Raw genomic sequence first — 115,343 nt, 5'->3', positions numbered from 1 at the left:
TTCGCCACCTGCAAAACCTTCTGCTTGAATGTAAGAAATTTCTTTAAGCTTCAATGCGCCCTCTAAACTAACATTATAGTCAATTGTACGACCAATAAAGAATGCGTTTCTTGTTGTTTCTAAGAAATCTGTAGCAATTTGTTTCATTACATCTGCATCATCCACAATTGTTTCAATAGCAGTAGTCACTTTTGCAAGTTCACGTAATAACTCAACGTCCGCTTCTTTACCATGTTCTTTCGCTACAATTTGTGACAAAATTGAAAGCACTGCAATTTGTGCTGTATATGCTTTTGTAGATGCAACCGCTATTTCAGGACCTGCATGTAATAATAAAGTATGATCCGCTTCGCGTGATAGTGTAGAACCAGGCACGTTCGTAATTGTTAATGACTTATGCCCTAGTTTTTTAGTTTCTACTAATACAGCGCGACTATCCGCTGTTTCACCCGATTGTGAAATATAAATAAATAATGGTTTTTCTGAAAGCAATGGCATATTATATACAAATTCTGAAGCAACATGCACTTCTGTAGGAACGCCTGCCCATTTTTCCAAATATTCTTTACCAACTAACCCTGCATGATAACTTGTACCTGCTGCAATAATATAAATTCTGTCAGCATCTGCTACATCTTTTATAATATCCGCATCCATTTTTAAATTGCCATCAGCATCTTGATATTCTTGAATAATACGACGCATTACTGCAGGTTGTTCATGAATTTCTTTCAACATGTAATGATCATAAACACCTTTTTCAGCATCAGCAGCATCAATTTGAGCAGTATAAGCTTCTCTATCTTGTACTTTACCTTCTTGGTCTTTAATAATTACTTCGTCACGTTTAACAATGACAATTTCATGATCATGAATTTCTTTGTATTGGTTTGTAACTTGTAACATTGCAAGTGCATCTGAAGCGATAACATTAAAATCATCACCTACACCAATCAATAACGGTGATTTGTTTTTTGCAACATACATAGTGTCACGATCATGACTATCAATAAGGCCTAATGCGTAAGAACCTTCTAATAACGATACCACTTTTGTAAATGCTGCTTCTGTAGAAAGTCCAGTATTTGAAAAATATTCAACTAATTGAACAATAACTTCTGTATCCGTTTCAGATAGAAATTTTACATCTGATAAATATTCATTTTTTAACTCTTCATAATTTTCGATTACACCATTATGAACTAAAGTAAAACGTTCAGTTGCGGATTGATGTGGATGTGAATTTTCATAGTTTGGTACACCATGTGTTGCCCAACGCGTGTGACCTATACCTACGTTGCCATCTACATCTTTACTATCTGCAACTTTTCTTAGCTCTGCAATACGTCCTTTTGATTTAAATACATTTGTACCATCATCGTTAACTACAGCAACACCAGCAGAATCGTATCCTCTATATTCTAATTTTTCTAATCCTTTTAATAATAATTCTTTGGCATTATCATGCCCGATATATCCAACTATTCCACACATATACATACTCCTCCAATTTAATGGTGAAGGGTATCGAACGTTCGGCGTACAGGAACCTGTTCAATATATGAGGCCAATTTAAATAAATTTCTTAACATTCATTTTATCGTAAGAAATTTTAAAAAAAGGCACAGAAATCCCATTCACCTTTAATCTTAATTTTTATTTAATTTGGCTATCTTATTAACTTTGTGCACCAGGTTGCCCTAATGTTTTCCTTAATAAGTTTACGAATGAGCCACATCCGGGATAGCATCCGCCGATGGTTCGATAACTATCCTCCTCGTCTACAAGCTTCGATTTCATATCTATTAAGATTTCTGTTTTAAATCTTAAATGCTAAATATTTAACCTTTTCACTTGCACAGGCGCTTTTATTGATATATTTATGTCAACCTGTCCTCCTTTCCTTCAATACCACTAATTGTACAATGCTTCTGCAACCAAATGCAAATTTTTTATTAACTTCATCCTTAAAATAATTGTGAAATTGTTTTATTATTTAAAATTCAAAACTTTCCATATATTAATAGTCATAAACTTGTCAAAAACTCTGTGACAAATTTGGGATTACTATTTGTTGTTAATTTATGTAAACACACCTACAATAATAGTTAAATACAGAGAAAAAGAGGTGCAAATTATGTCACAAACAGATGCTCAAGATAATAAAGGGATTGGTCGTAAAGTTCAAGCTTTTGGTTCGTTTTTAAGTAGCATGATTATGCCTAACATTGGTGCATTCATTGCTTGGGGCTTTATCGCGGCAATATTTATAGACGGCGGTTGGTGGCCAAATAAAGATTTAGGTGAATTGGCTGGACCAATGATTACTTATTTAATACCATTATTGATTGCTTATAGTGGTGGTCGTTTAATTCATGAGATGCGTGGCGGTATTATTGCGGCTGTAGCAACAATGGGTGTGATTGTAGCATTACCAGAAACACCAATGTTACTAGGCGCAATGATTATGGGACCACTTGTTGGTTGGTTGATGAAAAAAACTGATGAATTCATTCAACCAAGAACCCCACAAGGTTTCGAAATGTTATTCAATAATTTTTCAGCTGGTATTTTAGGTTTTATAATGACAATCATAGGTTTTAAAATATTAGCACCAATTATGGAATTTATCATGCATATTTTGTCCGTTGCTGTTGAAGCATTGGTACATGCGCATTTACTTCCATTGGTAAGTATTATTGTTGAACCTGCTAAAATCGTATTTTTAAACAATGCTATTAACCACGGTGTATTTACACCACTGGGTGCTGATCAAGCTGCATCTGCGGGACAATCTATTTTATACACAATTGAATCAAATCCTGGTCCAGGTTTAGGTGTATTAGTTGCTTATATGATTTTTGGTAAAGGCACAGCTAAAGCTACTTCATATGGTGCTGGAATTATCCACTTCTTAGGTGGTATACATGAAATTTACTTCCCTTATGTATTAATGAGACCGTTATTGTTCGTCGCAGTAATACTAGGTGGTATGACTGGTGTTGCAACTTATTCATTATTAGACTTTGGATTCAAGAGTCCAGCTTCACCTGGTTCATTTATCGTTTATATGTTAAACGCACCTAAAGGTGAATTCTTACACATGATTATAGGCGTATTATTAGCAGCAATCGTATCATTTATTGTTTCATCAATTATTTTAAAATTCACAAAAGAAACAGAAGAAGATTTAGAAGCTGCAACAGAGAAAATGGAAGCATCAAAAGGTAAAAAATCAAGTGTATCTTCTAAGTTAACAGGGAATAGTGATGATAATACTTCGGCAACTGCGACTGATGAAACTGACAAAAATAGTGATAGTCAAACAGAAGATGATTTACTAGATAACTATGATACTGAGAATGTAGACGCACATGACTACAGTAAAGTAAATCACGTTATCTTCGCTTGTGATGCAGGCATGGGATCAAGTGCTATGGGTGCAAGTATGTTGCGTAACAAATTCAAAAAAGCTAGCATACAAGACGTTGAAGTAACAAATACAGCGATTAATCAATTACCTAGCGATGCGCAACTTGTCATTACTCAGAAAAAATTAACAGACAGAGCAATCAAACAAGTTCCAAATGCAATTCATATTTCAGTAGAGAATTTCTTAAATTCTCCTAGATATGATGAGTTACTAGAAAACCTTAAAAAAGAAGAAAACTAATCACTCACTAAAAAGATATAAATTGGAGGGTATGGCTATGTTTTTGAGTACGCGTGAAAAAGAAATTATCGAAATGTTAATTAAGTATCACGGTCAATATGTCACTATTTACGACATTGCTCAACATTTAGCTGTATCCTCCCGTACTATTCATAGAGAATTGAAGTCTATTGAACCCTTTTTAGCAAGTTTTAACATTGACTTAGAACGCGTTACGAAAAAGGGATTACAGTTATCTGGTAATTCATCTGCGGTACATTCATTAAAAAATGAATTAATTCAACAAGTTACGATTGATTTGTCTCAAGAGGAACAAAAAGTAATTATTTTATATGCACTTATCCAAGCTAAAGAACCAATCAAACAGTACAGTTTAGCACATGAAATTGGTGTTTCTACGCAAACACTAGCTAAATTACTAGATGAATTAGATGATGAACTAGACCAGTATCAATTAACACTTCAAAAAAAACGTGGTGAAGGTATTCACCTTTATGGTGCTGAATCAAAAAAAAGAGAATTATTAAGCCAATTAATGGTAAATAATTTAAACAGTACAAGTGTTTACTCTGTAATAGAAAATCACTTTGTGTATCAATCTATTAATCAATCTCAGTTACCAATGGTTGATTTAGATAAAATTTTCCAAGTTGAGAGAATTCTTATGGATCATTTGGGGCAACTGCCCTATTCTCTTACAGAATCAAGCTATCTAACCTTAACAGTACACATTGTACTCAGCATTGATCGAATGCTTAAAGAAGAATATGTAGCTTTAAATGACGATATTTTTAACAGTGTCAAAGATACCTTTGAACACCAAGTAGCTTCAGCTTTAGCCTTACATTTAGAGCACATCTATGGTGTTCAATTCAACCAAGCGGAAGTTACTTTCATCACGATTCATTTACGCGGAGCCAAACGCAAAGAAACTACTGAAGTATTTAAAAATAATAAAGATGATCAACGCATCGAAAATCTTATTCATTTGGTTTCAGAATTTTCTCAGCAAACATTTAAAGACTGGAGAACACTCAGTGAGGGGTTAAAGTTGCATATTATACCAGCAATCAATCGATTAAATGCTAATATAGAAACTTATAATCCTTTAACTGAAATGATTAAACATAAATATCCACGGCTATTTGAAAGTGTGCATCAGGGGTTAATAAAAACGTGGCCAAATTTTAAATTTCCAGAAAGTGAAATTGCATTTATTGTATTACATTTCGGCGGTGCAATTCAAAAACAAGCGACACCATTTTATAATGTACTTGTCATTTGTAGTAGTGGCATAGGAACAAGTCGTTTACTCGCTACTCGACTACAACAAACATTTAGTGAAATTCAACAAACAACACAAGCGTCTGTGGGTGATCTTAATTCCATTGATATTCAACAATATGATGCAATTATTTCAACAGTCAATTTAGATATCAGCTTACCCTACCTCACAGTTAATCCATTGTTACCAGATGCAGATATCAATCATGTAGCTGCTTTTCTAAACATGCAACAAGACAAATCACAAACACAAATATTTGATGACGCTAATACAACGTTTGCAAATCCTGAATATCAATTAGAATATATTCGTAAAGGGCTAGAAGTCATTGATTCAATTTATATTGATTATACACATACTCAAGATTGGATTATGTATTTAACTGGACAATTATTTAAACATCATATTATTGAAGATAAACAGTCATTCGCTGAACTTATTAAGCAACGCATGGATGAACAAGGCTTTGTTTTAGATCCTTACCCTATTGCTATGCCACACTTAAAAAGTGATTTAATTAAAAAGCCATTTATCCTAGTCACTATTTTAGAAAAACCACTTATGCTTAATAGTAATCAAAATGACAAAGTTTCTATAACATATTTATTAAATATGTTCATACCTCCGGATGATATCATGGCACAACTTATTAGTGAATTATCTGGAAAAATTGGTGAGCACCTCGATAATCTCGATCAATTTATGCAACAACCAGAACAATTATCAGGTTTACTAAAACAAAGTTATCTGAAAGCATTACAAAATCAATTAAACATGGAGTGAATAATATGAGCGAATTATTTAGCAATGACAATATTTTTATTAATCAAACTGTGAAAGATCAAAACGAAGCAATTGAAAAAGCAGGACAAGCACTTGTATCCAGTGGTGCAGTTACAGCAGACTATATTCAAGCTATGAAAGATCGTGAGCAAGTTGTAACAACATTTATGGGCAATGGATTAGCTATTCCTCACGGTACAGATGAAGCCAAAACAAGTGTTTTAAAATCAGGCTTAACGTTAATTCAAATTCCTGAAGGTGTCGATTGGGATGGTGAAGAAGTTAAAGTTGTTGTTGGTATCGCAGGTAAAGATGGTGAGCATCTAGATTTATTATCAAAAATTGCCATCACATTTAGTGAAGAAGAAAATGTTGAACGCATTATCAATGCTTCATCAGCTGAAGAAATTAAGCAAGTATTCGAGGAGGCTGACGCATAATGAAAGCATTACATTTTGGTGCAGGTAACATTGGTCGTGGTTTTATTGGTTATATTTTAGCTGATAATGATATTAAGGTTACATTTGCAGATGTCAATGCTGAAATTATTGATGCGTTAGATTCTAAACAAGAATATGACGTCATATTAGCAGACGAGGCAAACACAACAACTCGTGTACACAATGTAGACGCAATCAATTCAGGGCAACCTTCTGCTAAATTAAAAGAAGCCGTATTAGAAGCAGATTTAATTACTACTGCAGTCGGTGTCAATATTTTACCGATTATTGCTAAAACGTTTGCACCTTATTTAAAAGAAAAAGAAACACCAGTAAATATTGTTGCTTGTGAAAATGCCATTATGGCCACAAATACATTAAAAGAGGCAATTCTAGATATCACTGGTCCATTAGATGAACATATTCATTTTGTTAACTCGGCAGTTGATAGAATTGTTCCTCTGCAAACAAACGAAAATATTCTAGATGTCATCGTGGAACCTTTCTATGAATGGGTTGTAGAAAAAGATGCATGGTATGGTCCAGAATTAAACCATATTAAATACGTATCAAATTTGACACCATATATTGAAAGAAAATTATTGACGGTAAACACTGGCCATGCATACTTAGCCTATGCTGGTAGATATAATAATCAACCGACGATTTTAGATGCAATTAATGATAAAATGATCAAACATGATCTGGAAGAAGTCTTGAAAGAAACAAGCCAGTACATTACCAACCAATTTGATTTTTCAACAACTGAGCAAGCACAATATGTTGATAAAATTATTGAACGCTTTAAAAACCCTCATCTTTCAGATGAAGTAACTCGTGTAGGTCGAGGTACAATCCGTAAAATCGGACCGCAAGACAGAATTATTAAACCATTAAATTATCTTTATCAAAATAATTTGAAACATCATGCGTTAATTAAGGCAGCTGCATTACTGTTAAAATATGATGACACGAATGATCAAGAAACAGTAGAAAAAAATAATTATATTAGTGAATATGGTGTTGAAACATTCTTAAAAGCATACGCTAAAATTGATGATCAATTAGCATCTGAAATTAGCAAAGAATACAACGTCTTATAGCATTAAATTATTAAAAAATAATATATTTACTTACAGTATTGAACAACATAAAATTCTAAATCAAAAACTAATCAGTTTAAATACGAATTGGCTACAGAAAGTAAACAACCCCTGCACAAATTAATGTGTAGGGCTTGTCTATTTTTATTTATATAGTTATTTTTTGATAGCTGTTTCGAGTATTTTCTTAAATATTTGTTCAAATAAATCTGTATCTGTATCATGAAAACGACGTGTATAATTTTTACTAAAATAACTGGATTTATAGAATATCTACCATTTATTTTCGAGACAATATTTGTCTTTGACCTGTTCATATACAAAATTTAAATCTAATATCGTATCAACTTTACGTAATAAATGATTATCAATTAATTTATTCAACATAATAAACACCATCATTATTTAATTTCTATATATTATAATATTGGCAATGATTTAGGCCAACTTCTGCGGGAAGTACTAGCCGAAGACTACAGGCTAAATCATTGCCGCGGAAAGCGTGCACAAAAAAACTGCCAACAAAGTTGGAGGCTTTGTCGACATTCTTAAACTAATCCGTTTAAATACGGATTAACCTTTTTTATAGTTAATCTTTTATAGTTTGGATAATGCTTGTCAGATGTATATTATGATTGTAACTCAATCTTGTAGTTTTTTTATATAATATTCTACTAAGCATACGACACCTTTATTTAGGTGACTTTAAAATATAATTTTAGGAACTACCCTATGTATTTGATATATTACTAAAAAAACTGTCAATACATGTACTAACGATACTATTAGTATTGTATTGACAGTTTATAATAAATAAAGAGCTTATTCATTTAGACCCATTTTGTCTTTAACTACATCAGCAATTGTTTGAGCATATCGTTGCGCTGCTTCATCAGTTGCTGCTTCAACCATAACTCTTACTAAAGGTTCTGTTCCTGAAGGTCTAACTAAAATACGTCCTTCTCCGTTCATTTCAACTTCAACTCTAGTCATGACTTCTTGAACATCTACATTTTCTTCCACGCGATATTTATCAGTCACACGTACATTGACTAAAGATTGAGGATATTTTTTCATTTGTTTTGCAAGTTGACTCAAGCTTTTACCAGTCATTTTAATAATACTAGCTAAATGCACGCCTGTTAATAAACCATCACCAGTAGTGTTATAATCCATTAACACGATATGACCAGATTGTTCTCCACCTAAGTTATAATTACCTCTACGCATTTCTTCAACTACGTAACGATCTCCAACTTTTGTTTTATTAGATTGGATGCCTTCATCTTCTAAAGCTTTGTAAAACCCTAGATTACTCATGACTGTTGAGACTATCATATTATTATTTAATTCTTGATTCTTGCTCATTGCTTGACCAATGATGAACATAATTTGATCTCCGTCTACGATGTCCCCATTTTCATCAACGGCAATTAATCTATCGCCGTCACCGTCAAAAGCTAAACCAAAGTCACATTCTTCTTCAACTACTTTCTCAGATAGCGTTTCTGGGTGTGTTGATCCTACATTATCATTAATATTATAACCATTAGGATTACAGCCAACTGTAACCGTATCGGCCTCTAAATCTCCAAATAAAAATGGTGCTAGTGATGAAGTAGATCCATGAGCGCCATCTAAAGCGATTATCATGCCATCTAAGTTAACATCAATCGTAGATTTTAAATAACTTAAGTACTTCTGCGCACCTTCAAAATAATCAGAATAATGCACAATGTCGTCCCCTACTGGACGTGGCAATTCTGGGGTTTCTTGATCTAATAATTGTTCAATTTCTCTTTCTTGATCATCAGAAAGTTTGAAACCATCAGAGCCGAAAAATTTAATACCATTATCTGGAACAGGATTGTGAGACGCAGAAATCATAACACCTAATTCAGCTTCCATCTCTTTAGTTAAATACGCTACGCCAGGTGTTGATATAACACCTAAACGCATCACTTCTGCACCAATTGAAATCAATCCAGCAATTAATGCAGATTCAAGCATTTCACCAGAAACACGAGTATCTCTACCAACGAGTACTTTAGGATGCTTTTCACCTTCATTATGGGCTAACACATAACCCCCAAAGCGTCCTAATTTAAACGCAAGTTCTGGCGTTAGTTCTTTATTTGCAACGCCCCTTACGCCGTCTGTACCAAAATATTTTGCCATGATTTATATCTCCTTTATAAAAAAATCTATTTAATATTAATTTTTGCTGTTGTTTCTTTTGGATTAATTTTTGAAACGCCATCTGGTAATTTAAATTCTACATTTTTTTCAGTTGATTCTGTAACACCATCTAAATCGATTTCTGCAGTAATTTCGTCAATATCTTGAATGTCGTTTCTATTACCGAAAATTTCCACTTCTTTTTCATCTAATTTTATATCATCTATTTCTTTACCTTTAGGTAAAGCACCTATTGCTTTTGTTTTAACTTTTATTTTCTTACTATAATCTTCTACTTTTACACTCAAATTAACTTCATTCGGTTCAATTAATACTTTAACTTTATTGAGGTTTCTGTCAAAAGCAGTGATTCGTGCAATATCCGTAGTATCTTTGCTGATTTTATCTTTATCCTTAAATGTAGCTTTTAAATATGCAATTTTATTAATTTGTTTGCTACCACCAGTCACTTTAACTGTTTCAGGTGATACACTTTGATCGCTTACTTTATAATTAGCATTTAAATCGTTATCACTCACATCAGGTTCTACTTTAAGTTTTTTAGTCACTTTTTCTTCAAGATTAACTGTTGTTTCTTTTGGCTTAACTGTATAATCAATGTTTTTATTTAAACCATTGACTTTGAATTGTGTGGTATGCTTTCCAGCTTTTTCACCACTCAAATCAAGAACTGCCTTAATATTTTCACCGTTTTCAGCTTTTAATACTTGAGATTGTGGGCCAGATATTTCAATATCTACCTTACTCGGCACATCGCTAGCATATAACGATTTACTATCATAATTAACTTGTACTGGTACATCTTGAAGTGTTTCCGTAGATTTTTGTCCTAATTGGTCAGCATTGAAGATGTTACCAAACATGTTATTGACAGATAAGAAAAATACTAATGCTAAAACTAATGCTATTAATCTTAAGCCCCATTTACTTTCTAACATATTAATTCACACCTTTCTCTTGAAAGTGTGTGCCAAACCAATGTTCAGCCAATAATTCTTCAAATGCTTCATTTGATATATCTTTTCTTAATTTTCCATCAAACGTGACTGAAATAGATCCAGTTTCTTCAGATACTACCACTGTAAATGCATCTGAAACTTCTGAAATACCTACAGCTGCTCTATGTCTTGTTCCTAAACTTTTAGCTATTTTAGCACTGTCTGATAGTGGCAAATAGCTAGCAGCACTTGCAATTTTGTTCGCTTGAATAATCATAGCACCATCATGTAAAGGTGTATTAGGTATAAACACATTAGTCAATAATTCTTGAGAAATTTCAGAATTCATTGCTATACCTGTTTCAATATAATCTTGTAATCCTGTTTCTTTTTCAAATACGATTAATGCGCCAATACGACGTTTAGCCATATACTGTACTGCTTTAGAAACAGATGAAATGAGTTTGTCTTCATCACTATTCAAACTTGTGGAATAGCGTTTAAACAAACTTCCTCTACCCAGCTGTTCTAAAGCACGTCTAATCTCCGGTTGAAATATAACAATTAAAGCTAAAACACCCCATTGTATTACTAAATCAAACAAACGAGATGTCGCTGTTAAATTTAACATTTTACTCACTTGTTGGCCGATTACAATTACTACAATACCTTTCAGTAATTGAATCGCTTTTGTACCTTTAAATACTGTAATGAGAAGATAAAGTACATACCATACAATGAGCAAATCGAGTACACTTGCAATTATTTTGACTGTACTCCAATCATCAAAAAAGTTGGATAAATCCATAACATCTCCTCCGGTTATCTGTTCCCATGTTATATATTATACCAATCATAACACTAACTGTCATATTAAGTATTAAATTTTTATCATAAAATTAAAAGGAATATAAAAAGGAATAATATGGAAATAATGCCATATTATTCCTTTTATTTGTTTTTATAATAATGTTTCACCAAAGAAACTACCTACTAATGAAACTGCCTGTTCTGCTGTGTGATTATTCATATCTATCAATGGATTGACTTCTACTAAATCCATTGAAGTGATTAAATTTGACTTATGTAATAATTCAAGTGCAAAATGACTTTCTCTATATGTTAAGCCTCCCAGTACTCGTGTACCAGTTCCTGGTGTTTCAGCTGGATCTAAAGCATCTACATCTAATGATAAATGAATGCCATCTGTTTTAGATTTCAAATAATCTAAAGTTTCTTCCATCACTTGTTTAATACCTAGTTTATCAATATCTGCCATTGTATATGTTTTAACATTATTTTCTTTAATGTATTGACGTTCTCCTTTATCTAAATCTCTCATGCCTATAAGCACGATGTTTTCTGGTTTAACTTTAGGTGCGAAATTTGAGATATTCACTAAACGTGAATCACCATCTCCGGCTAATACCCGCAGTGGCATCCCATGAATATTACCTGAAGGTGACTCCTCAGGTATATTTAAATCACCGTGAGCATCATACCAAATGATACCTAAATTCTCATAGTGTTTACTGATACCCGAAATAGAGCCTATTGCAATAGAATGGTCTCCACCTAAAACAAGTGGAAAATTCCCATCGTCAACACTTTGAGATACTGTTTCGCTAAGTTGATTAGATACTTCTACTATTTCATCTAAATTACGTAATCCTTTTTGAACTGAGTTAAACTTCTCTAAACGCATTGCAGGAACATTAATGTTACCTGAATCTTTAACATCAATTCCAATATTTTGTATTCGTTCTACAATACCTGCGTATCGAATTGCATCTGGACCAAAATCTACCCCTAATTTTTTTTGGCCATAAGTCGAAGGTACACCAATAATCTCTACTAATTTATCCATTAAAAAACCCCTTTGTTTGCGTTTGATATTAGGATAATCTAAAGTGATGTGACTTTCAAGTTAATACAAACGACCTCAGTTATAAGACTTTAAACAAATTACATAAAGAAACAAAAAAGCGATTTTTAATTCAAAATAACTAAATATAGCAATGTATTTTTATAGTTTTAAACAAAAAAATGTATATACTAGATATCAAAAAAATTTTCATTTATAAAAATAACAAAAAAGCATTCCCAAAGGAATGCTTAAAAAGTGAGCCATAGAGGATTCGAACCTCTGACCCTCTGATTAAAAGTCAGATGCTCTACCAACTGAGCTAATGGCTCTAATGGCTGGGCTAGCTGGATTCGAACCAGCGCGTGACGGAGTCAAAGTCCGTTGCCTTACCGCTTGGCTATAGCCCATTAATGGTGGAGGGGGGCAGATTCGAACTGCCGAACCCGAAGGAGCGGATTTACAGTCCGCCGCGTTTAGCCACTTCGCTACCCCTCCGCATTATTAAATTAGCAATGGTGGAGGATGACGGGTTCGAACCGCCGACCCCCTGCTTGTAAGGCAGATGCTCTCCCAGCTGAGCTAATCCTCCAATATGTATAAAAATGACCCCGACGGGACTCGAACCCGTGTTACCGCCGTGAAAGGGCGGTGTCTTAACCGCTTGACCACGGGGCCATATGGCTCCACAGGTAGGACTCGAACCTACGACCGATCGGTTAACAGCCGATAGCTCTACCACTGAGCTACTGTGGAATAATGAAATATTGCCTGGCAACGTCCTACTCTTGCGGAACGTAAGTCCGACTACCATCGGCGCTAAGGAGCTTAACTTCTGTGTTCGGCATGGGAACAGGTGTGACCTCCTTGCTATAGTCACCAGACAATATCATGTATAACTATTATACATTCAAAACTAGATAGTAAGTAAAATTTAGTTCAACCAACAAAACTTTTAAATTTGATTAAGTCTTCGATCGATTAGTATTCGTCAGCTCCACATATCGCTATGCTTCCACCTCGAACCTATTAACCTCATCATCTTTGAGGGATCTTATAACCGAAGTTGGGAAATCTCATCTTGAGGGGGGCTTCATGCTTAGATGCTTTCAGCACTTATCCCGTCCATACATAGCTACCCAGCGATGCCGTTGGCACGACAACTGGTACACCAGAGGTATGTCCATCCCGGTCCTCTCGTACTAAGGACAGCTCCTCTCAAATTTCCTACGCCCACGACGGATAGGGACCGAACTGTCTCACGACGTTCTGAACCCAGCTCGCGTACCGCTTTAATGGGCGAACAGCCCAACCCTTGGGACCGACTACAGCCCCAGGATGCGATGAGCCGACATCGAGGTGCCAAACCTCCCCGTCGATGTGAACTCTTGGGGGAGATAAGCCTGTTATCCCCGGGGTAGCTTTTATCCGTTGAGCGATGGCCCTTCCATGCGGAACCACCGGATCACTAAGTCCGTCTTTCGACCCTGCTCGACTTGTAAGTCTCGCAGTCAAGCTTCCTTGTGCCTTTACACTCTATGAATGATTTCCAACCATTCTGAGGAAACCTTTGAGCGCCTCCGTTACTCTTTAGGAGGCGACCGCCCCAGTCAAACTGTCCATCTGACACTGTCTCCCACCATGATTAATGGTGCGGGTTAGAAATCCAATACAGCGAGGGTAGTATCCCACCAACGCCTCCACGTAAGCTAGCGCTCACGTATCTAAGGCTCCTACCTATCCTGTACAAGCTGTACCGAATTTCAATATCAGACTACAGTAAAGCTCCACGGGGTCTTTCCGTCCTGTCGCGGGTAACCTGCATCTTCACAGGTACTATGATTTCACCGAGTCTCTCGTTGAGACAGTGCCCAAATCGTTACGCCTTTCGTGCGGGTCGGAACTTACCCGACAAGGAATTTCGCTACCTTAGGACCGTTATAGTTACGGCCGCCGTTTACTGGGGCTTCGATTCGTAGCTTCGCAGAAGCTAACCACTCCTCTTAACCTTCCAGCACCGGGCAGGCGTCAGCCCCTATACATCACCTTACGGTTTAGCAGAGACCTGTGTTTTTGATAAACAGTCGCTTGGGCCTATTCACTGCGGCTCTCCTGGGCGTGAACCCTAAAGAGCACCCCTTCTCCCGAAGTTACGGGGTCATTTTGCCGAGTTCCTTAACGAGAGTTCGCTCGCTCACCTTAGAATTCTCATCTTGACTACCTGTGTCGGTTTGCGGTACGGGCACCATAAATCTAGCTAGAGGCTTTTCTCGGCAGTGTGAAATCAACGACTCGAGGAAACAATTTCCTCTCCCCATCACAGCTTGACCTTAAGAGTGCCGGATTTGCCTAACACTCAGTCTTACTGCTTGGACGTACAATCCAATCGTACGCTTCGCCTATCCTACTGCGTCCCCCCATCGCTTAAAACGATACATGGTGGTACAGGAATATCAACCTGTTATCCATCGCCTACGCCTATCGGCCTCAGCTTAGGACCCGACTAACCCAGAGCGGACGAGCCTTCCTCTGGAAACCTTAGTCAATCGGTGGACGGGATTCTCACCCGTCTTTCGCTACTCACACCGGCATTCTCACTTCTAAGCGCTCCACATGTCCTTACGATCATGCTTCAACGCCCTTAGAACGCTCTCCTACCATTGTCCTACGGACAATCCACAGCTTCGGTAATATGTTTAGCCCCGGTACATTTTCGGCGCAGTGTCACTCGACTAGTGAGCTATTACGCACTCTTTAAATGATGGCTGCTTCTAAGCCAACATACTAGTTGTCTGGGCAACGCCACATCCTTTTCCACTTAACATATATTTTGGGACCTTAGCTGGTGGTCTGGGCTGTTTCCCTTTCGAACACGGACCTTATCACCCGCGTTCTGACTCCCAAGTTAAATTGATTGGCATTCGGAGTTTGTCTGAATTCGGTAACCCGAGAAGGGCCCCTCGTCCAAACAGTGCTCTACCTCCAATAATCATCACTTGAGGCTAGCCCTAAAGCTATTTCGGAGAGAACCAGCTATCTCCAGGTTCGATTGGAATTTCTCCGCTACCCTCAACTCATCCGCTCACTTTTCAACGTAAGTCGGTTCGGTCCTCCATTCAGTGTTACCTGAACTTCAACCTGGTCAAGGGTAGATCACCTGGTTTCGGGTCTACGACCAAATACTCAACGCCCTATTCAGACTCGCTTTCGCTACGGCTCCACATTCACTGCTTAACCTTGCATCAAATCGTAACTCGCCGGTTCATTCTACAAAAGGCACGCCATCACCCATTAACGGGCTCTGACTACTTGTAAGCACACGGTTTCAAGTTCTCTTTCACTCCCCTTCCGGGGTACTTTTCACCTTTCCCTCACGGTACTGGTTCACTATCGGTCACTAGAGAGTATTTAGCCTTGGGAGATGGTCCTCCCGGATTCCGACGGAATTTCTCGTGTTCCGTCGTACTCAGGATCCACTCAAGAGAGAACAGATTTTCGACTACAGGATTATTACCTTCTTTGATGCATCTTTCCAGATGCTTCGTCTAATCTATTCCTTTGTAACTCCGTATAGAGTGTCCTACAACCCCAACAAGCAAGCTCGTTGGTTTGGGCTATTCCCGTTTCGCTCGCCGCTACTCAGGGAATCGATTTTTCTTTCTCTTCCTGCGGGTACTAAGATGTTTCAGTTCTCCGCGTCTACCTTCGATACGCTATGTATTTACGTATCGATAATACGACATAACTCGTATTGGGTTTCCCCATTCGGAAATCTTTGGATCACAGCTTACTTACAGCTCCCCAAAGCATATCGTCGTTAGTAACGTCCTTCATCGGCTTCTAGTGCCAAGGCATCCACCGTGCGCCCTTAATAACTTAATCTATTTGCTTTCAACTCGACAACCGTCGGTTGAAAACCCAAAATGTTATTAATCTGTGAGTGTTCTTTCGAACACTAGCGATTATTTCTTTTTGAATTCAAGCTTATTTAAAACTCTTATTCACTCGGTTTTGCTTGGTAAAATCATAAATTTTACTTACTTATCTAGTTTTCAATGTACAAATCATTAAAGAATACTCGAATGAGCATTCAAAACTGAATACAATATGTCAATGTTATTCCTTTTCATCTTCTAAAGAAGATGTTCCGAATATATCCTTAGAAAGGAGGTGATCCAGCCGCACCTTCCGATACGGCTACCTTGTTACGACTTCACCCCAATCATTTGTCCCACCTTCGACGGCTAGCTCCATAAATGGTTACTCCACCGGCTTCGGGTGTTACAAACTCTCGTGGTGTGACGGGCGGTGTGTACAAGACCCGGGAACGTATTCACCGTAGCATGCTGATCTACGATTACTAGCGATTCCAGCTTCATGTAGTCGAGTTGCAGACTACAATCCGAACTGAGAACAACTTTATGGGATTTGCATGACCTCGCGGTTTAGCTGCCCTTTGTATTGTCCATTGTAGCACGTGTGTAGCCCAAATCATAAGGGGCATGATGATTTGACGTCATCCCCACCTTCCTCCGGTTTGTCACCGGCAGTCAACTTAGAGTGCCCAACTAAATGCTGGCAACTAAGTTTAAGGGTTGCGCTCGTTGCGGGACTTAACCCAACATCTCACGACACGAGCTGACGACAACCATGCACCACCTGTCACTTTGTCCCCCGAAGGGGAAGGCTCTATCTCTAGAGTTGTCAAAGGATGTCAAGATTTGGTAAGGTTCTTCGCGTTGCTTCGAATTAAACCACATGCTCCACCGCTTGTGCGGGTCCCCGTCAATTCCTTTGAGTTTCAACCTTGCGGTCGTACTCCCCAGGCGGAGTGCTTAATGCGTTAGCTGCAGCACTAAGGGGCGGAAACCCCCTAACACTTAGCACTCATCGTTTACGGCGTGGACTACCAGGGTATCTAATCCTGTTTGATCCCCACGCTTTCGCACATCAGCGTCAGTTACAGACCAGAAAGTCGCCTTCGCCACTGGTGTTCCTCCATATCTCTGCGCATTTCACCGCTACACATGGAATTCCACTTTCCTCTTCTGCACTCAAGTTTCCCAGTTTCCAATGACCCTCCACGGTTGAGCCGTGGGCTTTCACATCAGACTTAAGAAACCGCCTACGCGCGCTTTACGCCCAATAATTCCGGATAACGCTTGCCACCTACGTATTACCGCGGCTGCTGGCACGTAGTTAGCCGTGGCTTTCTGATTAGGTACCGTCAAGACGTGCATAGTTACTTACACATTTGTTCTTCCCTAATAACAGAGTTTTACGATCCGAAGACCTTCATCACTCACGCGGCGTTGCTCCGTCAGGCTTTCGCCCATTGCGGAAGATTCCCTACTGCTGCCTCCCGTAGGAGTCTGGACCGTGTCTCAGTTCCAGTGTGGCCGATCACCCTCTCAGGTCGGCTACGTATCGTTGCCTTGGTAAGCCGTTACCTTACCAACTAGCTAATACGGCGCGGGTCCATCTATAAGTGATAGCAAAACCATCTTTCACTTTAGAACCATGCGGTTCTAAATGTTATCCGGCATTAGCCCCGGTTTCCCGGAGTTATTCCAGTCTTATAGGTAGGTTACCCACGTGTTACTCACCCGTCCGCCGCTAACGTCAAAGGAGCAAGCTCCTTATCTGTTCGCTCGACTTGCATGTATTAGGCACGCCGCCAGCGTTCATCCTGAGCCAGGATCAAACTCTCCATAAAAATATGATGTTTGATTAGCTCATAAAATACTAATTTGTGTTATCAATAACACGTTGTTTTGATTCAACATTTAATGTTGAAATCGGAATTAACGTTGACATATTGCAATTCAGTTTTCAATGTTCATTTTAATAAATAATTGCTTTTCCACTGTATCATCTTTGTTTACACTTTGTCAACAAAGATTTCATTTGTTTAACAATCATTTAACATTACTTTAACAATATTAAATTATTAATATCTTTTTTTCAAGTATATTTTTTACACTTTTTAAAATTTATTTAAAATAATGTTTTGCCGTTTTGACGACTTTTATATATTATCAACTTCATAATAAAAAGTCAATACTTTATATATATTTTTGCAACAAACTTTTCAAGCTACTTAATCGTACTTTTATTGGTCACAAGAAATCATTCTAACAGCAATTCAAAAAATTGCAAGAGAAAAACTGAGCAGAATTAAAAATTTCTACCCAGTTTCTATAAACAATCTATTTTTTTGTTTTGTCGATAATTTGTTTTGCCATTGATTGATATATTTTACCTAGTCGATCATCCGCTTGATAAATAGAAGGTGCGAAATCTTGTGGATTCCATGATGGCTGTTCTAATGGCAATTGACCTAAAAGTTCTGTTTGTAACTCATCAGCTAACTTTTCACCGCCACCTTTACCAAACACGTATTCTTTATTGCCAGTTTCTTTACTTTCAAAGTATGACATGTTTTCTATGACACCTAAAATAGAATGTTCTGTATGTTTAGCCATAGCACCTGCTCTTGCTGCAACAAAAGCTGCAGTCGGATGAGGTGTAGAAACAATAATTTCTTTACTAGATGGTAACATTGTATGTACATCTAAAGCGACGTCACCTGTACCTGGAGGTAAATCTAAAAGAAGATAATCTAAATCTCCCCAACGTACCTCAACAAAAAAGTTGGTTAACATTTTACCTAACATAGGTCCTCTCCATATAACTGGTGCATTTTCTTCTACAAAAAATGCCATCGAAATGACTTTAACTCCGTGTCTTTCAACCGGTATAATCTCTTTGCCATCCACTTCTGGCTTTTTGTCTATCCCCATCATATCTGGAACACTGAAACCATATATATCAGCATCGACAAGTCCAACTTTCTTACCTTCTCTTGCCAATGAAACGGCTAAGTTTACAGCTACCGTGGATTTACCGACGCCCCCTTTACCAGATGCGATTGCTATAAATTCAACAGGATTGTCCTTTGATAGTAAACCTTCTATTGTTTGTGGTTGGTCATCACTGTTACCTCTATACTGTTCAAGAACATCAGACGGTAATTCCTCAAATCTTATTCCAACAGTATTCGCGCCATTTTCTTTAAGCACTTCCACAATAGCCATTTGTAAATCTAACTGCGGCTGTCCTCCTAATTGAGCCATAGCCACTTTAACACTTACATGTTCTATCTCATCTTTTGTTGTTACCTCTACGATTCCATCAGTTTCCTTTAAAGGAACATTAATAATTGGATCCTTAAGTTCTCCAACAAGTTCTTTAACTTGCTCTATCGTTAACACAAAGCGTCCCCCTCTATTTTATAAATATATCCATTAATATTCTAACAAACATAACTTAATTTTGCTTTAAGTAGTTTACACTTAGTATAAATATAATCTTGGTAATACAAAAGCAGTTAGCTCAACGGTCACTTAACCACCTCTTAGCACTTATATCATCAACTATTTATTCTGATTAAGATTTTTGCTATCAGGATAAAAGACTTCTTTACATATAAATAGAATACCCATAATTACAACAATCACCCAAAAATCAATATCTATATATGCATAATGAATGTGAACAATAAAATAAAATAATAACGTTGTAACAACAAATGTTATTAAATGATATGTTATTCCTTGAAAATAGGGATTATCTGGTAATTTTTTTCTGAAATAATCCATTAAGTTTTCAATAATAAATAACGTAAAATAACCTAATACGATATAACTACCGTAATAAAATAAGTTATCATAAAAACTTTTATTATAACCAAAGTATGCTAGATGAAAAAATATAAGGATACGGCTTAATCCATATAAGCCAAATCCTAAGAATGCTAAAAATATAGCGCCAGAAATGATAAATACCGAAAGCACAATAAGCGTCGTAAATAAATACTTTATATATTTCATTGCTTACTGTCCTCCCCTTCACCTAATTTATTTTCTGCCTATTTCACATTAATCCATAAATAAAAACTGTTTCTTATTTTACCATTATAACAACATAGACCCAAATACAAATAAGCAAGTATTAAAATTCACTAAACTTCAATACTTGCTTAATAATTAAAATACATATAACTTTTGTTTTCATTCTAAGAATTGAATTTGCAATCATCTTGTCTATACAGTGTATTCCAAAGTACAAACAGTACGATTAAGATGATAAAACTAAGTAAAATCACATTGTGTATTGGTAAATGAATAAATGCGATTGTTAAACCATAAACCGTTCCCATAATTGTAGAGCCGATAGAATTACCTAAACTTTTTGTTAATGTATATAATGACATCATGCGCTTCATATTCTGTGGAGAGGTTTCTTCTTGAGTTATAACACTATCTTTCGTATAAACTGTTCCAAAACTAATACCAGCCAGCAATAAACTAAACGCTATAAATATTGGTGTTTTTGTACCTGCAAATATAAAAATGCCACATATTGTTAATAATGTAAAAGCAAATATATACAAGCCTTTTCTGGACATTTTTGCTTCTAACCTATTTAAGTTGAAATTTAGCACTAACCAAGCAAAGGAAATTGGAAAAATAACAAATCCACTCTGTAATGGTGATAGTCCGAGTTCTTCTTGAAGATATATCGGCATATATAAATTATATCCCATCAATATCATTGCATATAAAAAATCTGTGATGAAAACAAGTATAATTGTTTTGTTAAATTCTTTAACGGGGAAAAAGGGAGTCGCTACACCCTTTTCATTTTTAATTAAAATCATACCCATAGCAATCGCTACAATAAACGAAATACAATTTAAATACAAATGACTGTTATTCATTACCGTAAACATTAAAAAGAAAACAAACAGATAAAATAACATAAGCCCTTTAATATCTAATTTATGTGAAGTTGTTGTTTGTTCATGTTCAAAATGAAATGTAAATACCACCAACAACATCGCAATGATAGCAATAGGTATATTGACAAAGAATAACCAATGCCATGTAGCAAATTCTAAAATCCCACCGCCTAGGACTGGACCTATGATACTTGATATACCCCACACACTACCCACAATCCCCATGATTTTATATCTTAATGGAATCGCAAAAGCAAGCTTTGGAACTATTTGACTCAAAGCCATCATTATTCCTGCACCTAATCCTTGAATAAAGCGCGAGATAATTAATATACCAAATGTATTACTTATACCTGAAAAAAAACTTCCAATCGTAAAAAAGACTAATCCTAACAGTGTTATGTATATGGTTTTAGTTCTGTCCAACAACTCACCTACAATTGGATTTGCAATCACAATTGCTATAAAATAAACTGAAAATATGAGTGATATTGAACCAGTCACATTTAAATCTTCTTTTATAGTAGGCAATGCTAATGAAACGATTGATGTTTCAATTGCAGACATAAACATAATTAATATTAATGCAACAACAACACCAAATGTTTTTATATTCATAATTAATCTCCTAACGCGATACTTTCATTATCAATCATTACTAAATCACTATTTGTGCCTAAATTCAATAGGTTTGCTGTAAATTACTTCTTTTGTCCTATAAAAAAAGGATTAAAAAGAAAGCGAGAATTATAATCAAATGAACTTTTTTGATTTACTTCTCGCTCCCTTATTTGAGTGTATTTTTTTCCTATTAGTTTTGTAAAATAATCACGCTTTACATATAAACGGTCCATCTTTTCAATGATTACATAAAATATAAAATAGCTATAAAGTGAAATACAGAAGCTATTAGAATAAATAAATGCCAAATCATATGGAAATAAGGTCGATCTTTTTGCGCATAAAACCAAGCGCCTATTGTATATGCTATGCCACCCAATAGTATAAATAACATAAACTTCAAACTAGTATCGAAAATAATTGTGGGTAAAAATATTACGCCAATCCATCCCATCACTAAGTACATCGTTAAGCTAAGCTTATGATTGACATGTTTAGCTAATGATTTATAGAGTATGCCCCAAAGTGTTATACCCCATAAAACAATCATTGCTGTCCATCCTATCCAACCACCTACTAGCACTAGACACACTGGTGTATAAGTTCCAGCAATGGCAATGTAAATCATACTATGATCAATGATTCTAAGTATAAATTTATGTGAAGAGTAATTAGGCATTGTATGGTAGACCGTTGAAGATAGAAACATTAAAAAAATACTTATTACATAGATAGAAACACTAAAAGAGCCTAAAACACCATGTACAAAATAACTTTGTAATGCCGCATACGGTAATGCGCATAAAGTAACAAAGGCAGCAACGCCATGTGACACTGCATTACCAATTTCTTCTCCGAAAGTTAATGGTATGATATTTTTAAATGATTTAGTGATTTTATTATTTTTAATTTCTAATGGTTTAGTCATTAGTGTAATCACCTTTTCTTAGATCCTATTTAAACGTTTTAAATCAGCTGTAGCAGTTTCCACACTATCCTTGCCCTCTTTATTTTTTAATGGTGAAAACTCTTCATCCCTCGGTACTTGTAATGTTATAAAACTGTCCGCATATTGGAAGATATCAAAATAAAATAATTCAAATTTTAAAGCAGGATTTTCAATAACGCCAAAGTCATCATCCAATTGTTTAAGCTGTTTTACTGCCAAATGATATGGCAAATGATTATCTACAGCTGTGTTAATAAATTGTAATTTAAACATATGTATACCAATGTTTGCATTATTTAATTGATTCGCGGTTTCTGCTTCTAATTCTGAGTATTCAAGCACCGTATCTTTATCCTCATTTGTAACTAATCTTCCGACGCTTTCTCCTTGCTTGGGTTGAATCGATTTCGTTGTAATATCCATACTATTTTGGAAAGTATAACCTGCAAAAAATAAGTCTAAGACTTTTACCAAAACATTATCAATGTTATTTAAAAAGATATATTCAACACCATTTTCTGTCATATTTTCAAGATATCCTGCTTTTTTGAGTGATTTAAATACGCCACCATTACCGTTAGGAGTTTCTAAAATAGAACTATCAACATCTAAAATGAGTTTGCCTTCTTCAGATAATGCGACGATATTATCTTGAATAAAGAAGTGTACATGATCTTTGTCATATCCAAAATAATTTTTTTCTTCAAAAAACAACTGGGTTTGACTATCATTTATTTTACTCGTCATAATGTACCAATCTACATAAACACCCGTTTTTTCTTTCAATTCTAATAATTGACGTGCTTGTAGTTCAAATAAGCTCACACCTTCAATCTCAAATGCACCCTTAGGCCCTTTATATCCTAAACGTGTGCCTTGCCCACCTGCCATTAAAACTACTGCAAATCTACCTTTTTTAATTGCTTCTATGCCAACATCTTCAAATTGTTTAATTTCTTCATCTGAAAATTTTTCTTTTATATCGTATTTCACTTCATTTACTGAAGATATATCATCTATCATTTGTTTATTTAAATATAAATCACGATATAAGTCTTGAATGTAAGCTAAATCTAATTTATCTACTTGACCAGCTAATTGTTCTTTTTCATTATTACTCATTAATTTTTCAAATTCTATTAGATGTTCTTGGTTATACTTTGCTAACTCTTTCTTATCTAACATGTTCTCTCTCCTTTATATTCAAAATAGATAAAAATAATATCTTATATCTAATAGGAATATATAATTTCACTATATGCACTTTATATTATTACAATTATAATCACAACCATAATCACTAAAAACTTAAAAAGAGATTATTAAAAAATGATTTGAATAATACGTAAAGCGCACCTATTGAAAGCGCGCCTGCTAACGATAAGTCTACTAAGCCACCCGTTTTAAAAACTAAGGGGAATTTAATCGTTAACGGTATTGGATATAATAATTTTACACCCCTAGGTGTTAACATATCTAGTATAACATGTGAAAGCAAACCAAGGATAATTGAAACTAAATAATACTCTGGTGTTTGAATAAAATATAAAAGGATGCTAATTATAGAAAGGAATAACAATGAGTGTGTAAATGTCCTATGACCAAACAATATACGAACTAAAAAACTCAATACTTTGAAACGCCTTCCAACCTTGCTTTGCGTATGACAAATATCAGATAATAAGCTTGATATAACTGCAAGCGTCATAATTGTAATCGATGTAAATAAATCTGTTTGGTAATATTCTATCGTTAATGCGCCCACTAATAAACCGCATGATGTGTGAGTTTTACCCGTCATGTTCATTGCCCCTTTTCTCGGCTAAATTTTACCATAAAATCATAGATAATGCGAACATACTTTCGCGAAATAAAATAGTATGACATAATGATTAAAAGTATCACACAATCACTTGAAAACGATTACTTTTTATTGTATGCTATAGCTATAAATAATTTAAAGGATGTGTTCGCGATATGGCAATGACAGTAAAAAAAGATAACAATGAAATAAGAATTCAATGGAGAGTCGCTGATATTAAGATTCCAACAAGTGAAATTAAAAATGTTTCACAAGATCAAAATATCCATGCAGTTCCAAAATTAGATAGAGAAAAAGTTTCACGTATTGGTTCTACATTTGGAAAAACAAATCGTGTTATCATTGATACTGATAATCATGAATACATTATTTACACGCAAAATGATCAAAAAGTTTATAATGAAATTACAAAATAATAATCACTAAAAGTTTAATTTAATGAACCTATTTGATTATAAAAAGAAGTGAAATTCTGATAAATAGAATTTCACTTCTTTTTAGTTATGCAGAGAAAGTAATTATTGAACAATGGCTTTCAATAATGTAAAGGTCCAGTTAAATGCTATACTAAAACTATCAATTAGAAAGCAGGTGAATAACATGTATGTTGTTACTAATAGAATAGATGTTAAGAAAGGGTTTGCTGAAAAATTAGCACCAAAATTTACACAAGGTGGGAAAATTCAAGATTTAGATGGCTTTCATCATATTGAAGTGTGGTTAATAGATGACGAAGCAGATTATGATCAAATGTATGTTAATACTTGGTGGGAAAATGAGGCATCTTTTAATGGTTGGCTAAAAAGCGATGCTTTTAAAGAAGCGCATAGTCAAAACAATACTTCCCAACAAAATGAACCATCTCCTATTTTAGGAAATAAAATTGTCAAAGCTACTGTTTTAACAGAACTTCACTAATCTAATTAAAAAACACACATTTACAAATATAAGAAATGACTTAAGGCAGGTTACTTAAAAATTTCAAATATGAGTTCATGTGTGTTTTATTCTATTTAATTAAAATAAAGATGTGCCATTAAAGCAATAATTGGCAACGCGATGATAGTTCTAATTAAGAAAATAACAAATAATTTAAAAATACTAACCGGTATTTTAGATCCTAAAATGACACCACCCACTTCAGATAAATAAATCAACTGCGTAATACTCAAAGCACCAATGACAAACAATGTTATGTCATTGCCCACGCCTTCAATTAAAATCGAAGGCAAAAACATGTCAGCAAATCCTATTAAAACTGTTTCTGAAGCCTGTGTAGCTTCTGGAATTTGCAATAAATCTAAATAAGGTACAAAAGGTTTACCAATAATTGCAAATATTGGAGTATAAGTCGCAATGACTGTAGCTAAAGTTCCAACACTCATTACAACTGGTAATATAACGAACCACATATCTATAACTGTTTTAAAACCAGATTTAAAGAACATTTTGAATCCTGGCGCTTTAATTCCTGTTTCTGTAGCCATATCAAACCCATGTCTCAAAGCAGTTTTATTTTCAGGTAACTTCTCAGTTCTCATTTCTTCAGATACTTCTTTGGAATATTCATCTTTAATCGTACTCAATGGCCATATTCTAGGTAAAATCAAGGCACACACAATACATGATACGATTACTGATAAATAAAAATAAAAGAAATGATTTTGCATATGTACTGTTTCTGCAACAACAATTGCAAATGTTAAAGATACTACACTGAAAGTTGTGGCTATCACTGTCGCTTCACGTCTAGAATAAAATCCACCTTCATACTGCCTACTTGTTATTAAAACCCCAACTGTCCCATCACCAATAAATGATGCTAAATTATCTACTGTCGAACGTCCTGGCAGTGTAAATAATGGTCGCATGATTGGTCTGAAAATCGGTCCTAATAATTCTAATAAACCATATTCCATTAATAAAGGTAAAAAAAGTGCCGCAAAGAAAAACACAGATACAAGCGTTGGTAATAAACTTTCGAACACTAAACCACCAGTATCAGCTGAATAAATTGCTTTTGAGCCTATTTTCAAATATGTCATCCAAACAAAAATAACGGCTAAAATCCTTAAAATAAGCCATACGAATTTTACATTAAATGCGTTATTCATTAATCCTTCAGGTTTCAATTTATTTTTCAATACCGTCGAACAGATGATAGATAAAACACCTGAAATAGTAATTATTATTACAATAATCAATGGCATCGCATCACCTAATAAGTCTTTTAATAGTCCTGCTAAAAATGCCACTGGTAAAGTCGTTTGCTTTTCACCATCTTCAGTCACGGTTATAGGAATCAAAAATAGGATAATCCCCAAAACTGACATTAAAATGAATTTTAATCTTCCTTTGATAATTTGTGCTTTACTATAATCGTCCATTTCGTTCACCCCTTAGGTGTATATATATTTTCATAAACACTTTAAAAAGCAACAGCAATAATTATAACCTATTTTGTATAAATATGTAAATCAAATTTTTATACCTTTTTAATGTAATTTGTTTATATAGCTAATAAAAGGGGGTGGGACAGAAATCTAATTTTATTAAATAGATTTCGTCGTCCCACCCCGACAAGGTTGACTAGAAATGAAAAAGCCTAATCTAGAGCGCATTTTAAGTTCAGTCATTTTCTGTCAATATGAAGTGAGGTTGTCATGAATACATAATGTCTTAGCCTCTACTTTAAATGAAAGCGCTTTCGTTTTCAATCTTTTATATATTAAATTTATAATTTTCTCAATAAAAACAGAAAATATGGTACACCAACAATCGCGACAATGACACCCACAGGAATATCAATTGGCGGATGTATACCTCTTGCTAGACTGTCGCTTATCGTTAAAATTAAAGCACCCAATAAGCCAGACATAAGCGTAATATGCTTATGTTTATGACCAACTAACTGTCTAGCTATGTGAGGTGCAATGAGACCTAAAAAGCTCAGTCCACCAACTACTGATATTGAAGCACCTGCTAGAATAACAGCTAAAAATAAAAGAATTGCTTTTACCTTTTTCACTTTTGCCCCGAGTGCAATCGCTATATCATCTCCTAATGTCAAAATATCTAGTTGATGACAATAATAAAATATCACCGGTAACGTAACAATAAACCAAGGTAATATCACCCACACATTTGACATACTATGACCATATAGGCTACCTGTTAACCAGACTAATGCCGTGTTAGCATCAAGTGGGTTACGTATGAGCATATATTGTACAATTGCTGTACATATTGCACCAATCGCTAAACCAATTAATGCTAACTTAGAACCTTTTACATTAAATCTTGATATTAATATAGTTAAAATCAAACTTATGATTAATGCGCCTGCAAATGATCCGAATGGCAATATGAATAAAGGCGCTGATGGAAATAACATGATAATTGTAACGGCAGATAAACTTGCACCTTTGGTAATACCTATCACATCAGGAGAAGCCAGAGCGTTTCTTACTACACCCTGTATCAATGCACCAGAAATAGCAAGGCTACTGCCTACTATTAATGCTAAAAACATCCTTGGTGTTCTATACTCGTTAATTATAAAACTATTTTGTGTAAAAAGGCTATTTACCGCTTCAAACGGATTGATGAAAACAGCACCTATTGAAAGGGAGGAAATTGACGCAATCAATAACAATACTGTAACTAACGAATAGCGAAATATGAATGGACGCTTCATAGCCTTCTCACTCCTTTTATTGTAAATGCTAAGAAATAAAAAGCACCGATAAATGACGTTACTATACCTACAGGTGATTCAAAAGGAAAGGCAATCAATCTACTTAAAACGTCAGATAATAATAATAAGTTTGCACCGATAATCATCGTTAAAGGCACCATTAATCTATAATCTGTATTAATATAATGTTTAACAATATGTGGCACTATCAGTCCTACAAAACCAATTGGACCTGCGATTGAAACAGAAGTACCTGCCAGCACAATGACTAAGATACCAATGATCATTCTTATCAATTTAACATTTTGACCTAAAGAGGTGGCCAAATCCTCACCTAATTCCATGATTGTCAATTGTTTAGCTATGATAACTGTACAGATAAATGCAAGTATTAACCATGGTAAGATACCTAATACTTGTGTCCATGTAATCGAGGATAAAGATCCTACTAACCAAAACATCACTGTTGATGTTGCATCTTCATTTAATAAGATAATACCCTGTGTCATACTTGAAAAAAATAAATGGATTGCCATTCCGGCAAGTGCTAACTTTATTGGAGTCATCCCTCTTGTTGAGCCAGATAAAGTGTAGACAGTTAGACCACCTATAAAGGCACCTATAAATGCTAGTATCGTTGCAAAAGATGACAACCATGGCACAATCATAGTAATCAATACAATCACAAAAGATGCACCTGAATTCACGCCAAATATTTGAGGAGAAGCTAAAGGATTTCTAGTCATCGCTTGCATTAACAATCCTGCTAACCCTAGTGCTGCACCTATGAGTAAACCGGCTAACATCCTTGGTATTCGTACATTATGTATTAAAAATGTTTGTTTCGTTTGTGAATGCGCAAAAAAATAATCATTAAAGTCATTGAAAGTAATATGAGATGCGCCCACACTTAAATTAAAATAAATAATGACAAAAAGCGCACACACACTCACAATAAATGTGAGTGCTGTGCGTTTGCTATTTTTCTTGTCTTCTGTTTTGGTTTGGTTAATGCTATTAGTCTTAGTCATTTACCGTTCACCTTACTTTTGTTGTTTATCATTTTTTTCATCTTTTGAAATCTCTACTAATTGTTTAGCAATCTCTTCAGAAGAAATGATACCTCTTGCACGAGCCCAAGTATTTCTATCTACAATAGCAATTCTATCATTTTTAACAGCATCTAAACTTTGCCAAACTGGCTCTTCTTCTCGTTTTTTCAAGTTTGGATCAGCTTTTCCTTTGTCCACCATGATAAACATGCGTCCTGGATTAATGTCTGAAAGCACTTCTGAATTTAGTTGTAAGTATGGACCTTTTAAATACTTAGATAGGTTATCTGTTTCAGTTTTATTAAGCGCGTTGTTAAAACCTAATTCTTTTAATAATTCACCTACATATGTATTTTCTGGGTGTGCAAGCAAACCAGATTTGGCAATTACTGTAGCTAATACTGGTTGAGACTTGTCCATTGTTATTTCTTTCTTATATTTATCCATTAACTCATTATGTTCTTTTAATCTTTCTTTTCCTTTATCTTCTTCACCTGTAGCTTTAGCAATTGTTTTAAATGCTTCTAGGTTGTCTTTATAATCACTATCAAAGCTTGGTAACATGATTGTAGGGGCAATTTTTTCTAAATCTTTTTGTATGCCTTTATGTCTATTACTATCTGCGATAATTAAATCTGGTTTCTGATTGCTAATTTCTTCCAAGTTTGGTTGTTTACGTGCACCCACTGATTGATAATCGCCTATTTTTTCACGTATCGGTGCTAAAATTCTATCTTTTTTACCATCATCAGCGACACCAACCGGTTTAATATCCAATGCTGCTAAAGCATCAACAAATGAAAACTCAAGTGCAACTATACGTTTAGGTTTTTTATCAATGTTAGTTGTTCCTCCATCATGCTTAATCGTTGTGCCATTTTTAGTTTTGTCGTCATTTTTAGATTGGTCAGAACCATTATCACTAACTTTACCACAAGCCGCTAACAAGATAAGCGTTAATGTGATTAATAATAGACCCATCCATTTAGATCTCTGCTTCATCGTTTTCACTCCTTAGATATGTATCATTACACATCTAATTTTATTGATAACGATTCTCAATGTCAATAATTTTTTTATTAAAATTTGATAAAAATCAAATTTTATTCAACATTCTCATATTTTTGATATAACACATTTTTTCAATAACATCATCACTCTGATAATCTTTAGCTAAATTAGGTACAAACATACTTTGTGCTAAAGCTTTGTAACCTAGACTGAACTGTATTTTATCTCCGATATGGTAATGATCATTATTTAATAAATTTATCATAAGGTGATCACTCGTCGCGCCCAAAACTTTTACTTGATGATGTAATGGTTTAATGTCATTGACGTCTGTGTCTAAATTTCCTATATCTACAATTGCTTGTAAATAGTGTTGCCCATCATTCATATTAATACGAGGTTTGATTTCAACAATTTCTGTCTCTAAAATGATGACATTTTGATATAAAGTAGCAAAATGGTTATTTGTAGTCGTTTCACTTCCTCTAAACAAAGTTTCTCCAATCCTTAATTCATTAATTTTTCCTAGATCGTTATAAAGCATTTATAATAACATACTAGAATTGCCACCTGAGATTATTTCAAATTTCATATGTGTTTCTTTCTCGATTGAAATAATAAACTGATTGATCATCTCAACGTCTTCTTCAGTTGGCGCAATAGCATTAAAACACATAAAATTAAAAGCCAATCCTTTGAGGCATATATGATGCATGTTCATAATTTCTCTAATATAAGCAATTACGTCGTAAGTCAGCACACCTTCTCTAGCATCTTTCCAATCAACCATTAATAATATTTTATGTTTCACATTATAATTACTTGCGATTTCATTGATTTTTCGTATTGTTTCTAATTCAGTTTGGATGCTCATGTCAACGTGGCGTACTACATTTTCTAATTCTTCATGGTTACTATTTCTAATTAATGTAAAAGATATGGCTTCATCTGTACTTTTTAGAATATTACTGATCCTTGCATCTGCAATATGTGTAATGCCAATACTTTTCAACATTTCAACGATTGTATTATCACCTGCCACACATTTAATCACAGGTGTAAAAGCAATGTGATGTTGTTTTAAAAGTGAGTTTAATGTCATGGCGTTGTATTTAATTTTAGAAAGATTTATGTTGATTTTTGCCATAATTACACCTCATTACTTAAAGGATTATCTAAATCTATAGTTAAATAATTTTTAACTTTACCTTCCATTCGCATACGTAGCAATGCTTTCACATTTATTTTAGCTCCAAATAAGGTCTGTCGTAGTATATGTGAATGTGCTTTTTTTGAATCAATGGATTGTTCAACGGCTTCACGTACAAGGTCAAATAGTTCGTCTGCTTCTATACCATCATATTGCGTAAAATGATGTATTAGTTCTGAAATTTGATTTTGAATGACAGCATGTTGAAATTTTGCTATGACCGCTTCAATATTCTCGGCGATTAAACTTTTATTAGTAACATTAATGTTAGGTAATTGAGCTTTTAACGTATTTAAATCAATTCTTGAGCCTCCTAAATCTCTGATCATAAACTTCATTTTAAAATCGTGGTTCAAATTAACAATTGTGTTTTGCATATGTGCTTCTAAAGCCACACCATAATCTTGGATATAGGCTATTAATGGTTTTATAAGTGTTAATGCATAATTACTAATAAATTTTTTAATTGTCTCTTTGGTTAACTTTAGACCAAGCCATTCTATATAACTATCGACAATGATTTGATTATCCACAGGATTTCTATTGACCAAACTTCCCGTTACTATCGTGAGGCCGGTGTTTGAAATTTGTGGCTGATAACGCACAATACAAGCTAATTGGCGTGCGATATCCTCATCTGTATCAGCATATATGCCATAGGGCTCCAACGCGACCTTTAATTGTGGATACACATCCATCATATCTTGCAGCTCATAACTTAATTTAGGGCCATCAACGGTTGTTACTGATGAAACAGTTCTCACTGCACTTGTCGCCTGTACATTTATTGGTAATTTGACATGAAATGGTTTATTGAGTAGCTCCATTGTTCTAAAAGACAGTGTTGCTTTAGACTCTATTTCAAACGGTGTCGCTAAAAGACGTTGTGTTTCTATCCAATGTCCAAATTGTTGTGGAATAACATTTTCATATTGCCATGGATGTACAAATATAATTCGATAATCTGCTAAATCTAAATCGTGTGAATCTAAAAATGCTTTTATTTTAACTTTATATTCAGGAATGACTTGATTGATGATATATTGTTCATCGTCTTCCATCGCAGTTGCTATACAAAATTGTTTATGGATAAGCATGATTTTCAATGGAATAATTTTTTCAAATTCAGGCGCATATAATTTAACTTCTTCATTCGTTAAGGGTAGCTTTGTCTTAGTTAAAGGATGCGTTGGATGCCCCTCCACTACAAGGCTTTCAGAATAAATTAAATCATTAACATCATTATCTTCTTTCATATGTTGGAGCCAAGTAAAAAAGTTGATCGTCATTGGCATTCTTGAAAAATTCAAACTATCACGAATGTTTAATTGTCTATAATTAAAATTTTCATAACTCATCGCTAGACCTTCTCGGCTTGATTGTAACTCTGCTGTTAGTCTAGTACTAATAGGGATATCAAATTGATTTGTTAATAATTCAAGCAATTGTTCCAAAGATTCAATATTAAAACTTGCGTCACCTTTAATATAACGTATCTCACCTTCAAAGACATAACGCATTAAAGGACTCTTTCTCACACAGTTAACATTTAGTACTTGTCCTTTGTATTGAAGTTCTAGGCATTTATCAAAGGACTTAAAGAACATTTTCTCAGGAAAAATATGTTCTTTAAGAATCGCGTTAAACATGCGGTATTGAATATTTAAATCTGCTAATTTCCATATATAATGCATCATACAACATTGCCTCCATTTGTTCTTTGTCTGTTAATCATGCCAAATATTAATGCAATCGTTAAAGTACTTAACCCCATAATAATGAAGGTTTCTATAATACCTATGTATTCGGTTAAAAAGCTCATGATCATGGCACCTAAGGGAATCATTCCTCTATCCATCATTACAATACTTAGTATTTTCCCTCGATGTTCTGGTTTAACACGATGTTGAAAATAAATCCTATTAGTAGTCCTCATCCATTGACTGAACAGACCAATTAAGAAAACTGAAATAAAAAATAAAACAATATTCTGGCTAATACTACCTAATAAAGAAACGCCAAATAATATCGAACTATAATAATACATCTTCACCATGGAGAAATTTTCTAGTATATTAGGTAAAATCATTGTTGCAATGATACCACCTATTGCACAACATGTCATTGCTGTCCCAAACATCGTTACTTGTTCAGGGAATGTTTTATCTGTTAAAACTGGTAATAATGAAGTATATGTAAAACCACTAGCCATTATAATCAAAGATGTTACAAATATCCTAGTGCCAACACTATTATCTTTAAAATATTCAAACACAAATTTCATACTCATTTGTGTTTCTGTTTCACCATCCCTCGGTTGTTCAATTTTGAGAGGTAAGCATAGTATTAAGGATATTAAGTAACATACCGCTTGTATGCTGAAACTTATTTCTGCGTTATAGCTCGCCATTACTAAACCTGCTATAGCCGGGCCTATAGATCTACAAATATTAATAATAAATGAATGGTACGAAACAACCTGTGTTGTTGTTAAACGTTTCGTCAAATCTGGTAGTACAGATTGACGTACTGGTGTTTCTATTGCACTCATAATACCTCTACCCAATGAATATAATAAAAATACTACAATCGGTATATCCCATCCTTGAAAGATTAAGACACACAATAAAGTGGTAAGTAAGAAAGAAGAAGAGATTGTTATTTTCAATAATTTCCCTCTATTACATCGATCTGCTAGTGCACCAGCCCATACACTAATGAGTAAAATAGGCACAAGACGGAAAAAATTAATGAGTCCAAGATGAATTGCGTTATGATATAACGTATACACGTACCAATTTAAAGTGATATGTCCAATCCAATTTCCTAAAAATAATAGGAACGAACTTGGAAAAAAATACTTTGGCATATTTTCACCTGACTTTTTTAATTGATAATAATTATCATTATCGATATTATGGATTATACAAATATCTTATACTTTTGTAAAATAATTTTTAGAGGTGCTTTATGAATTCAAAAAGTATTAACAACAATTTATTAAATAATATTAACAATGACGAACAACGTGCATTTGAATATTTATCATCAATCAATGAACAATGGGCAAAATTGTTCCTAAATATGCTTTTAGATAGTCGAGATAAAATATCTCAAAGATTAATTTCTTCATTACATAGGGAAAATTTAGTAGAAAGTCGGAGCCGCAGTAAGATTATTTCTAATCAAGATTTGAACATTGAACACTTACCATCAAATAGTAAATTGCTATCCATTGCATTTCCTGAACTTAATAAGACACTATATGCAACTATAACAGGAGAACATGCATTTGATCGCTTAGATGTTCAAGGGCCATTTTATATTGCACACAATGGCAGTTACAATAGAGTACAACATCCAAATGAAATATTAAACATCATTTTAACAATATCACCAGAACTTGATAATGAAGCTAGCACACAATTTTATGAAGATTTGAACAACAGTGTCACAAATATGGCAATTGCATTAAGCTATCAAGCATACACATTAAAAAATAATAAAAACAGTTTATATGATTTAATTATAAAATCAGAGGATAGTTATTTGAGTTCTGAACAGTTTGTTATTGAAGGTCACCCAATTCATCCAGGCGCTAAATTACGTAAAGGAATGACACCAGAAACTGTAATTAATTTTTCAGCGGAGTTTGGTAACGCCATATCCTTACAATTTGTTTTAATACATAAATCAATAGCAAAAGCTCAAACTTATATTGAAGAAGAAAATGATTTACTTTTTAGATTGTTTGAAGGGTTAGAAGCAGCTGTTATGGATCATGTTGGTCGTGATCAGGCTAATCAATATTACGTAATGGTCGTGCATCCATGGCAATACGACCATATATTATTACAGGAGTACAAAGAAGAATTAAATACTAAGAAAGTGATGCCAATTGATTATCAACAATCATATTACGCAGGACTATCTTTTAGAACTTTAATGCCTAAATATCCTGAAAAATCACCTCATATTAAATTATCAACTAACGTTCATATTACTGGTGAGATTAGAACATTATCTGAACAAACTACAATAAACGGGCCACAGGTGACACGTATCCTTAATGATATTAAACAAAACGATTCACTATTTAAGCATATAAACGCTGATACAATTGATGAGCTTGCCGGTATTCACTTTTATAACTCATTGGATGAGACAACTATCAGAACAAAAAGAAGTGAACAACTAGGTACATTATTTAGAACCAATATTTATCAATTGATTAAAAATGATACTACACCCATCATCCCTTCAGCGTTAGTCGCTTCAACGATATATAATGATGAACCATTAATTGTCTCGTTAATTAACAAATATAAAGAAAAAAACAAGCTTCCGACCTTTGAAATAGCTGCTTTATCTTGGATACAACAATACATCCAAGCCTTAATAGATATTACAATTCCACTATATGTGAAATATGGTATCGCCCTTGAAGCGCATTTACAAAATTCAATCGCTACATTTACCGAAGATGGACTTTTAGATACACTTTATATACGTGATTTTGAAGGGCTACGTATAGATCAAATGCATTTAAATAAGATGGGCTATAGTACTGCACAATTTCATGAAAAATCTTTAATTTTATCTGATCAACCTCAAACAGTATTCAATAAAGTTTTTTACTCAAGTATTCAAAATCACCTCGGTGAATTAATTGTCAGTATAACAAAATCAAGTGAGCATTCTAATTTTGAAACACAGCTTTGGCAATTGATTCGTGATATTTTAATTGCTAAGTTAAATGTTATTGCACATGATATGGAAGATCAACAGCGCGTAGAAAATATTAAATCAATTCTATTAGCACCAAAAATAGATTATAAATGTGTTACAACCATGCGCCTCACAGATGAAGCGGATTATTATACTTATATCAAGGTTAGCAATCCATTATATCAGGGATAAAAATACGCAATATAAACGTACAAAAAACTACCGGTAAAGTAATTACTTTACCGGTAGTTTTGTATTAAGCATTATTGTAAGCCTTTATTTTCATTGCTTGAATCTTGGTTTTTTTCATTTTTTTGTGACCATTCTTTTCTAGTCATCACGTCTTCAACACGCATATTCACTTCTACAACTTCAAGACCAGTGATATATTTAACTTGTTCTTTTACTAAGTCTGTCACTTTACGGAAGATTTTAGGTGCAGATTCACCATATTCTAAAATAACTTTTAAATCAACTGCAGCTTGTTTTTCGCCTACTTCAACGCTAACACCTTGTGTTACGTTGTTACTGCTACCAAATGAACTAGAAATGTTATCAACGAAGCCGCCTTTCATTTCTAAAATACCATTTACTTCGCGTGCAGCAATACCAGCAATTTTTTCAATAACTTCGTCTGAGAAAGTTAACTTATTATTGAATTCTGGTTCTTGTTGTTGCTGTTGTTGTTGCTGTTGTTGTTCTTGCTCTTTTTCATTTACTCCAGTTTGATTATCATATGCTTGTTTTGCTTTATTATTATCTACTGCCATAATTAATTCTCCTTTTTTATATAAGATTTTAAAATGATTAATTTACTATTTTAAATTAATTAACTCCATCGATTTAAGAAATTCAAAAAATCTTGCTTACGGTCTTTAGTATACCCAATACCAATACCAATTAAACATAAAACAATAATTAAAATTGTACTCCAGAAACCTAACGTTAAAAATAAAATAGCAATAATTAGAAATGCTAAAAATCCAATTATTCTCCATTTAAATGTTTTGAAAAAATCAACAACTTCTTGTGTAGAATCTTGTCTTTGTTGGTTATTATTGTTAGCCATGATAACCCTCCCTTACAACACACGTTTGCCTGAGGCTTTTTGATCTCTAACGTTAACCTCTAATTTTGAAACTGGTAATTCTGTGAAATGCTCAACATTTTGTTTAATGTCATTTCTTATTTCTTCTGTCAATGAACCAACTTGAACATCACCTGGAACAAAGAAATCCGCTTTTAAAGCAATATGTGATTTCTTTTTCTTGTTATATAGTTTCGCTATAACATTTGGTTGACGAATTTGATCATATTTTACAAGTGTATCGTATGCAGATTTTTCAACTGCTTTTCTTGATACATAAATATGTCCATCTTCATAGTCTTTATAAAGTCCAGGTTTTCTATACGTAGGTTTAAACAAGCTAAATACAAGTATTAGACCTATTAAAATCAGTAGGGCTGCTAAGCCAATAAGCGTCGGTTCAAACCAATTAAATTGTTTGAAGTAGTCTTGGTACTCACTAATTCTAGAATCTTTGATATACATAAACAGTAAAAAACCAACGATGACTACGATTAATAGACCTAGTATAAAATTTTTAATTCGCTTCACCTCGTATGACACCTCCTATAGTCAAATTATATGTACATGTCATACATCTTTATACCCCGTTAAATAAAAGTAAAAACATTTTAAATTGAAATTATAATGTATTTGGTAAAATAATTTTAATTGCTGTCGTGATGCGTTTGTGATTGGATACTTTTTTCATGCTCTTGATTCGCTTTTCGATATTGTAAATATTTTTCATCTGAAACAAGTAATTTATTGCTAGGTCTCGGTTTTTCAATTGATAATGATTTGAATAATGACCAAATCATAAAGATAATAACGATTGAAAAAGGTAATGCTGCTATGATTAATAAGTTTTGTATTGACTGTGTTCCACCTGTATAAATCATAATCATAGCAAATAGTGCTAAAATAACACCCCAACTTACTTTTACTACGCCAGATGGATTAATACTACCTTTAGAACTCAACATACCTAGCACATAAGTTGCAGAGTCTGCTGAAGTAACAAAGAAAATCATAATTACAATAAGTGTAATAATACTGAGTAAAAATCCTAATGGAAAATGCTCAAGTGTTGCAAATGTTGCAGTTTCAGTTGCCTCTTTAGCAATGTTGGCAATATCATTTTGCTGTAAATAAATCGCTGACGCCCCGAACACTGCAAAGAATAAAAAACAAACAAGTGCAGGTACAAAAAGGACACCTAAAATAAATTCTTTAATTGTTCTACCTCGAGAAACTCGAGCAATGAATATGCCAACAAAAGGTGCCCAAGAGACCCACCAAGCCCAGTAGAAAATCGTCCACTGTTGCAACCATTGGAATTTCTCTCCACCTGATTGTGGAATACGCAAACTCATGTTAAAGAAATTAGCAATATAATCTCCCAATGAATTAGTAAACGTATTTAAAATGTTTAACGTAGGCCCGACACAAAATAATGCGATCAATACTACAAAAGCTAAAAACATATTAATATTACTTAAGTTTTTAATACCTTTATCAATACCTGACCAAGCAGACCACGTAAATAACACTGTAGCAATAACAATAATCACAACTTGTGTACCAAAATTAGAAGGTATTTTAAATAAAAAATTTAACCCTTCATTAATTTGTAATGCACCAAATCCAAGTGTCGCAGCAACACCAGTCACTGTGGCGATAATTGCAAGCACATCGATTGCGCCACCTATTGGGCCACGCATCATCTTTTCTCCTAAAATTGGTCTTAATGTCGCACTCACTAATCCAGGATACCCTTTATGAAAATTAAAATATGCAAATACAAGTCCTACAATTCCGTACACTGCCCATGCATGTATACCCCAGTGGAAAAATGAGAACTGCATCGCTTCATTGATGGCAGTTTGTGTTCCTGCTTTATGTATCGGTGTTAATGTAAATGCATGACTGATGGGTTCAGCTGTTGTCCAAAATACTAAACCAATCCCCATACCCGCACTAAACAACATTGCAAACCATGATTTTAGTGAAAATTCTGGGTCTTCTCCTTCTTCTCCTAAAGTTATTGTTGAATATCTAGAAAATAATAAATAGATAGATACAACTAAAATAGCTAACACTAATAGTAAATAATACCATCCAAAATTTACTGCAATAAAATTGGTAATCGCTTGTGTAACCGTTTCTAATTGTTTAGGCGCAATTGCGCCATAAATAACAAATAGCGTACAAATCGTTAGCGCTACCCAAAAAACTACTGTTAATTTTCTAAGACGCATATTAACATGACACTCTCCCTTTACTTTATGTGTCATATATACCCTTACATTGTGGTAATATGCGTGATTTATGAATTTAATTGTATTTAACACTTTGATTTATACATTCTATATCTTAAATTGTGCATATGTTTAAGAGTAATAATTTTCGATATTGATATTGTGAGAAACAATTTCTTTGAAAAATAAAGGAGCAAAATAACAATCAAATATAATGTTTTGATTGCCATTGCTCCTTTGTAGCAGCTATTTTATTGAAAACTGTTTAACTCTTCTAGTATTGCTTAACAAATAACTATTTCTCAATAGCAGTGTTCATATTTATAACATCAATCACTTTTACTAAATGGAAATAACTAATTTGCCAACCATGCTATGATTTTCCATTTTTTTATGCGCTTCATAAATATTATCTGCTGTTAATCCTTTTAGCACTTCATTTGCTGTGGGCTTATAGTCACCTGATTCTACTTTGTTAGTGATATCTTTTAAATAGGTACCATGAATAGCCATATCTTCTGTTTTATTTAGCGGTCTTGAATACATATATTCATGTGTAAAGGTTACACTTTTAGTCTTCAATAAATTTAAATCTTGATTATTGTTGAAAGCAACAATTGTAGCTATTTTACCGCGTGGTTTTACTAATTCAATCATTTTTTCGTAATACAAATCCGTATCAAAAGTACAAAATATATAATCTACTTCACTAATTTCATATTTTTTAAATTCATCTGTCAGATTATTTTTATGATTCAACACGATGTCTGCACCTAATGATTTTGACCAATTATACGTTTCATCGCGAGATGCAGTGGTGATGACGTGTAATCCGTAATACTTTGCTATCTGAGTTGCGATACTACCTACGCCACCTGCGCCATTAATTATTAATAAGGACTTCCCTTTATTTTCTTCTGGATTATGAGAAATATTAAAAACATCAAAAAGTGTTTCTGACGCTGTTAAACCAGTTAAAGGGAGACTTGCCGCTTCAACATCACTAATATTACTCGGCTTCAAAGCTACCAATCGTTCATCAACAAGTTGATATGTTTGATTCGATCCTTGATACGAAGGTGAACCTGAATAATAAACTTCATCGCCAATCTTAAATTGTTTAACATCTTCGCCTATAGCTTCTACAACACCTACAGCATCATATCCTAAAATTCTTGGCGACTCACTTATAGACGATTGTCTAATTTTCGTATCTACTGGATTCACACTAATAGCAGTTAAACGCACTAATAATTCATATTGCTGAGGCTTTGGCGTCTCTATATCCATTTCATAAAATTGATTACCTTCATCTAATGTAAACGGTCTATCTGCACCAATTGCTTTCATATGTGCATCTCCTTTACTTATATATAGTCTGAAACTTGGACCACTTGTTTACCAAAATTATCTCCAGTAAATAAATTTCTAAAGGCATTAGGCACGTTTTCAAATCCTTCTACAATCGAAGTTTTTGTTTTTATTTTATCTTCATTTACCCACTGAGCAAGCTGTTGACTCGCTTGTTTAAAGTCATCAGCATAATTTGCAACAACAAATCCTTTCATAAGTGCTTGTGATTTTATCAAAATCGGCTGTATACGTGGGCCGTGCTCAATACTTTTATCATTATATCCAGAAATTGCACCACATACTGGAATTCTAGCAAATTGATTTAAGTGTTTCATTACTTCATCTGCAATGTGCCCACCAACATTTTCAAAATAAACATCTACACCATCTGGAACTGCTTGTGCTAATTGTTCTGAGAAGTTATCAGCTTTATAATCTACACTAGCATCAAATCCTAATTGTTCAGTTAAATATTTCGTTTTGGTTGTTCCGCCTGCAATACCAACCACACGTGCGCCTTTTAATTTAGCTATTTGACCTACTACTGATCCGACAGCCCCTGAAGCTGCAGATACAACAACAGTTTCTCCTTCTTTTGGTTGGCCAATTTTCAGCAGACCATGGTATGCCGTTTGCCCAGTCATACCTAATACACTTAGATATAAATAAAGTGGAATCTCTCTCTGAGTAATTTTCGTAACTTTTTGAGCTGATACATTTGTATATTTTTGCCAAGGTAACATACCTAATACATAATCACCTTCGTCAAAAGCATCAGCGTTGGATTGTATTACTTTTCCAACAATATGTCCGGCCAATGGTTCATCTAATTGAAATGGTTGTATATAAGATTTACTATCATCCATTCTGCCACGCATATATGGATCTACCGAAATATATATCGCTTCAACTTGAATCTCATCATTACCAGGCTCATCTATTTCAATAGTTTCGTATCTAAATACATCATCAGAAGGTATACCTTCTGGGCGTTTTGCTAATACAATGCTTTCTGTTTTCATTATTTTACCTCCATTTCATATTTTCTTCTATTCTATAGTGATGAAGTTATGCAATCAATCAAATCGCTTATTTGATATTTTGTCCCCGTGTTATGATAAACAGAATAGAGCACTTAAATGATTGTAATGAAGGAGAGTGTAATATGCGATTAAGTATACTAGATTATGTCCCAATATTTGAAGGCAGCGATACTACTCAAGCGATAAATCATTCTGTTGAATTAGCTCAATTTGCTGAATCGCTAGGTTTTTATCGATTTTGGGTTGCTGAACATCACAAAGTATTGTCAGTTGCTTCTAGCGCTCCTGAAATGATAATGATGACATTGCTAGAAAATACAAATTCGATTCGCATAGGCAGTGGTGGTATTATGCTTCCTCACTATAGTGCATATAAAGTAGCAGAAGTTTTTAAAATACTAGAAGGTCGTCATCCTGGCAGAGTAGATTTAGGCATTGGCCGTTCTATGAGCTTTAAAAATGTAAATAAAGCACTAAATGAAAACAAAACAGTCAAAGTTGATTTTAAAACTCAAATTGTGGATTTAATAAACTATTTTAATGATGACATTCAAAGACAAAGGTTTCTGGGATTATACGCTACACCTTTAATCAATACACAACCTGATATGCATATATTGGGCACGAGCCAAAATAGTGCTGAACTCGCTGCGCAACTTGGTTTACCTTTTGTCACTGCTTTAATGGGAAAGCAAAAATATAAAATTAAACAATCCATTGATGATTATCGAAAGCTATTTTTAAAACTTCATCCAAACCGAACACCATATGTTATGATTTCAACTTTTGTAATCACTGCAAATGACATTCAAAAAATCAAAGAATTAGAACAAGCTTTTCATCTTTGGTTATTGCGCATTAACTATTTAAAACAACCCAGTCACTATCCATCAATTACATTTGCTCAACAAAGACAACCAACTACAAGAGAACTTGAAAAAATGAAGCAAAATGAACCACGCTTTATCAGTGGTTTACCAAATGAAGTTTTTACTCAATTACAAGCAATCGCACATAACTACAATGCAGATGAAATAATGATTCAACCACATGTTTATGGGGAATCAAACCGCAAAAACTTGTTACAATTATTAGCAATTGAAAACAATCAATTTTAAGTTAATTAAAATGAGAAAATATAGTGGCTGCACAATTGTTCAAAAGATAATTCTAATATATTAGAGTTATCTTTTTTATTTATAATTCCAAAGAAATGCATTAATTTGATCTGTAACTTTTTCATTATCATGAAGCTCACTATGTTCAGCTTTAGGTCCATAAGCTTTGTATGTTTTAAAAGTTTTAATATGATTTGATAATAAGTACCTTAACGATTCTGATGATACATTCGTTACTCTACCATCAGAATGCGTTCCGTCTTTTAAATCACCATAAATATTAAGGACTTCAGCATTTTTAGGGTAGTGCGCATGCATAGATAATAAATTACGGTATTCTTTTAACATCTTGTTAGGTTTGCCATTTTTGTCTAAATGTATATTTAAATCCAAACCATTGATATCTACTTCTCCGTTAAAGTTTCCAGCTAAACTAACTTGCTTATTTAACTTTGGTAAAACTCTATCATCACCATACTTTAACATATAATAACTAAAGGATTGATTTCCCATTGAGTGTGCAACAAAATTATATTTTTTAAAATGATATTTTGCATTAAAAGCTATCATAACATTTCTGATCCATTGCGCATTTTTTTCTAAATTTTTATTTTCATTATCTTCAAGTATAATTTTTATAATCGGACGTTTCATCTTGTTAGATATATTTTTATTAAATGTCACCTTTCCATTTGATAAAACTTTCGCTTCAACAACGTCATTTGTAATATTATTTTGGAGTGCTGAATTTACCATGTATTTTTCTGATTGACTTGTTCCAGCATAACCATGTAAATAAAATGTCGGCACTGATGTTTCACTGGACATATTTTTAATTAACGTTTTGTTTAACACTTGGTTCACCACAAAAAGAGTAATGCTAGAAAAAATAATTAATAATAATACGATACTTAATTTTTTTAAGTGATGGTTTAGCTTGTTGAATGTCATATGTATAACCTCTAATATTGTTTTATTTTATTATACTTCATACTTTTTGAACTTACTAAAATAAACCAACTCTTTCTATTTTTACGGGGACAAAAGTTGTATACATTTTTGTTTATTTATAAAACAAAAAAACTTCCCATATTAATATGGGAAGTTTGAAACGTTTCTTCTATTTGACACTAATCACCTAAGCAATTAATGTACCAAACCTGTGAACGAAAAATATTCGCAACAATATTTGGGATATTAACGTTTTGAGAATTGTGGTGAACGACGAGCTTTTTTAAGACCTGGTTTCTTACGTTCTTTCATACGTGGGTCACGTGTAAGTAATCCAGCGCGTTTTAATGAACCTCTATATTCAGGATCTGCTTCTAATAAAGCACGTGCAATTCCGTGACGGATAGCTTGTGCTTGTCCAGTGAAGCCACCACCGTGAACGTTAACTAATACATCATAGTTACCTTTAGTTTCTGTAACATCAAATGGTTGGTTTAAGTCTAAGATTAATGATTCGAATGGTAAGTAGCTACGTACATCAGTGTGGTTAACAGTAATGTTACCTTCGCCAGGTACTAAACGTACACGTGCTACTGAGTTTTTACGACGGCCTGTGCCTTTATATTCAACTTGTGCCAATGTAATTTCCTCCTTTTAATTAACCACGTAACTCGTAGTTTTCTGGTTGTTGTGCAGCGTGTGGATGTTCAGCGCCACCATATACAAATAATTTTTTACCTTGTTTTTCGCCTAGACGTGTGCTTGGTAACATACCTTTAATTGAGTTTTCAAGTAAACGTTCTGGGTTTTTAGCTTTTAACTCACCAGCAGAGATTGATTTGATTCCGCCTGGGTGGTTACTGTGACGGTAATACATTTTGTCTTGTTCTTTATTACCAGTGAATTGAATTTTAGCAGCGTTGATGATAATTACATAATCACCTGAGTCAACGTGTGGTGTATAAGTTACTTTATTTTTACCGCGTAGAATAGCAGCTACTTCTGATGATAAACGACCAAGTGTTTTACCTTCAGCATCAATAACATACCATTTGCGCTCAATGTTTGCTTCATTAGCCATAAATGTTTGACGCATATAATTGTCCTCCTAGAATAAATAAATGTTTCTTGTCTAATTAAAGTGATATTTAAACTTAAATTCATTTATTTTGTTAATTTATAATTTCTACGTGCTTCTATATCTTGTTACACAATAAGATTCCGGGGCTTATCGTGGGGTGATATAAAACAATACCGTTAGTTATCGTATAATTTTTATGGGGTTTTGTCAATGTAATTCAACTATTTTGTGTAGATTTTTTTTGATATATTTTTATATTTTCACCAAAGTCTCTTTTCAGTGCTTCGGGGGATAAATATATATGTTCCAAATACAATCCATCCGCTGGTGCAGTGAACGGAACTTTATTGCGGTCTTTAGCATTTAATAATTGTGGAACTACCTCAGGTTGGAATTTCCCTTTGCCTACTCCAATTAAAAATGCTACTAAGACACGCACCATATTATATAAAAATCCCGAACCAGTAACGACATAATCAAAACCATATTCTGTTTTTTCTATTTTACTTTCATATAACGTACGGACTTTACTTTCAACTTCTGTTTTTTGAGAACAAAATCCAGTAAAGTCATGTGTACCTATAAACAAATTAGCAGCTTGTGTCATTTTTTCAAAGTTTAAACTTTCTGGTACGTGACTTTTCAATCCACATTCAAATGGATTTTTATTAGGTGATTGGTAAACTTTATAGCGATAAGTTTTACCGACACAATCGTATCGACAATGAAATGATTCATCTACAAATGAAACATCTTTCACATAAACATCATCAGGCAATGCCCGATTCATCGCATATCGCCATTGATCTGGTGCAATATTAAGCTCTGTATCAAAATGAAAATATTGTTCTAATGCATGCACGCCACGATCAGTTCGACTACTAGGATGTATTCTAATATGTCGTTTGTGCATGCGTTTAAGTATTTTTTCAAATTGTTGTTGTACGGTTCTACCATTATTTTGAATTTGAAAACCTAAGAATTGACTACCCTGATATGAAATATTTACTAATACACGAACCATTCTTTACACTCCCATATACTTTAACACAAATAGTATTATTGCTATTGGTATAATTGAAATCAATAACAAACTATCAGACCATTGCCAGTCTAATTGACGATAACTTGTTCGCTGTTTGTTTGTTTCATAACCACGGACTTCCATTGCAATGGCTAAATCTTCTGCTCTTTGGAAAGCTGAGATAAATAAGGGTATCAATAAAGGAATAAATGCTTTAACTCTGTTGATTAACCCCCCAGAACTGATTTCAGAACCTCTTGATTTCTGTGCTAAAATAATCTTATCTAGCTCATTCATTAAAGTTGGAATAAAACGTAAAGCGATTGACATCATCATACTCAATAAATGTACGGGTACTTTTATCAACTTTAATGGATATAATAATCTTTCAAACGCATCAGTAAGATCTAATGGGCTCGTCGTTAAAGTCATGATTGTAGATACCATAATGATAAACATTAGCCTCAAAACAATATAGACACCTTCTAAAATACCTTGAGTATCAATTGAAATAAAACCTAACTCAAATATGCGCATACCACCTTTAGTTAAAAACAAATGCATTAAAAAGGTGAAAATCAGAAAAATCCATATGGGTGTTAATCCCTTTATTAAAAACCAAGATTTTATGTGCGCTGCTTTCATCATGGTTACTATGATTAAGAATAACCATAAGTAAGTGATAAATGAATGTGCAAAAAATATTAGTATAATAAATAAAAATACAAATATTAATTTGGCACGTGGATCACGACGATGTACAAAAGTGTCTAATGGAAGATAACGTCCTATAATAAACTTATCTCTCATGTTGTTGCCACTCCTTATACATCTCTGTGAATTCTGATTCGGTTAATGCGGTGCGCTCAAATTTAAATTGATGCTTTGCTTCGATATCTCTCTGTAATTTGACGATGTCTGGTACATCTAAATGCATATCTTTAACATAGTCGTCAGCATTAAACAATTTTCTTGGAGAACAGCTTTCCACTAACTTGCCATGCTTAATAATTTTCACTTCATCAGCATATTTTGCAACATCATTCATTTCATGTGTAACTAATATAATTGTTTTATTTTGTTCAAGCTGCAGTTTCTTTAACATTTCCATGATTTGATTTCTACTTTTAGGGTCAAGTCCTGCAGTAGGTTCATCTAAAATAACAATATCTGGATCCATAGCCAATATAGAAGTAATTGCTATTTTTCTCATTTGACCTCCCGACATTTGGAAAGGTGATTGTTCAAGTATATCTCTATTAAAACCGAACTCTAATAATAATTGAAATGCTCGTGCTTTTACTTCTTCAAGTGGCATATTAAAATTTTTAGGTCCGAATAAAATTTCTCGTTCCACGGAATCTTCAAAAAGTTGTGATTCTGGAAATTGGAATACTACTCCTACACGCTTACGCACTTGCTTTAAATACTTATCTTTCGTCTTGTGTGTAATCATGACATCATCGACTTCTAAAGAGCCATGTGACGGTTTTAGCAATCCATTAATATGCTGTATTAATGTAGACTTACCAGAGCCTGTTTGACCAATCACTGCATAATACTTGCCTTGTTCAAAAGTAGTTACAATCTCTTTCAATGCAAGATGTTCATAAGGTGTTCCCTTTTGATAAACATAGGACACTTGATTGAATATAACAGTCATAATTTGCTTACCAACCCTTCATAAGAAATATAGTCAGTAACACCTAATAGTTGTTGGCTCATTCTCATTGCAAACGGTAAATCTAAACCTATTTGTGTTAATGCCTCTCCTTTATTAAAAATAACTTGAGGCAAACCCGATTGATATAGAAAGCCTTGGTTTAAAACAACTAAATGATCCGCATCTATAGCTTCAGATAAATCATGAGTGATTGATATGATTGTCACATCTTTTTCTTCCTTTAAACGATGTATGAGTGAAATTAATTCTGTTCTACCTTCTGGATCTAACATAGACGTCGCTTCATCTAATATGATGATATCCGTATTTAATGCTAAAACACCTGCAATTGCGACACGTTGTTTTTGTCCACCAGAAAGTGATTGTGGCTCATATGTAGCTCTGTCCAGCATATCTACATCCGCTAATGCTTTAGGCACAATTTCATGCATCTTCTCGTAAGTCATCGCATTATTTTCTAAACCAAATGCTACATCAAATTCCACAGTAGACCCAACAAATTGATTTTCTGGATTTTGAAATACAATACCTATATGCTGTCTCAACTTATTTAAGTTATCATCATTGATACTAACACCGTTTAAATATATTTGGCCCTCAAAAGGTTTTTGAATGCCAATCATCAGTTTTGCTATCGTCGATTTCCCCGAACCATTATGACCTACTATAGAGGTCCATTTGCCTCTAGGAATGCTAAATGATACATCATTTAACGCAAGTGGTTCATCGCTATTATATTTAAAAGATACATGATCAAATTTAATTATTTCTTCTGCTTGCGTTATCATACCAGTTATCTCCTAAATCAAAAATATTAATCATATACTTAATCATTTTACATGAAAAACGATAAATAAGCACTTCATCTTCACTAATTTCTTTTTAAAATTTTATTTATTGAGACACGCATAAAGATACTTTTAATCATGAAAACGCAGTTCATCAAGGTGAATAGTTAACAATTACTGTTTCTTAGCAATTTGTCTAGTTTTAAATTTGTGAACAAAATATTGTTTAGTTAGAACTTCTTATCCATTTACTCTATCAATGTATCCCTTTAACTTATCCAAATTAAGGCTTGGCGGTTCGCTATTGCTTCGCAATTGCATAAGTCCCCCTAAATTCTTCGAATTAAGGGGGACTAACAAAAAAAAGCGCGCACCCCATCATATTTGAGTTCACGCTTTAAAATTTATTAAGTTGATGGGGTACTCTGAGCTAGACAATATTTGTATGTGGCAAACATTATCGTTGCACTCATTTGCTTTATACATAGTAGTATGTGTATTTAAATTAAACTAATTCTATAATTACTGATTCAGCACCGTCACCGCGACGAGGGCCTACTTTAAGGATACGTGTGTAACCACCTTGACGTTCTGTATAACGTTCAGCAATTTCACCAAATAATTTTTGAAGTGCAGTTTGTGTTGTTTCATCTTCATTTAAGACTTCAACATTACGTAAAGTTTTAGCAGCTTGGCGACGAGATGCTAAATCTCCTTTTTTACCTAAAGTGATTAATTTTTCAACAACACTACGTAATTCTTTTGCACGTGCTTCTGTCGTTTCAACACGTTCACTAACAATAAGTGAAGTAGCTAAGTCACGTAACATCGCTTTACGTTGATCAGAAGTACGACCTAATTTTCTGTAACCCATGAGTTAACCTCCTTTTTATTAATCTTCTTTTCTAAGACCTAAGCCTAGATCTTCAAGTTTATATTTAACTTCTTCTAATGATTTGCGTCCTAAATTGCGCACTTTCATCATATCTGCTTCAGATTTATCAGCTAATTCTTGAACAGAATTAATACCTGCGCGTTTCAAACAGTTATATGAACGGACAGATAAGTCTAACTCTTCTATAGACATTTCAAGTACTTTTTCTTTTTGATCTTCTTCTTTTTCAATCATGATTTCAGCATTTTGTGCTTCATCAGTTAATCCAACGAAGATGTTCAAATGTTCAGTTAGGATTTTTGCCGCTAGAGAAACAGACTCTTGTGGCGTAATTGAACCATTAGTCCAAACATCCAAAGTTAATTTATCAAAATCACTACTTTGACCTACACGTGTGTTTTCTACAGTATAGTTAACACGTTCTACTGGTGAATATAGTGAATCCACTGGAATTACACCAATTGGTAAATCACTAGTGTTATTTTGTTCTGCTAATGCGTAACCTCTACCCTTATTAGCAACAAGACGGATTTTTAAATGTCCACCTTTAGATACTGTTGCGATTTTAATCTCAGGATTTAAAATCTCTACATCACTATCATGCGTGATGTCACTTGCAGTAACTTCGCCTTCATCTTTTACATCAATCTCTAATGTTTTATCTTCTTCAGAATAAATTTTCAATGCTAGCTTTTTGATGTTCATAATAATTGTTGAAACATCTTCTACAACATTGTCTATTGCTGAGAATTCATGTAATACACCTTCGATTTCGATGTACTTAACGGCTGCACCTGGTAATGAAGATAGTAGGATACGACGTAAGGAGTTTCCTAGTGTAGTACCGTAGCCACGTTCTAGTGGTTCAACAACGAACTTACCGAATTTAGCATCTTCACTAATTTCAATTGTTTCAATTCTAGGTTTTTCGATTTCAATCATTTACAAATATCCTCCTTGATTACGTCGACTTGAATTGTACTGTGTTTCTCAGTGACTTGCGACAATAACGATAATATTATACGCGACGACGTTTTGGTGGACGACAACCATTATGTGGTACTGGAGTAACGTCACGGATTGCAGTTACATCTAATCCAGCTGATTGTAATGCACGGATCGCTGATTCACGACCTGGGCCAGGACCTTTAACAGTAACTTCAACAGTTTTCAAACCATGTTCCATAGCTGCTTTAGCTGCAGTTTCTGATGCCATTTGTGCTGCAAATGGTGTTGATTTTTTTGATCCTTTAAATCCAAGTGCACCTGCTGATGACCATGATAAAGCATTACCAAATTCATCAGTAATAGTTACGATTGTATTATTGAATGTTGAGCGGATGTGTGCCACACCATTCTCAATATTCTTTTTCACTCTACGTTTACGAGATACTTGTTTACGTGCCATTTAAAATTTGCCTCCTTTACCTATTATTTTTTCTTGTTAGCTACAGTTTTCACTGGGCCTTTACGAGTACGAGCATTGTTTTTTGTCTTTTGTCCGCGTACTGGTAAACCACGACGGTGACGGATACCACGGTATGATGAGATTTCCATTAAACGTTTAATGTTTAAGTTTTGCTCACGACGTAAGTCACCTTCTACTTTATAACTGTCTACTATTTCACGGATACGACCTAATTCGTCATCAGTTAAGTCTTTAACGCGAGTATCTGCAGATACATTAGCTTCTTCAACAATTTTTTGAGCTGTAGTAGTACCGATACCATATACATAAGTTAAAGAAATAACAATACGTTTTTCACGTGGAATATCTACTCCTGCAATACGTGCCATAATTATTTACACCTCTCTTTATTAACCTTGTCTTTGTTTGTGTTTTGGATTGCTACAAATTACCATTACTTTACCTTTACGTTTAATGACTTTACATTTTTCGCAAATTGGTTTTACTGATGGTCTTACTTTCATTTTAATACCTCCCTATATTATGGAGTGACGATTATTTATAACGATACGTAATTCTTCCGCGTGTTAAATCATACGGAGACATTTCTACAGTTACTTTGTCGCCAGGTAGAATTCGAATATAATTCATTCTGATTTTACCACTTACGTGAGCTAAAATCTCATGACCATTTTCTAATTCTACTTTAAACATTGCATTTGGTAAAGTATCTAATACTGTACCTTCTAATTCAATAACATCTTGCTTAGCCATTTATTAACTTCCCCCTTTTTACAATAGTTGGTTATCGTCTAAGATCAACTATAACCATACGAGTCTATAAGTGTTGTTAATAAGTTCAACAAAATTAAAATGAATTACTATATCGCATTGTCACTCTTTTTCGTTTATACTCTTGGCATTACATAGACCGTACAAAGTTGATACTATTTTAGGTTTTCAAGAATATCGATTACGTTTGAAGTAACCTCATTAATATCTTTTGAACCATCAATGTTTTTCAATACATTTTCATTATCATAGTATTCTAGGATTGGCTTAGATTGTTTTACATTGACATTTAAACGATTTGCAACTGTTTCTGGGTTGTCATCTTCACGTTGGTATAACTTACCACCGTCAATATCACAAATGCCATCAACTTTTGGAGGATTGAATACAAGATGATAAGTGTGTCCGCATTTTTCGCAAATTCTACGACCAGTAAGGCGGTTCATTAATTCTTCTTCAGGTACCTCTATATTGATAACAGCATCAATTTTTCTATCTAGTTCTTGCATGATTTCACTTAATGCTTTTGCTTGTTCAATAGTACGAGGAAAGCCGTCAAGTAAGAATCCTTTTTTTGCATCGTCTTCAGAAATTCTTTCTTTAACGATGCCCACAGTAACTTCATCAGGGACTAATTCTCCACGATCCATGTACGATTTAGCTTCTTTTCCTAAATCCGTTTCATCTTTAATCGCTTTTCTGAACATGTCTCCAGTAGATATGTGTGGAATTGGGAATTTCTTAACAATTTCACTCGCTTGAGTTCCTTTACCTGCGCCAGGTAAACCCATTAAAATGATATTCATAAGTGCCCTCCTACAATTTATCTACCACCAAAGCCTCTATAATCTTTTTGACTCACTTGAGCTTCAAGACTCTTCATTGTTTCAATCGCAACACCAATTACGATAAGTAGACTTGTACCACCGACTTGTATCGATTGTGGCAAGTCCATCACCTTAGTAGCAATGATTGGTAGTATAGCAACGACAGCTAAGAATATTGATCCTACAAAGGTCAATCTGTAGAGAACTTTAGTAATATATTTTTTTGTTTGTTCGCCAGGTCTAATACCCGGAACATAACTTCCTTGTTTTTTAAGGTTATCAGACATCTTTTCGGGATTGACTTGTACAAATGCATAGAAATATGTGAATGCGATAATGAGAATCACATAAACGATCATTCCTATATTATTCGATGGATTTGCCACGTCAGATATTTTTTGCGCCCAACTTGCATCAGGGAAGAACAAAGTTAATGTTCTTGGTAATAAGAAGAACGCCATTGCAAAGATGACTGGGATAACCCCTGCAGAGTTAACTTTCAAAGGTAAATATGTTGCTTGTGAACCTAATCGTTGTGCAGACTGTTTTTTCGCATATTGAATTGGTATTTTTCTAATAGCTTGTAGTACGAATATTGCACCAACCGTTAGCAATACCATTCCAACAATTAATCCAACAACTTTTAACCATGCTAAAGTTGTATCATCTTGTCCTACAAAGGACTGTTGGTAAAACTGGATTAATGATGAAGGTAATGAAGATAAAATCCCTCCAAAGATAATGATGGAAATACCATTACCAACACCGAATTGAGTGATCTGTTCACCTATCCAAATTAAGAACGCTGTACCAGCTGTTAACACAACAGCTATTGTTAGGTAGCTAATTACGGACTGGTCCATAATTAGTTGACCTTGCAAATAATTATTAAATTGGAACGCCATTCCTATCGATTGGATAAAAGCAAGTGCAATCGCAAAATAACGGGTTACGTTATTAAGTTTTTTTCTACCTGCATCACCTTGTTTTGCCCACTCTGAAAACTTTGGAACAATATCCATTTGTAATAACTGCATCACAATTGATGCAGTAATATATGGCATTATACCCATGGCAAAGATAGAAAAGTTCTGCAAGGCTCCGCCACCAAACGTGTTAAGTAAGTCAGTGACACCTTGAGAACCTTGTTGACTGTCAAAAGCAGCTGGATTTACGCCAGGTGCTGGAATATAAGTACCTATTTTAAAAATAACTAACATTGCGAGCGTAAAAAAGATCTTGTTACGAACTTCTTTTGTAGTAAAGAAGCTCACAAGCGTTTGAAACATTAGATCACCTCGTGTGCTCCGCCTTTAGCATCAATAGCTTCTGCTGCAGAAGCAGAGAATTTGTTAGCTTTCACTGTTAACTTCTTGTCAAGTGAACCACTACCTAGTACTTTAATACCAGATTTTTCACTTTTAACTACACCAGATTCTACTAATAAAGCAGGAGTTACTTCAGTACCATCCTCAAATTTATTAAGTTGGTCTAAGTTAACAATAGCATATTCTTTGCGGTTAATGTTAGTAAAACCTCGTTTTGGTAAACGGCGGAATAAAGGTAATTGTCCACCTTCAAATCCTGGTCTGATACTACCACCTGAACGCGCTTTTTGTCCTTTTTGTCCACGGCCACTAGTTTTACCGTTACCAGTAGCTGCACCACGACCTACGCGGTTACGAACTTTACGAGAACCTTCTGCTGGTTTTAACTCATGTAATTTCATTTCGGCACCTCCTTAATTATTTTTCTTCTACTGTCACTAAGTGACTTACTTTGTTGATTTGCCCACGAATAGCAGGGTTATCTTCAACAACTACTGAAGAGTTTGTTTTTTTCAAACCTAAAGCTTCAACAGTTTTACGTTGTGTTTCTGGACGACCTATAACACTACGAGTGAGGGTAATTTGTAATTTAGCCATAACTTATTTTCCCTCCTTAATTATATAATTCTTCTACTGACTTGCCACGTAATTTCGCAACTTGTTCAGCATTTTTAAGGTTTTGTAATCCATTAATTGTTGCACGCACCATATTGATTGGTGTGTTTGAACCTAAAGATTTACTTAAGATATCAGTGATACCTGCTAGTTCTAATACTGCACGAACAGGACCACCCGCAATAACACCAGTACCAGGAGCTGCTGGTTTCATTAATACACTACCTGAACTGAATTGTCCAGTGATCATGTGAGGAGTTGTACCTTCGACACGTGGAACTTCAACTAAGTTTTTCTTAGCTGCTTCAACTGCTTTTTTGATTGCTTCAGGTACCTCTTGTGCTTTACCAGTACCGAATCCAACGCGACCGTTTTTATCTCCAACTACTACTAAAGCGCTGAAACGGAAACTACGACCACCTTTTACAACTTTTGCAACACGATTAATTGTAACAACGCGTTCTTCAAATTCTTTCGCTTCTTCTCTACGAGCCATGTAAATGTCCCTCCTTTAAATTAAAATTCTAAACCATGTTCACGAGCTGCATCTGCTAATGCTTTAACACGTCCGTGATATAAATATCCTCCGCGGTCAAATACAATTGTTTTTACGCCTTTTTCATTTGCTCTTTTAGCAATTGTTTCGCCGACTTTAGCTGATAAATCAACTTTAGCTCCAGTTTCATTAGCTAGATCTTTTTCTTGTGTTGAAGCTTGTGCTAATGTTTTACCATTAACATCATCGATAACTTGTGCATAAATGTGTTTGTTTGAACGATAAACATTTAAGCGTGGTTTTTCAGCAGTGCCAGATAATTTGTTACGGACACGAGCATGTCTTTTCAAACGCACTTTGTTTTTATCAATTTTGCTGATCATTTTATTACTCCTTTCTTCTGAAAGTTATTTATTATTTACCAGTTTTACCTTCTTTACGGCGAACGTATTCACCTTGGTAACGAATTCCTTTACCTTTATAAGGTTCTGGAGGTCTTACTGAACGAATGTTTGAAGCGATAGCTCCAACTTGTTCTTTTGAAATACCTTCTACAGTTACTGTAGTGTTTTTATCAACACCGAAAGTGATACCATCTTCAGCTTTAAATTCAACTGGGTGTGAGTATCCAACGTTTAATACTAGGTCATTACCTTGCATTTGAGCACGGTAACCTACACCTACAAGTTCAAGTGTTTTTTTGTAGCCATCTTTTACACCTAGAATCATATTATTAATCAAAGCACGAGTTGTACCATGAACTGTTCTGTCATTTTGAGAATCAGTTGGTCTTACAACTTCTAATGTGTTTTCATCTTGCTTATATGTCATTCTTTCATTCATTGTTTGTGATAATTCGCCTTTGGGACCTTTAACAGAAACTGTATTTCCTTCGATAGTTACTGTAACGTCACTAGGGATGTCAATAATTTTTTTACCAACACGACTCATGTTATCGCACCTCCTTGTTATTAATTATTACCAAACGTAACCTAAGATTTCTCCACCAATATTACGTTTTCTTGCTTCTTTATCAGTGATTACACCTTCAGAAGTAGAAACTAATGCAATACCTAAACCATTTAACACTTTAGGTACTTCGTTTGCTTTAGCATAAACACGTAAACCTGGTTTTGAGATACGTTTTAATCCAGTGATAACACGTTCATTGTTTTGACCATATTTAAGGAATAAACGAATAACCCCTTGTTTATCGTCTTCAACGTATTCTACGTTTTTAATGAAACCTTCACTTTTTAATATTTCAGCAATTTCTTTTTTGATATTTGATGCAGGCAATTCTAACTTATCATGGCGCACCATGTTTGCGTTTCTTACACGAGTTAGCATATCTGCAATTGGATCGTTGATTGTCATTGAATGTTGCCTCCTTTCAGACTTTTTTCTATTACCAGCTAGCTTTACGAACGCCAGGGATTTGGCCTTTATAAGCTAATTCACGGAAACAAATACGGCATAATTTAAATTTACGATATACAGAATGTGGACGACCACAGCGTTCACAACGCGTATATTCACGTACTTGGAACTTTTGTTTTTTTTGTTGCTTAGCAACCATTGAAGTTTTAGCCACTTAATTAGCCTCCTTTAGAGATTATTTTTGAAATGGCATACCGAATTGTGTTAACAATTCACGAGCTTCCTCGTCAGTGTTAGCAGTTGTTACGATAACGATATCCATTCCTCGTATTTTACTTACTCGGTCATAGTCGATTTCAGGGAAAATTAATTGTTCTTTAACACCTAAAGTGTAGTTACCTCTACCGTCAAATGCTGATTTTGATACACCACGGAAGTCACGAACACGTGGAAGTGATACCGCAATTAATTTATCTAAAAAGTCATACATTCTTTCACCACGTAAAGTTACTTTAGCGCCGATTGGCATGCCTTCACGTAAACGGAACGTAGCGACAGATTTTTTCGCTTTAGTTACTAATGGTTTTTGACCAGTGATAGCTTGTAATTCTTCTACAGCATCATCTAATACTTTAGAGTTTTGTACAGCATCACCAACACCCATGTTTACAACAATTTTTTCTATTTTTGGTACTTCCATTACAGAACTATAGTTGAACTTTTTAACTAAGTCCGTTGTAACTTCAGAATTAAATTTTTCTTTTAAACGATTCACAGTGGATCCTCCTTTCAATTAGTTATTCATTATTAGATTTGATTTCTTCGCCAGATTTTTTAGCGATTCTAACTTTTTTACCGTCTTCGAATTTGTAACCTACGCGAGTTGGTTCATTCGTTTTAGGGTCTAATAATTGTACATTAGAAACATGGATTGCTGCCTCTGTTTCTAAGATTCCACCTTCAGGATTAAATTGAGTTGGTTTTTGGTGTTTTTTAATAGTGTTAACACCTTCCACAACGACACGGTCTTTTTTAGGTTCTGTAGCTACTACTTTACCTTCTTTACCTTTGTCTTTACCTGCGATAACTTTTACGTTGTCACCTTTTTTGATATGCATGTGTGGCACCTCCTTAAATTTATATATTTATAAATAATTTATTAAAGTACTTCTGGAGCTAATGATACAATTTTCATGAAATTACCTTCACGTAATTCACGCGCAACTGGTCCAAAAATACGAGTACCACGTGGGCCTTTGTCGTCACGAATGATGACACATGCATTTTCATCAAATTTGATATATGAACCGTCATTACGACGTACACCTGATTTAGTACGTACAACAACAGCTTTCACTACTTCACCTTTTTTGACAACGCCGCCTGGTGTAGCATGTTTAACAGTAACGACGATAACGTCACCAATGTTCGCTGTTTTACGACCAGATCCACCTAATACTTTGACTGTAAGTACTTCACGTGCACCAGAGTTATCTGCTACTTTTAATCGTGTTTCTTGTTGGATCATGAGTTAAACCTCCTTTATCTTCACTGTTTATTAAATAATTACTGATTCTTCAACAATATCTACTAAACGGAAACGCTTAGTTGCTGATAAAGGACGTGTTTCTTGAATCTTAACGATGTCCCCTAATTTAGCTGAGTTGTTTTCATCATGTGTTTTGTATTTTTTAGAGTATTTTACTCGTTTGCCATATAGTTTGTGTGTTTTGTATGTTTCAACAAGTACAGTTACTGTCTTATCCATTTTATCGGAAACGACTCTACCTACATAAACTTTACGATCATTTCTTTCGCTCACTTTAGTAACCTCCTCTTTCAATTTGATTATTGATTAGCCTTACCTTGTTCAATTTCTCTTTCACGAGCAACAGTTTTTAGACGTGCAATCGTTTTTCTCACTGTACGAATACGTGCAGTTTCCTCTAATTGACCTGTAGCTAACTGAAAGCGTAGGTTAAAAAGCTCCTCTTTTGAAGATTTGATTTGTTCTTCGATTTCAGAAGTGGTTAAGTCTCTAATTTCCTTAGCTTTCATTTGTTTCACCACCCAATTCTTCACGTTTTACAAACTTAGTTTTAACTGGAAGTTTGTGACTAGCTAAACGTAATGCTTCACGCGCAACTTCTTCGTTTACGCCTGCAACTTCAAATAAAATTCTACCTGGTTTTGCAACAGCAATCCAGCCTTCAACGGCACCTTTACCAGCACCCATACGAACTTCTAAAGGTTTTTTAGTGTAAGGTGTATGTGGGAAGATTTTGATCCAAACTTTCCCGCCACGTTTCATATAACGAGTCATTGCAATACGAGCTGATTCGATTTGACGAGATGTGATCCAAGACGTTGTAGTTGCTTGTAAACCATACTCACCAAATGTTACATAGTTACCGCCTTTAGAACGACCAGTTGTTTTAGGACGATGTTGACGACGATATTTAACACGTTTTGGTAGTAACATTATTATTTTCCTCCTTCACTAGTGTTCTTAGTAGGAAGAACTTCTCCACGATAAATCCACACTTTGACACCTAACTTACCATAAGTTGTGTCTGCTTCTGCGTGTGCATAGCCTATGTCAGCACGTAGTGTATGAAGTGGAACAGTTCCTTCTGAATATTGTTCTGCACGAGCGATATCAGCACCAGCTAAACGACCAGATACTTGAGTTTTGATACCTTTAGCGCCTTGTTTCATCGCTCTTGTAATAGCTTGTTTTTGTACACGACGGAATGATGCACGGTTTTCTAATTGACGCGCAATATTTTCTGCTACCAATTTAGCATCTAAATCAACTTTTTTGATTTCAATTACGTTGATGTGTACTTTTTTATTCGTTAATGAATTTAATTTGTTACGAAGTTTTTCGATTTCTGAACCGCCTTTACCGATTACCATACCTGGTTTACCAGTGTGAATAGCGATGTTGATACGATTAGCTGCACGTTCAATTTCTACATGAGAAACTGATGCTTCACTTAATGCGTTATCAATAAACTTACGGATTTTTAAATCTTCGTGTAATAATGATGCGAAGTCTTTTTCTGCATACCATTTAGCTTCCCAATCACGGATTACACCGACACGAAGTCCAATTGGATTAATTTTTTGACCCACAGTGTTCCCTCCTTAAGATTTTATTAAGCTTCTTTAGCTTCTTCTTTACCGTCACTTACGACGATTGTAATGTGGCTTGTACGTTTGTTGATCGCACTTGCACTACCTTGTGCACGTGGACGGAAACGTTTTAAAGTTGGTCCTTCATTAGCATAAGCTTCTTTAACTATTAATTCATCTGTGTTCATGTCATAGTTATGTTCTGCATTAGCTAAAGCGGACATTAATAATTTTTCAATTACTGGTGATGAAGCCTTGTTTGTTAATTTCAAAATCGCTATCGCTTCACCAGCGTTTTTGCCTCTAATTAGATCTAATACTAATCTAACTTTACGAGGTGCGATTCTTATTGTTTTAGCAACCGCTTTTGCTTCCATTCCAATTTCCTCCTCTACCTGTTAGATATTATCTTCTTGTTTTTTTATCGTCTGCAACGTGACCTTTAAATGTACGTGTTGGTGCAAACTCTCCAAGTTTATGACCAACCATATCTTCTGTTACAAATACAGGTACATGTTTACGTCCATCATATACAGCGAATGTATGTCCGATGAAATCAGGGAAAATAGTTGAACGACGTGACCAAGTTTTGATTACTTGTTTTTTCTCGCTTCCGCTTTGAGCTTCTACCTTTTTCATTAGGTGATCGTCAACGAAAGGTCCTTTTTTAATACTACGAGCCATAGTGGCGCCTCCCTTCTTATTATGTGCGTGCAGCGGTTAAGCCGCACACCCAAATAAGTTATTTTTATTTTTTCTTACGTCCACGAACGATAAGTTTATCTGATGATTTTTTACCGCGACGTGTTTTCTTACCAAGTGTTGGTTTGCCCCAAGGTGACATTGGAGAAGGCATACCGATTGGTGCGCGTCCTTCACCACCACCGTGTGGGTGATCGTTAGGGTTCATTACAGAACCACGAACTGTTGGACGGATACCTTTCCATCTTGAACGTCCAGCTTTACCAACGTTAACAAGTTCGTGTTGGATATTACCAACTTGACCAATAGTAGCGCGACAAGTTGAAAGAATCATACGAACTTCGCCAGATCTTAATCTGATTAATACATATTTTCCTTCTTTACCTAATACTTGTGCACTAGCACCAGCAGAACGAGCAATTTGTCCACCTCTGCCAGGTTTTAACTCGATGTTATGAATAACAGTACCTACTGGAATGTTTTGTAGTGGTAGGGCATTACCTACTTTAATATCTGCTTCTGCACCACTTTCAAGTATTTGACCTACTTTTAAGTTTTTAGGTGCAATAATATAACGTTTTTCTCCATCAGCGTAAAATAACAATGCGATATTTGCTGAACGGTTTGGATCGTATTGAATTGAATCAACTTTTGCTTGGATACCATCTTTGTTACGTTTGAAATCAATTACACGGTATTGACGTTTATGTCCTCCGCCATGATGGCGAACAGTCAATTTACCTTGGTGATTTCGTCCCGCTCTTTTCGGTAGCGGTTGTAATAATGACTTTTCAGGAGTAGTTTTCGTAATTTCTGCGAAATCTAAACTAGTCATATTACGACGACCGTTAGTAATTGGCTTATATTTTTTTAGAGCCATTGTCGTTTACCTCCTTATTGGTAATTTTTAGTTAAATAGATCGATTGATCCTTCTTTTAATTTAACGATTGCTACGCGTCGTTTGTTTGTATAGCCTTGGTAACGGCCCATACGTTTTTTCTTTGGTTTGTAGTTAATAATATTTACACTATCAACTTTAACATCAAAGATTTCTTCTACTGCGATTTTTACTTGTGTTTTGTTAGCACGAGTATCAACATCGAATGTATATTTGTCTTCAGCCATTGCAACTGAAGATTTTTCAGTGATTACGGGGCGCTTAAGAACGTCTCTTGCTTCCATTATCCGAGCACCTCCTCAACTTTTTTAGCAGCTGCTTCTGTGATTACTACACTATCAGCGCTTGTTAAATCTAGAACATTTAAACCTTGTGCAGTCGTTACTTGAACACCAGGGATGTTACGTGCTGAAAGTGCAACATTTACATCTTCAGATTCAGTAACTACTAACACTTTTGTAGGTTGCTCTAAGTTAGAAAGTACAGTTTTGAATTCTTTTGTTTTAGGAGCTTCAAAACTTAATGCATCTACAATTGTTAAGCTATTTTCTTGTGCTTTGAAAGATAATGCTGAACGTAATGCTAAACGACGCATTTTCTTAGGCATTTTGTAAGCATAGCTTCTTGGTGTTGGTCCGAATACGATACCACCACCACGCCATTGTGGCGCACGAATAGTACCTTGACGCGCACGTCCTGTACCTTTTTGTCTCCATGGTTTACGTCCACCACCACGTACTGCTGAACGGTTCTTAACAGCATGTGTACCTTGGCGTAATGAAGCACGTTGTAAATTAATTGCTTCAAAAAGAACGTTATTGTTTGGTTCGATTGCAAATACTGCATCGTTTAATTCAACTGAACCTGATTTAGTTCCATCTACTTTTAATACATCATAATTTGCCATTATGCATTTCCTCCTTTCGCTCTATAATTATTTATTACCTTTGATTGATGAAGAGATTTCTAAGTATCCTTTTTTCGGACCTGGTACATTACCTTTTACTAAGATAACATTGTTTTCAGTGTCAACTTGAACTACTTCTAAGTTTTGGACTGTTACAGTGTTTCCACCCATACGTCCTGGCATTTTTTGTCCTTTGAAAACTTTTGAAGCATCAGATGCCATACCTACTGAACCAGGTGATCTATGGAAATGAGAACCATGTGACATTGGTCCACGTGCTTGGTTATGACGCTTGATAGCACCTTGGAACCCTTTACCTTTAGATACGCCAGTTACATCAATGATGTCACCAGCTTCAAATGTATCAACTGAGACTTCTTGACCTACTTCGTATTCATCAACATTGACGTTTCTGAATTCACGAATGAAGCGCTTAGGTGCTGAGCTTGCTTTTTTAGCATGGCCTTCAGCTGGCTTGTTAGCATATTTGCTTGACTTGCTTCCTTTTTTGTAAGCTGCTTTATCAGCATAGCCTACTTGGATTGCATTGTAGCCATCTACTTCTTCAGTTTTCTTTTGTAATACTACGTTTTCACTAGCTTCTACTACTGTTACAGGGATTAAATCACCGTTTTCTCCGAAAACTTGTGTCATCCCGATTTTTCTTCCTAAGATTCCTTTGGTCATCGAAAGTCCACCTCCTAATTTTTTCTATTATAATTTGATTTCGATGTCTACACCAGATGGTAAGTTTAAGCCCATAAGAGCATCTACTGTTTTAGGTGTAGGATTAACAATATCGATTAAGCGTTTATGTGTACGTTGTTCGAATTGTTCACGTGAATCTTTATACTTATGCACGGCACGAATTACAGTATAAACTGATCTTTCAGTCGGTAACGGAATTGGTCCAGACACATCTGCACCAGAACGTTTTGCTGTTTCAACAATTTTTTCTGCAGATTGATCGATAACTCTGTGATCATAAGCTTTTAATCTGATTCTAATTTTTTGTTTTGCCATAATTTTCCCTCCTTATTCGTCTACATTTAAGTGATAGACTTCTCCACGAAAACTATCTCACACAGCGCCATGGCAAAGTGGCCGGGTGTGTCAGTAACCTTTCGCTTCATCGCGTGTTCTTAAAGTCCAACATTAGATATGTTACATGAAAAGCAGTGATTTATCAAGCTTTTCTGCAAAAGTTTTTACTATTTGCCTAACACATACCTTGTTATTATACTTGAACTACTTATTCAGTTCAACCACTTTTAGGAAATTTTTAGTGTTTGTAATTTTAAATGTTTATTTTCCCTTTTTTATTTTCATTTGATTTATTTCGTTTATACTAGTATTAGTTAGGAGTGAATATTGATGAAAAGTGGTATCCGTTCGACACTTATAATACTTAGTTTAATATTAATTGTTGGTGAGTTTATTTATGGCATCCCGTTTTTAGGTGGTAGTATCATTTTCAGTTTTGGTTGGCAGCCTTTATTAATCAATGCGTTACTATATTTTATAATCGTGATTATATTAATAGTTGATAAACAAAATTCTATTAAACCAATGTTAATCATACCATTGCTAGGCGTTATTGGTTCTTTCATAGCATTCATACCTTTTGTTGGGATGATTGTTCATTGGGTTTTATTTTTCTTAATGTTGTTCTTTGTTTTGATTATTTTCTCTACGCCACTTTATGTTCCAAATAAACATGCAAAAGTTGTTTACACGCAACATAAACAAGAGAATAATAAATTTTAGAGTTATACAGGTATGGTTATTACATTATAATGAAGAAACACGTTTTTTATAAACTGAATACAGGTAATTAACACTTACAAAAAATCCCTTTGCTTCGATTTGAATCGAATGCAAAGGGATTTTTTATTTAGCCGTGAACAAATACAAAATATAATATAAACAGTATCATTAAAGCATACATGATTGGGTGGACTTCTTTATGTCTTTTAGAAATCAACATTGTGATTGGATAAAAGATGAAGCCACAAGCAATACCAGTTGCGATTGAATAAGATAACGGCATCATAATAATTGTGATAAATGCTGGTACTGCTACTTCGAATTTTTTCCAGTCTATTTCCGCAAAATTAGCTGCCATTAATACACCTACGACTACAAGCGCTGGCGTAGTCACTGCACTTGTTACTACTTCCATTAAAGGACTGAAAAATATCGCTAATAAGAAACAAAAACCTGTAACAACACTAGCAAACCCTGTACGAGCTCCTACAGCGACACCTGACGTTGATTCAATATAGGAAGTCGTTGTTGTCGTCCCAAAAATTGAACCAACTATTGTTGCTAATGAATCAGAAAATAATGCTCGGCCAGCTCTAGGTAATTTATTATTCTTCATCATACCTGCTTGCGTTGCCACTGCAACAAGTGTACCTGCAGTATCGAAGAAATCTATAAATAAAAACGTTAAAATTACAATTAAAAATTGTACGGTGAACAATTGACTAGGATCTTTAAATGCCTCAAAAGCAGCTCCGAAAGTAGGCTCAATACTAGGAACTTTGCCTACTATGCCACTTGGAGTATGTATTAGTCCAGTAAGCATTCCTAATATAGATGTTAATACCATACCAATAAATATCGCACCAGGTACTCTAACAGCATATAATATCACTGTTATAATAATACCAAAAATCGTTAACAATACAGGTCCATCAGTGATATGACCCAAAGTTACTAATGTAGAATCATTATTAGTGATGATTCCTGAACTTTGTAATCCAACAAAGGTAATAAATAAACCAATTCCTGCTGAAACTGCCATTTTCATTTGATAGGGTATTGCGTTAATAATGGTCTCTCTTAAACCGGTCATAGTCAAAATTGCAAAAACCACACCAGAGAATAACACGCCGGTCAAACCAACTTGCCATGGAATACCCATTGTTAACACAACTGTAAATGCGAAAAATGCATTTAAGCCCATGCCAGGTGCTAAGGCAATTGGATATCTAGCTATCAAGCCCATAAATAAAGAACCTACAAACGCGGCTAATGCTGTAGCAACAAAAATAGCGCCTTGGTCCATTTTCATATCTTCTGAAACACCTTTTACGCCTGCTAAACTAAGTACTTGAGGGTTGACAGCTAATATATATGCCATTGACAAGAAAGTTGTAAGCCCACCAAGTATCTCTTTCTTATAGTTTGTTTTATGCTTTTCAAACTTGAAATACTTTTTCACGGTTTAGTTCTCCTTTTTTTAAAATACCTACACATTCTAATACCAATTACATTATTTTACAATAGCAAACACGAACTTCTTGTCAAAATTTATACTTTTCGTTCGAATAATTTAAAATTTTAATCCTTTTAGTGCATCTTGGAATGGATTATTCTCTAATCCATCATCGTTATTCATATATTTTTTCAAATCTTTTTTGTTCACTTTATCTGATTTTTTATTTTTATGACGTTTATCCATTTGTGCTTGTGTTTCAGTATGGCCACACACACAACGATAAACCGCTTCTTTGCCTTTTCCAAACAACATCATTTTTTTGTGACAATTTGGACAACGTGCATTGGTTTTTCTTTGAATATTCTTTTTAGTTTTACATTTAGGATCCTGACAAACGAGCATTTGACCATTTCTAGTTTTAACTTTAATCATAAATTTGCCACATGTAGGACATTCTGTTGTTGTTAAATTATCGTGTTTATAATTTTGTTCACTTTTTTTAATTTCATTAACAACTTCATGCGTGAAAGTTTTCATTTCAGAAATAAATTGCGCGGCATTGTATTTACCTTGCTCTATTAATGATAGTTTTTCTTCCCACTCAGCAGTTAATAGTGGTGATGTTAATTTTTGTGGTGCAAGCTCTAATATTTGCTTTCCTTTGGATGTAACTTTTATCTTACCATCACGAGATTCAATTGCATTCATGTTAAATAACTTTTCAATGATATCTGCTCTAGTAGCAACAGTTCCAATCCCACCTGTTTCTTTCAATGTTTCATTATATTTTTTATTATCTAATTTAAAGAATTTTTGAGGGCTTTCCATCGCTTTTAATAAAGTACCTTCGTTAAAATATGATGGTGGTGTTGTTTCATGTTGTTCGATTTTAGGATGTGTTATGTGCAATTTAGATGATTTGGTTATTTTTTCAATTTGCTTGTTGACGGCTGCTTCATTTTCATAAATCGCTTTAAATCCTAACTTTTTAGTAACTTTATCTTTAAATTCAAATTTATAATTTCCTGCTACGATATTGATTGATACAGCTTCGTATTCATGTGGTGGCATAAGATTTTCTAAAAATCTTTGAGCAATCATCAGATAAATTTTTGTTTCACGTTGTGAGAGTTGATTCATATCAGGACGTACTTCTGTCGGTATAATCGCATGATGATCTGATACTTTTTGATTGTTTATAAATTTTTCATTTATTGAAAAAGATTGTGCCATTTGAGATTTTGCAATTTCTTTTAATGATGTCCCCATGATCGCTTGAATTCTATCTTTAAGCGTACTTACCATATCGTCAGTTAAATAGTTAGAATCTGTACGTGGGTAAGTTACAAGTTTGTGTCTTTCGTACAATGTCTGTAAAACATTCAATGTTTCTTTTGGACCAAAGTGGTAGCGTTTATAGGCTTCTTGTTGTAAATCTGTTAAATTAAATAATTTAGGTGCATATGATTTTTTATGCTTCTTACTAATACTTTCAACCAAACCTTCTTTATCAATAACTTCACTTTTTATCTTTTCAAAAACCGATTTATCATTACTAAACTCCGGCGTCATACATTGGAATGTGAGGCCTTCAGCAACAATATTCATCTTAAAATAAGTTTGCGGTGTAAAATGATTGATTTCATCTTGTCTCATTTGAACAAGTTGTATCGTCGGCGTTTGAACTCTACCTAGTGACAATTGCGCATCGTATTTTGTTGTTAATGCACGAGTTGCATTGATGCCAACAATCCAATCTGCTTCACTACGAGCAAGCGCTGCATAATATAAATTATTAAATTTACGACCATCTTGTAATTTTGAAAAGCCATCCTTAATTGCTTTTTTAGTTACTGAGCTAATCCACAATCTTTTAATAGGTTTCCTATTATGTGATTTATCTAAAATTAAACGCGCAACAAGTTCCCCTTCTCTACCAGCATCTGTTGCGATAATAATGTCTTTTGTATTTTTATTATTAATTAATGATTGTACAACAGAAAATTGTTTTTTTGTCTTGCTTATGACAACCGTCTTCATACGTTTAGGTATGATAGGAAGATCGTTAAGTTTCCATTCTTTATAGTTATCATCATATTGTTCTGGTGTAGCATTTGTAACTAAATGCCCCAGTGCCCAAGTGACAATATACTTATTATTTTCGAAGTAGCCATTGCGTTTATCATTTATATTTAATGCTTGCGCAATATCTCTGCCTACAGACGGTTTTTCAGCAATAATGAGTGATTTCATAATTTCGTCCTTTCAATTTCAATGATATTATTATTGTAACATGTATATAGCACATCAAAACTTCCATTTACATGAAAAAGTTCTTATAATTAACTTAATAGTTCATCATATGGAGGTATTATATGAAAACAACAAATCCGAACGATGTCGATCAAATCTTGGAATTTTTGAATAATGCTAATTATCAATCTGCTTCTTATTTGTATAAATTGCCACAAATGCATAATGACATTAGGACCGTTATTACCAATGCAATACAAGATCCGGGTGTGTTTGCACAAGTAAACAATCAAGATGAAATTACAATGTTGCTTTTGGCTTTAAAGTACGAGGACAATAAATATAAAGTATTAGGACCATTCATAGACAAAAGCATCAAGCCTTCTATCGAAGAAATGACACAACTTTTCGATGCATTAGCTCAAAGTAAACCGGATACTGCAAATTTTAATTTTTCATTTGAAGAGCATGAGCAAGCATATTTACCATTTATGAAATCTTTAGGTGCATCCTATAGTTTTACTGATTATTATCTGATTTCTACGAAAGATATTGGCGACGTTGGTAATGAACAGAATATTATTGAATACCAACCTGCGTTTTACCGTTATTTTAGTAAATTACACAATCAAACATTCAAACATGATGTAATGACTGCTGATGAAATTGTAAAATCATTAGATGCATACCATCGTCTATTTATATTTATGTCTGAAGGACTATTAAAAGGCTATTTATATCTTGAAATCGCTGAAAATAACAATATAGCTGAAATCAAATATTTTTCTTCTCACTCTGATTACAGGTTAATGGGAATTGCTTTTGATTTACTCTCATATTCTTTGCATTTTGCTTTTTCAACATTTGATATTGATAAGATTTATTTTAAAATACGCAGTAAAAATACTACGCTTGTTGAGCGTTTCAATGAATTAGGTTTTAACATTAATTATGAATATAAAAAATTCAAATACGTAGCAGCATATATTTAAATTGTAAGCGTTTTATATTTTTGCATTTTTTAATATATACACACTATTTTAAAAATTAAAAAGCTGAACTGTAATCTAATATTTTTACTATTCGATGCCTTTACTTTAAAATGATTATCTAGGGCAATCTTCAGTGATTGTTTTATAGAAGGAAAGTAAAATTAAATAGAGAGTGAGTGAAGCTTAGTTATGGATTTATTAATTGCCCTACTCCCAGCGTTATTTTGGGGGAGTGTTGTTTTAATTAATGTGCTAGTTGGTGGTGGCCCTTACAATCAAATTAGAGGGACTACTTTCGGTGCACTTATCATAGGTATCTTATTATTACTTACTGGCAATACAAAATTCGATGACCCCATCGTAATTATTGTAGGTTTAATATCTGGTGCTTTTTGGGCATTGGGACAAGGTTATCAATTAAAATCAGTCAGTTTAATTGGCGTATCTAAAACAATGCCAATTTCAACAGGATTACAACTTGTAGGTACTACTTTATTTAGTGCTATATTCTTAGGTGAATGGAGTACTGGTACGCAAGTTATACTTGGCCTAGTTGCAATGATTTTACTTGTTGGAGGTATTGCACTTACATCAATTAAAGGAAAAAATGAAGCTTCAGAAAGTACTAAAAACTTTGGTAAAGCAATTCCTATCTTGTTAATTTCCACTGTTGGTTATGTCGTCTATGTTGTGGTTGCACAAATTTTTGGTGTTGATGGCATGAATGCTCTATTCTTCCAATCTATTGGTATGGCAATCGGTGGATTAATATTATCTGCTAAACATGAGACTACTATTAAAAGTACCGTGTGGAACTTAATACCAGGTGTCATTTGGGGTATAGGTAACTTGTTTATGTTCTATTCTCAACCCAAAGTAGGTGTGGCAACAAGCTTCTCATTTTCACAATTATTAGTAATTGTTTCTACACTTGGTGGTATATTCCTTTTAGGTGAACGAAAAGATAAACGTCAGATGATAGGCATTTGGACGGGTATTATTTTAATCGTTATAGCTGCCTTTGTTTTAGGTAACATTAAAGCTTAGTTAAAGAACTATTATTAAATCTTATTCGACTTATAAACTTTTATAAAAACTAAATTTATGCCGAATAACTAGGAGGAATCTTAAATGTTTGAAGATTTAGCAGGAAAAGTAGTTATTATTACAGGTGCTGGTAGTGGTATTGGAAAAGCGATGGCAGAACAATTTGGTGAAGAAAAGGCGAATGTTGTATTAAATTACAGATCCGAACGTCATATGGACGCTATGGAATCCTCAATTAAATTAATTGAAAATGCTGGTGGTAAAGCGATAAAAGTTCAAGCAGATATCTCTAAAGAGAATGATATTGATCATCTCATCCAAACTACTGTAAATCATTTTGGTACATTAGATATCATGATTAACAATGCTGGATTTGAAAAAGCAATACCAACACATGAAATGCCTTTAGATGAATGGCAAAAAGTAATTGATATTAACTTGACTGGCGCATTTTTAGGTGCCAAAGCAGCAGTTAATCAATTTCTTAAAGAAGATAAGAAAGGTGTTATTCTTAATACCTCAAGTGTACATGACAAGATTCCTTGGCCTAACTATGTAAATTACGCTGCAAGTAAAGGCGGTTTGAAATTAATGATGGAAACAATGTCTATGGAATATGCTCAATACGGCATCCGTATTAATAATATTTCACCAGGAGCAATTGTAACGGAACATACAAAAGAAAAATTTTCAGATCCAACAACTCGTGCAGAAACATTAGAAATGATTCCAGCAAAAGAGATTGGTGAAGCAGAAGAAGTAGCAAACGTAGCAAGATTTCTTGCCTCTGATTTAGCGAGTTATATTCATGGAACTACTATTTATGTTGATGGTGGCATGACAAATTACCCAGCATTTATGGGAGGTAAAGGATAAATTCCTCACGTTCCATCACAAGATATGAACTTAGTCATTAATATCTATGCTCAAAATATAAAAAGGAGTTAATCCGTAACGGATTAACTCCTTTTTATATTTAAAGCCTTCCAAATAACCAATTAAACAAATAATGCTTGATATATATATAAAATAATAATGCTGATTAAAATCGTTAAGTTACTCACCATACCAACAAGCGGCAACGTCTTATACTTAAATTGAATTGAATAAGGTATAATAGCAACACCTACTGGTAATAACCAAGCAACTTGTAGTGTTGTTTTAATCATATCATTATCAACAGGTAAAAAGAAATAAACCAACAATCCTGCGATGACACCTAATCCATAATGTAAACCTAGATATTTCAAAGCGATAGGTAAGAAACGCTTATCGATACTAAAGTTAAGCATTAAGCCCAATAAGATCATTGATAAAGGCATGTTAGCGCCTGATAACACTGAGAAAAATTTAATGACAGGTTCTGGAAAATGAATATTAAGCATATTCAAAATAAACATGATGATATATGTCATTAAAGGAACCGATTTTAGTAAATTTTTGCCTAAATACTTAAAGTCAAAGTTATCACCCGCACTGCTAAAATAACTTCCAACAAAGTATGTAACACCAAACATAATCACAGCGCCACCAATATCTGCCATTCCGAAATATATCATTCCTGTTTTAGGCCAAATCGCTTCTACAAGTGGGTAAGCAAATAAACCAATATTTAGCGAAGCAGTCATCATTCCAACTGTGCCACGTATATGATTATCATATTTTAAGAAAAACCAAATTACGATGATCTTAGCGATAACACCATACAATATCATCAATATCGGTAGTACTGATAGCGACAAATCTAAACTTGCACCATTTAAATTAACAATCACTAAAGAAGGTAATGTTACGTTTAAAACGAGTGTTGAAAAAACTTGACTATCATTAGCTTTAAAATAATTGATACGTTTGAGTGTATAACCTAGTGCAATTAGTAAAATAATAATGATAAATTGTTGGGTCACATTAATCCTTCTTTCATCCAATCATCTGTTTTCATTCTATTTTCATACTTTAACATAAGTAGCAACCATTTTAGAAGCTTTCGAATTCATGTTATAATTTAATTTATATACAAAACGCTTACATTAGACAAAAAGGTGGTATTGGAATGGATTTAAATGACAAATTAGCAGAACTGAAACATGATTACGTTAGATTACAAGGCGACCTTGAAAAAAGAGAATCCGTCAATCAATCTGTGGACCCTTTAGTTAAACAACTTGAAAAGATAGAACAAGAAATGTCAGAAGTGCGTTCAGAAATTAGACAAAAAGAAAATAAATAACATCCTAGTAAATCAATAATTTACATGCTAAGATTAAGGGCGAACATAGAAAGGATGTAATAAATGCAACTGTATCTTATATTTTTGCCAGTGTTATATTTAATCGTAAGTTACATAAGTATATTTAAAATGAACACCATTATAACGCGTATTTTACGTATTATTATGTCTTTACTTTTATTATTCGTAGTAGCTATTACTACTTTATCATTCCCTGCAATAAATTGGTGGGTCTTTATTGTACTACTGCTTATCATAGGTAATGTAGAAATTACAGCATTCAAAAATAGCAAAAATGATCAAAAAGCCGTTCAAATTTTAAATATAATGAGCGTTATTTTATTTGTAATTTATGTTATTTTGACTTTAGTTTTATATTAAAAAACCATTATTTTAAAGATAATATAACGTAACATATATATAATCAGCCCCGAAAAGATTTCTAATTATAAGAAACTTATCGGGGCTGATTTTGTATATTTCTTCGTAATGCTTTACGTGCTTACCTCGAACAGGACATGGTCTTGTACTTTCCAAAAAATTATCTTTGATACCACACAATAATCATTACTCAATCACCTTAGAATGAAACTCACATCATTTATATTTCCAAACGCCTAATTATATATAAGTGTGGACATGCGAAATCTTTAAAAGTAGTAATCTCGCATGTCCGCATTATATTTTATTCTATTTTTGTTTTTTCAAGATTTTTGCCTTTAAGGTAAATAATATTTCATATATTACTGGTACAACTATTAAAGTTAGTAAGGTTGAAGAAATCAATCCCCCTACCACAGTTGCTGCCATACCTTTTGAAATAATGATAGAACTATCTTCACCAAATAGCATAGGCATCAACGCTCCAATAGTTGCTAATGCTGTCATGAGAATTGGTCTGATACGCGTTCCGCCTGCTTCTAACAATGCTGCTTGCATTTCCATACCTTGTTGTTGTTTATTTATCACTCTGTCAATTAATACTATTGCATTGGTTACAACAATACCAATTAACATAAGCATACCGATCATGCTCGGTACAGATATTGTCTCACCAGTTACTACTAAAGCAACTACAACGCCTATAACTGTATATGGTAATGAGAATAATATAGTGAAAGGTGCCAATGCGCCTTTAAATGTTAACACAAGTACTAAATAAACTATTATAATTGCTGCTAACATCGCCATAGATAATTGCGTTACTGCGTTACCTATATCTTCATTTGCGCCTCCCATGTTGACGTCTACGTTATTAGGTTTATCTATTTTATTTAATTTTGATAACACTTTCTGTGAAGTTCCACCCACATCATCATTTGTAACTTTGCCGGAAACTTTTGAGGTATAGTCTCCTGCTTTAGTTTCTATTTTATTTGGCGTAGTTGTTTTTTCTAATGTTGCGATGTCACTTAATTCAATCGCTTGACCAGTAGCTGTTTGTATTTCAGTGTTTTCAAGTTTTTCTTCTGTCCAATCCGTTTCTTTATCTTCTTTAATTTTCACATCTATCGATTTACCATTTTCCTTTACGGTTGTGACACTCTGCTCAGGTGTATTCTGATTTAATGTCATAGCTAATTGAGATGCAGACAAGCCATAACCAGAAGCTTTATTTTGATCGACTTTGATATTATATTGTTCGTATGTTTGAGATAAATCAGATTTAACGTTAGCTATTCCATGAATATTTTTCATTTCTTTTTCGATTTTATTCACAGTTCCTTTTATTGCATCAAGAGATGGTCCAGTAATAGTGACTGCTAATTCATTATTTGTCCCACCTGTGCCCATATCTTGATTTGCCCAATCTCCAGGATGCTGATATTTGTTGATATGTTTTAATACCTTATCAGGCTCTTCATCAAAATTAGGTGTATTACTATCATATTCAACCATGATAGCCATACTATTCGAACTACCTGTAGGGTCTGTTGGTGTTGATCCACCAACGGAATACTGAACTGTTTTAACTTTATCTTTATTGTTCAAATACTTTTGTACTTGTTCAGCATGTGCTAATACCCCTTTTTCTGTTTCACCAGGCTCGGGTGTATAAGTTAATGCCATAAATTTATCTTCCCCAGTTGAGATAAAACTAGTGCCTAATTTTGCTGCACCTAAACCAATACTAGCAATTAAAATAACTGTACTTAAAATCATTACAATCCATTTGTGCGCTAATGACCAGCGCAATATACGTTTATATCCTCTACCTACCATACCTAATGTTTCTTCTTTACGTTGTTTAACACCTTTTTTGAAAAAAGTAGCACTTAAAGAAGGCACGATGGTAATCGAAACAAGTAAAGAAGCTAGTAAACTAAATGCAATCGCTAATGCAAATGGTCTAAACATCTCACCGACTGATCCATTGACAAATGCCAATGGTAAAAAGACTATAATGGTAACGATTGTCGACGACATTATTGGTTTAAATACTTCACTCGTCGCACTAATAATGAGCTTATTGCCACTTAATGGTTCTTTTTTATCTGATAAACGTCTATAAATATTTTCAACTACAACAATTGAATCATCAATAACTCTACCTATTGCAACTGTTAGTGCACCAAGTGTTAATATATTTAATGATACATCTGTTAATTTCAATGCAACCATTGCAATTAATATAGACATCGGTATTGAAACGACTGAAATTGCAGTTGTTCTAATATTTCTTAAGAATAATAATATAACAATTATGGCAACAATCGTACCGAGTGCTGCTTTTTCAATCATTGTATATAGCGAGTCTTCTATTGGTTTCGCAGTATCCATAACTTTTGTAGATTTTATATCTTTATTATCTTTGATAAATTCATCAATTTCTTTTTTCGTGTCTTTAGCTACTTTAACAGTGTTGGCATCTTGTGCTTTTGTCACTTGTACATTGACTGCATCTTTGCCATTTGTTTTAGAAATTGATTGTCGTTCATCACCTACTGAGATGTTTGCAATGTCTTTGAGTTTAACAGAAGGCATGCTATTTTCTCCGTCTTGAGCAACTGAGCTAGGCATTGCTGTTGCCATGTTACCGTCTTGTGATGAACTTTGCGCACTAGCACCCTGATTTGCACTTCCATCGTTGCTACCTTGAGCACTCATGCTTGAAGCTGATAATGGAATTTCAAGGTTTTTCAATGCATTTACTGAAGTGAATTGGCCATCAATTACCACTGATTTTTCAGTTTTACCAAACTGGAATAACCCTAATGGGGTTTCACTAGTTGCACTCTTTAAGAATTGTTCCACACTATCGACAGTTAATCCTCTATCTTGCAATTTTTCTTGATCAAATTTAATTGAAACTTCTCTCGATGTCTGTCCATTCAATTGTGCATTTTGTACGCCATTGATTGTTTGAAGTTTAGGTAGTAACTGATTATTAACTTTTTTGGTTGTATCTTTTAAATTATTATCATTTGTAGTAAAAGAATAAGCCACAATTGGAAAAGCATTCATTGAATTCCTTGTTAATTCTGGTTCTTCAACGCCTTCTTCAAACTTAATTTTATCAAGTTCTTTCTTTAAATCATTTTCAGCTTTATCCATGTCTGTGCCATTTTCATATTCAACAGAAACCATAGAAGCATTTTGAATAGATTGTGCATTAACATTTTTAACACTTGCCATTGACCTTATTTGGTCATCAATTTTATCACTAATGTCATCCTTTACCGTTTCTGGTGTAGCACCAGGCATGGTTGTTTGTACAGTAATCACTGGAGGTTCAACATCAGGCAATAATTCAAGTTTCATTTTCGCACTTGAATAAACACCACCTAAAATGACCAGCAATACCATAAGAAAGATTGCAAATTTATTTCCCAACGAAAACTGCAATAGTTTTTTAATCATATCTTTTCTCCTCTCAAATATCATTTTAATTCAATATTGCATTTATTTTCTTTATGTATAGTCATATCTATGTATTTTCTAAACTCATAAAAAATGCACGTTATAAAGTTTAAATTGCATATTAAAACTTTATAACGTGTCTACTTTTTACAAAATTACAAACAAAACTATTTACGTTTTAATTTACGTGAAAGTTTAATTTTAGTCTTAGTCAACTTCGGCTTAACATTTTCAATAACTTGATATAATGGTTTATTTAACACGTAATCAAATTCACCTATTTTTTCACTTAAATACGTTCCCCATACTTTCTTAAATGCCCATAATCCATAATGGTCTGATTCCTTGTCTGGATCATTATCTGTACCACCAAAATCATATGTTTTTGCGCCATGCTCGCGAGCGTATTGCATCATAGCAAATTGCATGTGATGATTTGGCAAGAAGTCTCGGTAGTCATTAGATGATGCACCATAAAGATAGTAGGATTTATTCCCAGCAAACATGAGCAATGCACCTGATAAATATAATCCTTCTGGGTGCTTAGCTTCTAACGCTTCCATTTCATTAATGAGTTCTTGTGTTTTTTTCATTTTATTGTCAGCATCGTTTATTTTATTTAATGTCTTTTTATCTTGTTTTTTTTCAGCTAGCTTTTCTTTTTCCGCTTCTAATTGTGCTAAGTCTTGACGTAAATCTTTAAGGACTGGTTTAGGTTCCAATTTCACTAAAAATAATTCCGCATCTCCATCTGGATGTAAAGCATCGTATATGTTTTGGAAATAGCTAATATCTCTTGTTAAAAAGCCATCTCTTTCGCCAGTGATTTTCATTAACTTTGCAAATGTTTTCAAACCTTCTCTATCAGAACGTTCTACTTTAGTACCACGCTTTAATGCTAACCTTACTTTTGAACGATTACGTCTTTCAAAACTTTGAATTAACGCATCATCGTTTTTATCAATCGGTGTTATCATTGTCATTCTTGGTTGAATATAATCTTTCGAAAGTCCTTCTTTAAAACCTTTGTGTTTAAACCCTAATGCTCTTAAATTTGATAGTGCATCAGCACCTTTATCTACTTCAACATCAGGATCAATTTTAATTGTATAAGCTTTTTCTTCTTTTGCAATTTGAATTGCGTATTCTAGCAATGTTTCTAATGCTAATTTATTACTATAATCCGTTACAAAACCTCTTGAAATATAGCATAGCGTATAAGGTAATTTAGGAACCTTTTTAAATAATAACTGCGCCACACCTAAAATTTTACCATCTTCACCTACTGCGATACGCTTTGAGTACCAGCCAGTCAATTTCTTTGTTTCTGCCCACTTTGTTAATTGTAATAAGTCACCTTGAGGGTGCGCTTTAACAAAGGCATCGTGCGCTTGGTTCGTTATATTCATCTTTTCCATAAAACTGATATCTCCTTTTACCATTACATACTTTGTTATTATACATTGCTTCACACATTCTTTCACATCATTTCCCATTATTTGATATAATAATATACGAAATGAGGTGTTCTTGTGCGTATCATTATCTTGTCATTACTTTTTTTAATAAATTTAATTTTTGTAATCCAAACATTTAATACAACTTTTAATGTTTCATACCTAAGTTTAAGAATTATTCTCGCTGTTTTTACATTTGTAGTAACGGGTTATTTACTACTTTTATCTAATAACAATAAATGGGGAACTTACTTAACTATTTTAACACTAATAATTTCTTTGATACACATCATTGTTATTGCACATAGTATGTATGTTTACATTTATTAATCTGCTTCAACTTTGTACTTAAGCCCTCTAATGATTAATGTATATGGTGAAGTTGTATTATCATCTTTCAAAGTGACTGCTTTATAACCCGAATATTCACCATCATATATATGATATACAATATCATCGTTTTTCAATTTTAATGTCGTGCATGTTTCTGTGTTGTTAACGATCTCCATTCCAAACCACTGTTGCCATTTCTCAACCGTATGTGCTCTTTCTGTACTATTAATTTCAATACTTTTTATGCTAAAAGCATTTTGGCGTAATGGGTTTAACTTTTCTTCTCTTGCTTCAATATCTTCATTCCATTGAATAAAAAATGGCGGCTTCACCCTATAATCAGGATCAGCTATATATAACAAGCGCCATGTAGTCTTTTCTCCTTTTGTGTTTTCTCTTTGCATTTCAACAGGGCCTATGACATCTATATTTTGTGATTCCAGCGTTTCTTTTAATTTGGTAATATCTTGCGTTTGAAATGCGATTGTTTTTAATCCTTCTTTATAATGATCTTGAACAATTTTCGAAGGAAATGACACTCGACCTTCTTCACTTTTTACAATTTTTTGCAATTTCTCTGGTTTATAAATATCTAATAATTCAATGTAAGCATTATTTAAGTAGGCTAAACGATTGTATGTGCCTAATTTCTCATGTTTACCACCTTGATATAGTGTAAATAAATGACCTGGGAATTTGAAATTATCTAATTGTTGTACATAATGAACGATATGATCTAACTTTAAATCTTGCATACCTTTATCCCCCTATTTTTCCTTTACATTTATTTTAACAAATTGTATACACGTTTACTTCTGATAACCCATTATAATGATTTAAATTGAGATTATAAATTTATTTTTATTCAGAGATTAAAGCGCATCATTTAATAAATAGGTATTGATTTCCCTGTCCAAATGGACTAAAATATAACTTGTTCAAAATTAAGTTAGCTTTGCTAACCATTTTCGGAGGTATGCTTTCATGCAAAATAAATTTGTATTTGATAACATCATCGCAATTTATAGACCGTATACAAAAATGTTCCAACCTATCTTTGAATCATTTGAGCTATATCCTGCACAGTGGCTCGTTTTAAAAGATATTTCCTACAATGCACCGACCACTCTAGTACAAATTTCAAAGCGACGTTCTATTGAGAAGCCTACCACAAGAAAAATACTAAAAGTACTTTCTGAAAAATCTCTATTAACTGTTGAAACAGGTACAGATAAACGAGAAAAATGGCTTTCACTTTCTCCAAAAGGAGAAAACCTTTATAAAAATATCAGTTCACGTGTAGATAAAGTGCAAGACGAAATTATTAAAAATACAGGTTTATCTGTTTCAGAACTTGAACACATTACAAAATCACTTCAACTTATTCACGAGCAAATTTTGGAAATGGAGGAATTTTAACATGAATCAAACAGCATCGATGAAGTCACCAATTTGGACAAAAAACTTTAATATCAATTTTATTACTAACTTTTTAGTTTACTTATGCATGTATTTGCTTATCGTCATCATAGCGAGTTATACAAAAACTGAATATCATGCGTCAGACAGTATGGCGGGACTCGTATCTGGATTATTTATTATTGGTTCTTTAATTGGACGATTTATCACTGGAAAGTACGTTAATAAAATAGGTCCTAAACGTATTTTAATCATCGGTTTAATCTTATTAATCATCACACAACTACTTTATTTTATAGAAGGTGCCTTGGCTGTTCTAATGTTCACGAGATTAGTTAACGGTATTGCTACTGGGGTTACTACGACAGCAACGGGGACAATTGCTGCTTATGCAACACCACAAGAGAGAAAAAGTGAAGGTATTAGCTTGTTTTCTTTAAGTTTAGTTATAGGCGCTGCAATCGGCCCATTTTTTGGCCTTTTACTTATTAATACATTCCCAATTCAATTGTTATTTTTACTTTGTTTAATGTGCGGTATCATCAGTTTTATCATTTCATTTTTCATTAAGTTAGATATCGATATAACTACTGATATACCGAAAACACAAACAACTGAAAGCAAAAAATTTAATATTAATAATTATATCGCCAAAGAGGCATTACCTGTGGCAATTATTATGCTCCTTGCAGGATTATCTTATTCGTCTATTCTGACATTTTTACAATTTTTCGCTCAAGAAATCAATTTAGTTACAATATCTAGTTATTTCTTTATTTTTTATGCTATTGCATCACTCATTACAAGACCAATTGCTGGTAGAATGATGGACCTCAAAAACGAAAACGTCATCGCTTATCCTGCTTTTGTCTTTTTAATCCTTACATTTTTAACATTAAGTATTACAAATAATAGTTGGTTATTAATTCTTGCTGGATTACTCCTTGGCGCTGGTTACGGCAATATTTCATCTTGTATGCAAGCTATTGCAATCAAAGTATCTCCACCAGCTAAATACGGTATTGCTACCTCAACCTACTTTATCGGTTTAGACTTAGGGTTAGGCTTTGGACCTTATGTATTAGGCTTTGTAACATCTACAGTTTCATTCGCTCAATTATACGCTATTATGGGCGTATTGGTTTTAATTACTGGTATTATTTATTACTTCGTTCACGGTAGAAAAGTCAAACACATGAATACCTATTAATTTTTTCATAAAACAATAAGTTAAAGTTACTGTAAATTATTTGCTTTAGCTGTCAACAAAACTATTTTGTTGGCAGTTTTTTTGTACTCATTTTAAATACGAACCCTTTAGTATCTACTTTATATATTTAACTTTGAATACTAGTTATTTCAAAGTTATTACTGGGCTTGAATAATCGTATATTTAAAGTTTATTAAAAAAACCAAATGCTAGTATAGCACTTGGCTTATCTCTTATTTATCTCATTGTCGTTAATGGTCATCTAATTGCAACTTTAATAATTAAGCTACTTTTATGTTTTCAATTTCTTTTATAATATCATCTATTACTTTTAACTGTTCATCAGTATAATAATAGAACACTTGTCTTTCATCTGTTTCTGATCGAACTTTTGAGATCAATTCTTTTTTATAAATCTTTCTTATAATCACATCTATTTTACTAGTGTCCCATAACATTTCAAAATGTAAGGTATCTCTTAATTCTTTTCCACTAATTTTATTAGCTTCATAAACTTTAAACAACACTACAAATTCTTCGATAGATAGACGGTGAACTGACTTCAACCAATGTTTTAACTGACTTAAAGCCCTCTCAGATGTAATATAAAATGATGCTTTACTTTCCATAAATTTGGCCTCCTCATGATTTACTTTCATTGTTAGTATTGGCTTTATATAATGAATAAGCTTTTAAAATATTATATAACACTTTCTTCATTAAATATATTATTTTAAAAGAAACAGATAAATAAATTTTACTATTGTAAAGTTTTTATATAGCTACAATTGATTATGGTAATATTTTTCTATTGTTCATTATCTTTAATCGTTAAAAAAATACTTATGTATAATACATTTTCATATAAAAATATCTTTCTACATTTTTGAACTCATTTCACATAAGATATGAGTTCAAATTATAATAAAAAAGAGTAGAAGATAATTCAAATTGAATCTTTGAATTATTTCCTACTCATAATATTTTTTGAATAATCACAATAGTGATTATGATTATAAAATAATTAGTTATTTTAAATATTTAATAACTGATCGTCATACTTATGGTCAAAAGTTCAGTTTCCATAAATGCTAATAGCTAATAAATCAGCCACCAATATAGTTCATGTTGATTTTTTTACGTTGTCTATTGGCTACTGTTTGCGCTGTACGTTCATCTGAATATCTATCATCACGAATATTCCATAAAGCTTTAAACTGTTCAAACAATGCCTCATCTGACACACCAGATCGCATAAATGATTTCACATTAAACCCGTCCACGGTACTAAATAGACAACCATAAAACTTACCATCTGATGATAATCTCGCACGTGTACATGTAGAACAGAATGATTCAGACACACTTGTAATCAGACCAAACTTAGCACCATTATCTTTATGTCGATAATATTTTGCGACTTCACCAAAATATTTGGGTTCCACAGGTTCTATATCAAATGATGACTCTACCATTTTTAACATTTCATCTTTTGTTACAACCTTACTGAAATCCCAACCATTATCATTGCCGACGTCCATAAACTCAATAAAACGTATTTCAATATCTTTGTCTTTAAAATATTGAATCATAGGTAAAATTTGATCATCATTCACACCTTTTTGAACAACTACATTTACTTTTACATGAAAACCTATTGAGACTGCATAATCTATTTGTTGTAAAATCGTGGAAGCTTTAATATTTCGATTGTTTATAGCTTGGAACACTTTGTCATCAATCGCATCTAAACTCACATTAAGACGTCTTAAACCAGCATCATATAATTTTTGGCCGTGTTTTTTTAATAATAAACCATTAGTGGTTAAACCAATATCTTCTATACCATCAAGTTGGTTCAACTCATAAATTAATTTATATAAATCTCTTCTTAATAAAGGCTCTCCACCTGTAATACGTATTTTTTTGACTCCTAAACGTGTATAAACTTTAGCAATACGTACCATTTCATCAAAAGTGAGTAATTCATCTTTGGGTAGGAAAACAAAGTCATCGCCAAATATTTCTTTTGGCATACAATAGTCACAACGAAAATTGCAACGATCTGTAACTGACAACCTCAAATCTCGAATTGGACGTCCAAGTTTATCAGTTATTTGTTCTACCATTTGATCAGCCCCCTATCTATTCATAATGTCATGATGTAAATCTATTAAGTCTTGTTGATAGTTAATATTTTTGTACCAATAATCAGATGAACCAATTTCACGCACATCTAACCAATCACTTTTGACTTTTGAATAGACATTCTTAAGGCTGTAATCTCCTGATTCCAATGCTGATTCTATAAAAGATAAAGTATGCGGGCTGTAAAAAGCCATCGTTGGAATAGGCATTCCATCTTCTTGGAAACCGGCGATATCTAGTTGATCTTCTATTAAATGTTCCACCATAAATTGATACAATTTACTTATTGCTTTTTGTGTAATCATAGGTGTATCTACAGATATGACAAAGAAAAGCGTTTCGTCTGAATGTCGTCTCATTACTGAGTAAATACCAACCAGTGGACCTTTACCTTTGTTTTTAGCATGATCGATAACAATATTATTATGATCAAATTCATGTGCTAATGTTTCATTCGTACTAATAATTATTTCATTAAACATATTAGTAGCTTCTAAAACTTCAACGATACGTTTGTAAAACATTTGTGTGATAATCTTTGCAAACGCTTTTGGTTTACCAAATCTTTCTGATTGTCCTCCAGCTAATATAATTGCTTTCATATGTCTATTACCCTCCACTAACTGGTGGTATCAACGCTACAGTATCATTAGACGTTACGATATCATCACCTTTGACAAATTCTTCATTAACTGCAATTTGAAACTTTTTGTTATTAATATTAGGATAACGCTCAAACAAATCTGTTACAAATTCATCAACGGTAATATCATAACTTAAGTCAATGTCTTCTGAACTTTTACCCAAAACTTCTTTGATTTCCGCAAAGTATAATACTTTCATAACTTTTCCCCTCCAACTGCATCCTCATGGCTACCATGTTGGTGACCTTGCCATTCAGCACCATCTTCCCAAATCTCTTTTTTCCAAATGGGTACTAACTCTTTAATACGTTCAATAGCATATTCGTTAGCACGATAAGCATCTTTTCTATGTGGCGATGAAACACTTATCAATACTGCAATATCTGATATCGCTAGTGGCCCAATTCTATGCACAATAGCCGTTTTTGTCCCCGGCCACTTTTGTGAAATCTCATCACCTATTTGTGCCAACTTTTTTTCTGCCATAGGTATATAAGCTTCATACTCCAAATATTCTGTTTTGACTCCCTGTGTCCACTCACGTACATGACCTGTGAAAATAACAACGGCGCCTTGATGTTCATTGAGCACATACTGACGATATTGTTCTGTGGCTATTGGCTCGTTTACAACCTCAAATTGTTTCATTCAATCCATTCCTTTTTCATTAACGAAAGATAATAACCATTGTTCAAATTTTTGAAGTGCTAATGGTTGTTCAATATTAATATCGTACTGAATATTTGATAATTTATTTAGCTGTTGGTAATCGGCGTCATCACGATATATCAGCACTTTATCATAATTTGCTTCTTTGAATCCTTCTACTAAAATGATGTCACTGTCTATTGTAACAGATTTATCAATGATTTCATCCAGCCTTTGTTTTTCAATTCGTGTAACTGTTTGTTGTAGATGGTGCCCTTGAACAATACTTTGATCGGCACCAGCATTAAAATGTTTCATGTGGTCAACAGTATCCATTTGTAGTTCAATATCTGATAGATTTAAATCATGTTGCCCATGATGTTTAATCGTTGCTACGCAAAAACCATGCAATTTTAAAAATTTCACTGCATGTGTCATCAATGTCGTTTTCCCTGAATTTTTATAGCCTACAATTTGTAATATCATAGCGTAGTGTCCACTTCGTATGTTTGCGATTCAGTTAAAATGACATCAACTGTATGACCTTTTTGATATCCTCTTGTACCGCTTGGTAACACAATCATTGCATTGCTATGTGCAATAGCTACTACTGCACCAGACTTATTAAATCCTGATGGTACCACTGTCATCTCTTTACCATTAAAAGTCACTGTTGCTCGAATAAATCTTGTAAATGGATTGGGCTTTTTAAAGTCTACCATAAGTGTAGCTTGTACAATTTGTGTATATATAGCTTTAGCGCCCATCATGTGCTGTATTGCAGGTTTGACGTAGAGTTCAAAGCCAGTGAAACAAGCAGATGGATTACCTGATAATCCAAATAAATATTTATTATTAGCAACAGCTACTGTAGTTACACTACCGGGGCGCATGGCAATTTTGTTAAACAACACTTGCGCATTGACCGCTTCATAAATTTGAGGCAAATAATCAAAATCACCTACAGATACACCGCCAGTAGTGATTACAATATCATGCTCAGCCATAGCTTCACGCATCACCTGAATACTACTATTCAAATCATCTTGTTGAATTTTATAAGCGTTGACTTCTAAGTGATGCTTTTTTGCTAAAGCAGTTATCATAGGACCGTTTGAATTACGAATTTTTCCTGGTTTTAAATCATCTCCAACATCCAATAATTCACTTCCTGTAGCGATAACAGCCACGCTAGGTTTTTCAAAAACCGGAACTTCTGTATAACCATATGTTGCTAAAACAGCTATTGCCCCTGGATTAACACATTGACCTTTTTCTAATAAAACATCTCCAACCTTTGTTTCTTCACCTTTTATCGAAATATTCTCATTTGCGCTAAATGTTTTTCTTATTGTAAAATCTTGTTCACCTTCGACAGTTTGTTCAAGCATAACGATGGCATCAGCACCTTCAGGTATTTGTGCACCTGTCATAATTCTCACGGCTTCAAATGCTCCAACTGTTTTAGTTGAAACTGATCCTGCTCCAATGTGGTCAATAACTTTAAATTTAATGCGATTGTCACCGCTTGCACCTTTTGTATCAATACTTCTTAACGCAAAACCATCATATGGTGATTTATCAAACCTTGGTATCTCATGGGTCGCTACAATATCTTCAGCTAAAATGTAATTTAAGCTTTCCGCTAAGGGTAGAGTGGTTCTATCCATAAAAATTTCTTGGTTTATCACACGTTGAATTGCTTCACTCACTGGAATTGGGTTTCTTTTCTCTACAGGCATCGCAAATCTACTCCTTATAATTAATAATTTCATGATATACTAGAACACGATTAGGAGGGATACATTGACTGAATTTACGCATATTAACAAACAAGGGAATGCAAAAATGGTAGACGTTTCTGATAAAAACATAACAAAACGCTCAGCTACTGCGCATTCAAGTATAACGGTAAATCCAGAGATTTATGAACAAATCGTTGATCACACTAACCAAAAAGGAAATGTACTGAATACTGCTCAAATTGCTGGTATTATGGCTGCAAAAAATACTGCTGATATTATACCAATGTGTCATCCGTTACCTTTAACTGGTATAGATATCACATTTGATTGGCAAAAAAAAGCACAAGCATTCATTTTAAATATACAGGCAACCGTCTCTACAACTGGAAAAACTGGTGTGGAAATGGAAGCACTCACTGCCGCTTCAGCTGTAGCACTTACAGTTTATGATATGACAAAAGCGTTAGATAAAGGCATGGTCATTGGCGAAACTTACCTACTCTCAAAAACAGGCGGCAAATCCGGTGATTACAAAAGATAACTGTCGTAAATATTAATATGTAAGTGATAGAGTCCAACGAACATATAAACGTTGGGCTCTAATTATTTTGTAATCTCTTGAACTAAATGATTCAGTTCTGGTTTAATGAGCTTATTCAATGCTAATTTCACTGCGCCCGTAGAGCCAGGTATACTAAAAATCAATTTATCATTTACGGTACCTGCAATTGCTCGAGATAATAGCGCACGTGTCCCAACATCTTCTGCATAACTTAAATATCTAAATAATTCTCCAAATCCTTCGATTTCTTTAGTAATCAGACTAGATACAGCCTCTATCGTTACATCTCTTTGTGCTATACCAGTTCCACCTGTAGTGATAATGACATCAATATCCTCTGCTAACCAATGCTTTAATTGCTCAGTAATTACAGTTTGTTCATCTTTAACAATCTTATAATGTGATTCTGTAATCGTAACGTTTAATGTTGAAAGTAACTCTTTAACTAATTTACCACCTTTATCTGTTTCATAATCTCTTGTATCAGAAACTGTTAATACTGCACATTTAATATTTCTATCAAGTTTAACATTTGTATGCATATTGAACCTCCTTAGCCAAATAATTGGTTGATTAACGTCATCGCTTGTTGTGGGTTAGTCATACCATGAATCAATAATCTTCCGCCTTTAAAGCTAACTATTCTATGTGCTTTATATTTAAAATGTAACATGTAAGGGTTGCGTTGATATGGAATCTCTTGTCGTTGCAAAAATGTTTCCAACATTTCCTGGGAAATTTCAGGGTTTTCATATTGAACAGTATCCCTTCCACATAAAGTTGCAAATTGCCTTTGTGTTGTATTGAGATACGGATATGTTGGTTGTGTGCCACAAGTTTTACAAGCGCTATCTTGCAATTTTTTAAATCCAAATGTAAAATGTGTGCCTTCCCAAATATCACCATAAGTAACTTTAGGTGCAATTGTTGCGCCTGTTAATATTTTCAACGCATCTTTTAATTGTAAACTGGTCGTCATAGTGACTGCTGGCTGAATGACGCCTACTGTATCACAAGTCATATTAATAGCAGGTAGCTGTGGGATCAAACAGTTAAAACAAGGTGTTTGTTCAGGTATAAACGTCGCTTCCACATAAGTACTTTGTACAACACCACCATAAATCCATGGTATACCAGCTTTATACGCAAAATCATTTATCAATTGTCTCGTTTCAAAATTATCAGTTGCATCTAAAATAAGTTGTACATCTTGTGCGTTTGATTCTAAAAATAACCGATCGACATGTGCAATATGTATATGCAATCTCAAATTTTGACGTATAGCCATTAAATTGCGTTCTGCTGCAACTACTTTTGGTAATTTATCTGCTGCATCTATTTCTGTATACATCGTTTGGCGTTGTAAATTACTATATTCAATATAATCTCTATCTACAATTGTTAGTTCACCTACACCAGCTCTTACTAATCCTTCTGCTAGGTGTGTGCCTAAAGCTCCCATACCTATAATTAACACATGTGCATTCATAATTTTCTCTTGCCCAGATGTTCCTATATGTTTAAATAACATTTGTCTTGAAAAACGCTCTACACTCACTATGAACCCCCTCACTTTGCATCATTATTTTCATTATAAATCTTGACGGTCTATGTAACAACGGTTTAAATTCATTATGCGAAAATCCTATATGCCACTTTTATTCATATTAGCAATACAAAACTTAACAAAATAAAAGAGTAAGAACGAAATCAAATATAGATAGTGATTTCATATTCCTACTCTTTATCGCAAAACAGTTTCAAAAGAAATAATGATACATTTATGGTGATTACTAATACTTTGATTTTTGTCATTAAAGTCACTAATCATTATTTAAATTTGAATTTTCAATCCATCAAATGCAATGGTTGATTTTAAGCCATCTTCTGCTAATTGCTCTTCTAGTTGTTTAATTTGTGTCTTTGTTAAACTTTCAGTAGCTTCAATATGGGTAAAATATGTATGCTTAGCATTAATAGCTTTAGCAATAGTCACACATTCATCAAATGTCGCCTCTCCTAAAGCATTTAACATACCTTTTGGATGAATACGTTCATTAGTTATAGGATTAACTTCATTGCTACCAAAAGGTAAAATAGCAACATCAACTTTTTTCAACTTCTCCGTTGGTCGAAAGTCTTTAATTTCATCTGGAATAATAAGTATACGTTTGGTATTTATAGTTAAATAAAAACCAAACGCGAATTGTTCTGCTAATTGAATCCATTCTATCGTTGTACCATCAAAACTAATTTCTGCATCATTGTCAACAATTACCAGGTTAATTACACCTAATGATTCTAAATATTGAACATATTCCCAACGTGCAAAATATGCTTTAAAATCTTCCACTTCTTGAGTTGTAATATAAACCGTCGTCGTTTTGGACTTAGGTATTTTGTGAATAAAATCAAAATTGAGTGTTTCCCATATCCTAATCCCCATCGTGTGATCTGGATGCCAATGAGAGTAAATGCCATATTTTATATCACCAATTTTTGATTGTCTTAGTTGTTGAAATATATCTTCTGAAGTGTCGATGAGTAATTGTAAATCATGAATGAAGATACCAGGCCCTGTTCTTTTTTGTGCATCTTTATGCTGTGAAACTGATTGATAAAGTGTTGGTATACCTCCAGAAGTTCCTAAAAATTCGATAATCACTGCATCACCCCTACTTATTTATAAATGTGATTATATTTATTACTCAACTGCACATAAACTATAACTACATATCACCCTATATTAATAATTTCGTGTGCCAATATTTCAGCTTCATATTGCGAATGTGTAACAAAGATAATAGGTATATTCCATAATTTAAAAATTCGTTTTACTAACAAAATACTTTCTTCTTTCGTTGCATCATCTAAACTAGAAAACGGCTCATCTAGTAACATCAAGTCTGGTTTAGTACTTAAAGTTCTAGCTAATGCAACACGTTGAGATTCACCACCTGATAAACGTATTGGATATTTATCTTTTAAGTGAACAATATTTAGTTGATTCATTAAATTATCTATGTGCTGAGAGTACTGTGTCATAAAAGTGATATTTTGAAACACAGTCATATTTGGAAATAATTGATAATCTTGAAATAAATAACCTATATTGCGTTTTTGAATCTTCACATCAACATTTGAAGTAGTGTCTGTCAATATATGGTCGTTAATCTTTATAAACGCTTGATCTGGTTGTTGTAAACCAGCAAGCATATTTAAAATTGTTGTTTTCCCTATACCTGAAGGTCCTTTAATGGCATAGATTTTAGGTGTAGTGTCATCTATTTTCACATGTAATTGCGTATTATTTAAAAGATGATTCAAAGATATATTTAGCATTAACGAGCCTCCCGATAACCATCTTTATTCAATAAATTGATTGTACCAATTACAGTGACCGCAAATGCAACCAATACAATCACCCATAACCATGCTTGATTTTCTTTCCCTTGCTCTACTAAAAAGTATATTTCTAAAGGTAACGTGTTGGTTTTGTTGGGAATATAGCCTGCTACCATTAACGTAGCACCAAATTCTCCAATTGCCCGCGCAAAACTCATCATTACACCAGCAAGTATTGAACGCTTAGATAACGGTAAAACCAATTTAAAAAATATTTTACTTTCACTTGCGCCCATTGTTCTTGCTGTATTCAACATCTTAGGATCTATGCTCCGAAACCCTTGTACAGTATGCTGATACATTAACGGAAAGCTTACAATGATAGATGCAAATATGGCACCAGTTAAAGTAAATACAACTGGCAAATGTAAAAAATCGCTAAAAAACCTACCAATCACACTACGAGGTGAAAATATAATCAGTAAAATAAAACCCATCACTGTTGGAGGTAACACAATTGGTAACACAATGAAACTTTCCAAAAGTCTCGTTATAAAGCCACGACGCTTATACAACCATCTTGATATAAAAACACCTAATATCGTAACGATAATCGTGCTGATAACCGCGACCCTCAATGATATCCAAAATGGCGTGACATCTGGCATTTTTGCTACCTCCTATACTTTGAATTTATATTTTTTTAAAATTTCTTGTGCTTCATCTGTTTTTAAAAATTCAACCCATGCTATTGCTAACTTTTTATCTGAAATCGCCGCTGACTTATATGTGATAGGTTGTTTTAACTCAGCTGTTTGAATTTCTTTCACATTACTATCACCATTTTTTTGACTTTGATATAAATCTGTTTTATAAACATAACCTAATTGGGCATTGCCTTTTTCAACATAATTTAATACTTGTCGCACGTCTTTGGCAAAGACTAAATGTGGTTTAACATCCTCATACAATTGATGATCTTTTAAGTATTGCTCAGCATATTTACCTGCAGGCACAGATTTAGCCTCACCTATAGCTAATTTTTCACCTTGCTTTAAATCAGACACATTCTTATATGTACTATTAGATTCACCTATAAGTACTAAATCATTTTGTGCGTATTCATATTTATTTTGAGCTTGTTTGGCTAATGCATCAATATCTTTTGTATTTGCAGACATAAATACATCTACAGGTGCCCCCTTCTCAATTTGTTGTCTCAGGGCTCCTGATCCGCCATAATTAAATGTGATTTTTGCATTTTTATGTTTTTTATTAAATGCTTGTTCTAAATCTTTAGTGACATCTGTTAAACTTGCTGCTGCTGAAATATGTATTTCTTTCTTATTATCATCCTTATTGCTAGCATCTTTTTCACTATGATTATTTTCACTGTTAGAGTTGGAGCACCCAGTTATTAACATACAAATCATAATAGTAGCAATAATTAAAAAAAGCCAAGTTCTTTTCATTTAGTTGCCTCCTTTTTCATATAATTATATGCCTCTTTATTTCAAAAAAAAAGAGCATATACTAAAGTAAAAACGACTTTGTATAGCTCAATTTTCAAAATATTTATTGTAACGAGGTAATAAACGTCTTAAATGCATTTTGACCTTGTGGTGTATTTTTAAATACACCTGCATCCTCTAGTACGCGTTTGAATTTAAAACCAAGTTCTTTTTCAATAATTTCTTCTACGTTCTTTTCATTAATATCATATCGTTGCGCCATATCTTCTGCCCATGATTGATGTATACCTAATGTTTGTTGTTGATCACCTAATAAAAATGCCTTAACCTGTTGTAACTCTTGTTTTAATCTACCAGGCAAAATAGCAGTACCCATGACTTCTATTAATCCAATGTTTTCTTTCTTAATATGTTGGACATCTTTATGAGGGTGAAAGACACCATCTGGATATTGTTCTGATGTTTGATTATCTCTTAAAACAATATCAAGTTCATATTGTTGTTCCCTATAACGGGCAATAGGCGTTACAGTGTGATGACGCTCGCCATTTTTACTGTATGCGCTTATATCTACAGTTTCATCTGAATAATTATTCCATGCTTTTCTAATAAATTCTGCCGCCGCTACTAAGTCGTTTTTATCTTCACTTTTCAAACGAATGACACTCATAGGCCAATACAATGTCGAAGCCGCTACTGTTGGGAATTGTTTTAAACTAAAGTTGTGCAATTCCTTAGCGTTGTCCATCGGAAATGTGTGTCTACCCGATTGATAATGATTGTGTGTCAAAATTGAACCACCAACGAGTGGTATATCTGCATTCGAACCAATGAAGTAATGTGGAAATTTATCTACAAAATCTAACAGTTGTACAAATGTTTGCTTATCTATGTTCATAGGCACATGCGATTGAGATAAAACGATACTATGTTCTTTAAAATAGGCATATGGAGAATATTGAAAACCCCATTGTTCTTGTCCTAAGTTCAATCTGATAATACGATGATTTGTTCTCGCAGCTTGTATTACAGAGCCTTTAAACCCTTCATTTTCCATGCATAGTGCGCATTTAGGATAATCTGTTGCAGGCGCTTCTTTCGCTTTGGCAATTTGTTTAGCATCTTTTTCTGGCTTGGATAGATTGATTGTTATTTCCATATCACCATATTCACTTGCTGTGTTGAAATTTATATTATGCGCAATTGCATCTTCTTTCACATAATGATTGCGTTTGGTTATGTTATAAAAATAGTCTGTCGCTTTCTTCGGACTCTGTTGATATAATTCATAAAACTTATGATTCAGTACAGATGGACGTGGTGTGATTAAATCTAATATTTGTGCTTCAATGATCTCTTTGCTATATAATGCCTCATCTATACATTTGTTATTAATTGCTTCTTGAATCCAGTATTGTGTTATCTCAAGTGCAGTTGTCTCTGAATTAAATTTGGAAGTTGTTGTATCATCTATACCTGAAGCATTTAAAATACTCAGTAACCTATTTTGAATATAAATGGCGTCTTCCGCTTCATAATCCCCATGTACAATAGCGTGAGATACAAATAATTGGACAGCGTAGTTATTTAATAACATGCATTATACCTCCTGATATCCGTTAGGATGCTTTTCATGCCATTGCCAAGCAGAACCAATAATATCATGTATATCATCATGTTTAGGTTTCCATCCTAATATTTGCTGTGCTTTATTACTTGATGCAATTAATTTGCTAGGGTCTCCGGCTCTTCTTTCACCTACAACTGCATTTATTGTTTTACCTGTAACTTTTCTTGCTGCTTCTAAAATTTCAAACACAGAATATCCTTGACTGCTACCTAAATTAAATGCACCTGATTCTCCACCATTTTTCAAATGTTGAAACGCTAAGATATGTGCATCAATTAAATCGACGACATGTAAATAATCTCGTATGCAAGAGCCATCTTCCGTATCATAATCATCGCCAAAAACAGTTAATTCATCTCTTTGTCCTAAAGCTACTTGTAATACAATTGGTATTAAATGCGTCTCAGGTCTGTGGTCTTCTCCAATTGTGCCATCCTCTTTTGCTCCTGCAACATTAAAGTAGCGTAGTGCAGCATAATTCACACCATAAGCTTCATGACTCCAATGCATCATTTTTTCCATCATTAATTTACTCTCACCATAAGGACTTGTTGGCGTTTTAGAATCATCCTCTGTAATTGGCACAGAATCTGGTTCACCATATACTGCTGCAGTTGATGAGAAAACAATATGCGCTACCTCATGATCATACATAACTTCTAACAATACTTGTAAACCATTAACATTATTATTGAAATAGGATAGTGGTTTTTCAACAGATTCACCAACTAATGAGTATGCACAAAAATGAAATACGCCTTCAATATTTTCGTTATTAAATACGTTTTCTAAAAATGCCTTATCACGAATATCACCTTCGTAAAACTTTGCATTATTGTTTACTGCTGCTTTATGTCCAGTGCCTAAATTATCTACAACAACAACATCATAGCCTCTATGAATTAATTGATCTACTGCATGACTTCCAATATAACCTGCGCCACCTAATACTAGTACACCCATGAAAAAACCCTTCCTTTTTTAATTTGATTTTAAATTATTTTTACGCCATCACTAATGCCGACATGATAAAACGATGGTTCATAACCGATTTTTTCTATATATTTTATTGTAACTTTATCTTCTAATTCTTGGATTTGATTTTTGTGCACTAACGCAATTGCACAACCTGCAAAACCTGCGCCTGTCATTCTTGCACCGAGCACACCTTCCACTTGTTGAGCTGTTTCAGCCAACGTATCAAGTTCAATACCTGTTACTTCATAGTCATCTTTTAAAGATGCATGTGAATCATTTAATAATTGTCCAAATTTTTCAAAATCATTATCGGATAATGCTTGATAAGCAAGTTTCGTACGTTCATTTTCTGAAACAGCATGTTTTGCTCTTCTACGTTTTACGTCATCTTTAATAAGCATTTGATGTGCTTTAAATTGTTCCATCGTTAATTCACCTAAAGATTCAATATTCAATTTGTGTTGTAATGATGACAGCGCAGATTCACATTCACTTCTGCGTTCATTATATTTACTTTCAGTTAATGAGCGGCGTTTATTGGTATTCATAATCGATATGACATAATCTCCAAATTTAGCCGGTACAAATTCATAATTTAACGTTGCGGTATCTAATAATACGGCATGTTCTGCTTTTCCCATACCTATTATAAATTGATCCATAATTCCTGAATTGACACCCATAAATTGATTTTCAGTACGTTGACCTATCTTAATGAGTTCTAATCTCTCTAAATTCAAGTTGAATAACTGTTTTATCAGCCAACCGATTAATAATTCTATTGATGCAGAAGATGAAAGACTAGCGCCGTTTGGAATATTACCTTCAATCAAAATATCAAAGCCTTGTTTAATTACTGAAAAAGCTTCTACTAAATATTTAATAACACCTTTAGGATAATTCGCCCAATCATGTTCCTTATCAAAATCTAAATGGTCTAAATCGAAGGTAATCATACCTATGTTTTCAAAATTATTAGAATATAGGCGAACCAAATTATCTTCTCGTTTAACTGCTAAACCATATGTGCCTAATTCAATTGCTGCTGGAAAAACATAACCTCCATTATAATCTGTATGTTCTCCAATTAAGTTAATTCTTCCTGGTGCAAATGCACGCACTTCAGGCTGTTTGTCAAATATTCTTTCAAATTTCTCGCGCATAGCTTCTAACATAATATTCCACTCCTTTAAAAAACGATATAAACCAAAATCTAACCCCTTAGTAAACTTAAATAAAGTTTACTTGTTTACTAAATGTTTTGTCAATATACATTACTTGTTGACTTTAAAGGTCATTCTTTCTTTTAATTGTGCTTCTGCTATGACATGTATAGCAATTTGTCTTGTTTTATTTATTCTTTCTTCAGCCATTCTTACTGCTATTTTCCCATAGTCGTCTATTGGTATATGTACACTACTGATAGAAGGAACTGCATACTGAATGACTTCTAAATCATTAAAACTTATCAATTTTATATCATCAGGTAAAGTGTATTTTTTTAGTTGTAATTGCTGCAATATACCTATAGCAATCATATCGTTACCTGCGATAAAAACTTGAGGTAAATGATGGTTTTGTAATAATTCGTTTACTGCATTTATACCATCTTCTTTATTCCAACCATTCATTAATAATCTACCTTTTCTTTGGTGCTTTTCACACCAGTCAGTAAATGCGATATATCGCTTATCTTGAATATTTGGACTATTCAATGTTGGCATACCAGTAAGATTTTTTATTGTATGCGTACCACCCACATAAACAATATCGTTTAAACCTGAGCGATCTATATCATTTAATAATTGAATCATAGCATCATATAAATCCGAATAAACAGCATCAACAGATTTAGGTGTGTTAGCGTTATTGATAACCACAATATTCTGATTGTAACTCTGCAATTCTAAAATAGCTTTTGAAGCAAAATTCCCCACAACAATAATTGCACCAGCCTTTGCTATTTTAGTGAAATCAATGCAATCATGTTCACCATCAATACGAAGCGTTCTTTTTAATGAAAGATTTAAACGTTTCACCTCCGCTTCAATGGCAAGCCTTATCTCACGATAATACGGATCAGACATTTCTTTGGCCCGTGATGCATATGTAATAATTTGTATGCTTTTATTTTTCCTTTCAGACTTTTTATATTGAAAATTATCTGCTATATCATATATTCTTTTTCTCGTTTCTTTAGCGACAGATAAAGTAGGATCATTATTTAACACACGAGAAACCGTACCTGGACTCACCTTCGCTTCCTTCGCAATATCTCTTATACTAGCCATTAATCAAATCACCTCTCAACTTCATGTTTACTATAAGTTTACTTCTAAGCATGCTATATATCAATCATATATTGTAGTTATAAGTATGTTTATGAATACAGTTTATTTTTTTTGCAACAAAAAATACGCTAAAATAGTTAGTGAATAGGAACTGGGGGGATAAATACTATGAATGAAGATGTTTTAACAAATCAACATATAGTTAGATATGAAAACGGCAAACTTATTGAAACAACAGACCATTACGTCACAGAATTCCCACTGACAATCATGGTCAATCGGGAAGAATTTGCAACAGTCATTTGCAGTCCAAATCATATGGAAGAATTGGTCTTAGGTTTTTTAGCTTCAGAAGGAGCTATATTAAAAAATGATGATTTAAAATCTATCCAAATAGACGACAGTAAAGGCTTTGCCCATGTAGAATTAAGCAAATCACTAAATGATCGGTTTGAATATTCTACTAAACGTATGATTGCATCATGTTGCGGTAAGAGTCGTGAATTTTATTTCCACAATGATGCTGCTATAGCTAAAACATCTATGTCTAAAATTAAACTTGCCCCTCAACAAGTACTTAATATGATGACACGCTTACAAAGCGCAAGTAAAATTTTCAAACAAACTGGTGGCTTACATAATGCTGCCATTAGTGATGGAGAGACATTTTTTGAACATAGACAAGATATTGGTAGACATAATGCTTTAGATAAACTTTATGGTTATTGTATACAACATCATATACCTGTGCGAGACAAAGTATTAATTTTTAGTGGGCGCATATCATCTGAGATTCTTATTAAAGCTGCGAAAATTGGTGTTGGCGTTATTTTATCTAAATCCGCACCAACTACATTAGCTGTAACGCTTGCCAATGATTTAAATATTACAGCAATCGGTTTTATTCGTGATGGTAATTTTAATGTTTATAGCCATCCAGAGCGCATAATATCATAGTGATTAAAAAGTATCCCTCACTATATGAAAATGTCAAATTACAAGTAAATCTTATGCGATATGTTACCTAATGTTTGTTTTTTATCCATTGATTTATGCAATGTTATAAAAACATCTATACTCATTCACTATTAAAATATTGAGTGTGAATTGGTGCAGATGTTTAAAAAAATCATTTGGCAAATATGAAAGTATTAAGCTATGTCTTCAGAAATCGTGCATAAAAAATGTCGACAAAGTTGGAAACTTTGTCGACACGCTAATATCTTCACTATGTGAAAATACTTTTTAAATTATAGTAAAAAAACATTAGAGCTTATTCAAATATCTTCTTTTACGATATGATAGCAAAAGCTTATAAATACATAACCTTGCTTCACATACATTTCTTTTGCACTATCTTCTCCATCAGCAATCAGTATCAATGGTTTTGGCATGGCTAACTCTGCAACAAAACTTTGCATCACGCTACCAACACCTTGTCTTTGATGACATGCTAATACGCCAAAACCATCAATTTCAACAGTTGTCTCATCTATAACCAAATCTAATATACCAGCCGGAACACCTTGCTTATAAGCTATAAGACGTGTTTTAGCATCATTAATATATTGGTTTTTAATCATATTAGAACTTTCCCTGACATATTCCTCACCATATGGTGCTGCAAACTGGCTATGAACACTTATATAATCATCTATGGTATGCTCATCCACGACTTTAACTTCGATTTCAGAGTCTACATATTTTTTGAAATTTTGGGGTTCAATCGCATATAACTCCATTAGACCCAATTCAAATTGTTCTTGATTAATTAACGCTATCCATTGTTGATCCAATTCTATATTTTCAGGAAAAGTAAAGGTTAAATGATTAGAGCTTTGTTGCTTATGCATATGTGTTTGTGTAGCTATATCTGCTTTCCATTGTTTAATCGAAGGCATTTGTTTGTACACCCATTTATTTGCATCAAATACTAAAGGGATTTGAGGAGTTAAATAAATTACTTTATCTTCATCTTCAGCATAAATATTCCCGGGTTGGAAAATATTGTTTAAAGTAATGTTTGCCATTATTTTCACTCCCCTTTATCGAAACTGATTTTACTTAAGTAATTGTTTAAATCGACTATGGTTTAACATGATATTACCAATTAAGCTGGCAATCAAAGCTTTAATAATATCACCAGGCATAAATACAAAAGAAAGCATAACCGATTTAGAAATCGGTAAATTCGTTATCAGTCCCATTATAATCGTACCGACAATATCTAATAAAACGACCCCTATCACTACTGTCGCTATCAATAATACAATAAAGTTGATTCTTTTCAAATATAAGTCCCTTACAAGTCCAATGAGATATGTAACAACAGGATACATAAATAAAAAACCAGCTGATGGCCCTGCAAATACACCAATACCACCACGACCACCTGATAGTAACGGTAATCCAGCAACAACTAAAAGTAATAAAACAATGATACTCAATGTTCCATATTTACGACCTAATAGAATAGCAGCTAGAAATATACCAATATTTTGTAAAACAATTGGAACAGGCATGATTGGTAACGGGATTGCAGGTACAAAACCTAAAACTGCAATAATTGCAGTCATTAAAGCAGTATAAACTAAATATTTCGTTGACATCATCAAACCTCCTTTAATAAAAAAAATTATACCACAAATGTAAACTATTAAAAACAAAAAGTTTACAATAAGGCGGTAGCCTTTTTACAAACAAAAACATGAGCCTGGACAACTTCACTTCGTCCAACACTCATGTTTTATTTTAATGATGTCTAATTAAATCTTTAAAAAACTACTATAACCATCGCTTTATGAGTTAGATTTCAAAAATTTTTCTTTCAAGTCTTTTCTCATAAATTCCAATGTATAAGGATCGTTATACCAATAAGTTTCTGCTTGTACCTCTATAACTTGATCATTTTTAACTGCAGATAAATTATTCCAGAGATCTGTTTTTTTATAACCTGGTTTTGTTTTACCTTCACTTGTAGAAACGATATAATCACCAGCATAATCAGCTATTTTTTCTTGTTTAATTTCAGCCCATCCTTCTTTTTTAACTAATTCGTTAAGTTTGTCAGGCATTTTTAACCCAAAAGCTTGGTAAATGACTTCCCCACCACGACCCCAGTTAGGCCCGTATGTGTAAAGTTTTTTATCGAATTCATCAAAAATTGATACTGTTGTATTTTCACCAATTTTCTCTTTGATTGCTTCACCATCTTTTACGGTTTGTGATTTCCATTTTTCTTCCCATTTTTTTACTTTATCTTCTTTTCCAAGTAATTTACCTAATTGTCTTTGTTGGTCTAAATATTTATGCTTACCATAATCGTAAACTACAGTCGGTGCAATCTTTTTATACTTTTTAATATTTTTATCAGTAGAGTAAGCTACGATTAAATCTGGTTTTGTTTTAGCAACTTTTTCAACGTCATTTTCTCCAACTTTTTCAACGTCTTTAAATTTATCTTTTAAAATATTACTGCTGTCGACTTGCTCATTTACTGCTACAATATTGCCTCCTAAATATTTAATTCCACCTGCATATGTAGGTGCAACCACTGCAATACGTTCTGGATTTTTAGGTATATCAATTTTCTTTCCACTATCTAATGTATAAGCTTTTGTATCTTCTTTTTTACTATCTGAGCCACTTTCAGATTGTTTCCCACAAGCAGCTAATATTAAAACCATTACAATAATTGGAAATATTAATTTTTTCATAAGGTCCCTCCGTTGAAAATGATTATCATTACCACTGAATTATATAATGATTATAAAATTTGTACAATAGAAAACCTAAAATTTTTATTATTTTAAAAAATAAAAAAAGGAATGAGTATATGAAATCAACTTTAATTATTGATTTCATATACTCATTCCAAAATATAAAGCTTGTTCAAAGCATTCATTTACTTTAAAAATAGGCCATGTTCTCTTTATTTATTTAAAGTGACCTAATACACTATGAGCAATATTCGTATAAGCCATGTCTTCCATAGGTGGATTATGGAGTCCAGCTCGCATATCTCTATAGTAACGTTGTAATGGACGCTCCATTTCTAAACTCTTAGCACCCACAACACGCATGGCAATATCTATCACTTCTAATCCTTGGTTCATCACCAACACTTTACTTGCTGAAGTTTCATTCCAAATTGGTATGTCTTGTTGCTGATTGTATAACGCTGCAGTACTCCATAAAAAGTGGCGTGCTGACAGTAGTAAGGATTCCATTTTACCGACATTTTGCTGTACGGTTGATATATCTCCAATCACACCATCAATGCTTGCAGGACTATAATTTTTTGCAAAATCAACAGCATAGTCTCTCGCTGCTTGTGCAATACCTAAATAGGTACTAGGGATATGTAATATCCAACCATTCGGTTTTTTACCACCAGCGCCTCTTATTTCAACAAAATTTTCTTCTGGAATGAAAACATCATTTAAAATCAAATCATGACTTTCAGTTGCACGCATACCCACCATATTCCAATTGTCTGCAATCTCAACACCAGGTGTATCTTCAGATATCAAGAAAAACCCAACAGTATCTATTTCTTCATAATAAGCACTTACAATAAAATGGCTTAACCTTCTACTCATTGAAGTAAATGTTTTGACCCCATTAATCACAAAACCTTTGTCTTTTTTTATTGCATGTGTAGCAGGTCTTGCTCCTCTTGTAGGGCTGCCTGTTTCAGCTTCACTGACAGCTCTGTTCACTAATGCACCTTTTTTCACTGCTGTTGCAAAGCGCTCTAGCATATCTTGTTCCCAAGCATGTTGTTCATATAATTGTCCAACAACGCTAAGGTGCCAGCCAACAGAAAGTGCAGTTGCACCATCTATTGCTCCTAAATACGTCTGTAGTACAACCATATCTTCAACAGTCGCCCCCTCACCACCATAGGCTTTAGGCAACGTTAATAGCGTATAACCTTCATTTACCAACCAATCAATATTCTCATATGGAAATCTTGAATGTTTATCATTATACTCAGCTTTTTCTTTAAATTGTTCTTTTATTGAATCAAATTTATCTATCCATTTTTTTTGTATCTCTGTATGTATTAATGCAGAATAATTCACAGTGTCCACCTCATTTTAGACTTTTATCTATTAACCTTAGTGTAACACTCGCTTATAACGAATAAAAGCCTTTAAACCATCTAAAATCTTACTTTACCGATAAGGATTAATGTGATACTTTGTACATATTGATATTCTGGGGGATTAAAATGATTACAGTTGAACATTTAATACATAAATATAAAGACCATATTGTTCTTAATGGCGTTAGCTTTTCACAAAATAAGGGTACTGTGACAGCTATTATAGGTCCAAGTGGATCAGGTAAAACAACACTGCTAAGAACATTGAACGCGTTAGCTATACCAAAATCAGGCACTATTCAAATTGACAACCAAAAATTTATCGCCGATAAACATTCAAAAAAAGACATCTCACAGTTACGAAAGAAATCTGCGATGGTATTTCAAAACTATAATTTATTTAAGAACAAAACAATACTTGAAAATATTACAGTTGGTTTGATACATGGTAAAAAAATGCCCGCTAAGCAGGCAAATGAAATAGCCATCTCTTATTTAGAACGTTTTAATTTATTAAATCAAAAAGATAAATACCCTTCTCAACTATCCGGAGGTCAAAGTCAGCGTATAGGGATTATCCGTGCTTTAGCGCTTAATCCAGATGTATTGCTATTAGATGAACCTACATCTGCATTAGATCCTGAATCAATTCAAGGAGTTTTGTCGCTTATCAAGTCTATTGCACAAGAAGGGATGACCATGGTTATTGTCACTCATGAAATACAATTTGCTAAAGCGATAGCTGATCAAATTCTATTCATAGATGAAGGTAAAATATTAAAACAAGGTACACCTCAATCTGTTTTAGCATCTTCTGATTCTAAAAGAATTAACCGTTTCTTAAACACCGTAGAAATGGAGCGTGACTTTTTATGAAAAATAATAAGTTACGCTTTTTAATGATTACACTATTGATTACGGTATTAATAAGTGGATGTAGTCAAGTGCAAAAATCATCAAATCAGAATAAAAAGAAAGAAATCAAAGTAGCAATATCTGCAGAAGTTAACCCACCTTATCTGTATACAAATAAACAAAATGAATTTGCTGGTTTGGATATAGACTATCTAAAACTATTAGAAAAAAAGTTACCACAATACCAATTTAAATATGAATTTGGTGAAGAAGAATCTAATCTTGTAGGTATTGGCGCCGGAAAGTTTGATATGGGAATTAATTGGTTTTTTAAAACACCTGAACGCGAAAAACAGTTTCTCTACCAAGACGTTCCTTATAGTTACGCATTACCTTTGATTGTTGTGCACCAAAACAATTCTGAGATACATTCACTTAATGACCTAACTGAAAAAAAATTAACACCGATGGCACCGAGTGGCGGGTTATATTCTATATTATCTCAGTATAATAATTCGCATTCTCCAAAAATTGATATTGATACCATTCAAGAGCCTTCTAACGGGGATAATTTAAAAATGGTTAGTAATGCCAGACGTGATGCCATGATTTTAAACTGGAACACTTATAATGCAATTCAAAAACAGATCAATGCTGATGTCAAAATTGGTGGTATCATAAAAAAAGAATCATTGCATATCGTCTATAATAAAAAACATCAAAAACTACATGATGATATTGACGAGGCTACTCAAGAGCTGATAGATGATGGCAAATTACAGAAGCTTTCTGAAAAGTACTTTGATGTTAATGTATTTGATGATTTGGATGAAATAAACAAGCAAAAAGATAAATTGGAGGTGCAATCATGACAAATTCTGTTGATTGGTTTGATTTATTTAGACAAGTTTTACAACAATTACCAATAACCTTATTCATCTTTATATTGTCACTCATTTTCGCTTTAATACTGGGATGCTTACTAGCAACGATTCGTATCAAAAGAGCGAAAATATTATCACCTATCGTCCGAATTTATCTGTCTTTTATTCGAAGTACACCTTTAATTTTACAACTTTTTTTGGCATATTTTGCGTTGCCACAATTATTATTATTCATCCAAATCGATATCAATCATTTCAGTAGACTGTTTTTTGTAATTTTAGCATTTACATTACATACAGGTGCTTACTTATCAGAGATTATACGGGCTGGATACCAATCAGTAGATTATAGCCAAATTGAAGCAGGACTTTCTGTCGGTTTATCATATCCACGGATTTTAAAGGAAATCATTATCCCTCAAGCGTTACGTAATAGCATTCCAAACTTGACGACACAAGTCATTGAACTGATTAAAGACACATCTTTAGCTTTTACAATTGGGATTATTGATATGATGGGCCAAGTTAAATTAATTATTGGAAATAACTATGGACTAGGCATGCTAGAAGTTTATATCGTTATATCCATTATTTACTGGATTATCGCCCTTATCATACAAACTATATTTGCACTCATCAATAAACGAGCCGAAAAACCATATCGCGTCTAAGGAGGCATTATTTTGTCATTTATACTTTATACTGTTTCAGAAGTACTTAAAGGTGTGCCTAATACAATCATCATCTCAATTGTAGCAATGATTGTAGGTTTAATCATCGGCACTTTATTCGCCTTTATACAAACCAAAAATATTCCATTATTTTCTCAATTTGTAGTGATATATAATTCTTTTTTTAGGAGCACACCACTTATTGTTCAATTATTTATTATGTATTACGGCTTACCAAAATTAGTGATGTGGGGTAATGAAAAATTCACAATAGCAATTAATCCTGATATTTTCTCACCTTTAATTATTGCCTTTATTGTTTTTTCGTTACATGCTGTTGCATATTTGTCAGAATCTATTAAAGGTGGGTTACTTTCAGTCGATACTGATCAAATTGAAGCCGCTCAAACTGTAGGTCTTTCAACAATACGAACGTACAAAGAGATTATACTGCCGCAAGCATTCAGTTATGCACTTCCCAATATTGAAAATCAATTTATCATGCTTATCAAAGGGACTTCTTTAGCATTTGCGGTGCAAGTTACTGAAATTATGGCAGTCAGTCATGTTATTGCAAATGAAGGTTATCGATTTATAACAGTATATAGTGTAGCTGCTATATTTTATTGGTTACTTGCCATCGTACTAGAATTGATATTTTCAAAAATAGAAAGCCGTTCAACTCAATATATGTTTGCAAAAACTTCAGCATAAATTACAATTTTGTATACTTATTTAGTTTTATTATTTTATCAGTTTCCAATACTAATTTAACTTAACTATACTTTTAAAGTTAACGTATGTAATACAAAGGGTCTTATTTGTTATAGATCAATATATAAGTCAATCATATGTAAAGTGAATATTCCAGGAGAGACGCTGGATTTCTGTTTTACCAAACAATGACGAGATATTGCTACTATATAATGATAAAAAATGAACATGAAAATGCCCATTAATACATTTATGAATAATGTATTAATGGGCTTTATACTGAAATTGATATTCAATATTATTTGAATTTTTGGAACTTAGCATACCTAAATCATTAGACAACTACATTGCCAAACGTTCGGCATACTGTCTTTTTCTTTTATAATAATTTTTAACTTTTTTAGGCATTGTACCGTTTTTGTAATTCATCTTTAGTAATAATAGGATAATTTTTGAATACAATCGATCCTAAGTAACCACAAATAGCACTACCTATCGCACATAATAACGCAACAACTATCACAGTTAATGCATTATTAAAGCCAAACATCACCATTAAACCTGCAATTGGTGTAGCCGTACCTGTAGCTTCATTAACGAGTCCAAACATAGCGATAATTACACCTGATACTGCACCACCTATAAAATTAGTCGCGTAGACAGGAATAGGATTTGCTGTAAAAATATCTGCTTGTGATAATGGCTCTATAGCGACAGAAATCGTGGTTTTTCGATCACCAAACTTCATTCGCTTAAACAAAACAAAATTCATAAATGATGATCCAAAAACTGCCAATGCTCCAATTGCCATAGGTGTACCTGTTAGTCCTAATAAAGCAGTCAATGCCATCGAACTTAAAGGTGCAGTAGCTACAACTGTTATAATGCCCCCTAGTACTATCCCCATTAGTACTGGACTTGAGGTTGTCGATTCTTTAATGATATTACCTATTTGCAATAATGTTGCATCTACAACAGGTGCGACACCGACTGCAATAATTCGTGTAATAGGTGCAATAATAATAATTGAACCTATTAAATCCAAACCATCCGGAAATTTTCGCTCTATCCATTTCATACCAAAGCTTGCTATGTAACCTGCGACAAAACCTGGTAGTAAATCCATGTTACCGCATGCAACTGCAATAACAAATGCGTATACAGGAGAAACACCCATTGCTAAAGCGACCAAACCAGCAGCAGCAACACCACCTAAGCCGCCTGCCGCTTCACCTAACTGGCCTAGAAATGGAATCCCTAGTAAATCTCCACCAACATATTTATGGAATGCTTCCACTAAAAAGGAAGCTATTGCAGCATTGGCTAGAGCGCCCATTGCTTTTCCACCATTTGGAGCCTTGCTAGTAAAAAGTGTAAACAAACATAAAACAATACCTAAAAATATAACCCCTAAAAGTAAATTCATAATAACACCCTTCTAATATTTGTATGCGCTCTCATTTAACAAATATTAGTATATCACATTTAAATTTTTACTCAAATAATATTTTAGTTCAATATATAATTAATTAAATAAAATTGCACTTTTCAGAATATTCGTTTTTTTATATATGTAACACGACTCATTTAAAAAATAAGTTACTTGAGATAATCTTGTAATGTTTTTATCATATGTTCAATTTTTTGATGTTGTGTTTCATTTATATATACAACAACTATACGTTCATCAATATCACTTCTCTTTTTGCTCAAATAGCCCATTTTAATTAATTTTTGCAATGCCTTCGTTAAATAGTACGGTTTTAACTCTGAATATTGTGCGATTTCTTTCGCAGTAACTTCATAAGATTGACATTCATGTATATAATTCAAAATAAATATTTCTTCATAATTTAATTTGTGATATTTTTTAGTTTCTTTGAAAAACTGCTTGCCTTTTTGATACAAAGTTATTAATTCATTTAATTCTTTTAATTTTTCCATAAAACCACTCCTTATGTTTTTTCATGATGTTAATATATTTCAAAGTGTGCCTGTCTTTATGTAATATAATTTTATCCTATTTATGCTATTGAATTCAATATGGCTTACTATGAAAAATATTAGAAATTGCTACTATTTTTTTAATACCACTTTTTATTATTAAAATTTAGTGGTACATATATCCTTTTTGTTACTAAAAATTCATTAATGCCTCTTATAAATTTTTAAAATTAATAGCATTTGATGTTAATTTAATAAATTGAACACCACAAAAGCAAACTAAATATACTTTGAACGATCAATTACAAATATTGTTACATAAGACAACTAACAAAATTTAAATCAACATGTCTAATTTAGTGCATCTATATGTAGCATATACTCATTTTAAAAACATAACTATCAAATAAGCGTTTTAAAAATGAGATGATTTACGCTTTACTATTTCTACTATCACTGTGTACAAGCGTTTGCTCATTAAGCGTCTGCCTGATATGTAAAAAACAACTTGAGTCATTTATTAAAGTTCCAAGTTTTCAGACTGTCAGACTTTGTTGACAGTTTTTTTGTGCACGCTTTCCTCAGGCACTGCCTCAGTCTGTAGTCTTTGACTAGTGCTATTCCCGCAGAAGTCGACCCAAATCACTGCCTATATCACACTAAAAATATTACTAATTCAGAGACTCATATGTTATAAGAGAACGAGAAAAACAATTTGCTGATAGTCTACCTGCATGTGTAGATAATGATTGTTATATCATTGAAAACACTGTTGATACTGTAAAGAAACAATATTATTTACGCAGTCAAACAATTGAGAGAAGATTTGGCGATATAAAAGAACAGCATGGTATGCGATGAACGAGATATAGACGCCATGACAAAATTTCTATGGATACCATGTTAATTTGTGTTGTCATGAATCTTTAAAAATGGAAATATGGTTAGTAAAATGGACAGTAATGGTCTGAAATACCACTACTATTTTGAAAAAAACTATATAAATAGACAAACCCTTCGCAAATTAATGCAAAGGGTTTGTCTACGTTTTGACAACTTGAGTCATTTATTAAAGTCCCAAGTTGTGTTAACTATCATCTTTTCTTTTTTATTTAAAACGAAACGCTTCATTATATCCATATCTAGCTGAAATTTTAATGATTAATTATTTCTTTTTACAATCTAAAGTATCTAATAAGCTAAGTGTTGCTAATCCTGTTAAATCAAGTGCATGTTTGGCACCTGCTTTACCATGACCAGCTTCAAAGTGTTTATAAGCTGCAACACCTAACACTGTAATAGTTAATAGAGAAGCAATGCGTGATAGTCTTTTACTTGCAAAGCTTAATACGAAAAATACTGCACTCAATCCTTCTAAAGCACCAGCTAAAGGTACTGCATTTGCTGGCAAATTAAACACTTCAGTAAAAGTATCTTTCATAGATTTGTCACCTTTTAATTTAGGTTTTGCCGCACCATATAATTCTTTTGCTAATTTTAAATTTGTTAAATAACGTAATATCATTTTTACTCTCCTTCTATTTGTTTTCAAAATATTTATCTACAATAGGTTTTACCCGCTCACCTAATAATTTAATGGTGTTCATTGTATTTTCATGAGGCATTGAGCCCACAGGGGTATGCAACATAAAGCGAGATAAACCTAATGTTTCAACAGTTTCAATAATTTTATTAGCTACAGTTTCTGGACTTCCAACATATAATGCCCCGTGAGGTCCTGCTTCACGTATAAAGCTATTTTCATCATATAGTGGCCAGCCGCGTTCTTTAGCTAATACATCATGGCTTGCTTTTACTGAAGGGAAAAATTCACGAAAAGCTTGTTCGTCCGTTTCAGCAATGTAACCCCAAGAATGTGTAGCAATCGGTAATTTAGTCACATCGTGACCATAAGATTCAGCTATCGATTTATACATATCCATATTTCTACGGAATCTTTTAGGGTCACCGCCAATTATAGCATAAGTGATGGGTAATCCTAATGCTCCTGCTTTCAATGAAGATTCTGGCGTTCCACCTGTGGCTATAGCAATAGGTAAAACACCTTGCTCAACTCTAGGATACACGCCTAAATTTTGTATGTTCGCTCTCAGTTGACCAGTCCAATTTACAATTTCATTTTGATTAATTTGCATCAATAATTCAATCTTTTCATTAAATAGCTGTTCATAGTCATTTAAGTTATATCCAAATAATGGAAATGATTCTATAAATGAACCTCTTCCTACCATTATTTCAGCACGCCCATTTGAAATTGCATTTAATGTTGAGAACCTTTCATAAACTCTTACAGGATCATCTGAGGATAATACAGTAACAGCACTACTCAATTTAATTTGCTTTGTATTTCTAGAAGCTGCAGCTAATACTGTAACTGGATCAGAAACAGCATAATCAGGTCGATGGTGTTCTCCTAACCCATAAACATCAAGACCATAACGATCTGCAATTTCAATTTCTTCTATTATATTTCTTATCCTCTGAGCATTACTAATTGCAGGTTCTTTACCTTTATCGGTGAAAATTTCACTATTATCAGCAAATGATGTTAAGCCAATCTCAATTTTCATTCATTCACCTCGCTTATCAAGTATATTTTTTATACTCATTATCATAAAACCTTTCAAATAAACTGTCAATATCATTGCTCATCAATATCGTTTAAGCATTTTTATAAATTTTCCTCAATTCTTTCAATAATAAATAAGGTTTCTTTTTAGAAAATAATATATTATTTAAATAACTAAATTTTAGCATTTATTAACATTTGTAATTTTCTGTTATTTTACAGATTTGTAATAAATTAGAGTGCAATATTACACCTTAATAACGGTAAAACACGATGATAATGGGCATTGAAGTCTAAAAAGAGTTAATATTTTTTGTTACATCTAGTGATTAATTATTAGAGTTAAATTACAAAATGATAACATTGCACACAAATCGACCATTATCTGATAAAGTATTGCTTGTCGTTAAAACAACGAAAAAAAATATATTAAACTATTGTCATTTAGAGACTGAGATAATAAATAAAATGCTTTATAATTATTAGGAGGATATTTTACAATGAAAAAAATCGCTACAGCTACAATCGCTACTGCAGGAATCGCTACTTTTGCATTTGCACAAAACGAAGCAGATGCTGCTGAAAACAATAATGGTTATAACCCTAATGACCCAACTTCTTATAGCTATTCATATACTATAGATCAACAAGGTAATTACCACTATACTTGGCAAGGTAATTGGAATCCAAGTCAAGCTGACCAAGCTCATTCAACTAATAATGGTGCTACAAATAATGGTCAAAGCAGTAATTACGGTTCTACATATGGTAATTCAACTCAATCATATACAGCTAACAATACAACAGGTGGCGGTGGAGCTGCTTCTAACTCAACTTCAGACCGTAACATCAAAGTAACTACAACTAGCGCACCATCAAGTTCATCAAGTTCTATTTCAAGTACTTCAGGTTCTTCTAGCAACCTTTATACTTCTGGACAATGTACTTATTATGTATTTGATAAAGTTGGCGGTAAAATTGGTTCAACTTGGGGTAACGCTAACAACTGGGCAAGCGCTGCAGCTGCTTCAGGTTACACAGTAAACAACTCACCTTCACAAGGTTCAATCTTACAATCTTCAACTGGTGCTATGGGACATGTAGCATATGTTGAAAGTGTAAACAGTGACGGTTCAATCCGTGTATCTGAAATGAACTATGGTCAAGGTCCTGGTGTTGTTACTTCACGTACAATTTCAGCTAGCCAAGCTTCAAGCTATAACTACATTCACTAATCGTAAATATATAAGCGGGTAGGATATAAAATCACTGGCTAAAAAATAAGCGTCAATTTCTATTGTAATAATATAGAAATTGGCGCTTTCTTATTTCACTTTTATGTATTGTTTCGATAACGTAATTGCATATGTGATATATATTTAAGCAGTGGCTTCATTTAAAACGGATTTGAAAATTGTTGATTACTCAGGTATTTTATGGAATGAAACTATTTTGGTATTGAAGTATTCTACAATATAAGCAATAAAATAAAAAAGTCTAGGACATCATTGATTCGTCCCAGACACTTGTAAAGTAATAAAACATTTATTCATCAAATAGTATCTCAAATTAACAATTTCATTCATACCTATATTACTGTAAATATAACATTACTATCATTAATAGATTAAACTGAAGGATAGTCATGAGAATTTTGAATTAATACTTTACTTATTGACATGTAACGATACATATATCATTATTGTATTTTCCAGATAAATCGGTTTTATACTGTACCATCGCTACAATATACAATATAAAACCGACTATAAAATAGATAATAGAAGGATATTTAAAATCTTTACCTATATTGAAATATTGATGTATTCCTTAAAATAAAGTATTATCGCTACAATAAACACTATATATAATACGGAACCACCTCATCCATAGTTTTGTTTAGCCGAATTATTTATCTCATAAACATATTATTATTAATTTCACTTAAATCTCACTAAAGGTAGTCATATAAACAAGGTTAAAATTTGAATATATGACTACGCTTTAGTTTTATTTTAGCATGTTGCTAATATATATCATTTTTATCCTTCACTCGCTTTAGCTTTTTTTATGCCAATACCACTAAAACCATAAAATATCGCAAATAGGACACATAAATAACAAGGCACAGCCCATATAAAGAACTGGTCAACAGAAACACCTAATTGTTGAGTATAATAAATGCCAGAGGTGCCCCATGGTATCAATGGTATAATCATTGTGCCTGAATCTTCTAATGTTCTGGATAAATTTGACCGATCCAAGCCCATTTTATTGTACATATCCATCATTAATACACCAACCATAATTATTACAACAGAAGCAACACCTGCAGCTAACACCATCATTAATCCACCTAAAACTGTGGCAAGAATTAAAGTACCCACTGAATTGATATTACTAGATATTTTCTTCAAGATTACATCTAAACATCCTGCTTTTTCCACTATGCCAGCAAAGGCATAACCACAGAAAATAGTAACTACAATTTCAGTCATACTCATCATACCGCCCTGTTCTATTAAATTAACAGCTTTATCGGATAATGAGCCATGTAAATTAGGTACCATGCTTTTATTAAATCCATCAAATGTGGCTTTAAAGCCATCTGTTATCTTAAAGCCATTATTAAAAGCCCCGATAACAATCGCACTTACACTGGAGATTAACATCGACGGTACCGTAGAAATTTTAAACAATAAACATACAATGATAATGATTAACGGTAACCATACAAAAAAGTTGATATTATAAATCGTTGATAGCTCCTTGAGCATCGCATTAACTTGCGAAGTATTCGCGCTACCTTTAAATTGTAAACCAGCAAAATACCATACAATTAATCCAATTATAGATGCTGGCACCGTTGTCCATATCATTGCTCTTATATGTGAGAAGATATTTACTTTAGTGACCAACGCTGCTAAATTAGTCGTGTCTGATAGTGGTGTCATTTTATCACCAAATACTGCACCTGCAATGATTGCACCTGCAGCCATACCAGCTGGAATATTTAGCTGTGCACTAATCGCCATCAGTGCTATGCCTGCTGTAGATGCTGATCCCCATGCAGTTCCAGTAGCAACTGAGGTAATTGCACAAATAATAAACGCTGATACTAAAAACAAATTAGGATTTAAAAATTCTAAGCCATAATAAATCAGTGCAGGTACTGTTCCAGAATACATCCAAGTACCTACGATAATGCCTACAGATAGTATAATAAATATCGCTGGCATTGCTGTTGCTAAACGATTGGTAATGCCTTCTTCTAAATCTTTCCATTTTAAACCTACTCGTCTCGCAATAATTGCAGCATAAGCTGAAGAAAGAATAAGCAGTGCTTGAATTGGAATATCAAACACAACAAAACCAGTAATTACAATAATAATCATCACTATGATCGTTGAAATTGATTCTAAAAAAGTTGGTTGTCTTTTCATACACATTTCCCCTTATTTATATGAATGAATATTATAATTAGTACAATCCTAACTTATCTTTTCCTAACTCATCTATCGTTAACCCCTCTTCAAAGAAGTCACGTTCTAATATTGTAGATGCAATAATAATAATCGCATCAATGTTAGGCGTTGGTACATCAATTTCTCGGCCTAAACTTGACCAAAGCACTAAACCATGTGCAATATCTTCTGTTAAATAACGATTCTTCACATGATTAGGTCCCTTAATTTGAGAAAATACGGGACTCGTATTAAACAAACGGTTAAGTGGTTCATCCTCATCTTGTCTTTCTAAATAACCACGTTCAATTCGAGCTTCTTTTGCAGATGATAACTCAAATCCTAATTTACGTCCTAATGTTAGTCTTTCTAACTCTACTGCATGTAATAAGCGCACAGTATGTTTCGTAATCCCTTCTTCGTACAATGCGAACGTATCAGCATAATCAATTCTTCCTACATTTAATAACGTTGGCCCAGGATGAACTTCAGGGTTACCATTTTCTAAATTTGTTTTCCACAAGCTTTCTTCCTTTACAATATAAGGATACAATTTTTCTATTGTATCGAAGCTATCACTTAACTCTTCTTTGTCATATGTTGAAAAATGTACTTTTCTAACATTTAAAGATAAATCGACACGTGCTGCCTCAAAATCGACACGTGTACCATAAGTTAATGTATTTACTTCAGCAAACTTAGGCATTACATCTATATGCATATCTTCTAGCACATTCATAAAACGTATTGATCCCATAGCAGCAGCAATATTAAAGAATATTAATTGATGTGCTTTGATAAATGGTGCCATAGTATGTGCATAATGTTCAATGAATGATGAAGGTATAACAACTTGTATAACTTCAGCACCTTCAAGTACGTATTCCATATCGTCACTTATGTCAGTAAATTTTACGAAGGTTTCCTCACCTTCATTATTAAATGTAAAACCACCTTGCTCAATGGCTTTATCAAATTTATCTATCGATTGATTTCTACAATATAATTTGACTTCATGTCCTTTGCTAACCATATCTAGTGCTGCAGTAACAGCACCATTACCTGATCCTACAATAGCTATCTTCATAAACACCCTTCTTTCTTTAAACATTGAATTTTTCGTGTTAAACATTACTCTCATGTATAACCTATTAAGAAAAATGATAAACACTGGTATACAACCTATTTAATTTTTTCAATTAAATACCTGCTTATGTGCATTTCTATATTTTAACAATATCGCAACATTGTAAACAGTCTTTTTTATAAAATTTTTCAAATAATGTACAACTCATTTTTGGTTTTGTTATAGTAATAGTAAGTTAAAAGGAGGAATAATAATGACTGAAGCATACTCAAATCGTGAAGTATTCAATCAAGAACCTAATAGCGATGCAAGATTGATGGCAACATTAATTTATGTACTTAGTTTTTTCACTACATTTTTAGCACCACTAATCATTTGGCTTATTAAACGTGAAGACTCAGCATTCGTTGATAGAGCAGGTAAAAATTATTTTAATTTCCTAATTTCATATGTTATTTGGTTAACGGTTTCAACTATTTTGATGTTCATTCTCATAGGATTTATTCTATTTCCTATCATCGCAATTTTAAACTTTATTTTTACAATTGTAGCAGCAGTAAAAGCGTATAATGGAGAAGATTATTTACCACCGCTATCTATTAGATTTTTCAAATAATTTTAATCAAAATTTTGTGATTCTTTACACTCAATGTAATATACAAATCCAGCAGATGTGTAGATGATGTATTCAAACCTTATACTTGCGCATTTTTTACCATATTACAACAATATTCTCTTTTGTAACCTCACGTGTTGTTTATTACAACAATATGTGAGGTCTTTTTAATTGTTTTACAAATACGTAACAATCCACACAAAGTGATGTTCTTCTGTTATTGTATAAATTGTCGTTGAAACTAACGCAGTAATTATAAAAATAAATTTTATTAAAATAATAGATGAATTAAATTTGGGAGGACTTTTTTATTATGAAAAAAATAGTAACAGCAACAACATTGACAGCAGGTATCGGCGCAGCAATTGTAGGTTTAGATCACGGAAATGAAGCTAATGCAGCTGAACAAACTACACAAGCTAATCAAAACACAACACAAGCTACATCAGGTTCAAGTGCAAACTTATATACTGCTGGACAATGTACTTGGTACGTATTTGATAAAACAGGTGGCGAAATCGGTTCTACATGGGGAAATGCAAATAATTGGGCTTCTGCAGCATCTTCAGCAGGATATACAGTTAACAATTCTCCAGAGGCAGGTTCTATCTTACAATCTAGTGAAGGTAGCATGGGCCACGTAGCATACGTTGAAAATGTTAACAGCGACGGTTCTGTAAATGTTTCTGAAATGAACTATAATGGTGGACCATTCTCAGTAAGTGAACGTACAATTTCAGCTGGTGAAGCTAGTTCATATAACTATATCCACCTTAACTAATATTGCTATTAAATAATCACTATTGGGAGGCATATGAAACATAAAGTCATGTGCTTAAATGACGACTTTATACGTATGATAAATATGATTATTTATGGTAAAAAAGCAATAACAATTCTTTTCAATAATAAGTAGTAACTTATAAAAAGTCTAAGATATTCTTTAATGTCTTAGGTTCAGACTGCCAACAAAGTCTCCGACTTTGTTGGCAGTTTTTTTATGCACGTTTTCCGTGGGCACTGCCTTAGCCTGTATTCTTCGACTAGTGCTATTCCCGCAAGAGTCGGCATAAATCACTACCAATATTATAATATATGTAAATTAAGCAGTGATGATAGTTATGATGCTGAATAAATCATTTGCGAAAAGAGAGCAATATGAAATAATTTCTATCTCTGAATTAGTCCCTAATAATCATTGATTACGTAAAGTCGATGCGATATTAGATTTAAACTTTGTATATGAACTTGTCGAAGACAAATATTTGAGAAAATAATAGAAATAGCTATCAAAAATAATTTGGTAGATCACTCATATTTATATATTGACTTCATATATATTAAAGCAAATGCAAATAAGAATAAGTATACAACTGAATTAGTTAAAAAGGACACACTCCACTTTCAAGAAAAATTAAAAAAATTAACGCATAAAGATTAGTTCAAGGAAAAAATCTTATTTGTAAAAACTGTATAAATAGCAAATAAACAAACCCTCCGCAAATTAATGAGAAGAGTTTGTCTACTTTCTGAGTCTAAGATATTCTTTAATGCCTTAGGCTTTTTATATTGAAATGATGTGTACATATTGCAGGCTAATTAAAAGTTTGAGAAAATAATAGCGTTTCATGTAAAAAGGAGGTTGAAGCAAATGCAGTGGCTTAAAGTTATCATAGCAGGAATTATAGAAATATTATGGGTTACTGGATTAAACACTGCTGACTCATTCTTGAGTTGGACTGGTACGATTATTATTTTAATATTGAGTTTCTATTTAGTCATTTCAGCTTGTAAATCGTTACCTGTTGGAACTGTTTATGCTGTATTTGTAGGTATTGGTGCTATTGGAACAGTAATGGTTGATATGATGTTTTTCGGAGACCATTTTAACATTGCGAAAATAGCATTAGTTATCTTACTTGTAATTGGAATTATCGGTCTTAAATTAACTACAGAGGAGGCTGAACAATAATGGCATGGATT

The 115,343-nt window shown here is 33.5% G+C and carries 119 protein-coding genes, 6 tRNA genes, 3 rRNA genes and 1 pseudogene (2 of these 129 only partly in view); 27 read left to right on the top strand and 102 right to left on the bottom strand.

What is annotated here, in order from left to right; all coding sequences use genetic code 11:
- A protein-coding gene (gene glmS, locus NST87_RS03885; RefSeq protein WP_019467745.1) for a glutamine--fructose-6-phosphate transaminase (isomerizing) crosses the window boundary here: on the bottom strand, window positions 1–1,494 show its 5' portion. 312 nt of this gene lie to the left of the window's left edge; the window shows 1,494 of its 1,806 coding nt (coding positions 1–1,494); its start codon is at window positions 1,492–1,494; the stop codon falls past the left edge of the window.
- A gap of 643 nt (window positions 1,495–2,137) precedes the next feature.
- On the opposite strand from glmS, the gene NST87_RS03880 reads away from it, so the two are divergent.
- The 4 genes from NST87_RS03880 to NST87_RS03865 are packed head-to-tail and all read left to right on the top strand — an operon-like array spanning window position 2,138 to window position 7,284.
- A complete protein-coding gene (locus NST87_RS03880) occupies window positions 2,138–3,673 on the top strand; it encodes a PTS mannitol transporter subunit IICB (RefSeq protein WP_019467744.1) in 1,536 nt (511 codons plus the stop codon).
- 37 nt (window positions 3,674–3,710) lie between these two features.
- Window positions 3,711–5,741, top strand: a complete 2,031-nt coding sequence (locus NST87_RS03875) for a BglG family transcription antiterminator (protein ID WP_019467743.1) — start codon at window positions 3,711–3,713, stop codon at window positions 5,739–5,741.
- Between the two features lie 5 nt (window positions 5,742–5,746).
- The gene (locus tag NST87_RS03870) at window positions 5,747–6,181 is read left to right on the top strand and encodes a PTS sugar transporter subunit IIA (RefSeq protein ID WP_019467742.1); all 435 of its coding nucleotides are present in this window, start codon (window positions 5,747–5,749) and stop codon (window positions 6,179–6,181) included.
- A complete protein-coding gene (locus NST87_RS03865) occupies window positions 6,181–7,284 on the top strand; it encodes a mannitol-1-phosphate 5-dehydrogenase (RefSeq protein WP_019467741.1) in 1,104 nt (367 codons plus the stop codon). Before NST87_RS03870 ends, NST87_RS03865 begins: the two co-directional genes overlap by 1 nt.
- Before the next feature lie 822 nt (window positions 7,285–8,106).
- On the opposite strand, the gene glmM is transcribed toward NST87_RS03865, so the two are convergent.
- The 19 genes from glmM to NST87_RS03770 form a co-directional block, all read right to left on the bottom strand.
- Window positions 8,107–9,462, bottom strand: coding sequence for a phosphoglucosamine mutase (gene glmM, locus NST87_RS03860; protein ID WP_340721330.1), 1,356 nt, complete (start codon window positions 9,460–9,462; stop codon window positions 8,107–8,109).
- 26 nt (window positions 9,463–9,488) lie between these two features.
- Entirely contained in the window at window positions 9,489–10,421 is a 933-nt protein-coding gene (locus tag NST87_RS03855) for a CdaR family protein (RefSeq protein ID WP_019467738.1), read from the bottom strand.
- 1 nt (window position 10,422) lies between these two features.
- Entirely contained in the window at window positions 10,423–11,229 is an 807-nt protein-coding gene (gene cdaA, locus NST87_RS03850; protein ID WP_019467737.1) for a diadenylate cyclase CdaA, read from the bottom strand.
- A gap of 153 nt (window positions 11,230–11,382) precedes the next feature.
- Complete coding sequence (rocF, locus tag NST87_RS03845; protein WP_040030442.1) at window positions 11,383–12,288, bottom strand: arginase; 906 nt, start codon at window positions 12,286–12,288, stop codon at window positions 11,383–11,385.
- A gap of 256 nt (window positions 12,289–12,544) precedes the next feature.
- Window positions 12,545–12,617 (bottom strand) — tRNA-Lys (locus NST87_RS03840).
- A gap of 3 nt (window positions 12,618–12,620) precedes the next feature.
- Window positions 12,621–12,695: transfer RNA gene (locus NST87_RS03835), tRNA-Gln, on the bottom strand.
- A 4-nt stretch (window positions 12,696–12,699) separates the two neighbouring features.
- Window positions 12,700–12,783: transfer RNA gene (locus tag NST87_RS03830), tRNA-Tyr, on the bottom strand.
- Window positions 12,784–12,801: 18 nt separating this feature from the next.
- Window positions 12,802–12,877 (bottom strand) — tRNA-Val (locus tag NST87_RS03825).
- 14 nt (window positions 12,878–12,891) lie between these two features.
- Window positions 12,892–12,963 (bottom strand) — tRNA-Glu (locus NST87_RS03820).
- Window positions 12,964–12,966: 3 nt separating this feature from the next.
- A tRNA-Asn gene (locus NST87_RS03815) sits at window positions 12,967–13,041 on the bottom strand.
- A gap of 13 nt (window positions 13,042–13,054) precedes the next feature.
- Window positions 13,055–13,169, bottom strand: a 5S ribosomal RNA gene (gene rrf / locus NST87_RS03810).
- Between the two features lie 77 nt (window positions 13,170–13,246).
- Window positions 13,247–16,167 (bottom strand): 23S ribosomal RNA (locus tag NST87_RS03805).
- Window positions 16,168–16,448: 281 nt separating this feature from the next.
- Window positions 16,449–18,001: ribosomal RNA gene (locus tag NST87_RS03800) — 16S ribosomal RNA — on the bottom strand.
- Together the 16S, 23S and 5S rRNA genes with 6 tRNA genes alongside form the textbook arrangement of a ribosomal RNA operon.
- 493 nt (window positions 18,002–18,494) lie before the next feature.
- Window positions 18,495–19,559, bottom strand: a complete 1,065-nt coding sequence (locus NST87_RS03795) for an Mrp/NBP35 family ATP-binding protein (RefSeq protein WP_019468693.1) — start codon at window positions 19,557–19,559, stop codon at window positions 18,495–18,497.
- Window positions 19,560–19,721: 162 nt separating this feature from the next.
- Window positions 19,722–20,177 (bottom strand): SepA family multidrug efflux transporter, encoded by a 456-nt coding sequence (locus NST87_RS03790; RefSeq protein ID WP_019468692.1) that lies wholly within the window; start codon window positions 20,175–20,177, stop codon window positions 19,722–19,724.
- Between the two features lie 185 nt (window positions 20,178–20,362).
- The gene (gene sdrM, locus NST87_RS03785) at window positions 20,363–21,706 is read right to left on the bottom strand and encodes a multidrug efflux MFS transporter SdrM (RefSeq protein WP_019468691.1); all 1,344 of its coding nucleotides are present in this window, start codon (window positions 21,704–21,706) and stop codon (window positions 20,363–20,365) included.
- Between the two features lie 247 nt (window positions 21,707–21,953).
- On the bottom strand, window positions 21,954–22,637 hold the full coding sequence (gene trhA / locus NST87_RS03780) for a PAQR family membrane homeostasis protein TrhA (RefSeq protein ID WP_019468690.1): 684 nt from the start codon (window positions 22,635–22,637) through the stop codon (window positions 21,954–21,956).
- Between the two features lie 18 nt (window positions 22,638–22,655).
- Window positions 22,656–23,843 (bottom strand): UTP--glucose-1-phosphate uridylyltransferase, encoded by a 1,188-nt coding sequence (locus tag NST87_RS03775; RefSeq protein ID WP_019468689.1) that lies wholly within the window; start codon window positions 23,841–23,843, stop codon window positions 22,656–22,658.
- Window positions 23,844–23,958: 115 nt separating this feature from the next.
- Window positions 23,959–24,459 (bottom strand): metal-dependent hydrolase, encoded by a 501-nt coding sequence (locus NST87_RS03770; protein WP_019468688.1) that lies wholly within the window; start codon window positions 24,457–24,459, stop codon window positions 23,959–23,961.
- Window positions 24,460–24,635: 176 nt separating this feature from the next.
- On the opposite strand from NST87_RS03770, the gene NST87_RS03765 reads away from it, so the two are divergent.
- A complete protein-coding gene (locus NST87_RS03765) occupies window positions 24,636–24,896 on the top strand; it encodes a SunI/YnzG family protein (RefSeq protein ID WP_019468687.1) in 261 nt (86 codons plus the stop codon).
- A gap of 184 nt (window positions 24,897–25,080) precedes the next feature.
- On the top strand, window positions 25,081–25,398 hold the full coding sequence (locus NST87_RS03760) for a heme oxygenase (protein ID WP_019468686.1): 318 nt from the start codon (window positions 25,081–25,083) through the stop codon (window positions 25,396–25,398).
- Window positions 25,399–25,493: 95 nt separating this feature from the next.
- Here the strand turns inward: NST87_RS03760 and NST87_RS03755 are convergent, their stop codons facing one another.
- The 7 genes and pseudogenes from NST87_RS03755 to NST87_RS03725 all read right to left on the bottom strand — a co-directional run bounded on the left by NST87_RS03755 (window position 25,494) and on the right by NST87_RS03725 (window position 34,319).
- Window positions 25,494–26,867 carry a YjiH family protein gene (locus NST87_RS03755; protein WP_040029969.1) on the bottom strand — a complete coding sequence of 458 codons (1,374 nt, stop codon included), beginning with the start codon at window positions 26,865–26,867 and terminating at the stop codon, window positions 25,494–25,496.
- A 347-nt stretch (window positions 26,868–27,214) separates the two neighbouring features.
- Window positions 27,215–28,177 carry a FecCD family ABC transporter permease gene (locus NST87_RS03750; RefSeq protein WP_340721327.1) on the bottom strand — a complete coding sequence of 321 codons (963 nt, stop codon included), beginning with the start codon at window positions 28,175–28,177 and terminating at the stop codon, window positions 27,215–27,217.
- Window positions 28,174–29,208: a FecCD family ABC transporter permease gene (locus NST87_RS03745; protein WP_040029970.1), complete on the bottom strand. Its 1,035-nt coding sequence runs from the start codon at window positions 29,206–29,208 to the stop codon at window positions 28,174–28,176. Before NST87_RS03745 ends, NST87_RS03750 begins: the two co-directional genes overlap by 4 nt.
- A 12-nt stretch (window positions 29,209–29,220) precedes the next feature.
- A complete protein-coding gene (locus NST87_RS03740; protein ID WP_040029971.1) occupies window positions 29,221–30,231 on the bottom strand; it encodes an ABC transporter substrate-binding protein in 1,011 nt (336 codons plus the stop codon).
- Between the two features lie 94 nt (window positions 30,232–30,325).
- A pseudogene (locus NST87_RS03735) lies at window positions 30,326–31,387 on the bottom strand (alanine racemase).
- 2 nt (window positions 31,388–31,389) lie between these two features.
- Window positions 31,390–33,147, bottom strand: coding sequence for an IucA/IucC family protein (locus NST87_RS03730; protein WP_019468679.1), 1,758 nt, complete (start codon window positions 33,145–33,147; stop codon window positions 31,390–31,392).
- A complete protein-coding gene (locus NST87_RS03725) occupies window positions 33,144–34,319 on the bottom strand; it encodes an MFS transporter (protein ID WP_019468678.1) in 1,176 nt (391 codons plus the stop codon). The genes NST87_RS03730 and NST87_RS03725 overlap by 4 nt, the downstream gene beginning before the upstream one ends.
- Window positions 34,320–34,420: 101 nt before the next feature.
- Between NST87_RS03725 and NST87_RS03720 the strand changes: the two genes are divergently transcribed.
- Window positions 34,421–36,370, top strand: coding sequence for an IucA/IucC family protein (locus NST87_RS03720; RefSeq protein WP_019468677.1), 1,950 nt, complete (start codon window positions 34,421–34,423; stop codon window positions 36,368–36,370).
- A 71-nt stretch (window positions 36,371–36,441) separates the two neighbouring features.
- On the opposite strand, the gene NST87_RS03715 is transcribed toward NST87_RS03720, so the two are convergent.
- The 6 genes from NST87_RS03715 to NST87_RS03690 all read right to left on the bottom strand — a co-directional run bounded on the left by NST87_RS03715 (window position 36,442) and on the right by NST87_RS03690 (window position 41,880).
- A complete protein-coding gene (locus NST87_RS03715; RefSeq protein ID WP_019468676.1) occupies window positions 36,442–36,948 on the bottom strand; it encodes an Asp23/Gls24 family envelope stress response protein in 507 nt (168 codons plus the stop codon).
- A 59-nt stretch (window positions 36,949–37,007) separates the two neighbouring features.
- Window positions 37,008–37,247, bottom strand: a complete 240-nt coding sequence (locus NST87_RS03710) for a DUF2273 domain-containing protein (RefSeq protein WP_019468675.1) — start codon at window positions 37,245–37,247, stop codon at window positions 37,008–37,010.
- A gap of 12 nt (window positions 37,248–37,259) precedes the next feature.
- Window positions 37,260–37,796 (bottom strand): alkaline shock response membrane anchor protein AmaP, encoded by a 537-nt coding sequence (gene amaP / locus NST87_RS03705; protein ID WP_019468674.1) that lies wholly within the window; start codon window positions 37,794–37,796, stop codon window positions 37,260–37,262.
- 116 nt (window positions 37,797–37,912) lie between these two features.
- On the bottom strand, window positions 37,913–39,505 hold the full coding sequence (locus NST87_RS03700) for a BCCT family transporter (protein ID WP_019468673.1): 1,593 nt from the start codon (window positions 39,503–39,505) through the stop codon (window positions 37,913–37,915).
- Window positions 39,506–39,847: 342 nt separating this feature from the next.
- Window positions 39,848–40,855: a zinc-binding alcohol dehydrogenase family protein gene (locus tag NST87_RS03695; RefSeq protein WP_019468672.1), complete on the bottom strand. Its 1,008-nt coding sequence runs from the start codon at window positions 40,853–40,855 to the stop codon at window positions 39,848–39,850.
- A 17-nt stretch (window positions 40,856–40,872) separates the two neighbouring features.
- Window positions 40,873–41,880: an NADP-dependent oxidoreductase gene (locus NST87_RS03690; RefSeq protein WP_103211194.1), complete on the bottom strand. Its 1,008-nt coding sequence runs from the start codon at window positions 41,878–41,880 to the stop codon at window positions 40,873–40,875.
- A gap of 143 nt (window positions 41,881–42,023) precedes the next feature.
- Here NST87_RS03690 and NST87_RS03685 point away from each other — a divergent pair, with 143 nt between their 5' ends.
- Complete coding sequence (locus tag NST87_RS03685; RefSeq protein ID WP_019468670.1) at window positions 42,024–43,019, top strand: LLM class flavin-dependent oxidoreductase; 996 nt, start codon at window positions 42,024–42,026, stop codon at window positions 43,017–43,019.
- A gap of 75 nt (window positions 43,020–43,094) precedes the next feature.
- Here NST87_RS03685 and NST87_RS03680 read toward each other — a convergent pair whose 3' ends face one another.
- The 36 genes from NST87_RS03680 to rpsJ form a co-directional block, all read right to left on the bottom strand.
- Complete coding sequence (locus NST87_RS03680; protein WP_019468669.1) at window positions 43,095–43,970, bottom strand: alpha/beta hydrolase; 876 nt, start codon at window positions 43,968–43,970, stop codon at window positions 43,095–43,097.
- Between the two features lie 246 nt (window positions 43,971–44,216).
- Window positions 44,217–44,609, bottom strand: coding sequence for a 30S ribosomal protein S9 (gene rpsI, locus NST87_RS03675; protein ID WP_019468668.1), 393 nt, complete (start codon window positions 44,607–44,609; stop codon window positions 44,217–44,219).
- A gap of 19 nt (window positions 44,610–44,628) precedes the next feature.
- Window positions 44,629–45,066, bottom strand: coding sequence for a 50S ribosomal protein L13 (gene rplM / locus NST87_RS03670; protein ID WP_019468667.1), 438 nt, complete (start codon window positions 45,064–45,066; stop codon window positions 44,629–44,631).
- A gap of 202 nt (window positions 45,067–45,268) precedes the next feature.
- Window positions 45,269–46,075: a tRNA pseudouridine(38-40) synthase TruA gene (gene truA / locus NST87_RS03665; RefSeq protein ID WP_019468666.1), complete on the bottom strand. Its 807-nt coding sequence runs from the start codon at window positions 46,073–46,075 to the stop codon at window positions 45,269–45,271.
- 3 nt (window positions 46,076–46,078) lie between these two features.
- Entirely contained in the window at window positions 46,079–46,885 is an 807-nt protein-coding gene (locus NST87_RS03660) for an energy-coupling factor transporter transmembrane component T family protein (protein WP_019468665.1), read from the bottom strand.
- The gene (locus NST87_RS03655) at window positions 46,875–47,738 is read right to left on the bottom strand and encodes an energy-coupling factor transporter ATPase (RefSeq protein ID WP_019468664.1); all 864 of its coding nucleotides are present in this window, start codon (window positions 47,736–47,738) and stop codon (window positions 46,875–46,877) included. The genes NST87_RS03660 and NST87_RS03655 overlap by 11 nt, the downstream gene beginning before the upstream one ends.
- Entirely contained in the window at window positions 47,735–48,547 is an 813-nt protein-coding gene (locus NST87_RS03650; RefSeq protein ID WP_019468663.1) for an energy-coupling factor transporter ATPase, read from the bottom strand. The genes NST87_RS03655 and NST87_RS03650 overlap by 4 nt, the downstream gene beginning before the upstream one ends.
- 505 nt (window positions 48,548–49,052) lie before the next feature.
- Window positions 49,053–49,421: a 50S ribosomal protein L17 gene (gene rplQ, locus NST87_RS03645; protein ID WP_019468662.1), complete on the bottom strand. Its 369-nt coding sequence runs from the start codon at window positions 49,419–49,421 to the stop codon at window positions 49,053–49,055.
- Window positions 49,422–49,439: 18 nt separating this feature from the next.
- The gene (locus NST87_RS03640; protein ID WP_019468661.1) at window positions 49,440–50,384 is read right to left on the bottom strand and encodes a DNA-directed RNA polymerase subunit alpha; all 945 of its coding nucleotides are present in this window, start codon (window positions 50,382–50,384) and stop codon (window positions 49,440–49,442) included.
- A 76-nt stretch (window positions 50,385–50,460) separates the two neighbouring features.
- A complete protein-coding gene (rpsK, locus tag NST87_RS03635; RefSeq protein WP_019468660.1) occupies window positions 50,461–50,850 on the bottom strand; it encodes a 30S ribosomal protein S11 in 390 nt (129 codons plus the stop codon).
- A gap of 23 nt (window positions 50,851–50,873) precedes the next feature.
- A complete protein-coding gene (rpsM, locus tag NST87_RS03630) occupies window positions 50,874–51,239 on the bottom strand; it encodes a 30S ribosomal protein S13 (protein WP_019468659.1) in 366 nt (121 codons plus the stop codon).
- 21 nt (window positions 51,240–51,260) lie between these two features.
- Window positions 51,261–51,374 (bottom strand): 50S ribosomal protein L36, encoded by a 114-nt coding sequence (gene rpmJ / locus NST87_RS03625; protein ID WP_002482634.1) that lies wholly within the window; start codon window positions 51,372–51,374, stop codon window positions 51,261–51,263.
- A gap of 31 nt (window positions 51,375–51,405) precedes the next feature.
- Window positions 51,406–51,624 carry a translation initiation factor IF-1 gene (gene infA, locus NST87_RS03620; protein ID WP_001118443.1) on the bottom strand — a complete coding sequence of 73 codons (219 nt, stop codon included), beginning with the start codon at window positions 51,622–51,624 and terminating at the stop codon, window positions 51,406–51,408.
- 173 nt (window positions 51,625–51,797) lie between these two features.
- Complete coding sequence (locus tag NST87_RS03615; protein WP_019468658.1) at window positions 51,798–52,448, bottom strand: adenylate kinase; 651 nt, start codon at window positions 52,446–52,448, stop codon at window positions 51,798–51,800.
- A 17-nt stretch (window positions 52,449–52,465) separates the two neighbouring features.
- Window positions 52,466–53,758, bottom strand: a complete 1,293-nt coding sequence (gene secY / locus NST87_RS03610; RefSeq protein ID WP_071562313.1) for a preprotein translocase subunit SecY — start codon at window positions 53,756–53,758, stop codon at window positions 52,466–52,468.
- Window positions 53,758–54,198: a 50S ribosomal protein L15 gene (gene rplO / locus NST87_RS03605; protein WP_019468656.1), complete on the bottom strand. Its 441-nt coding sequence runs from the start codon at window positions 54,196–54,198 to the stop codon at window positions 53,758–53,760. Before rplO ends, secY begins: the two co-directional genes overlap by 1 nt.
- A gap of 16 nt (window positions 54,199–54,214) precedes the next feature.
- The gene (gene rpmD, locus NST87_RS03600) at window positions 54,215–54,394 is read right to left on the bottom strand and encodes a 50S ribosomal protein L30 (RefSeq protein WP_002482630.1); all 180 of its coding nucleotides are present in this window, start codon (window positions 54,392–54,394) and stop codon (window positions 54,215–54,217) included.
- Window positions 54,395–54,410: 16 nt separating this feature from the next.
- A complete protein-coding gene (gene rpsE, locus NST87_RS03595; RefSeq protein WP_019468655.1) occupies window positions 54,411–54,908 on the bottom strand; it encodes a 30S ribosomal protein S5 in 498 nt (165 codons plus the stop codon).
- 20 nt (window positions 54,909–54,928) lie between these two features.
- Window positions 54,929–55,291 carry a 50S ribosomal protein L18 gene (gene rplR / locus NST87_RS03590; RefSeq protein ID WP_340721322.1) on the bottom strand — a complete coding sequence of 121 codons (363 nt, stop codon included), beginning with the start codon at window positions 55,289–55,291 and terminating at the stop codon, window positions 54,929–54,931.
- A gap of 31 nt (window positions 55,292–55,322) precedes the next feature.
- Window positions 55,323–55,859, bottom strand: coding sequence for a 50S ribosomal protein L6 (rplF, locus tag NST87_RS03585; protein ID WP_019468653.1), 537 nt, complete (start codon window positions 55,857–55,859; stop codon window positions 55,323–55,325).
- A 27-nt stretch (window positions 55,860–55,886) separates the two neighbouring features.
- On the bottom strand, window positions 55,887–56,285 hold the full coding sequence (gene rpsH / locus NST87_RS03580; protein WP_019468652.1) for a 30S ribosomal protein S8: 399 nt from the start codon (window positions 56,283–56,285) through the stop codon (window positions 55,887–55,889).
- Between the two features lie 31 nt (window positions 56,286–56,316).
- Window positions 56,317–56,502, bottom strand: coding sequence for a type Z 30S ribosomal protein S14 (locus NST87_RS03575; protein WP_002482625.1), 186 nt, complete (start codon window positions 56,500–56,502; stop codon window positions 56,317–56,319).
- Between the two features lie 21 nt (window positions 56,503–56,523).
- A complete protein-coding gene (gene rplE / locus NST87_RS03570; RefSeq protein ID WP_026034769.1) occupies window positions 56,524–57,063 on the bottom strand; it encodes a 50S ribosomal protein L5 in 540 nt (179 codons plus the stop codon).
- Between the two features lie 22 nt (window positions 57,064–57,085).
- Window positions 57,086–57,406 carry a 50S ribosomal protein L24 gene (rplX, locus tag NST87_RS03565; protein ID WP_040029978.1) on the bottom strand — a complete coding sequence of 107 codons (321 nt, stop codon included), beginning with the start codon at window positions 57,404–57,406 and terminating at the stop codon, window positions 57,086–57,088.
- A 41-nt stretch (window positions 57,407–57,447) separates the two neighbouring features.
- A complete protein-coding gene (rplN, locus tag NST87_RS03560) occupies window positions 57,448–57,816 on the bottom strand; it encodes a 50S ribosomal protein L14 (protein WP_019468649.1) in 369 nt (122 codons plus the stop codon).
- A 30-nt stretch (window positions 57,817–57,846) separates the two neighbouring features.
- Window positions 57,847–58,110, bottom strand: a complete 264-nt coding sequence (gene rpsQ, locus NST87_RS03555; protein ID WP_019468648.1) for a 30S ribosomal protein S17 — start codon at window positions 58,108–58,110, stop codon at window positions 57,847–57,849.
- Between the two features lie 26 nt (window positions 58,111–58,136).
- Window positions 58,137–58,346 (bottom strand): 50S ribosomal protein L29, encoded by a 210-nt coding sequence (rpmC, locus tag NST87_RS03550; RefSeq protein ID WP_002482620.1) that lies wholly within the window; start codon window positions 58,344–58,346, stop codon window positions 58,137–58,139.
- On the bottom strand, window positions 58,336–58,770 hold the full coding sequence (gene rplP / locus NST87_RS03545) for a 50S ribosomal protein L16 (protein ID WP_019468647.1): 435 nt from the start codon (window positions 58,768–58,770) through the stop codon (window positions 58,336–58,338). Before rplP ends, rpmC begins: the two co-directional genes overlap by 11 nt.
- A gap of 2 nt (window positions 58,771–58,772) precedes the next feature.
- Window positions 58,773–59,426, bottom strand: coding sequence for a 30S ribosomal protein S3 (gene rpsC, locus NST87_RS03540; RefSeq protein WP_019468646.1), 654 nt, complete (start codon window positions 59,424–59,426; stop codon window positions 58,773–58,775).
- Between the two features lie 23 nt (window positions 59,427–59,449).
- Complete coding sequence (rplV, locus tag NST87_RS03535; RefSeq protein WP_340721321.1) at window positions 59,450–59,803, bottom strand: 50S ribosomal protein L22; 354 nt, start codon at window positions 59,801–59,803, stop codon at window positions 59,450–59,452.
- Window positions 59,804–59,831: 28 nt separating this feature from the next.
- Entirely contained in the window at window positions 59,832–60,110 is a 279-nt protein-coding gene (gene rpsS / locus NST87_RS03530; RefSeq protein ID WP_019468644.1) for a 30S ribosomal protein S19, read from the bottom strand.
- A gap of 64 nt (window positions 60,111–60,174) precedes the next feature.
- Window positions 60,175–61,008, bottom strand: coding sequence for a 50S ribosomal protein L2 (gene rplB / locus NST87_RS03525; RefSeq protein WP_019468643.1), 834 nt, complete (start codon window positions 61,006–61,008; stop codon window positions 60,175–60,177).
- 27 nt (window positions 61,009–61,035) lie between these two features.
- Complete coding sequence (gene rplW / locus NST87_RS03520) at window positions 61,036–61,311, bottom strand: 50S ribosomal protein L23 (protein ID WP_019468642.1); 276 nt, start codon at window positions 61,309–61,311, stop codon at window positions 61,036–61,038.
- Window positions 61,311–61,934 (bottom strand): 50S ribosomal protein L4, encoded by a 624-nt coding sequence (rplD, locus tag NST87_RS03515; protein ID WP_019468641.1) that lies wholly within the window; start codon window positions 61,932–61,934, stop codon window positions 61,311–61,313. Before rplD ends, rplW begins: the two co-directional genes overlap by 1 nt.
- Before the next feature lie 27 nt (window positions 61,935–61,961).
- Window positions 61,962–62,621, bottom strand: coding sequence for a 50S ribosomal protein L3 (gene rplC / locus NST87_RS03510; RefSeq protein WP_019468640.1), 660 nt, complete (start codon window positions 62,619–62,621; stop codon window positions 61,962–61,964).
- Window positions 62,622–62,648: 27 nt separating this feature from the next.
- Window positions 62,649–62,957 (bottom strand): 30S ribosomal protein S10, encoded by a 309-nt coding sequence (gene rpsJ, locus NST87_RS03505; protein WP_002482611.1) that lies wholly within the window; start codon window positions 62,955–62,957, stop codon window positions 62,649–62,651.
- A gap of 351 nt (window positions 62,958–63,308) precedes the next feature.
- On the opposite strand from rpsJ, the gene NST87_RS03500 reads away from it, so the two are divergent.
- Entirely contained in the window at window positions 63,309–63,701 is a 393-nt protein-coding gene (locus tag NST87_RS03500) for a hypothetical protein (protein ID WP_019468639.1), read from the top strand.
- A gap of 127 nt (window positions 63,702–63,828) precedes the next feature.
- Here the strand turns inward: NST87_RS03500 and NST87_RS03495 are convergent, their stop codons facing one another.
- Window positions 63,829–65,163, bottom strand: a complete 1,335-nt coding sequence (locus NST87_RS03495; protein WP_040029981.1) for an NCS2 family permease — start codon at window positions 65,161–65,163, stop codon at window positions 63,829–63,831.
- A 111-nt stretch (window positions 65,164–65,274) separates the two neighbouring features.
- A complete protein-coding gene (locus NST87_RS03490) occupies window positions 65,275–67,413 on the bottom strand; it encodes a DNA topoisomerase III (protein ID WP_019468637.1) in 2,139 nt (712 codons plus the stop codon).
- Window positions 67,414–67,535: 122 nt separating this feature from the next.
- Between NST87_RS03490 and NST87_RS03485 the strand changes: the two genes are divergently transcribed.
- The 3 genes from NST87_RS03485 to NST87_RS03475 all read left to right on the top strand — a co-directional run bounded on the left by NST87_RS03485 (window position 67,536) and on the right by NST87_RS03475 (window position 70,328).
- Entirely contained in the window at window positions 67,536–68,405 is an 870-nt protein-coding gene (locus NST87_RS03485) for a GNAT family N-acetyltransferase (RefSeq protein ID WP_019468636.1), read from the top strand.
- A 189-nt stretch (window positions 68,406–68,594) separates the two neighbouring features.
- Complete coding sequence (locus NST87_RS03480; protein WP_019468635.1) at window positions 68,595–69,452, top strand: RhaT/GlcU family sugar-proton symporter; 858 nt, start codon at window positions 68,595–68,597, stop codon at window positions 69,450–69,452.
- 84 nt (window positions 69,453–69,536) lie between these two features.
- Window positions 69,537–70,328: a glucose 1-dehydrogenase gene (locus tag NST87_RS03475; protein WP_019468634.1), complete on the top strand. Its 792-nt coding sequence runs from the start codon at window positions 69,537–69,539 to the stop codon at window positions 70,326–70,328.
- 122 nt (window positions 70,329–70,450) lie between these two features.
- On the opposite strand, the gene NST87_RS03470 is transcribed toward NST87_RS03475, so the two are convergent.
- The gene (locus NST87_RS03470) at window positions 70,451–71,359 is read right to left on the bottom strand and encodes an AEC family transporter (RefSeq protein WP_019468076.1); all 909 of its coding nucleotides are present in this window, start codon (window positions 71,357–71,359) and stop codon (window positions 70,451–70,453) included.
- A 146-nt stretch (window positions 71,360–71,505) separates the two neighbouring features.
- Here NST87_RS03470 and NST87_RS03465 point away from each other — a divergent pair, with 146 nt between their 5' ends.
- Both NST87_RS03465 and mspA read left to right on the top strand, forming a co-directional pair.
- Entirely contained in the window at window positions 71,506–71,682 is a 177-nt protein-coding gene (locus tag NST87_RS03465; RefSeq protein ID WP_019468077.1) for an SE1832 family protein, read from the top strand.
- 63 nt (window positions 71,683–71,745) lie between these two features.
- A complete protein-coding gene (gene mspA, locus NST87_RS03460; RefSeq protein ID WP_019468078.1) occupies window positions 71,746–72,063 on the top strand; it encodes a membrane stabilizing protein MspA in 318 nt (105 codons plus the stop codon).
- A gap of 309 nt (window positions 72,064–72,372) precedes the next feature.
- Here the strand turns inward: mspA and NST87_RS03455 are convergent, their stop codons facing one another.
- The 3 genes from NST87_RS03455 to NST87_RS03445 all read right to left on the bottom strand — a co-directional run bounded on the left by NST87_RS03455 (window position 72,373) and on the right by NST87_RS03445 (window position 78,088).
- Window positions 72,373–75,543 (bottom strand): efflux RND transporter permease subunit, encoded by a 3,171-nt coding sequence (locus NST87_RS03455; protein WP_019468079.1) that lies wholly within the window; start codon window positions 75,541–75,543, stop codon window positions 72,373–72,375.
- Window positions 75,544–75,710: 167 nt separating this feature from the next.
- The gene (locus NST87_RS03450) at window positions 75,711–76,961 is read right to left on the bottom strand and encodes a lipid II:glycine glycyltransferase FemX (RefSeq protein ID WP_019468080.1); all 1,251 of its coding nucleotides are present in this window, start codon (window positions 76,959–76,961) and stop codon (window positions 75,711–75,713) included.
- Between the two features lie 365 nt (window positions 76,962–77,326).
- Window positions 77,327–78,088, bottom strand: coding sequence for a VOC family protein (locus tag NST87_RS03445; RefSeq protein ID WP_019468081.1), 762 nt, complete (start codon window positions 78,086–78,088; stop codon window positions 77,327–77,329).
- A 229-nt stretch (window positions 78,089–78,317) separates the two neighbouring features.
- Here NST87_RS03445 and NST87_RS03440 point away from each other — a divergent pair, with 229 nt between their 5' ends.
- Together NST87_RS03440 and NST87_RS03435 are read left to right on the top strand one after the other, a co-directional pair.
- Window positions 78,318–78,752 carry a MarR family winged helix-turn-helix transcriptional regulator gene (locus tag NST87_RS03440; protein ID WP_019468082.1) on the top strand — a complete coding sequence of 145 codons (435 nt, stop codon included), beginning with the start codon at window positions 78,318–78,320 and terminating at the stop codon, window positions 78,750–78,752.
- A gap of 1 nt (window position 78,753) precedes the next feature.
- Complete coding sequence (locus tag NST87_RS03435) at window positions 78,754–79,962, top strand: MFS transporter (RefSeq protein WP_019468083.1); 1,209 nt, start codon at window positions 78,754–78,756, stop codon at window positions 79,960–79,962.
- 281 nt (window positions 79,963–80,243) lie between these two features.
- Here NST87_RS03435 and NST87_RS03430 read toward each other — a convergent pair whose 3' ends face one another.
- The 7 genes from NST87_RS03430 to NST87_RS03400 all read right to left on the bottom strand — a co-directional run bounded on the left by NST87_RS03430 (window position 80,244) and on the right by NST87_RS03400 (window position 85,144).
- Complete coding sequence (locus NST87_RS03430; protein ID WP_019468084.1) at window positions 80,244–80,591, bottom strand: transcriptional regulator, SarA/Rot family; 348 nt, start codon at window positions 80,589–80,591, stop codon at window positions 80,244–80,246.
- A 477-nt stretch (window positions 80,592–81,068) separates the two neighbouring features.
- Window positions 81,069–82,091 carry a GTP 3',8-cyclase MoaA gene (gene moaA / locus NST87_RS03425; RefSeq protein ID WP_019468085.1) on the bottom strand — a complete coding sequence of 341 codons (1,023 nt, stop codon included), beginning with the start codon at window positions 82,089–82,091 and terminating at the stop codon, window positions 81,069–81,071.
- A gap of 12 nt (window positions 82,092–82,103) precedes the next feature.
- Entirely contained in the window at window positions 82,104–82,712 is a 609-nt protein-coding gene (gene mobA, locus NST87_RS03420) for a molybdenum cofactor guanylyltransferase MobA (RefSeq protein ID WP_064264224.1), read from the bottom strand.
- Window positions 82,713–82,719: 7 nt separating this feature from the next.
- Entirely contained in the window at window positions 82,720–82,953 is a 234-nt protein-coding gene (moaD, locus tag NST87_RS03415; protein WP_019468087.1) for a molybdopterin converting factor subunit 1, read from the bottom strand.
- Window positions 82,950–83,402 (bottom strand): molybdenum cofactor biosynthesis protein MoaE, encoded by a 453-nt coding sequence (locus NST87_RS03410; RefSeq protein ID WP_019468088.1) that lies wholly within the window; start codon window positions 83,400–83,402, stop codon window positions 82,950–82,952. Before NST87_RS03410 ends, moaD begins: the two co-directional genes overlap by 4 nt.
- On the bottom strand, window positions 83,403–83,888 hold the full coding sequence (mobB, locus tag NST87_RS03405; RefSeq protein WP_040029984.1) for a molybdopterin-guanine dinucleotide biosynthesis protein B: 486 nt from the start codon (window positions 83,886–83,888) through the stop codon (window positions 83,403–83,405). It abuts the gene before it with no gap.
- Entirely contained in the window at window positions 83,885–85,144 is a 1,260-nt protein-coding gene (locus tag NST87_RS03400) for a molybdopterin molybdotransferase MoeA (protein WP_340721315.1), read from the bottom strand. Before NST87_RS03400 ends, mobB begins: the two co-directional genes overlap by 4 nt.
- Window positions 85,145–85,208: 64 nt before the next feature.
- Here NST87_RS03400 and moaC point away from each other — a divergent pair, with 64 nt between their 5' ends.
- A complete protein-coding gene (gene moaC, locus NST87_RS03395) occupies window positions 85,209–85,688 on the top strand; it encodes a cyclic pyranopterin monophosphate synthase MoaC (RefSeq protein ID WP_019468091.1) in 480 nt (159 codons plus the stop codon).
- A 62-nt stretch (window positions 85,689–85,750) separates the two neighbouring features.
- Here moaC and NST87_RS03390 read toward each other — a convergent pair whose 3' ends face one another.
- From NST87_RS03390 to NST87_RS03345, 10 genes are all read right to left on the bottom strand, one after another.
- The gene (locus NST87_RS03390) at window positions 85,751–86,251 is read right to left on the bottom strand and encodes a MogA/MoaB family molybdenum cofactor biosynthesis protein (protein ID WP_019468092.1); all 501 of its coding nucleotides are present in this window, start codon (window positions 86,249–86,251) and stop codon (window positions 85,751–85,753) included.
- Between the two features lie 11 nt (window positions 86,252–86,262).
- The gene (locus NST87_RS03385) at window positions 86,263–87,267 is read right to left on the bottom strand and encodes a ThiF family adenylyltransferase (protein ID WP_019468093.1); all 1,005 of its coding nucleotides are present in this window, start codon (window positions 87,265–87,267) and stop codon (window positions 86,263–86,265) included.
- A gap of 276 nt (window positions 87,268–87,543) precedes the next feature.
- A complete protein-coding gene (locus tag NST87_RS03380; RefSeq protein WP_040029986.1) occupies window positions 87,544–88,374 on the bottom strand; it encodes an MBL fold metallo-hydrolase in 831 nt (276 codons plus the stop codon).
- Window positions 88,375–88,445: 71 nt separating this feature from the next.
- Window positions 88,446–89,051 (bottom strand): ATP-binding cassette domain-containing protein, encoded by a 606-nt coding sequence (locus tag NST87_RS03375; RefSeq protein WP_019468095.1) that lies wholly within the window; start codon window positions 89,049–89,051, stop codon window positions 88,446–88,448.
- Complete coding sequence (modB, locus tag NST87_RS03370) at window positions 89,051–89,722, bottom strand: molybdate ABC transporter permease subunit (protein WP_019468096.1); 672 nt, start codon at window positions 89,720–89,722, stop codon at window positions 89,051–89,053. Before modB ends, NST87_RS03375 begins: the two co-directional genes overlap by 1 nt.
- Window positions 89,723–89,734: 12 nt before the next feature.
- Window positions 89,735–90,526: a molybdate ABC transporter substrate-binding protein gene (gene modA / locus NST87_RS03365; protein ID WP_340721313.1), complete on the bottom strand. Its 792-nt coding sequence runs from the start codon at window positions 90,524–90,526 to the stop codon at window positions 89,735–89,737.
- 103 nt (window positions 90,527–90,629) lie between these two features.
- Window positions 90,630–92,123 carry a UDP-glucose--hexose-1-phosphate uridylyltransferase gene (galT, locus tag NST87_RS03360; protein ID WP_040029987.1) on the bottom strand — a complete coding sequence of 498 codons (1,494 nt, stop codon included), beginning with the start codon at window positions 92,121–92,123 and terminating at the stop codon, window positions 90,630–90,632.
- 3 nt (window positions 92,124–92,126) lie between these two features.
- Window positions 92,127–93,119 carry a UDP-glucose 4-epimerase GalE gene (gene galE / locus NST87_RS03355; RefSeq protein WP_019468099.1) on the bottom strand — a complete coding sequence of 331 codons (993 nt, stop codon included), beginning with the start codon at window positions 93,117–93,119 and terminating at the stop codon, window positions 92,127–92,129.
- 29 nt (window positions 93,120–93,148) lie between these two features.
- The gene (locus NST87_RS03350; protein ID WP_340721311.1) at window positions 93,149–94,309 is read right to left on the bottom strand and encodes a galactokinase; all 1,161 of its coding nucleotides are present in this window, start codon (window positions 94,307–94,309) and stop codon (window positions 93,149–93,151) included.
- Between the two features lie 99 nt (window positions 94,310–94,408).
- Window positions 94,409–95,425 carry a LacI family DNA-binding transcriptional regulator gene (locus NST87_RS03345; RefSeq protein WP_019468101.1) on the bottom strand — a complete coding sequence of 339 codons (1,017 nt, stop codon included), beginning with the start codon at window positions 95,423–95,425 and terminating at the stop codon, window positions 94,409–94,411.
- Between the two features lie 168 nt (window positions 95,426–95,593).
- Here NST87_RS03345 and fdhD point away from each other — a divergent pair, with 168 nt between their 5' ends.
- Window positions 95,594–96,382 (top strand): formate dehydrogenase accessory sulfurtransferase FdhD, encoded by a 789-nt coding sequence (gene fdhD, locus NST87_RS03340; protein ID WP_019468102.1) that lies wholly within the window; start codon window positions 95,594–95,596, stop codon window positions 96,380–96,382.
- Window positions 96,383–96,702: 320 nt separating this feature from the next.
- Here the strand turns inward: fdhD and NST87_RS03335 are convergent, their stop codons facing one another.
- The 4 genes from NST87_RS03335 to NST87_RS03320 form a co-directional block, all read right to left on the bottom strand.
- Window positions 96,703–97,455 carry a GNAT family N-acetyltransferase gene (locus tag NST87_RS03335; RefSeq protein WP_040029990.1) on the bottom strand — a complete coding sequence of 251 codons (753 nt, stop codon included), beginning with the start codon at window positions 97,453–97,455 and terminating at the stop codon, window positions 96,703–96,705.
- A gap of 30 nt (window positions 97,456–97,485) precedes the next feature.
- Window positions 97,486–98,034, bottom strand: a complete 549-nt coding sequence (locus NST87_RS03330; RefSeq protein ID WP_019468104.1) for a biotin transporter BioY — start codon at window positions 98,032–98,034, stop codon at window positions 97,486–97,488.
- 189 nt (window positions 98,035–98,223) lie between these two features.
- Window positions 98,224–99,141, bottom strand: a complete 918-nt coding sequence (locus NST87_RS03325) for an ABC transporter substrate-binding protein (RefSeq protein ID WP_019468105.1) — start codon at window positions 99,139–99,141, stop codon at window positions 98,224–98,226.
- A gap of 219 nt (window positions 99,142–99,360) precedes the next feature.
- The gene (locus NST87_RS03320) at window positions 99,361–100,512 is read right to left on the bottom strand and encodes an acyl-CoA dehydrogenase family protein (RefSeq protein WP_019468309.1); all 1,152 of its coding nucleotides are present in this window, start codon (window positions 100,510–100,512) and stop codon (window positions 99,361–99,363) included.
- 149 nt (window positions 100,513–100,661) lie between these two features.
- On the opposite strand from NST87_RS03320, the gene NST87_RS03315 reads away from it, so the two are divergent.
- The 4 genes from NST87_RS03315 to NST87_RS03300 are packed head-to-tail and all read left to right on the top strand — an operon-like array spanning window position 100,662 to window position 103,659.
- Entirely contained in the window at window positions 100,662–101,411 is a 750-nt protein-coding gene (locus tag NST87_RS03315; RefSeq protein ID WP_340721309.1) for an amino acid ABC transporter ATP-binding protein, read from the top strand.
- The gene (locus tag NST87_RS03310; RefSeq protein ID WP_019468311.1) at window positions 101,408–102,262 is read left to right on the top strand and encodes an amino acid ABC transporter substrate-binding protein; all 855 of its coding nucleotides are present in this window, start codon (window positions 101,408–101,410) and stop codon (window positions 102,260–102,262) included. Before NST87_RS03315 ends, NST87_RS03310 begins: the two co-directional genes overlap by 4 nt.
- Complete coding sequence (locus NST87_RS03305; protein ID WP_019468312.1) at window positions 102,259–102,945, top strand: amino acid ABC transporter permease; 687 nt, start codon at window positions 102,259–102,261, stop codon at window positions 102,943–102,945. The genes NST87_RS03310 and NST87_RS03305 overlap by 4 nt, the downstream gene beginning before the upstream one ends.
- Before the next feature lie 12 nt (window positions 102,946–102,957).
- The gene (locus tag NST87_RS03300; protein WP_019468313.1) at window positions 102,958–103,659 is read left to right on the top strand and encodes an amino acid ABC transporter permease; all 702 of its coding nucleotides are present in this window, start codon (window positions 102,958–102,960) and stop codon (window positions 103,657–103,659) included.
- A gap of 400 nt (window positions 103,660–104,059) precedes the next feature.
- Here the strand turns inward: NST87_RS03300 and NST87_RS03295 are convergent, their stop codons facing one another.
- The 4 genes from NST87_RS03295 to NST87_RS03280 all read right to left on the bottom strand — a co-directional run bounded on the left by NST87_RS03295 (window position 104,060) and on the right by NST87_RS03280 (window position 108,194).
- Complete coding sequence (locus tag NST87_RS03295; RefSeq protein ID WP_019468314.1) at window positions 104,060–105,085, bottom strand: PTS sugar transporter subunit IIC; 1,026 nt, start codon at window positions 105,083–105,085, stop codon at window positions 104,060–104,062.
- Window positions 105,086–105,258: 173 nt separating this feature from the next.
- Window positions 105,259–105,603 (bottom strand): transcriptional regulator, SarA/Rot family, encoded by a 345-nt coding sequence (locus NST87_RS03290; RefSeq protein WP_019468315.1) that lies wholly within the window; start codon window positions 105,601–105,603, stop codon window positions 105,259–105,261.
- 1,165 nt (window positions 105,604–106,768) lie between these two features.
- Complete coding sequence (locus NST87_RS03285; protein WP_019468316.1) at window positions 106,769–107,128, bottom strand: DoxX family protein; 360 nt, start codon at window positions 107,126–107,128, stop codon at window positions 106,769–106,771.
- Between the two features lie 13 nt (window positions 107,129–107,141).
- Window positions 107,142–108,194, bottom strand: a complete 1,053-nt coding sequence (locus NST87_RS03280; RefSeq protein ID WP_019468317.1) for an LLM class flavin-dependent oxidoreductase — start codon at window positions 108,192–108,194, stop codon at window positions 107,142–107,144.
- Window positions 108,195–108,693: 499 nt separating this feature from the next.
- Between NST87_RS03280 and NST87_RS03275 the strand changes: the two genes are divergently transcribed.
- Window positions 108,694–109,428: a CHAP domain-containing protein gene (locus NST87_RS03275; protein WP_019468318.1), complete on the top strand. Its 735-nt coding sequence runs from the start codon at window positions 108,694–108,696 to the stop codon at window positions 109,426–109,428.
- 807 nt (window positions 109,429–110,235) lie between these two features.
- Here NST87_RS03275 and nhaC read toward each other — a convergent pair.
- Window positions 110,236–111,636 carry a Na+/H+ antiporter NhaC gene (gene nhaC / locus NST87_RS03270; protein WP_019468319.1) on the bottom strand — a complete coding sequence of 467 codons (1,401 nt, stop codon included), beginning with the start codon at window positions 111,634–111,636 and terminating at the stop codon, window positions 110,236–110,238.
- 37 nt (window positions 111,637–111,673) lie between these two features.
- Window positions 111,674–112,744 (bottom strand): NAD/NADP-dependent octopine/nopaline dehydrogenase family protein, encoded by a 1,071-nt coding sequence (locus tag NST87_RS03265; protein WP_019468320.1) that lies wholly within the window; start codon window positions 112,742–112,744, stop codon window positions 111,674–111,676.
- 253 nt (window positions 112,745–112,997) lie between these two features.
- Between NST87_RS03265 and NST87_RS03260 the strand changes: the two genes are divergently transcribed.
- The 4 genes from NST87_RS03260 to NST87_RS03245 form a co-directional block, all read left to right on the top strand.
- Window positions 112,998–113,360 (top strand): DUF4870 domain-containing protein, encoded by a 363-nt coding sequence (locus NST87_RS03260; protein ID WP_019468321.1) that lies wholly within the window; start codon window positions 112,998–113,000, stop codon window positions 113,358–113,360.
- A 313-nt stretch (window positions 113,361–113,673) separates the two neighbouring features.
- Window positions 113,674–114,141, top strand: a complete 468-nt coding sequence (locus NST87_RS03255) for a CHAP domain-containing protein (RefSeq protein ID WP_019468322.1) — start codon at window positions 113,674–113,676, stop codon at window positions 114,139–114,141.
- Between the two features lie 870 nt (window positions 114,142–115,011).
- Window positions 115,012–115,332 (top strand): DMT family transporter, encoded by a 321-nt coding sequence (locus tag NST87_RS03250; RefSeq protein WP_019468323.1) that lies wholly within the window; start codon window positions 115,012–115,014, stop codon window positions 115,330–115,332.
- Window positions 115,332–115,343: the beginning of a DMT family transporter gene (locus tag NST87_RS03245; RefSeq protein WP_019468324.1), read on the top strand. The gene runs 306 nt beyond the window's last position; 12 of the gene's 318 nt are visible here — the first part of the coding sequence; the start codon lies at window positions 115,332–115,334; its stop codon lies off the right edge, out of view. Before NST87_RS03250 ends, NST87_RS03245 begins: the two co-directional genes overlap by 1 nt.

Origin of the sequence: Staphylococcus sp. FSL W8-0271, from assembly GCF_038006605.1 — a bacterium.
In the GTDB taxonomy this organism is placed as follows: Bacteria; Bacillota; Bacilli; order Staphylococcales; family Staphylococcaceae; genus Staphylococcus; species Staphylococcus cohnii.
This window is presented reverse-complemented; position numbering and strand designations above follow the sequence as displayed.

Coding starts and splice junctions, on each gene's coding strand:
- NST87_RS03875 (WP_019467743.1), top strand. CDS start 3,711: ATGTTTTTGAGTACGCGTGAAAAAGAAATTATCGAAATGTTAATTAAG.
- fdhD (WP_019468102.1), top strand. CDS start 95,594: ATGAATGAAGATGTTTTAACAAATCAACATATAGTTAGATATGAAAAC.
- modA (WP_340721313.1), bottom strand. CDS start 90,526: ATGAAAAGAACTTGGCTTTTTTTAATTATTGCTACTATTATGATTTGT.
- NST87_RS03255 (WP_019468322.1), top strand. CDS start 113,674: ATGAAAAAAATAGTAACAGCAACAACATTGACAGCAGGTATCGGCGCA.
- NST87_RS03655 (WP_019468664.1), bottom strand. CDS start 47,738: ATGACTGTTATATTCAATCAAGTGTCCTATGTTTATCAAAAGGGAACA.
- glmM (WP_340721330.1), bottom strand. CDS start 9,462: ATGGCAAAATATTTTGGTACAGACGGCGTAAGGGGCGTTGCAAATAAA.
- NST87_RS03265 (WP_019468320.1), bottom strand. CDS start 112,744: ATGAAGATAGCTATTGTAGGATCAGGTAATGGTGCTGTTACTGCAGCA.
- NST87_RS03745 (WP_040029970.1), bottom strand. CDS start 29,208: ATGACTAAGACTAATAGCATTAACCAAACCAAAACAGAAGACAAGAAA.
- rpsH (WP_019468652.1), bottom strand. CDS start 56,285: ATGACAATCAACGATCCAATTGCAGATATGCTAACTCGTGTAAGAAAC.
- NST87_RS03260 (WP_019468321.1), top strand. CDS start 112,998: ATGACTGAAGCATACTCAAATCGTGAAGTATTCAATCAAGAACCTAAT.
- trhA (WP_019468690.1), bottom strand. CDS start 22,637: ATGACTAAACCATTAGAAATTAAAAATAATAAAATCACTAAATCATTT.
- NST87_RS03720 (WP_019468677.1), top strand. CDS start 34,421: ATGAATTCAAAAAGTATTAACAACAATTTATTAAATAATATTAACAAT.
- nhaC (WP_019468319.1), bottom strand. CDS start 111,636: ATGAAAAGACAACCAACTTTTTTAGAATCAATTTCAACGATCATAGTG.
- NST87_RS03390 (WP_019468092.1), bottom strand. CDS start 86,251: ATGCATACAAATGTTAAACTTGATAGAAATATTAAATGTGCAGTATTA.
- NST87_RS03750 (WP_340721327.1), bottom strand. CDS start 28,177: ATGAAGCGTCCATTCATATTTCGCTATTCGTTAGTTACAGTATTGTTA.
- NST87_RS03465 (WP_019468077.1), top strand. CDS start 71,506: ATGGATTTAAATGACAAATTAGCAGAACTGAAACATGATTACGTTAGA.
- NST87_RS03435 (WP_019468083.1), top strand. CDS start 78,754: ATGAATCAAACAGCATCGATGAAGTCACCAATTTGGACAAAAAACTTT.
- NST87_RS03485 (WP_019468636.1), top strand. CDS start 67,536: ATGAAAACAACAAATCCGAACGATGTCGATCAAATCTTGGAATTTTTG.
- NST87_RS03685 (WP_019468670.1), top strand. CDS start 42,024: ATGCGATTAAGTATACTAGATTATGTCCCAATATTTGAAGGCAGCGAT.
- secY (WP_071562313.1), bottom strand. CDS start 53,758: ATGTTTCAAACGCTTGTGAGCTTCTTTACTACAAAAGAAGTTCGTAAC.
- rpsS (WP_019468644.1), bottom strand. CDS start 60,110: ATGGCTCGTAGTATTAAAAAAGGACCTTTCGTTGACGATCACCTAATG.
- NST87_RS03325 (WP_019468105.1), bottom strand. CDS start 99,141: ATGAAAAAATTAATATTTCCAATTATTGTAATGGTTTTAATATTAGCT.
- NST87_RS03410 (WP_019468088.1), bottom strand. CDS start 83,402: ATGAAACAATTTGAGGTTGTAAACGAGCCAATAGCCACAGAACAATAT.
- NST87_RS03400 (WP_340721315.1), bottom strand. CDS start 85,144: ATGCCTGTAGAGAAAAGAAACCCAATTCCAGTGAGTGAAGCAATTCAA.
- mobB (WP_040029984.1), bottom strand. CDS start 83,888: ATGATATTACAAATTGTAGGCTATAAAAATTCAGGGAAAACGACATTG.
- rplW (WP_019468642.1), bottom strand. CDS start 61,311: ATGGAAGCAAGAGACGTTCTTAAGCGCCCCGTAATCACTGAAAAATCT.
- NST87_RS03640 (WP_019468661.1), bottom strand. CDS start 50,384: ATGATTGAAATCGAAAAACCTAGAATTGAAACAATTGAAATTAGTGAA.
- moaA (WP_019468085.1), bottom strand. CDS start 82,091: ATGGTAGAACAAATAACTGATAAACTTGGACGTCCAATTCGAGATTTG.
- NST87_RS03710 (WP_019468675.1), bottom strand. CDS start 37,247: ATGGCTAACAATAATAACCAACAAAGACAAGATTCTACACAAGAAGTT.
- sdrM (WP_019468691.1), bottom strand. CDS start 21,706: ATGAATATAAAAACATTTGGTGTTGTTGTTGCATTAATATTAATTATG.
- NST87_RS03650 (WP_019468663.1), bottom strand. CDS start 48,547: ATGATAACGCAAGCAGAAGAAATAATTAAATTTGATCATGTATCTTTT.
- NST87_RS03250 (WP_019468323.1), top strand. CDS start 115,012: ATGCAGTGGCTTAAAGTTATCATAGCAGGAATTATAGAAATATTATGG.
- infA (WP_001118443.1), bottom strand. CDS start 51,624: ATGGCTAAGCAAGATGTTATTGAATTAGAAGGTACAGTATTAGATACT.
- NST87_RS03275 (WP_019468318.1), top strand. CDS start 108,694: ATGAAAAAAATCGCTACAGCTACAATCGCTACTGCAGGAATCGCTACT.
- cdaA (WP_019467737.1), bottom strand. CDS start 11,229: ATGGATTTATCCAACTTTTTTGATGATTGGAGTACAGTCAAAATAATT.
- galT (WP_040029987.1), bottom strand. CDS start 92,123: ATGTTATTAAATAACTACGCTGTCCAATTATTTGTATCTCACGCTATT.
- NST87_RS03450 (WP_019468080.1), bottom strand. CDS start 76,961: ATGGAAAAGATGAATATAACGAACCAAGCGCACGATGCCTTTGTTAAA.
- mobA (WP_064264224.1), bottom strand. CDS start 82,712: ATGAAAGCAATTATATTAGCTGGAGGACAATCAGAAAGATTTGGTAAA.
- NST87_RS03490 (WP_019468637.1), bottom strand. CDS start 67,413: ATGAAATCACTCATTATTGCTGAAAAACCGTCTGTAGGCAGAGATATT.
- NST87_RS03855 (WP_019467738.1), bottom strand. CDS start 10,421: ATGTTAGAAAGTAAATGGGGCTTAAGATTAATAGCATTAGTTTTAGCA.
- rplQ (WP_019468662.1), bottom strand. CDS start 49,421: ATGGGTTACAGAAAATTAGGTCGTACTTCTGATCAACGTAAAGCGATG.
- NST87_RS03430 (WP_019468084.1), bottom strand. CDS start 80,591: ATGGAAAGTAAAGCATCATTTTATATTACATCTGAGAGGGCTTTAAGT.
- rplB (WP_019468643.1), bottom strand. CDS start 61,008: ATGGCTCTAAAAAAATATAAGCCAATTACTAACGGTCGTCGTAATATG.
- NST87_RS03660 (WP_019468665.1), bottom strand. CDS start 46,885: ATGAGAGATAAGTTTATTATAGGACGTTATCTTCCATTAGACACTTTT.
- galE (WP_019468099.1), bottom strand. CDS start 93,119: ATGGGTGTACTAGTATTAGGTGGCGCAGGTTATATTGGAAGTCATGCA.
- rplR (WP_340721322.1), bottom strand. CDS start 55,291: ATGATCAGCAAAATTGATAAAAACAAAGTGCGTTTGAAAAGACATGCT.
- rpsE (WP_019468655.1), bottom strand. CDS start 54,908: ATGGCTCGTAGAGAAGAAGCGAAAGAATTTGAAGAACGCGTTGTTACA.
- NST87_RS03790 (WP_019468692.1), bottom strand. CDS start 20,177: ATGAAATATATAAAGTATTTATTTACGACGCTTATTGTGCTTTCGGTA.
- NST87_RS03690 (WP_103211194.1), bottom strand. CDS start 41,880: ATGAAAACAGAAAGCATTGTATTAGCAAAACGCCCAGAAGGTATACCT.
- NST87_RS03335 (WP_040029990.1), bottom strand. CDS start 97,455: ATGGCAAACATTACTTTAAACAATATTTTCCAACCCGGGAATATTTAT.
- NST87_RS03305 (WP_019468312.1), top strand. CDS start 102,259: ATGACAAATTCTGTTGATTGGTTTGATTTATTTAGACAAGTTTTACAA.
- NST87_RS03375 (WP_019468095.1), bottom strand. CDS start 89,051: ATGCTAAATATATCTTTGAATCATCTTTTAAATAATACGCAATTACAT.
- rplV (WP_340721321.1), bottom strand. CDS start 59,803: ATGGAAGCAAAAGCGGTTGCTAAAACAATAAGAATCGCACCTCGTAAA.
- NST87_RS03295 (WP_019468314.1), bottom strand. CDS start 105,085: ATGAATTTACTTTTAGGGGTTATATTTTTAGGTATTGTTTTATGTTTG.
- rpsJ (WP_002482611.1), bottom strand. CDS start 62,957: ATGGCAAAACAAAAAATTAGAATCAGATTAAAAGCTTATGATCACAGA.
- NST87_RS03480 (WP_019468635.1), top strand. CDS start 68,595: ATGGATTTATTAATTGCCCTACTCCCAGCGTTATTTTGGGGGAGTGTT.
- rpmJ (WP_002482634.1), bottom strand. CDS start 51,374: ATGAAAGTAAGACCATCAGTAAAACCAATTTGCGAAAAATGTAAAGTC.
- NST87_RS03290 (WP_019468315.1), bottom strand. CDS start 105,603: ATGGAAAAATTAAAAGAATTAAATGAATTAATAACTTTGTATCAAAAA.
- NST87_RS03760 (WP_019468686.1), top strand. CDS start 25,081: ATGTATGTTGTTACTAATAGAATAGATGTTAAGAAAGGGTTTGCTGAA.
- mspA (WP_019468078.1), top strand. CDS start 71,746: ATGCAACTGTATCTTATATTTTTGCCAGTGTTATATTTAATCGTAAGT.
- NST87_RS03615 (WP_019468658.1), bottom strand. CDS start 52,448: ATGAATATCATTTTAATGGGTTTACCTGGCGCAGGTAAAGGAACTCAA.
- modB (WP_019468096.1), bottom strand. CDS start 89,722: ATGCCAGATGTCACGCCATTTTGGATATCATTGAGGGTCGCGGTTATC.
- rplX (WP_040029978.1), bottom strand. CDS start 57,406: ATGCATATCAAAAAAGGTGACAACGTAAAAGTTATCGCAGGTAAAGAC.
- NST87_RS03310 (WP_019468311.1), top strand. CDS start 101,408: ATGAAAAATAATAAGTTACGCTTTTTAATGATTACACTATTGATTACG.
- NST87_RS03455 (WP_019468079.1), bottom strand. CDS start 75,543: ATGATTAAAAAACTATTGCAGTTTTCGTTGGGAAATAAATTTGCAATC.
- NST87_RS03440 (WP_019468082.1), top strand. CDS start 78,318: ATGCAAAATAAATTTGTATTTGATAACATCATCGCAATTTATAGACCG.
- NST87_RS03865 (WP_019467741.1), top strand. CDS start 6,181: ATGAAAGCATTACATTTTGGTGCAGGTAACATTGGTCGTGGTTTTATT.
- rplC (WP_019468640.1), bottom strand. CDS start 62,621: ATGACCAAAGGAATCTTAGGAAGAAAAATCGGGATGACACAAGTTTTC.
- NST87_RS03700 (WP_019468673.1), bottom strand. CDS start 39,505: ATGCGTCTTAGAAAATTAACAGTAGTTTTTTGGGTAGCGCTAACGATT.
- rplO (WP_019468656.1), bottom strand. CDS start 54,198: ATGAAATTACATGAGTTAAAACCAGCAGAAGGTTCTCGTAAAGTTCGT.
- NST87_RS03345 (WP_019468101.1), bottom strand. CDS start 95,425: ATGGCTAGTATAAGAGATATTGCGAAGGAAGCGAAGGTGAGTCCAGGT.
- NST87_RS03730 (WP_019468679.1), bottom strand. CDS start 33,147: ATGATGCATTATATATGGAAATTAGCAGATTTAAATATTCAATACCGC.
- rpmD (WP_002482630.1), bottom strand. CDS start 54,394: ATGGCTAAATTACAAATTACCCTCACTCGTAGTGTTATAGGTCGTCCA.
- NST87_RS03445 (WP_019468081.1), bottom strand. CDS start 78,088: ATGCAAGATTTAAAGTTAGATCATATCGTTCATTATGTACAACAATTA.
- NST87_RS03475 (WP_019468634.1), top strand. CDS start 69,537: ATGTTTGAAGATTTAGCAGGAAAAGTAGTTATTATTACAGGTGCTGGT.
- rplN (WP_019468649.1), bottom strand. CDS start 57,816: ATGATCCAACAAGAAACACGATTAAAAGTAGCAGATAACTCTGGTGCA.
- rpsM (WP_019468659.1), bottom strand. CDS start 51,239: ATGGCACGTATTGCAGGAGTAGATATTCCACGTGAAAAACGTATTGTT.
- NST87_RS03725 (WP_019468678.1), bottom strand. CDS start 34,319: ATGCCAAAGTATTTTTTTCCAAGTTCGTTCCTATTATTTTTAGGAAAT.
- NST87_RS03330 (WP_019468104.1), bottom strand. CDS start 98,034: ATGTCAACGAAATATTTAGTTTATACTGCTTTAATGACTGCAATTATT.
- moaD (WP_019468087.1), bottom strand. CDS start 82,953: ATGAAAGTATTATACTTTGCGGAAATCAAAGAAGTTTTGGGTAAAAGT.
- NST87_RS03765 (WP_019468687.1), top strand. CDS start 24,636: ATGGCAATGACAGTAAAAAAAGATAACAATGAAATAAGAATTCAATGG.
- NST87_RS03880 (WP_019467744.1), top strand. CDS start 2,138: ATGTCACAAACAGATGCTCAAGATAATAAAGGGATTGGTCGTAAAGTT.
- NST87_RS03695 (WP_019468672.1), bottom strand. CDS start 40,855: ATGAAAGCAATTGGTGCAGATAGACCGTTTACATTAGATGAAGGTAAT.
- NST87_RS03755 (WP_040029969.1), bottom strand. CDS start 26,867: ATGGACGATTATAGTAAAGCACAAATTATCAAAGGAAGATTAAAATTC.
- NST87_RS03775 (WP_019468689.1), bottom strand. CDS start 23,843: ATGTTAGATAAGAAAGAGTTAGCAAAGTATAACCAAGAACATCTAATA.
- NST87_RS03770 (WP_019468688.1), bottom strand. CDS start 24,459: ATGACGGGTAAAACTCACACATCATGCGGTTTATTAGTGGGCGCATTA.
- rocF (WP_040030442.1), bottom strand. CDS start 12,288: ATGGATAAATTAGTAGAGATTATTGGTGTACCTTCGACTTATGGCCAA.
- rpmC (WP_002482620.1), bottom strand. CDS start 58,346: ATGAAAGCTAAGGAAATTAGAGACTTAACCACTTCTGAAATCGAAGAA.
- NST87_RS03350 (WP_340721311.1), bottom strand. CDS start 94,309: ATGTTAGAAGCTATGCGCGAGAAATTTGAAAGAATATTTGACAAACAG.
- NST87_RS03315 (WP_340721309.1), top strand. CDS start 100,662: ATGATTACAGTTGAACATTTAATACATAAATATAAAGACCATATTGTT.
- NST87_RS03285 (WP_019468316.1), bottom strand. CDS start 107,128: ATGATATTACGTTATTTAACAAATTTAAAATTAGCAAAAGAATTATAT.
- NST87_RS03740 (WP_040029971.1), bottom strand. CDS start 30,231: ATGAAGCAGAGATCTAAATGGATGGGTCTATTATTAATCACATTAACG.
- rplF (WP_019468653.1), bottom strand. CDS start 55,859: ATGAGTCGTGTTGGTAAAAAAATTATTGACATCCCTAGTGACGTTACA.
- rplD (WP_019468641.1), bottom strand. CDS start 61,934: ATGGCAAATTATGATGTATTAAAAGTAGATGGAACTAAATCAGGTTCA.
- rplP (WP_019468647.1), bottom strand. CDS start 58,770: ATGTTACTACCAAAACGTGTTAAATATCGTCGTCAACATCGTCCTAAA.
- NST87_RS03680 (WP_019468669.1), bottom strand. CDS start 43,970: ATGACATTCAACAAGCTAAACCATCACTTAAAAAAATTAAGTATCGTA.
- truA (WP_019468666.1), bottom strand. CDS start 46,075: ATGGTTCGTGTATTAGTAAATATTTCATATCAGGGTAGTCAATTCTTA.
- NST87_RS03280 (WP_019468317.1), bottom strand. CDS start 108,194: ATGAAAATTGAGATTGGCTTAACATCATTTGCTGATAATAGTGAAATT.
- rpsK (WP_019468660.1), bottom strand. CDS start 50,850: ATGGCACGTAAACAAGTATCTCGTAAACGTAGAGTGAAAAAGAATATT.
- NST87_RS03870 (WP_019467742.1), top strand. CDS start 5,747: ATGAGCGAATTATTTAGCAATGACAATATTTTTATTAATCAAACTGTG.
- NST87_RS03500 (WP_019468639.1), top strand. CDS start 63,309: ATGAAAAGTGGTATCCGTTCGACACTTATAATACTTAGTTTAATATTA.
- rplM (WP_019468667.1), bottom strand. CDS start 45,066: ATGCGTCAAACATTTATGGCTAATGAAGCAAACATTGAGCGCAAATGG.
- NST87_RS03715 (WP_019468676.1), bottom strand. CDS start 36,948: ATGGCAGTAGATAATAATAAAGCAAAACAAGCATATGATAATCAAACT.